Source organism: Burkholderia sp. SRS-W-2-2016 (assembly GCF_001931485.1).
Classification (GTDB): domain Bacteria; phylum Pseudomonadota; class Gammaproteobacteria; order Burkholderiales; family Burkholderiaceae; genus Paraburkholderia.
In genome coordinates, this window is the sequence record NZ_MSDV01000075.1 from 1 (window position 1) to 115,343 (window position 115,343).

Below are 115,343 nucleotides of genomic sequence, written 5' to 3' on the forward strand. Positions count from 1 at the left end.
CGGTTGCGGTTGCCGGGGTCGCGGTTGGGGCAGTCGTGGCGACCGGGGCGGATCCGGCGGCTGCAAGTGTCGGTGCGCTTGCCGTGCTCGCGGCCGGGTTGACGAGCGCGGCGGTCGCGGTAAGGCCCGCGACTACGGGCATAGCTGCGGCTGCGGCGCTCGGCAGCGGCTTCGGTACGGCGGTTGACTGAGCTGCGACAGCAGCGACGGCTGCGGCCGGACCCGCCGAAGAATTCTGTGCGGCTGTTGACCGCGCTGCCGCAACAACGCTGGCTGCCACCGGGCCAGTCGGCAAATTCGGCGCGGCAATCGACTGCGCTGCGGCAACAACGCCGGCTGCCGCCGAACCCGCCAACGAATCCGCTGCCGCAAACGGACAACCACCGCCCGCCGCGCTTTGCGCGGTCATGCCCAAACCCGTGTCTTGCGCACGTGCGGCTTGCGCCGCCGAAGCCTCGGCCACCGCAGCCGCGACCTCTTCCCGCTCGCCCTTCACACCAGCGCCGCCCTTGCCGCCCTTCGCCAGCGCTTTATCTCGCCGGCGCGGCGTGACGACCATCCGGATCCCCTGCAACGGCCGCAGCGAAATCACTGGGCCCCGTTCGATAGGATGCCCAGGCACCATGCTCAGATCGAGGTGCTGCGCGACCACCGCCGTCAGCACGCGCATCTGCAGCAACGCGGTCTGAAAGCCGATGCACTTGCGCATCCCGCCGCCGAACGGAAAGTAGCCGAAGCGATGCGGCGTCGGCGCGTGGCTCGCGAAGTTCTCCGGATCGAACGCATCGGGATTGCGCCAGAACGCCGGATGCCGATGCGTGACGTACGGCGACATGAACACCGACGAGCCCGCCGGAATATGAAAGCCGCCGATCTCGTCATCGTCGATCAGATCGCGCGTGAAGCCCCAGATCGGCGGATACATGCGCAGCACCTCATTGACCACCTGGTCCAGGTACGGCAGCGCATCGAGATCCTCGAGCGTCGGCGCGCGGCCGCCGAGCCGCGCATCGAGTTCCTCGCGCAACTGGCGCAGCACGCCCGGGTTCTGCGCGAGCGCATACAGCGCCCACGCGATCCCGGTGCCGGTCGTCTCGTGACCGGCAAGGAACACGGTCATCACTTCGTCGTGCACCTCGCGCGGCGTCATCGGCTCGCCGGTGTCCGGATGGCGCGCGTTCAGCAGCAGCGAAATCACGTCGCTCGGATCGCAATTGCCCGAGCGGTGATCTTCGATGATCTGCCCGATGATCCCGTCGATATTGCGGCGCGCCTCGGCGATGCGGCGATTGAACGGTGTCGGCAGCCAACGCGGAATGAAGTCGTTGAGATCGCCTTGCCGCAACATCGCCGCGATGCCGAAGCGCACGGATGGCCCGACCTGGCGGGAGAAACGCGAGATGTCGGTGTTGAACACCATCAGCCCGAGCATGCTCAGGCTCAGATGCATCATCTCCTCGACCACTTCGAGCGGCTCGCCGGCCGGCAGCTCGCTCCAGCGCTGCACCAGCCCGAGCGCCGCGGCGCCGACCGCCTGCGCGTGCTCATTGACCTGCTTGCGATGAAACAGCGGCTGCACCGCGCGCCGGTGACGGCGCCAGAAGTCGCCGTCGGTGGTCAGCAGACCGTCGCCGAAGAACAGTTTGAAGTCCTCATAGAAGCGCCCGCGCACGTAGTTGCGGTGGTTCTCCTGCAGCACGTACTGCACGTGCTCGGGATGCGCGAGCGCATGCGTGAGGAACGGGCCGAGCCGGTTGCGCGCGATGTCGCCGTATTGCTGCTGCAACTTCAGCAGCATCGTGACCGGGTCGCGCTTGTACTCGGCGAGATTGCCCATCAGGCGGCCGCTCGGGCCGGGTGCGATGCGTCGGGTCTTCATGCGGACACCCGCGTCGGCAGCGCGCGCGCGGCGACCTGCGCATCGACCTCGGCCTTCGACACGTACGCGCCGCTATCGCGATGCACGTAGCCGATGATCACGCCGCTCACGTCCTTCATCTGCATCAGCATGCGGCCGTCCGGGCGCACCGCGACGAAGCGGTTGCGCGAGCCGACCCCTTCGAGCGCGAACTCGCGCGGCGTCGCGTACAGATCGATGCGGTCATAGCGGCTCGCGAGCTGGCAATCGTTGCCGTCCTCGTAGATGTCGATACGGCGGATCGTCATCGGCGCGGCGAGCGGGATGTAGTCGTCGGCGATGTAGTTCAGCACCGCGACGCGCGCGAGTCCGTCGAGCATGATGCTTGGCACCACGAAACGTGAGAACACCGGATCGTCGGCGGCCACGCCCAGCTGGTAGCGCGCGTGTTTGCCCGGCGGCGACGAACCGGTGTCGGTGGTCGACACGAACATCCCGCTCAGATACACCGGCGCGGCGGCGAAGTGGTACGGATCGGCGATCGGCGTGTGACCGGCATCCGGCCAGCGCGCCCAGCCGGGGGCCGGTTCGTACACCGGCGCGAGCAAGACCTTGATCTCGAAGTGCAGCTTGTCGCGTACCAGCAGGTGGCCGTTCGGCGCGTGCACGTCGCCGGTCACATGCACCTGCAATGTGGTCAGTTCGCCGTCGCGCCGCACGATCTGCGCGCGGATGCGCTTCACGCCCGGGCGCTGCGCATCGTAGACGCGCAGGAAGTGATGGAACACCGCGTCCTGGAAGCCGACCACCTTCAGGCCCGGCAGCAGTTGCAGCGCGGCTTCGGCGGCGAGTTCGGGCACGAAGGTGCCGGGCAGCGTCGCGAAACCGTTGACGACGTGATGCTGCAGATACGCGTCGCGCTGCAGATCGAAAACCCGTTCGAAGGTGACGCTGTCCGCGTCGCGCTGCAATTGACGGCCGAGGTAGAAGTCGCCGATGCCGGTGAGCGCGGTGGCGGGCGTCGCTTCGACCGCGCGCGGGTTGGCCGCGCTTACGTTGGCAGCGTGCGTATTGACGCCGCCTGCGCTGGCCCCGCCCACGTTCACGTTCACGGCGCTCGTATTCACGGCGTTTGTGTTGGCTGCGCTCGGGCCGGTCACGCTTGCGCCGGACACGCTTGCGTTGGTGACGACCGGCTTGCTAACGCCCGTGTTGGCGATACTGGAATGGATCGCGCTCTGGTTGCCAGTGTCCGCGTGTGCGGCACCCGCTTCCGCCGCACTGAAAAACGTCGGCAGATGCGCTTCGATCGCGCGCTTCTCGGGCGCGCCGAGATGCACCGACGCCGCCGCGCGGTCGACCAGATCGAGTTCGCGCAGGAAGTGATGCACGCCCTCTTCGGTGCGCATGCTGGTGAACAGCCCGCTCTTTTCGAGGAACGCGCGCGTCACCGGATTCGCGCCGAGTCCGACCGAGCGCCACAAGGTCCAGCCGATCGTGAATTCGTCATAACCGAGCGCCGCGCGATGATAGGCGGCGCGCGTGTTCAGGAAGTCGTTGCCGGATGCGTAGTCGGTTTCGCCCGACTGGCCGGTCAGGCCGATGAACGAGCCGAAGTTGCACCAGGCGCGCGGCGGCAGCGCGGCGAACGCGTCGCGCAGGTTCCAGTAGCCGCGCACCTTGATGTCGCGCACCGCGACGAAATCCTCGAAGGTCTTGACCGGGATCGACGCCGAGCGATTCAGGCCGGCCGCGTTGACGACGAGATCGATATGGCTCTCGCGCGCGGCGATCTGCTGCACCGCCGCCTGCACGCTGGCGCGATCGAACACGTCGGCGCGCAGATAGTGGACCCGGTCGGCGCCGCAGTGCGCCTTCATCGCCTCCATGTTGCGATGCGCGGCGCGCACTTCGACCTGGCGTTCGAACGACTTGATCACCTGCGGCAGCGGCAGCGACGGATGCAGCTTTTTCTGCTCGCGAATGTACTCGGGGCGTCGCTTCAGGAACTCTTCGTCACTGCCGGCGAAGGTCTCGGGCGGAAAGTCGTCGAGACGGCTGCTGCCGATCAGATAGAGCGTCGGCCGATAGTGCGCGGCGACCGCCTTCATCAATTCGGCGGTGATGCCGCGCGCGCCGCCGAACGCGACCACCACGGAATCCGGGCCGAGCCGCGCAAGCTGCGCGGCGGGCAGTTCGCCAGTGGCCTCGGTCACGCGCACGGTCAGGCGGCGCGTGCCGCTCAGCACCACCACCGGCAGCAGATGCAGCGCGCCGCTTTCGTGCTCGGCCTGCGCGAGCGCCTCGCGCGCCGACGTGCAGCTAGTGAAGACCGCCAGCGAGCGGGTGTCGTACAGCTCGATCCCGAGCGCTTTCGTCAGACCGGAGAACAGCCCGGCCTCGGGATGCAGCACGGTGCCGACGACCGCGTCGAGCAACAGCGCGATGAACGAGCCGTGTTGCGACACGCCGTCATGGCAGTGTTTCAGCGCGAGGAACGCGAGGTCGTGCAAGGCCAGCAATTCGGGGACGGGCTGCGGCACCTGGCCCGGGACCAGTTGGCTCGCATGCAGCGAGCTCAGGACGCGCACGTGCTGGATGTCCGCATGCAACAGGCTGGCGAGCGCGGTTTCGCCGCGCGCCTGAATGTGGTGCCAGCCGTCGCGCGGCGCGGCGAGCGGTTGGGTCGACAGCACGATCAGGTCGGCCGGCAACGAGGTGAAGTCCGCGAGCAGTTGCGGCGCGTCGGTGACCAGCACGCATTTGGGCGGGAAGAACTCGAGCGGCTCGGCGCCGCGCTGCCAGCGCACGTCCTGCAAATCGATGCGGTAGCGTTTGACGCCGAGCGGTTCGCCGTCGGCGGCGGCGCCGGTTTGGTAGAGCGCGGGGGCGAGGGTCGGCGGGGTGGAAGCTGTCGCTGCCGCGCTTGTGGCCACGGTTGCAGTTGCTGCTTTTGCGGTTGTTGCCGCTGTGGTTGTTGCCCCTGAAGTTGCTGCTCCGATTGCAGCGGTTGCTCTGGGTGCTGCCGTTGCTGCCGTTGCTGCCGTTGCTGCCGCTGATTCTGCTGCAACCGCACCGCCGTTTTCTCGCTGCGACGCTCCTGCCGGCTCCACGCCGCGCGGCTGGCTTGCTTCCGCCCTGGCGGTGCGCTTACGCGAATCCGGCCCATCGCCCGGCGCCGTGTCACCGCGCGTCAAACGCAGCGAGAAACGCGCACGATCGCCCGGATTGCGGGTCGCCACCGTAGCCGACGCCTCTTCGCGCACCAGCGCGCCCAGCACCGACACCGCGGCATCGGCGCCCGCATAGGTGAGCGCCCGCCCTTCGCTATCGCGCGGCGCCGGCTCCGACGCTTCGTTATCCTGCCCGTCGGGCGCGCCGGTCTCGACCCATGCGAGTACCGGCAAGCCGGCCGCCTCGGCCTGCGCCTGGGTCGTCACCGCGAACAGCACGACGCCCTCGGCCAACGCGGTATCGAATGCGGGCTGCACTTCGTCGGCCACATTGCCGTTGATCCCGCCGACGATCACCATGTCCAGCTCGCCGCGTTGCAGGAAGCGCGCGGCCACTTCGAACGCGGCCAGCGTCGATGCATGGCCGGCGTCGACCGTCATGTTCATCCCGTGCAGGTCGTGATAGTTCGCGACGCGCGCCGGAATCACGTTCGGCATCATGCCGGGGAACGAGTTCTCGGTGGCCGGCGGCACGAGCGCGCGGGTCCGCTCGCGCAAACCGGCCAGCGCGGTATCCAGCATGCGCGGCTTGACGGTGCCGGCGTCGCGCAACGCCGTTTCGATGTCGTCGAGATAGCAGCGGCTCGCGTACAGCGCCGCGTTGCGGGTCGGGCCCATGTGGCCCATCACGATGCCGATCGTGTCGCTATGCGCGTTCCAGAACGGCTGCAGTTTTTCGCGCAGATCGTGCGCGGCATCGAGCGACATCAGCTGGCAGCGGTCGAGCGCGCGCAGCACCGCGGGCGGCATGCGGACGCGGTCGAAGCCCGGCAGCGGATAACTGAGGCCGAAGCTCGCTTGCGGCGCCGCGCCGGTGCCGCGCAGCCATGCGGCGACCGCGTCGCCGTCGGCGAGGCCCGGGAATTTTGCCGACCAGCCGACGATCGCGAGCGGCGCCTTGCGGGCCGGCCGCTGCGCGGGCGCGGCGGGCAGATCGGGCCGGTACTCGCTGACCACGAGGTGGCCGTTGGTGCCGCCGAAGCCGAACCCGGACACCGCCGCGGCGCGCGCCCGCCGCGGGTCGCGCGGCCAGTCGACCGCGCGGGTCGGAATCGTCAGGCCGGTGGTCGCGAGGTCGAATTCGCGCGGCGCTCTCGTATAGCGGTGCTGCGGCGGAATGCAGTCGTGCTGCAAGCCGAGCAGCACCTGGATCAGCGACACCACGCCCGCCGCCCAGCCGGTGTGGCCGACCAGCGACTTGTTCGAGGTCACCTGCACCGAGCGCTGCTGGCCGAGCGATTCCCTCAGGCTCTGGAATTCGGCGAGGTCACCGGCCGGCGTGCCGGTCGCGTGCGCGACGACCCAGTCGATCTGCTCGCTCGTCACCTCGGACTGCCGGTACGCGCGCTCGATCGCGATCCCCTGGCCCTCCGGGTTCGGCGCGTAGATCGCCTTGCCCTTGCCGTCGGACGACGAACCGAACGCCTTCAGGATGCCGAGCACCCGGTCGCCGTCGGCCACGGCGCGCTTCAGGCGCTTCAGGATCACGACGCCGGCGCCGTCGGCGAACAGCACGCCGTCGCAGGCCTCGTCGAGCGGGCGCACTTCGCCGCTGCGCGACAGGCCGTGCAGCTTCGCGAACAGCACTGTGTTGCGCGGCGCGAGCGCGAACGCGCCGCCGCACGCGACCACATCGTGCTGGCCCAGCAGCAATCCCTTGATGCCGAGGTCGACCGAATACAGCGACGACGAACACGCGGTATCGACCATCATGTATTCGGCGTCGTCGGGCAGCACGCCTTGCATCGCGTCGAGACCGACCCGGTGCGGGAAGAACTCCGCGAGGCCGGCGGCGCCGCGGCTGTAACGCGCGCCCAGCACGCCGTCGACATGGGCGACGCAGGCGTCGCGCTCATCCGGCGTGACGCCGGCCGCGTCGAGCGCGCTGCTCAGACGGGTGCGCGCGGCTGCGAGCACCATCCCTTCCTCGAGATGCTGGCTGCCGTCGGCGGTATAGCCGACGAGGAACGAGGTGCGGTCGCCGGCCCGCACGCGCACGCCGTCAAGTGCCTGCAGCAGCGAATGGCGCAGCCACAGCGTGGTGAGTTCGTGGCGGTCGAGCACCGGCCCGTTTAGTTCGGATTGCAGGGCAGGCGTCGCGTTGAAACTCTCCATGAACACCGAGCGCGACTGGTAGCTCTTGTCCTCGGCCGCCGGATCATCCGAATGGAACGAGCGATAGTCCCAGCGCTCGGCCGGCACCGTATCGAACAGCTCCGGTCCTTCGAGCAGCGCGCGCCAGAACTCCTGCGGATTGTTCGCGCCGGGGATGGCGAGACCCATGCCGACCACCGCGATCGCGTCGTCGCTGATGTCGAGTTCGTCGGCCGCGACCGCACCGTCGCCGTGTTGGCCATGATCCGCGGTGCGCTCGCTCTTCGCGGCCAGTGTCTGCGCGCACGGCGCGCAGTTCGTTGCATGCGGGTTTTGCGTCGCCCATTGCGGACGCGGCGACAGGCCCTCGCTGCACAGCGACAGACCGCCGTCGGCGGTAACGACCTGGCCGGTCACCCAGCGCGACGAGTCGGACGCGAGGAACAGCACCACGTCGGCGAGGTCTTCGGCGGTCGCGAGGCGGCTGAGCGGCGTCGCCTCGATGCTGGAGCGGCGCGTGTTGTCGGGATCGGGAAATTGCTGCGCGACGTCGCCGTCGATCAGCGTCGACGACGCGCTGTTCACGCGGATGTTGTCGGCCGCGTATTCCACCGCCAGATAGCGGGTCAGCGATTCGAGCGCGGCCTTCGCGGTGCCGACCACCAGGTAGTTGGCCGGCACCAGCGTCGAGCCGACCGACGACACGTTGACGATCGAGCCGCCGCCGCTGCGCGCCATCAGCGCGGCCGCGCGGCGCGCGCACCAGAATGCGCCCTTCAGATTGGTGTCGAGCGCGCGATCGAAATGCTCGGAGGCGATGTCGCCGACGCCGAGCAGCGCACCCGACGCCGCGTTGTTGACCAGGATGTCGAGGCGGCCGTACTTCGCCTCGATCTCATCGAACATCCGGTCGACCTGACTTTGCTGAGCCACCGACGCCCGGATCACGTCGACGGTGGCGCCGAGCGCGCGCAACTCCGCGACGGTCTCTCTCGACGCATCGAGGGAATGGAAAAAATTCACGATGACATGAGCACCCTGCTCGGCGAAGCGCCGGCAGATCGTCTTACCGACGTTCTTCGCGCCACCCGTCACCAGAACCAGCTTACCTTTCAGATTGGAGCTTGACATTGCACGCCTACTATCCAGATCGACCACGAAAAAACACTGCATCGCGCGGGCGGCCGTATCGCTATGGCCGCCGCGCGTTTGGGAGAACGCTTCCTGAGTTGCCGGCCCTTAGTTGCCGGCGGATGCCACCGCGCCCAACTGCGCGTGGACGAAATCGACGATCTGCCCCATCGCCTTGAAGTCGCCGAAGCGGAAGCCGGCCGGCAGCGGCGGCAGCCCGTAGAGCTTGCTGATGCGCTGGATGATTTCGGTCTGCTTGACCGAATCGATGCCGAGCTCCGCTTCCAGTTCGACTTCCTCGGTGAAGACCTCGATCGGGTATTCCATCGCTTCCGCGTAGATCGCGACGAGTTCGCCGAACAGCTGGTCGCGGGGAATCGCGCGGCGCGGGGCGGCGGCGGCGGTGCTGGGGACGGCAGTGGGTGCAGCTACGGCCGGCGCTACGGCCATTGCCACAGGCGCGGGCGCGGCGACCGGGGCAACCGCGGGCGCGGCCGCAAACGGGCTTCCGAGCACCGGCGCGGCTGCCGCAACCACCGCCGGGCGGCTCGCGGCCACCGGCTGCGCCTGCGGGTTATGCAATTGATAAAACTTCTCGAATTCCGCTTTGATCCGCGCCGTTATCGCGCTGCCGCTGGCGTGCCAGAATGCGTCGAAATCCGGCTGATTGAGATTGGCTTGTACATTCGCGTTCACGATATTCATCTCCTTGAAATAACTCACTACTTTCCCGATATGTTCGAGTTCATCGCTGCTTTTGACAGCCCCCGAAAATGTTTTAACCTTGCCCGGACCGATAATTCGGATCACGATTTTTGCAAGCGCATCGAGTGCACCGCACTCCACATAAATATCGAAATTCTCAGATTGCAGAAATCCTATTCCCGCCATGAACCCGACCGGTAACGTGAAATGCCTGGAAAGGCAATCGCCGAAATGATCGGATTCGTTATAAAACCGCTTCAGGATCGGTGAATAAACGGCACGCCGCAGCGTTCCGCCTGAATAAGATTTAATCCTGCGCGCAAAAACCCCGGCCGCCGGCCCGAGACTGGTGTGATGAAACGCATAAGGCGATTTCAACGCCTGCGCGGTAATACTCCGCGCCGCGCAATGCGCGATGAATGCCGTCATTTCGTCCGCGGGCCCGGAAACCACGGTTTGCGAACGATGATTTTCGACGGCGATCTGAATCCGCCGATCCGCGTGCTCGTCACGGCCCGCATAGAACGCTTCGAGCGCCGCCCGCACCGCTACCGGGTCCGCGCCGACGGCCGCCATGCAACCGTCGCGCGGCGCCGCGGCGGCGAGCGATTCGATACGGTCGCAGACAATCTCCGCGCCCTGCTCGATCGAATACACACCCGCACAGACCAGCGCCGCGATTTCGCCGAAGCTATGCCCTACGAGTACCTCCGGCTCGATCCCCTGAGCCCGGAAAATTTCGAAATTGGCCACCGAAACGGCGTAAATAACCAGTTGCAAAAGATCGGATTTATTCCGAAACCAGTTATTATCATGCTGTTCTCCGCTCCACAGAACGTCGATAAAAGAACGGCCCAAACGGCGTTGCGCGACTGCCTCGACTATTCTCAGAACCGGATCGACACATTGATACGCGGATCGCGAAACAAGCAACGCATCCGGATAAAACGCACCCTGACCCGGAAACATAAACGCTATCTGATTCATACGACGGATTCTTTATTCAATTGGCGATGCCACCTGAATTATTTAACACTCGAAAAATTGTACTTCACGAAATATCTCGAAAATGCCAAAACGCATTATTCATTGATTCAGCATTCAAATTGAATTCCTACTATTTCGAACGCATTATTTGAAATGACAGCGCTCGCCGCGGGGTTCGCGGCGCACTGGTGCGGTCAAAACGGGGGTTGGAAAAGCGGGGGAAGACGGAGGGAAGTTTGGCGTGTTGCCGCGCATGGGCGGCGCGGCGGTCTGGCGGCGGCGCGGCTCGCACGATGGCGAGCCGCGATGACTGCGCCGGGCGGTTCAGGCTCGCGCGAGCCGGCGCCGGCAGGAACGAGTCTGTGAAGGGTTCAAGGCGCCCGCTAGAGCGCGAAGCGGCTCTTCACGCCCATCAGGAACTGATGCGACTTCACCACCGACTCGCGCGGCAAACGCGCGAGGTCGGCGGCCGCCGCTTGCGGCGGAATCACGCCGGTGCCCTGCCCGACCGAAATCCAGCTGGTCGCCTCGAAGTGCATGAAGTTGCCTTGCCGGTACGGTTGCAGATCGGCGCTGCGCGGCAGCCGATGCTGCCAGCACGCCTTCAGCGTCGCATACGTGTCGGGCAGCTTCAGCGCATTCACGTCGCGCCAGAACGCGGTGTCGCGACGCGGCACGTCGTAGTGCATGCGCAAGAAATCGCGGATGCCCATCCAGTCGACGCGGTTGCGCTCGTTGAACATCGTGATGCTGGTCTGCGGCACGATGTACGCGCTGCCCGCCACCAACTCGCCGAACGTCAGCACCTGGCCGAGCATCTGACCGATCGAGGTCGCCTCCAGCGGTTCGATGAAACCCGACGCGAGTCCGACCGCCATCACGTTGCCGATCCACACGTCCTCGAAATGGCCGGCCTCGAAGCGGATCGTGCGCACTGCCTCGACCTTGCCGACGCGCGCCTCGATCTCCTGCAACGCGGCGTCGTCGCTCAGATGCGCGCTCGAATACACATAGCCGCAACCGACCCGTTCCTGCACCGGAATCTGCCACATCCAGCCGGCGTTCATTGCGACCGCGCGCGTGACCAGATGCGGGTTTTGGCGCGGATGCGGCAGATAGAACGGAATCGCGCGATCGTGCAGCAGGTACTCGCCGAACGGGCGCATCGGCACCTGGAAGCGGCGGCCGAGCGTGAGCCGCGCGAAACCCGATGCGTCGATCAGGAAATCGACCGGCACCGGCTGCTCGCTGTCTTCGATTCGAAGGGCGGTGACGTGGCCGCTGTCGGTTGCGATATCGAGGTCCTGCACGGTCGCTTCGAGCAGACGCACGCCGCGTCCGGTCGCGACGCTCTTCAGATAGGCGGCGACCCGGTGCGCGTCGAAATGCATCGAGGTCGGCAAGCGCGCGCCGAGCGCCGCGCGCACGCCCAATGTTTCGGTTTGCGAAGCATTGTTGCGAATCAGCGGCAGCGCGCTCTCCGCGTACTGAACGCCGACGCCGTTCGCGACCAGCATCGCCCAGTCGACCGGCACGCCGTCGACCAGACTGCCGTCGGCGGCATTCGGCGCCGCGTGAAACAGGTGGTAGAACACGTCGTCGTCACGGCCGCTGTTCCAGCCCGCGTATTCGAAACCGAGCTTCAGCACCGCGCCGGTCGCCTCGATGAACGCGGCCTCTTCGATCCCGTAGCGGGCGAGCGCGCCGGGCAGATTCAGGATGCCGCCCTCGCCGACGCCGATCACGTTGATCCGCGGCGATTCGATCACGGTGATGCTGGCCTGCGTGCCGAACAGACGCTGCAGTTCGAGCGCGGCGAACCACCCGGCGGTGCCGCCGCCCAGCACGACGAAATTGCGCATGGCGCGAAAATTGAGCATGTTCTGATACCTCGCGTGGACAGGTTGGCAGGCGGTCGATCAAGCCGGCGCGTTATCGGCCGGCGGCTCGCCGCGCATCTCGCGCAGCAGCGCGTCCAGATGCTGCTGTACCGGCACGAGGCCGGGCTGCAATTCGAGCGCGTTGCGATAAGCCTGCTCGGCCTCGGCAAAACGGCCGCCCTGTTGCAGCAGCAGGCCGAGTCCGTCGAGCGGTCCGGGCAGCGTCGGCGCGAGCCGCACCGCGTCGCGTAGCGCCGCCTCCGCTTCGGTGAAGCGGCCCGAATCGCGCAGCAGATTGCCGAGGTTCGCATGCGCCTCGCCGCGCTGCGGCGCAAGCGCGATCGCCGCGCGGAACTCGTCCTCGGCTTCGTTCTGACGACCCTGCGCAAGCAGCAGAATGCCGAGGTTGTTGCGATCTTCGACGCGCCCCGGCCGCAAACGGATCGCCTCGCGCTGGATCGGCTCCGCTTCGCCGGCACGCCCTAATTCGCGCAGCGCAAGTGCCAGGTTGTACCAGGCATCGGCATAGGCCGGCGCGTGGACGGTGGCCTGCCGCAGCGGCGCTTCCGCGTGCGCCGGCTCGCCCGCTTCGAGCAGCAGCACGCCGAGGTCGTTCCCGGCCCGCGCGAAATCGGGCTGCCGTTCGAGCGCGAAGCGATACGCGGCCTCCGCTTGCGCGCGCCGCCCGTGCTCGCGATACAGCGTCGCGAGGTTGAAGGCAATCTCCGCGTTGTCGGGCAATAGCTGCTGCGCGCGCAGATAGGCGGCCTCCGCGTCCTGCGCGCGTCCCTGGCGATGCAGCAGCACCGCGAGATTGAAATGCGCCTCGACCAGCGCGGGATTCTGTTCGAGCGCCGCGCGATACGCGGTCTCCGCGTCCTGCGGCTGGCCTTGCGTCGCGAACAGCAGCCCGCGGTTGCAGAGCGTGTGGGCGCTGCGCGGGTTCAGGTCGAACGCCTGTTGCAGTGCGCGCCGCGCGTGGTCGAGACGGCCTTCGCGCAGCGCGGCGAGCGCGTCGGCGTTGAAGGTGTCGATGGTCTGTTGCAGTTCGTTGCTGTCTTTCATCGCCGGTACTCTCCGCTCGGGGTTGGCGTCCTTCAGTTAGCTGTCTTCAGTTAGCTGCCTGGGTTCGCCGACTTGTTTGCCGCTATCCATGCCGGCAGCGCGGCTGCCGCTTCATCGATCACCGCGCTCCAGTCGCCGCGCTCGCGCTGCCGGAACAGCCGCGCGATCTGCGGGTACCACGGCGAATCGCCGCGTTCGTGCAGCCAGCGCCAATCGCCGTCGAGCTTCAGCAACAGCCAGAACGGCTGGTTCAGGGCGCCGGCGAGATGCGCGATGGTCGGGTCGGCGGTGATCACGAGGTCGAGATTGCGGATGAGTGCGGCTGTGTCGGACAGGTTGGCGGTTTCGTCGGCGACGTCGGCGGGCCGCAGTGCGTCGGGCAGTTCACGCCACGCCGCCCGTTGGCTCGCGTCTTTCGACAGCGCGACGAACGACACGCCCGGCACCGCGAGCACCGGCCGCAACAGGCTGACCGGCAGCTCACCCGCGCCGGCGATGCCGACCCTCGCCCGATCCGCAGGCAAGCTGCGATCGAGCCGGCTCTGCCAGCGTTTGGTTTGCGCGGACGCAACGCGTAGATACGGCAGCGGCGCGGCGAGCTGCTCGAGCGTCACGTCCAGACGCAGCGGCAGACTCGTCAGATAGCACCAGTAGTCGGCGCGGCGCGGATCGACGTGTTCATCGGTCGATTTGAGCGTGTCGATCTCGCGCATCCCGTCGAACAGCGGTTTGATGTCGGGCGGACAGACGACAGTCAGTTGCGCGAGACCGCTCGCCTTGAGCGGCGCGATGAAGCGCGCGAACTGGATCGTTTCGTCCGGGCCGAAGCTGAAGTCGCATTGCACGATCAGCGCTTTGCCGGCGAGCGGCTCGCCCTGCCATTCGGGCAACATGCCGGCCAGCGGCGTGCGCGCGGCGCCCGGGCCGCGGCGCGCGCTGAAGTATTCGTAGTGCGGCCAGCCTTCGCGATAGCGGCCGAGTTTCAGCAGCGCACTGCCGAGGATCAGCCGGCCGCCCGCCAGTTCCGGCGCCAGCGCGTAACCGCGCGAGGCCGCATCGACCGCTTCTTCCGGGCGATTGAGCGTCAGCAACGCGCCGCCCAGGTGGTAATGCGCTTCGGCATCGCGCGGATCGAGTTCGAGCGCGCGACGCAAGCAACCGAGCGCCTCTTCCTCGCGCCGCAACGCGAGCAGCGTGATGCCCAGCATCCGATGGCTCGCGCCGATCTGCGGATGGCCGGCGATCTCCCGCCGCAACAATGTCTCCGCTTCGGCCGCGCGATTCTGGCTCAGCAGCAACGTGCCGAGCTGGTGATTCGCGCCGGGGAAATCGGGCTGCAGTTCGAGCGCGCGTCGCAAGCTTGCTTCGGCGTCGCCCGCGCGGCCGGCCGCGAGCAGCAGATTGCCGAGGTTGTAGTGCGCCGGTGCAAAATCCGGCGCTAGTTCGACGGCCTTGCGCACGCACGACTCCGCCTCGTCGCGACGATTCGTGCGCAGCATCACTTCGCACAGGTTGTTGTACGCGTGTGCGAAATTGGGCCTCAGTACGATAGCGCGATGCAGGCACGCCTCCGCCTCGACGCTGCGGCCGGTGTTTAGCATCAGCGTGCCGAGGTTGTAGAAGGCTTCGGCAAGCGCAGGATCTTCGACGCTCGCGCGGCGCAGTTGCTGCTCCGCCTCGGCGAGACGGCCGGTGCGCATCAGAATGTCGCCGAGATTGTTGTAGGCGGCCGCGAAATCGGCCTTGCGCTCGAGCGCCGCGCGAAAGTGGCGCTCCGCTGTGTCGAGCCGGCCGGCGCGCAACGCGGCGAGCCCGAGGTGATATTGCGCGAGCGGAAAGTCGGGGTGTTCTTCGCCGATAGCGCTCAAACAGTTTTCGGCACCGGCGACGTCGCCCGCTTCCAGCAACTGGATGCCGCGTTTGCAGAGCCCGTCGTCGCCTGCTGCGTCTGCGCTCATTGTTCCCTCCATCTCGCGACTACGTTTGTTCACAGCTACGTTTTTTCGTCAGTCCTGCTTAGCGGCTGCGGCGTACAGCGCGTCGATCGCTTCGCCGTACGCGGCGATATTCGGCCCGTAGTCCGGCGCGAGCGTATGCAGAAACGCCAGCGCGGTCCCGCAGTAGCGTTCGAGATTTGCATCGTGTTCGGCGAACGCCTGCAACAGCGCTCGGCCGCCCTGCTCGCAGTCGAAATCGTCGTAGCGGTAGCCGCACGCACCGATCATAGACGAGTTATGCACGAGCGGGTAGCCGCCGTAAAGTGCTTCGTAATACAGATAATTCTGCGGATTTTCCCAATGATGCGCGACCACCACGTCAACGTAGCGCGTCATCATCTGGTGGAACGGGAAGCGGCCTTCGAACGTCGCAAGCCCGTGTTTCAGGATGTCGAGGCTTTCGGCAAAGGCCGTAAAACCCGCGTGTTTCTTCTGCGTCAGCGTGCTGTAGACCCACACGTGTTCGAGCGCATCGGGTTCGAGCCGGTGCGCGACCTCGCAGCACAGCATCGGAATCTGGCTCGTCTTGACCATGCAGATATTGGGCTCGAAGATGCCCGCGCGCCAGCGGCGCCGGCCCGGCCGGTAGCCGAACGCGTCGCGCGCGTGCGGGTCGCGGTCGATCGCGCGTTCGAGCACCAGCGGACTCCAGATATGCGGGACGATCCGCACCGGCACCCGCATCGCGCTGCGGTAATACGGCGCGCAGATATGCTCGTATTGCGGCAGCGTCCACACTTCGTGATACGGCGCGCGGCTGATCAGCAGCGCATTCGGGCGGTCGAAGATCATTCGCTCGATATCGATCACGTAGTCGTTGCCGACGCGCATCGATACGATCTTGCCGCCGCGCTCGCGAAACCGCACGATCCATTCGCGGCCGAGCTGCGCGCTCATTTCGATCATCAGATCGAGCTGCACGGCCGCTTCGTCCATCGTCATCACCGGCGCGGGCACGTCTTCGACGAGACGCTGCGCTTCCTCCGCGCTGCCGTCGCCGCCCATCACGATATAGGCCTCGGCCACCGACGGCAGATTGCGCAGCAGCATCACGAGGAACAGGCAGTTCTGGAAGATGCCGTTTTCCCACAGCGACTGGCCGCCTTTGCGCACATACAGCGACACGCCCACCTTCAGATCGCGCGGGCTCTGGCTAGCGGCATTCATTGCGCCTCCCGGGCGGTTGCCGTGTTACCCGCGAGTGCGAGCAGCCGTTGTGCATAGGCATCCAGATTAAATTGCGCAAACGGATTCACCGCGTCGAACAGCGCCTGCGAGCGCGCGCGATATTCGGCGAGCCCCGCGTCGTGCTCACGAAACGCGCGCAGCAATTGCGCGCCGCCGGCAGCGGCGTCGAAACCCGGATAGTAGTAGCCCGCGTCGGCCAGCCACGGCGAGTTGTGCACGAGCGGATAAGCGCCGTACAGCGCATCGAGGTACGCGTAATTCTGTTCGTTCTGCCATTGATGCGCGACGACCGCGTCCGCGTACTGCCCCATGAAACCGGCAATGTCGTGCCGCCCATGAAAGCGCGCATGGTGATTGCGCACGAGATCGAGCGAATTCGCCAGATACAGCATCGTTGCGTGTTCCTTCATATGCAGCGTGTTGAGCACATGCATTTCGCTGACGCTGCGCGGGTCCGCGCGCCATGCTTCGTCGCAGATCAGCATCGGCACGCTGCAGCATTTGACGACCGACACATTCGGCTCGAAGATCGCCACGCGAAAGCCGGCGCCAGCCGCACCACTGCGCTCGCGATAACCGTACTGCACGCCATGCCGCGCGGCCTCGGCGATGCGTGCGTCGAGAAACTCAGGATGCCAGATGAACGGCACCTCGTGGACCGGGCAACGATGCAGCGTGCGCAGCATCGGCGCGAGCGCGCGGTCCTTGTGAACCAGCCACACTTCATCGCAGCGATCGGGCCGCCCCGTGTAGCCCGGCCGATCGAACGTGGCCGGTTCGACCAGCGCGGCATACGGTTGCGCGCTGCAATAAAGCACGACCTTACGGCCGCGCCGCCGCATCAGATCGAGCCACTTGTTGTCGAGGTTCGCGCCGGTCTCGATCACGACGTCGACCAGATCGGTCGCCTCCTGCTGGCTCACCACGCGCAAATCGTCGACTACGGCCACGGCTTCAACCGGCACCGCGGCGTCGCCGGCCACGCCGATCAGCACCACCGACTCGACGAACGGCAACCGCCGCAATAGCTGCGCGAGAAATATGACATTTTGTCCAAGCCCGTTCTGCCAGACGCTCTGGCCCGCGCGGCTCGAAGTTGAGATGCCAATCCGCATAAAGTCACCCCCCAAAGGACGGGGCCGGTGTCCGTTTTGCAACGGAACCACCGGCCCCTGGAGACACCGTCCGTTCAGACGGCTGGGCTTACCACTGGTACGACGCGCCTACGCCGACTGCCGTGCTGGCGCCGCTGATGCCGACACCTGCCTTCATTTTGATGTTTTGCGTGATGCGCGCGGTGCCGCCGATCGCCATGGCCTGGTAACCATTGTAGGTCGCCGCGCCGACACCGATCGACAAAGTGCGGCCCGGGTCGACTTCCGGAATCATCGCCAGCGCGGTGGCTGCCGCGACGCCGGAGTACGCGTTGCGGGCAACGTCGTTGATCTGGTTGTTGACGCTGCCCAGCGCGTTGTTCAACTGGCCGACGTTGACCGCATCGGTCGAATTGACGCCCGGCGCCACGTTGGTGATGCGGCGCTCGTTGCCGGACGAGCCGATCGACACCGTGTTGTCCTCGGTCGCCATCGAGCCCGCGCCCAGCGCGACCGAATTGTTGCCGGTTGCGCTCGCGCTCGCACCCACCGCGACCGAGTTGTTGCCGCCGGCCAGCGAGTTCGCACCGACCGCCACGGTCGGGTCAGCCGTTGCTTGCGCGTTGTAGCCGACCGCCACCGAACCTTCGTAGGTTGCGCTCGCGCGGAAACCCACCGCGGTCGTGTTGGCCGCCGTTGCCTGCGCGTTCGAACCGTACGCGGTCGAGCCGTTGCCGTCGGCGGTTGCGCACAGACCCGAGGCCGTCGCGTCCACGCCGTTCGCCGACGTACAGGCCGCCGCGTTGACGTTGGTGATGGTCTGGCCGGTACCGCCCTGGGTCTGCACCGAGCCGTTCGTGTTCATCCCGCCGAGCAGCGTGCCGGAGAACGAGTCGCCCTTCGCGTTGGCGGTCTGCACCATCTCGACCAGCGGCGTCACCGCCGACACGGTGGTCGACAGCGAGCTCACGCTGGTCGACAGCGACGCGAAACCGGTCGAAGTCGAGGTCGACAACGATGCGATGCCGGTCGACGTCGAGGTGGACAGCGACGCGATGCCCGTCGAGGTCGACGCGGACAGATCGTCCACCGTGGTCTGCAGCGTGCTGACGCCGGTGTTCGCTTCGCTCATGCTGGTGGACAGGCTGGCCAGCGAGTTGTTGGTATTGCTCAGGCCGGTTGACAGCGAGGACAGACCGTTCGCAGTCGAGGTCGACAGACTGGTCAGGTTGTCGTTGGTCTCGGCGAGGCCGGTCGACAGCGACGCGGTGATCGTCGAGGTCGAGGTCGACAGACTGGTCAGGTTGGTGTTGGTGTCGAGCAGGCCGGTCGACAGCGAACCCAGGCCCTCGGCGGTCGAGGTCGACAGGCTGTTCAGGTTGGTGTTGGTGGCGTCGAGACCGCTCGACAGCGACGCGGTGATCGTCGAGGTCGAGGTCGACAGGCTCGTCAGGTTGTCCTGGGTTTCGGCGAGGCCGGTCGACAGCGATGCGGTGCTCGTCGACGTCGAGGTCGACAGGCTGTTCAGGTTGTCGTTGGTTTGGGCGAGACCGCTCGACAGCGACGCGGTGATCGTCGAGGTCGAGGTCGACAGGCTCGTCAGGTTCTCGTTGGTTTCGGCGAGGCCGGTCGACAGCGACGCGGTGCTCGTCGACGTCGAGGTCGACAGGCTTACCAGGTTGTCAGTGTTGTTCTGCACGCTCGTCGACAGCGACGAGACGCTGGTCGAGGTCGAGGTCGACAGGGTCACGACCGTCGTCGACAGGTTGTAGATGCCGGTGGACAGCGAAGCGACGCCGGTCGACAGCATGTTGATGCTGTCCGAGGTCGACAGCGACAAGGTCTTCAGATTGTCGTTGGTCGTGCTGAGGCCGGTGGACAGCGTGTCGAGGCTATCGGCGGTGGCGGTGGACAGGCTGCTCACCGACGTGCTGGTCGAATCGATGCCGGTCGACAACGAGGACACGCTCTCGGCGGTCGCGGTGGACAGGCTGCTTACCGACGTGCTGGTCGAATCGATGCCGGTCGAGAGCGACGCAACGCTCGTCGAGGTCGACGACGACAGCGTGTCGATGCCGGTGGACAGCGAGTTCATGCCCTCGGCCGTTGCGGTCGACAGGCTGCTCACCGACGTGCTGGTCGAGTCGATGCCGGTCGAGAGCGAAGCGACGCTCGTCGAGGTCGACGACGACAGCGTGTCGATACCGGTGGACAGCGAGGTCATGCCCTCGGCCGTTGCGGTCGACAGGCTGCTCACCGACGTGCTGGTCGAGTCGATGCCGGTCGAGAGCGACGCGACGCTCGTCGAGGTCGACGACGACAGCGTGTCGATGCCGGTGGACAGCGAGCTGACGTTCTCGGCGGTCGCGGTCGACAGGCTGCTCACCGACGTGCTGGTCGAATCGATACCGGTCGACAGCGAAGCGACGCTCGTCGAGGTCGACGTCGACAACGTATCGATGCCGGTGGACAGCGAGGTCATGCTTTCGGCCGTTGCGGTCGACAGGCTGCTCACCGAGGTGCTGGTCGAATCGATGCTGGTCGACAGCGAAGCGACGCTCGTCGAGGTCGACGTCGACAACGAGTCGATGCCCGTGGACAGCGAGCTGACGTTCTCGGCGGTCGCGGTCGACAGGCTGCTCACCGACGTGCTGGTCGAGTCGATGCCGGTCGAGAGCGACGCGACGCTCGTCGAGGTAGACGTCGACAACGTATCGATACCGGTGGACAGCGAGCTGACGTTCTCGGCGGTCGTGGTCGACAGGCTGCTCACCGAGGTGCTGGTCGAGTCGATGCCGGTCGAGAGCGACGCGACGCTGGTCGACGTGGAGGTCGACAGGCCATCGATCGCGGTCGACAGCGACACCGTGGTGGTCGAAGTCGACGTGGACAGACTCGTGACGCTGTCGACGGTGTTGTCGATGCTGGTAGAAAGCGAAGCCACGCTCGTCGAGGTCGAGCCCGACAGCGTATCGATACCGGTGGACAACGAGCTGACGTTCTCGGCGGTCGCGGTCGACAGGCTACTCACCGACGTGCTCGTCGAGTCGATGCCGGTCGAGAGCGACGCGACGCTGGTCGAGGTAGACGTCGACAACGTATCGATACCGGTGGACAGCGAGTTCATGCTGTCGGCGGTCGCGGTCGACAGGCTGCTCACCGACGTGCTGGTCGAGTCGATGCCGGTGGACAACGACGCGACGCTGGTCGACGTGGACGACGACAGGCCGTCGATCGCGGTCGACAGCGACACCGTGGTGGTCGAAGTCGACGTGGACAGGCTCGTGACGCTGTCGACGGTGTTGTCGATGCTGGTAGAAAGCGAAGCCACGCTCGTCGAGGTCGAGGTCGACAACGTATCGATACCGGTGGACAACGAGCTGACGTTCTCGGCGGTCGCGGTCGACAGGCTGCTCACCGACGTGCTGGTCGAGTCGATACCGGTCGAGAGCGACGCGACGCTCGTCGAGGTCGACGTCGACAACGTATCGATGCCGGTGGACAGCGAGCTGACGTTCTCGGCGGTCGCGGTCGACAGGCTGCTCACCGACGTGCTGGTCGAGTCGATACCGGTCGAGAGCGACGCGACGCTCGTCGAGGTCGACGTCGACAACGTATCGATGCCGGTGGACAGCGAGCTGACGTTCTCGGCGGTCGCGGTCGACAGGCTGCTCACCGACGTGCTGGTCGAGTCGATACCGGTCGAGAGCGAAGCGACGCTCGTCGAGGTGGACGTCGACAGGCCATCGATCGCGGTTGACAGCGATACGGTAGTGGTCGAAGTCGACGTGGACAGACTCGTAACGCTGTCGACGGTGTTGTCGATGCTGGTAGAAAGCGAAGCCACGCTCGTCGAGGTCGACGTCGACAACGTATCGATACCGGTGGACAGCGAGTTCATGCTGTCGGCGGTCGCGGTCGACAAGCTGCTGACCGACGTGCTGGTCGAGTCGATACCGGTGGACAACGAAGCGACGCTGGTCGACGTCGAGGTCGACAGCGTATTGATGTCCGCGGACAGCGCGCTGACGCTACCAGCCGTCGTGGTCGACAGGCTGCTGATCGAATCGGTGGCGTCGGCGATGCTGGTCGTCAGCGACGCGACGCTGGTCGAGGTGGAAGAGGACAACGTGTCGACACCCGTGGACAACGATGCGATGCCGGTCGACAGGCTGCTGTTGCTGGTGCTCAACTGCGAAACCGTCACCGCGTCCGTCGCCGCGGAGCCGTCGGCGAGGTTCGTGATCCGGCGCAGATTGCCTGCGCTGCCCACCGACACTTCCGAAGTCGGCGCGGCCTGCGCGGTCATATAGCCGGTGCCGGTCGGCGCGCTCGCGCCGGTGGTGCTGCCGGCGCCGAGCGCCACGCTGCTGCCGTACTGCGCGTTCGCGCCGGTGCCGATCGCGATTGCGTCGGTCGTGTTGCTGTTTGCCGCCGAACCGAGTGCGATCGAGCCGTTCGACGAAGCCGTCGAATTCACGCCGAATGCGAGTGCGCCGTCGCCGTTCGCGACGGTCGCGCTACCGAGCGCCACCGCACCGTCGCCGGTCGCGGTTTCCGCGCGGCCGATCGCGACCGCGCCGCCCGCGCCCGTGCTGGAGTTGGCGTTGGTAGCCGCCGAACCGATCGCGACGTTCTGACCGGTCGCGCCCGCGACCGAGCTGTCGCCCTGAGCGATCCCGTACGCGCCGAGCACCTGGGCCGAATGGCCGAGCGCGATACCCGAGGTCGCGCTGCTCGCCACCGACGACTGCGCGCCGAGCGCGATCGCGTTGGACGATGTAGCGGCTGCCTGGGTGCCCATCGCGATCGAGTCGAGCGCGCTGGCGGTTGCGTAGGTGCCGAACGCGAACGAGCCCTGGCCCGAAGCGGTCGAGTTGATGCCGAGTGCGGTCGCACCGGCGCCGGACGCGACGGCGCCCCAGCCGAGTGCGGTCGAGCCGATACCGGTGGCCTGCGAGCCGCAGCCCGTTGCCAGCGAGTTCATACCGGTCGCCTTGGTGTTGCCGACGCCGTTCGGCGTAACCGCGTTACCCGGCGATACGTACACGTTGCCGAGGGTCTGCGCACCCGTCCAGTTGTTGACACCGTTGGTCTGGCCGGTGCCTTTGTTCACCAGCTGGCCATAGCTCAACGCCGTGGTCTGCGCACCGAAACCGTACAGGCCGCCGGTAAAGCTGCCGTTGGTACCGTAAATCATCGAGGAGACGCTGGAGCTGCCGGCGGGGGACAACATCCCGCAGTCGATCGCGCCAGCCAGCGCGACGCCGTTAAAGCCCGCCGACACCGTGTTCTGGTAGGTATAGCTCGCGGTGCCGTCGGCCGCGGTCAGATAGCCGTTCGCCGACGCGAGACCCGCCGAGACCGGCTGGGATAGCATGGCGCCGAGCCCCAGGCCGGCGACCACAGCCATTGCGATTCGCGTGAGCGGACGACGCGCCTTGCGCTCGGAGCGGCTCGACTTGCCTTTGCTGGAGTCGAGTTCGCTGATTGCCACCCACGCGTTGAGCGCTTCGTTGTAAACCGTGCGGTAAGTTTTATTCATGCTACAGACCCCTAAGTGCCGAGAAATCGACAGGCGACGCTGCGCAAGGGGGCAACGGCCTGGTTAATTGGTTCGACGCGGGCTGTCAGCACGCTGCGTCGTTCGCTTCGGATTAATCAGAAGCTTCGACGCCATAATCTCAATAAAGTAAAACGCTCCATATATGACCCGTACTAATCCGAAATGCCGCCGCTAGTACCGGTACTAATAGGACTTTTCCTATCGTCAAGAATTTATAAATCGGTATGGAAACGCGAAATCTTCGGGTGAAAATTTGCTGAATGGACTTGAGCTGAACAGTCGATCGCGCCTCGTACTATCGGACGATTAGGCCTTTTTTATGGGCATGAACGGTGCAACGCGAGATCGGCGCGACTGACTTTTCGGGGACTTCTATTAGTCTCTCCGGCACCTCTCCCCGCTCTTCTTTATCCACCTTTCAAAACTTAAACGAAAATTAAAATTTCCTCTTTCGAGACGACTACCCATTCTATAAATCTGACGATTAAAGCTAATAAAAAAGCCCCACAGTCGCCTGTGGGGCTTTTTGCTTTCCGCTTCCTGCCGGACCCGCCGCCACAAGCCGCGAGTCCGCTACCGTTACAACGCCACGCTTACTTCACGTTCGGGAACACCGGCCAAGAAGCAGCCTGGTCGCACAGTTGCAGCTTCGCATTCTGCGCGACGATCGTCGCCGCCGGATTCGCGTCGCTTGCCGCGCCCGCGTCGTCGCTGCCGTTCACCGTCAGGTTCAGCGTGTTGGTCGGGCTCGTGTACTTGCCCGCGCCGCTCGACGTGTTGGTCAGGATGCCGCCCGAACCGTGTGCGAACGATTGACCGATCAGGCTCACGTTCGCGCCGAGATTCAGCGTGGCGTTAGCGCCCTTCGACTGCGTCGAGCCGTCGAGCGCACCGATGTTGACGACCGGCTTGCTCAGGTTCGAGATACCCAGCACGACATCGTTGTCCGCGACCACGTTATCCAGGTTCAGCTGGATCACGCTCTGCGTGTTGGCGTAAGCGGTGTCGGCATGCAGACCGCGGAAGGTCAGGTTGCCGCCGCCGTTCTTGCCCGCCGACTTGTTGGCCGGGATGTTCATCATGCGGATATTGCTCAGGTTGATGTCGTGGAAGCTCGGCGGCAACCAGCCCAGACCCGTGTACGTGTCCGGGTCGGCACTCGGGCCCGTGTAGTACATGTCGAACACGAGGAAGTCCTTCACCCCACGCATACAGGCGCCGTCGTAGTAAATGTTGCTGACGTCGCCGCCGCGCGCCTGGCCGCTCTTGATGCGCAGACCCACGATACCCATGTCCGTCGACGAAGTGCTGCCGTCGTAGACGTTGTCGAAGTAGTTGTCGTAGAAGTGAATGTTTCGCACACCTGCATTGGTCGGGCTGCCGATCGACAGACCGTGGCCGTTGTAGTTGTGGTTGTGCGCGACCGTGATGCCGTAGGTACGGTTCGACGACACGCCGCGATTACCGTCGATGCCCCACGCCATGTTGGCCGGGTCCGAACCGTTCTGCGCACCGTGCGTCGCGGCCGGGCGCGGATCCATCAGACCGCCCTTGAACGCGACGTTATCGTCCGACGGGCTCAGGAAGTTGTAGACGATCGCGACGTTCTTCACGTAGCCGTCGAAGTACACCTGCCCCGACGAGGTCGTCGTGCTGCCGGTGCCGAGCGCCGCATGCTCCGGAGCCGACGCGACGCTCGGGTCGACGCCGTCGGTGTTCTTCACGCCGGTCGAGCTCGCGTCGATCGTCGCGCCCGTGTACAGACGCGAGTACGAACCGCTGACGCCGTCGAAGCCGTCGTTGTTCATGCCGACGCTCGCCTGGTTCGCCGCATCGGGCAGCAGCGGCGTGATGATCTTGATGCCCCACACGGTGAAGCCGTCCACGCCGTCCGCTTCGACGGTGAAGAACGTGCTGTTGCGCAGCGTGATCTGATACAGCGACAGGTTCTTCGACTGCTGCATCCAGAACATGCCCGGGTTGCCCTGGAAGCTGTACGGGCCGCCGCCGATGTCTTTATTGCCGTGGTACGAGATGTCCCACCAGCTCGCCGGCACCCAGCGCGCGCAACCGGTCGTGCTGGCGTTACAGCCGCCGCCGGTAACCGCGTAGCCCTGCGGCACGCTGGTCGCCTGACGGTTCACCACATAGGCGACCGCCGGGGTGGTCAGCGTGGTCTTGCCCATCGCGGTCACCACGTCGCAAGCGGTGCCTTCCGGCGCCAGCGTGCCCGCGCGGTAAGCGGCGATCGTGTTCGTGCAGCTGAACTTCGGCGTGGTCACGCCGCTGATGTTGTTGCCCGAATACGTGAACGCCTCGGTCACGCCGGTCGCCCAGCGGATCATCGGGTAGTTCGCCGACGAGCTGATCAGCGGCATGTAACCACGCGCGTCGATCGAGCCATTGCCCATCAGCGACGTATTGACCGTGTGGTTGCCGCGAATCAGCGCGTAGCAGTTCTGCATCCCGCTGGTGCCGGCGATCGTCGCGGTGCCCGCATTGAGCGTGCCGCTCGGCGCCGGCAGCCCGTTCGGGTTGTTGATCGCCGCGCCGCAGGTGATCGCGTTCGGGCGGTCCTGCGCGCTCTTGTCGTAGACCACCACGTCGCGGCTCGCGAACAGCGTGACGCCGTCGTCGACCCACAGCGTGACGCCCGACGGCAGCACCAGCGGTCCGCTCAGGAACGCATTGCCGGCGCCGCCGCTGTTCTTGACCAGCCGCACCGCGAACTTGGTCGCCTTGTAGCTCGGGTTCGACAGCGTTTCGCTCGACGCGCCCGCGATATTGACCAGCGAATTGTTCGCGGCCTGCTGGGAAGCGGCGGCCTGCTGGTCGGCCTGGCTGATCTTCGCGCCGACTTCGGCGTCGACGGTCGCGCCGCACGCGTCGAGCGCGGCCTGGATGCGCGCCTGGTCGGGGTTGTTCAACGCGGTGGTCGCGCCGCCGTAGGTGGCCGGCGTCGGGTCCGCGCTGACCGGCAGCGAACCGTCGGCGTTCTTGACCAGCTTGTTGCTGGCCTCGAGGGTCGAGCAGACCTGGGTGTCCGACGGCAGCGCCGGCGAATCGGGCAGGTTGGTGTCGCCGGCATAACGGCCCGGCGTCCACACCGGTGTGGACGGCGAACTGGGGTTGCTGGGCGGCGTGCTGGAACCGCTATTCGAGCCGGAAACGCCATGACCGTCGCTGCAAGCGGCGACGGTCAGGACGAACAGGCCGAGTGCACAAAGCTCCCGGACTGAGCGCATCTTCATAAGTCATCTCCTTGGGGGTGAATCCTGGGCAGGCTCGGTACGCTGCGCGCGCGTCGCGACGACGCTTGCGGGCGGTGCCGGAGCTGCCGAATGTTCAAAAATTGTTATAAGACATCGTATGAGATATCACGGGCTTATGCCCGCTCTGGCGGTCCGATCCGCAGCGCCGCTCTTTAGCGGCGCGGGCACTTATGACGACACGCCGGTCCCGCCACGGCCAGGCGCGGAAAAGTTGCGGCGCAACCCAAAGTCCTTATGCGGCATGGGTTTCCTCTCAAAATTATGATGTTGTTTTGGGTTCCAGCCCCACGGATCTCAGCGGCAATCCGCTCGGCGAGTCCTTCTGGGAAGTTGTTAGGCAACGACATAATTCATCGTACAACGTACGACGATGATGCTTCAGAGCGCCGCGTCGTTTCAATTACAGTAAACCCGACCTCCCATGTGTTAGCGCCTGCGATTTTCGTAAGGATGGCGAAAGGTCGTGTTTCGGCTCGCGACGCTCAAGCCGCCAGCGCACGCTCGGCTATCATGCAAACTTGCCGTCCGCACCAGTCCGAATCCGCGCCCCCACCCATTACCGGGAACCCACCTTGCAATCGATCAACCTCCTGCTCGCCCTTGCGGGCGTGCTGCTGCTCAGCGTCGCCAGCCCGGGACCGAATTTTCTGATCGTCACGTCGACCGCGATCGCGTCGCGCAGCGCCGGCGTAATGACCGGCCTGGGTCTGGCCGCCGCGTCCGGCACCTGGGCGTTGATCGCGATCGCGGGACTGGGCCTGATCGTCGCGCACGTCGCGTGGCTCGGCACGCTGCTGCGGGTGGCCGGCGCGCTCTATCTGATCTGGCTGGGCATCAGGATGATCGCCGGCGCGCGGCGACCGTTATCGGCCGCCGTCACGGCCAGCGCCTCCGGCTGGGCCGCTACGAAGAAGGGCTACGTGGTCAGCATGACGAACCCGAAATCCGTCGCGTTCTACGGCAGCATTTTTGCGTTGATGGTGCCCCCGCACGCGCCGTTGTGGCTGAACATCGCGGTGGTCGCGATGTCGATCGGCATCTCGGCCGCGTGGTACTGCGCGATGGCGCTGCTCGCGTCGCATCCGGCGGTTCAGCGCACGCTGATTCGCCGCAAAGCCGCGCTCGATACGGCGGCCGGCGTGCTGTTGGTGGGATTGGGCGGGCGCTTGCTGGCGGGCCGCTGACAGCGACGCGCGCGTCCAGGTCTTTATCCATTGCCACTGCCACTGCCACTGCCACTGCCACTGCCACTGCCACTGCCACTGAACAAGCTCTCACCATGCGCATCCCACCGGTCAAATCGATCATCGCGTTCGAAAGCGTGGCGAGAACCAAAAGCGTGAACGGCGCCGCCGACGAACTCGGGCTGACCGCGTCGGCGGTCAGCCACCAGATCAGCAATCTCGAATCGATCATCGGCCAGCCTCTGTTTCGTCGCTCCGGCCGGGGCCTCGTGTTGACGCCCACCGGCGAGCGCTACCTCGCGGACGTGACGGGTTCGCTCGCCGATCTGAGCCGCGCAACCGAGCGCGCGTCGAGTCGCGCCGACGTCGATATCCTGCGCGTGCATTCGAGCCCGAGCTTCGGGCTGATGTGGCTGCTGCCGCGGCTGGCGTCGTTTCAGGAGGCGAACGACGATATCCAGTTGAATGTGTCGTGTTCATACGAAAACGTGTCGTTCACGAACGGCTTCTACGACATCGACGTGCGCCACGGTTACGACAACTGGAACAACCTGCAGGTCAAGACCGTGCGCGGCGAATTCATCGCGCCGCTTGCGTCGCCGCAATACCTGGAACGCCATCCGGTCAGAACGCCCGACGACCTGCTCGCGCACCGGCTGATCTATTCCGAGTCGCCGCTGGTGCAATGGAAGCAATGGTTCGGCCGCACCGGCGTGGCGGCCGCGCACAAGACCTTCGATTTCTCGTTCGACCGCTCGTACATGTCGCTGGAAACCGCGGCGCTCGGGCTCGGCATCGCGCTCGAAAGTCTGCTGCTCGCGTCCGTGAAAATCCGCGACGGCCTGCTGGTGCCCGTGTTCGACCACAGCCATGCGGTCGAAGTCGGCGCCCATCATCTGGTCTATCCGCCGCAAAACGCGACGCTGCCGCGCGTCGAGCGGTTTCTGGCGTGGATCGAGCGCGAGGCCGCCGGCTAGCGCCGCGGAGCTCTCCCGCACGTCACCTGAATTTTTCTCACGCATGGTTGAACGTTTCCGCGTTGATGCGCGCGCCCCGGCAGTCGACACTCTGGGCACCAATCAACACACAGGAGACAAGCAATGCTGCTCGAGAACAGGATCGTCATCGTCACCGGCGCGGCATCGCCGCGCGGTATCGGCAAAGCCACCGCACGCGCGCTGGCGCAGCAGGGCGCGCGCGTCGTAGTCCTCGACCTGCGCCGCGAAGACGCCGAAAGCGCGGCCGCCGATCTCGGCGCCGGACATCTGGGCCTCGCCTGCGACGTGACCGACAAGGACGCCTGCATCAGGGCCGCGCGGCTCACGCTGGAGCGCTACGGCAAGATCGACGGACTCGTCAACAATGCCGGCATCACGCAGCCGGTTCGCACGCTGGACATCAGCGGCGCGAACTTCGACGCGATCGTCGACGTGAATCTGCGCGGCACCCTCTACATGTCGCAAGCGGTGATTCCGGCAATGAAGGAACAGAACGGCGGCAGTATCGTCTGCATGTCGTCGGTGTCCGCGCAACGCGGCGGCGGGATTTTCGGCGGACCGCACTATAGCGCCGCGAAAGCGGGCGTACTCGGTCTCGCGAAAGCGATGGCGCGCGAGTTCGGCGCCAACCACATCCGCGTCAATTCGATCACACCCGGTCTGATCCAGACCGACATCACCGGCGACAAGCTCACGCCGGCGATGCGCGAAGACATTCTCAAGGGTATCCCGCTCGGCCGGCTCGGCGCCGCCGACGACGTCGCGAACGCGTGCCTGTTCTTGCTGAGCGACCTGTCGAGCTATCTGACCGGCACGACGCTCGACGTCAACGGCGGCATGCTGATTCATTGACGCCGCCCCCCGTCCGAGGGCCGTGAGGTACACCGCGAGCACCCGCCAGCATAGGCCGGGGCTTTGACGGTGACGATATGGAGACGACCGGAGCACGCGCCGCTGCGTCGCATCCGGTCGACACAGGAGACACGTATGAAAGCGAAATACACCGCGCCCCCGCTGGCGGGCGACGTGCTGCCGCGTAGCGATTCGTCGACCTTCGAGGCGAAGACGTATGCGAAGGTCGGCCGCCGGCTGATCCCGTTTCTGATGCTGTGCTATCTCGGCGCGTATCTCGACCGCGTGAACGTCGGCTTCGCGAAGCTGCAGATGCTCAACGATCTGCGCTTCAGCGAAACCGTGTACGGAATGGGCGCCGGCATCTTCTTTCTCGGCTACTTTCTGTTCGAAGTGCCAAGTAACGTGATTCTTCACCGGGTCGGCGCGCGCCGTTGGCTCGCCCGCATCATGCTGACGTGGGCCGTGATTTCCGCGTGCTTCGTCTTCGTCAAGACACCCGCCGCGTTTTACGGATTGCGCTTTCTGCTCGGCGTCGCCGAAGCGGGCTTCGCGCCCGGCGTGATTCTCTATCTGACCTACTGGTTTCCATCGGCGCGGCGCGCGAAGGCACTGTCGCTGTTTTTCATGGCGATTCCGCTCGCGGGCATGATCGGCGGCCCGCTGTCGGGCGCGATCATGCACTCGCTGCACGGCGTGATGGCGCTGGCCGGCTGGAAGTGGCTGTTCCTGATCGAAGCATTGCCGTCGTTCGTGCTCGGCATCGCGATTCTGCTCTATCTCGACGACGGCATTGCGCACGCCAAATGGCTGAACGACGCCGAGAAAACACTGCTGGCGCGCAACGTCGCCGCCGATGCCGAGCACAAGATCGCGCACGTGTCGATTCGCGCGTTCGTCGGCGACCGGCGCCTGTGGTTGATGGCCGCGATCTACTTCTGCGTCGTGCTCGGCCAGTACGGTCTGACGTTCTGGCTGCCGACCATCATCCGCAAGTCCGGTGTCGCCGATCCGCTGTGGGTCGGCATCTTTACCGCGATTCCGTATCTGTGCGCGCTCGTCGCGTTGCCGCTGATCGGCATGAGCGCCGACCGTCGCCGCGAGCGGCGCTTCCATCTGGCGATCCCGATGCTGATCTCGGCGGCCGGTTTCGTCAGCCTGCCGTGGCTGGGCAGCGTCGGCGCGTCGCTGGTCTGTCTGAGCATTGCGTCGGCCGGCATTCTCGCGTCGTCGTCGCAATTCTGGTCGCTGCCGACCGCGGTGCTCGGCGGCATGTCGGCGGCGGCCGGCATCGCCGCGGTGAACTGCTTCGCCAATCTGGCCGGCTTCTTCTCGCCGGCGATCGTCGGCTGGCTGAACGATCTGACCGGCAAATCGACCGCCGGGCTGATCTTTATCTCCGCCGCGGTCACGCTGGGCGCGCTGCTCGTGTTCCTGGTGCCCGCCAAAACCGTCAACCGCTGATTCGCGTTGGCACTTCCCCGCTTCACCACTGGAGTTATAGATGGACACTGACACCCTCCACGACACGGTCACGCTCGCCGAGCGCGCATACCGGATTCGGAGAAACGCGCTGCTGATGGGCGAAGTCCAGGGCCAGGGCTATATCGGCCAGGCGCTCGACATCGCCGACGTGCTGGCCGTCGCGTACTTCGGCGCAATGCGCTACCGCGCCGACGACCCCGACTGGGAAGCGCGCGACCGCTTCCTGCTGTCGAACGGCCACTACGCGATCGCGCTGTACGCGGCGCTGTTCGAAGCCGGCATTCTGCCCGCCGACGAACTCGAAACCTACGGCAGCGACGACAGCCGTTTGCCGATGTCGGGCATGGCCAGCTACACGCCCGGCATGGAAATGTCCGGCGGTTCGCTCGGCCAGGGGCTGACGATCGCGGTCGGCCGCTGCCTCGGTCTGAAACGCAAGAACTCCGACGCATTCGTCTACACGCTGTTCTCCGATGGCGAACTCGACGAAGGCGCGATCTGGGAAGGCCTGATGTCCGCCGCGCACTGGAAGCTCGACAACCTGATCGCGATGGTCGATGTGAACAATCAGCAGGCCGACGGGCCTTCCACCCAGATCATGTCGTTCGAGCCGCTGGTCGAAAAGCTCGAAGCGTTCGGCTGGTACGTGCAACGGATCGACGGCAACGATATCGACGCGGTCAAGCGCGCATTCGACAACGCGCGCAATCACCCCGAGGCGCAGCCGCGCATCATCGTGTGCGATACGAAGATGGGCCGCGGCGTGCCGTTCCTTGAACAACGCGAGAAGAACCATTTCATCCGCGTCGATGCGCACGAGTGGCAGCTCGCGCTCGATGCACTCGAAGCAGGGAGACAAACATGAGCACCGTTGCCAACAAGCCCCGGTTGAAAACCTCGGCGATGATCGCGTCGATAGCGGCCGAAGGACAGCTCACGCGTGCCGCGCCGTTCGGCCACGCGCTTACCGAGCTGGCCCGCACGAAAACCAACGTGATCGGCATGACGGCCGACCTCGGCAAATACACCGACCTGCACATCTTCGCGAAGGCCTTTCCGGAGCGTTACTACCAGATGGGGATGGCCGAGCAGCTGTTGATGGGCGCGGCGGCCGGCTTTGCACACGAAGGCGCGCAACCGTTCGTGACCACCTATGCGGTGTTTGCGACGCGGCGCGCGTACGACTTCATCCACCAGACGATCGCGGAAGACAATCTCGACGTGAAGATCGTCTGCGCGCTGCCGGGGCTGACGACCGGCTACGGCCCGAGCCACCAGGCCGCCGAAGATCTCGCGCTGATGCGCGCGATGCCGAACATGACGGTGATCGATCCGTGCGACGCGCTCGATATCGAGCAGATGGTGCCGGCGATCGCCGCGCATCGCGGCCCGGTGTACGCACGTCTGCTGCGCGGCAACGTGCCGGCGGTGCTGGACGAATACGACTATCGCTTCGAACTCGGCAAGGCGAAGCTGCTGCGCGGCGGCAACGACGTGCTGCTGATCTCGTCCGGCATCATGACGATGCGCTCGCTGGAAGTCGCGAAGGCGCTGGAGGCCGACAAAGTCGATGTGGCGGTGCTGCATGTGCCGACGATCAAACCGCTCGATACGGCAACGATCCTGCGCGAAGCGCAACGAAGCGGCCGCATGGTGATCGTCGCGGAGAATCACACGGTGATCGGCGGGCTCGGCGAAGCGGTCGCGCGGGCGCTGCTGAGCGCGGGCGTGACGCCGCCGTTCCGGCAGATTGCGCTGCCTGACGAATTCCTCGACGCGGGCGCGCTGCCGACCTTGCATGATCGCTATGGGATCTCGACGAATGCGATGGCGACGACGATCAAGACGTGGCTGCGCTGATCGTGTGAGTCGGCGGTAAGAGTGGCTGGGTTCGACGGCCGCGTTCCGAGAGGAGCGCGGCCGTTTCTTTATCGCGGTTTCTTTATGACCGATCGGCTTGCGGTTTGCCGCGAATCACCAGTTCCATAAAACCCGTTTGCGCATCGGGCTCGCGCGCGAACGAATGGTCGGGCAGCGACACCAGCAACAATTCGACCGTCGTGCGCACCGTGCAGCCGCGCGCCACGTGACCGCCGAACACGCGGCCCTGCGCGTCCGAGATCGACATGTGCAAGTGCGCGCCATCGGGCGACACGGAACCGGCGAGACTCAGGATTTCGAGGTCGCCGCAAATCTCGGTCGGGTCGTCTGCACCGGCGAAACGCAATGCCGCGACGCTCAGACTACCGATGCCCTGCACGACGAACGCCGCTTGCAGCCCGCGTTGCCGCAGCGCGTCTTCGATCGCGCTGCGCAGGTCGTCGTCCGGAGACAGGCGCAGAGGATGGGCTTGCATGTCAGTACCCCAGCGCGCAGCCATCCTTACGATGATCGGATGCGCCCATCAGCACGCCCTGCTCCCAGTCGATCCAGATCGCCTGCGATCCGCCGATCGCCGACGACGGCTCCGCCATCCTGAAGCCGCGTTCGGTCAGCGCCGAGCAAACGGACGCCGGCATCGTCGATTCGACCTCGACGCCATCGGTCCCCGGGCGCGGGAAAATCCGCGGCAAGTCCATCGCCGCCTGCATGTCGACGCCGTAATGCAGCACCTTCGACAGGAAATGCGCGTGCCCCATCGCCTGATAGTGGCCGCCCATCACGCCGAAGCTCATGCGCACCCGGCCGCCTTGCGTGACCATGCCCGGGATGATCGTGTGCATCGGACGCTTGCGCGGCCCGATCGCATTCGGATGCCCCGGCTCGACGACGAAGCTCTGTCCGCGGTTATGCAGCAGCACGCCCGAGCCCGGCGCCATCAACCCGCTGCCGAACGGATGGAACAGCGAATTGATGAAGCTCACGCAGTTGCGATCCTTGTCGACCACCGTGATGTACACGGTGTCGCGATGCTCGACCGGCGTCAGCGCCGGCCCCGGCGGCAACGCGCGGGCGAGATCGATGCGGCCGCGCAGTTCGTCGGCGAGCGCATCGGACAGCAGCCAGTCGACATCCACCTTGCCGTGGCGCGGATCGCCGAGCACCGCGTCGCGCACCGAGTACGCGAGCTTCGCGGCCTCGACCTCGCGATGGATGCGGTCGGCGTCGAGCGGATCGCCGTCGGCCGCGCACTTCTCGAGAATCTTCAGGATCATCAGCGCGATCACGCCCTGCCCGGCCGGCGGGCACTCGACCACCTCGTAGCCGCGAAAGCTCGCGCGGATCGGCGTCACGTAGTCGCCGTGGTAGTCGGCGAAATCGTCGAGCGAATGCAGGCCGCCGTGCGCGCGCAGATGCGCGACCATCTTTTCGGCGAGCGGCCCGCGGTAGAAACCGTCGCGCCCTTCCTCGGCGATCAGCCGCAGTGTATTCGCCAGTTGCGGCTGACGATGCACGCTGCCCTGTACGGGCGCCGCGCCGTCGACCAGCATCGTCGCGCTCGCCTCGGCGTCGCGCGCGAGCGTATCGACTTCGTGCGCCCAGTCCGACGCGCTGCGCGGCGTGACCGCATAGCCTTCCTCCGCGTAGCGGATCGCCGGCGCGAAAATCTCGCGCAGCGGCAGGCGGCCGTGATCGCGATGCAGCGTGGTCCATGCATGCACCGCGCCGGGCACCGTCACCGCATGCGGCGAATGACGCTCGATCGCATTCACGCCCAGTTGCTGCAAGCGCTCGACGCTCGCGTCCGCCGGGGCCCAGCCGGAACCGTCGTACGCGACGATGTCGTCGCTGCCGCCGCGCGAGTACAGCGCGAAGCAGTCGCCGCCGACGCCGGTCGAGCCCGGCTCGACCACGCATTGCACCGCGCACGCGGCGATCGCCGCATCGATCGCGTTGCCGCCGGCCGCGAGCACGTTGACCGCCGCGAGCGTCGCCGCTGCGTGCGAGGTGGCCGCCATGCCGTTGCGGGCGAAGGCCAGTGAACGGCCGGGCTTCTCGAAGTTACGCATAAAAACGTTCTCCAATCCGTTGAAGAAGCGCGCGCGGGATGCGCCGGCGTATTGGCCTGAGCGAACGCGCGCGCTTTGGAAAATTTTCACGCCGCCGCGGGCTGCACGAACAGCGGCGACGGCGCTGAGATGAGCAATGCGCGTGACGACGATGCGTGCTTAAGTACCACACGCCGTCATGCACGTTATCAGCCGCCGCTCACACCGACGACTCCGGCGCAAGCACCGGCGCGGACTTCAGCGTGCGGCGCAGAAACGCGCGGGTACGGGCATGAGTCGGCGCGGTGAAGATCTGTTCGGGCGGCCCCTGTTCGATCAGTTCGCCCTGATCGAGCACGACGACCCGATGCGCGACCTCGCGCGCGAATTCCATCTCGTGCGTGACGACGACCATCGTCATCCCGTCGCGGGCCAGCTCCTTCATCACCTGCAGCACTTCGCCGACCGTCTCCGGATCGAGCGCGCTGGTAGGCTCGTCGAATAGCAGCACTTTCGGCTGCATCGCCAAGGCGCGCGCGATCGCGACGCGCTGCTGCTGTCCGCCCGACAACTGCGACGGATAGTGATCCGCACGATCGGCGAGGCCAACGCGTGCGAGCAGACGCTTCGCCTGCTGCAACGCTTCGTCGCGCGGCACCTTCAGCACGTGGATCGGCGCTTCGATCACGTTTTCGAGCGCGGTCATGTGCGGGAACAGATTGAAGCGCTGGAACACCATGCCGATGTCGCGTCGCTGGCGCGCGAGCTCGCGCGCCGAATCGCGCACGACCTTGCCGTCCGCGCGTTCGACGAAGCCGAGCAGGCGACCGTTCACGCGCACGCGGCCGGCGTCGAAGGTTTCGAGCAGATTCAGGCAGCGAATGAAGGTGGTCTTGCCCGACCCCGACGAGCCGATCAGCACCACCACTTCGCCTTTGCTGACGCTCAACGAAATGCCGTTGAGCACTTTGGTCGGGCCGAACGATTTGTGAATGTCCGACGCCTCGATGATGATTTCGTCTGTCTGACTCACTTCAACGCCCTCGCAGAAGCTTCATGGTTTGGCCGCCGAACAGACGCTTACCCGGCGACGCGTGCGCTTCGCCGCGGCCGAAGTGCGCCTCGAGGCGGCGCTGGACGAAACCCCACAGCGTGGTGAGCAGCAGGAAGTAGATCGCGAGCACGAGATACAGCTCGAACACCCGGAAGTTGACCGAGGTGACCATCTGCGTGCTGAGCATCAGCTCCGGCACACCGATCACGCTGACCAGCGTGGTGTTCTTCAGCATCACGTTGAACTCGTTGCCCATCGGCGGCACGATCACCCGCAGCGCCTGCGGCAGCACCACGCGCCGCATCAGCAGCACCGAGGTCATGCCGAGCGAGCGCGATGCTTCGTACTGCCCACGGTCGACCGCGCTCAAGCCGGCTCGGATGATCTCGGCCATATACGCGGCCGAGTTCATGCCGAGCGCGAGCACCGCTGCCTGGATGTTGCCCGGCAGCGTGAACACGCCGAAGTCGAGATCGTGGAAGCGGAAGATGTCGGCGGCCGCGAACGCGGTGTACAGGAACACGATCTGCACCAGCAGCGGCGTGCCGCGCATCACCCAGATATAGCAGCGCGCAAAGTACTGCAGCGGCCGGCTCGGCGACAGCCGCAACAGCGCGATAACCAGCCCGAGCACCATGCCGAGCACGATCGCGCTGGCGCTGATTCCGCAGGTCAGCCAGAGTCCGTGCAGATACGTGGAACTCGGCATCATCAGAAACTTGCGGAAAATCTCCCAGCTGAAGTTCATGGCGTCGTCCCGCTCAGAAGCGTTCGTTCTGCAACTGCCACTTGGCGAGCATCTGCGTGTAGCGGTCGCTCTTCGTCAGATCGGCGGCGGCCTTCGCGACCGCGCCCGACAGCGGCTCGCCCTTGCGCGCGCCGATGCCGGTCGGCATCCGCGCGAAACCGGTGACCGCCTGCTCGAAGCTGTTGCCCGACACGCGCTGGAACTGCGCGGCGCTTTCGGCGGTCGTGCCGTACGCGTCGACCTGCTGCAGACGGAATGCCTGGAATGCGTCGGCGTCGGTGTTGTAGACGACGATGTTCATCGGCGGCTTGTGCGCGGCCGCAAACTTTTCGTTTTCCTTTTCAAGCAGCGAGCGCATCGTCGAGCCGTTGATCACCGCGACCTTCTGGCCCGACAGATCGTCGAGCGAATGCACTTTGCGCGGGTTGCCGCGCGGCACCATGATCGACTGGCTCGAGTACATGTAGTCGTGAATGTCGATGATCTCGCGCCGCTCCGGCTTGTCGAACAGCTGGCCGATGATCAGATCGCACTGATGCGCCTTCAACGCGGGGATCAGGCCGCTGAACGGCACCACGTGCCATGCGACCTTCAGATTGCCCATCGACTTCGCGACGTCGCGCGCGACGTCGATCGAGAAGCCCTGCGGTTGCTGCTGCTCGTCGTAGAACGCGAGTGGGGGCGCGTCCATCGTCGCGCAGTAGGTGAGCGTGCCGCTTTTGAGCAGGCCCGCCGGCTGCGCGTCGTCCGCGAGCGTCACGCCGGCGTGCAACAGCATGGATGCGCCTGCGCAGAGGGCGGCGAGACGAACGCGCGAGATCTTGTTTGCTGACATGGGCTTGCTCCTGTGGTGTTCTGTTGTGGTTCTGCCGTAGTGCTGTGGTTCTGCCGTTGTTCTGCGGTAGTTCAGCGGTAGTGCTGTCTTTTCGTGCGGTGATCGGCGAACGCCGGCCGCGCGCAGCGGGTACGGGCGCGGACGCGGGTTGGCGGCCGCTCCGGCTGCGCGCGACCCGCGCGTTAATCAGTCGGTTTCGGCGTGCCGAGCAGCGTCAGCACGCGCGGCACCGTCGTTTCGATGTGTTCGCGCATCGCCTGCTCCGCGAGGTCCGGGTCGCGGCTGCGCAAGGCGTCGATCAGCAGCTGGTGATAGTCGCGCGCGCTTTTGCGCCGGAACGTGGCCTGCTCGATCCACAACCGCATCGGTCCTTCGATCAACGCATAGAGCGAGCAGATCTGCTCGTACAGACGCGTGCGGCCGCTGATCTTGCACAGGTACTCGTGAAACGCGCAGTGACGCTGGACCCACAGGTCGGTATCGCCGACCGACGTGTCCATATCGTCGAGCAGGCGTTCGAGGGTGCGCAGATGCTCGTCGGTGCAGCGCGGCGCGGCGACGCGCGCGGCGAGACCTTCGAGCGCGACGCGCATGTCGAAAATGTCTTCCAGCTCCTCGGCGCTCAGGCCGCGCACGATCGCGCCGCGATTCGGGCGCAACACGACCAGCCCTTCGGTGTGCAAGCGGCGCAGCGCTTCGCGGACCGGCATGCGGCTCATCGACAGTTCCGCCGCAATGGTTTCGGCGACGATCCGCTGCCCGGTCGCGAAGCGGCCCTGCGAAATCGCATCGAACAGGTAGCGGTAGGCGGTCTGCTCGGCGGTCGTGCCGGGTTCGTGGCTGCGGGCGGCGGATGATCTCTGCATGATTCGGTTGGGAAGGCGCAAGAACACGGAAGGAGGATACTGAAAGTGGATTTTTGTATCCAGTTTTTCAAAAACAAATCAGGGAATGTCCGGAGCGGACTGATGGGATGCGGGGGATTTTGAGGGGTGCCGGGGGTGCCGGGGCGGACGCAAGTACATGTCCGCCCCCAAAAGCGTGCGCTACGGACGCGCGTGCAGCGTACGATCCGGATTCGGCGTCGCGCCGACTTTCTCCAGCGCGGCCACCGCCGACTCGTTGCCTTGCAACAACGCATTCTGCAACGGAGTCCGGCCGAGCCGGTCAATGTGGTCCGGATTGGCGCCGTGCGCCACCAGCACCGGCAGCATGCCGAGCCGCCCGAACATCGCCGCGAACGACAATGCTGTCTGCCCCGCGTTGTTGGTCTGATCGATCGGGCAGCGGGTCTCGACCAGACGTTTGGCGATCGCCGTCTCGCCTTTGAACAGCGCGCCCATCAGCGCGGTATTGCCATGCCGGTCGCCGATGCAGGGATCGGCGCCAGCGCGCAACAGATAGTCGAGCGCGGTGGGCTGGTTGCGATACGCGGTCAGGGTCAAAGCCGTATAGCCTTCGGACGTGGTGGTATCGAGCGGATAGCGCGCATCGACGAGCGCCTGCAGGATATCGATCCGGCCAAGGCGCGCGGCCGCGAACCACGTGTCGTCATAGCGATGCGCATCCGCCTGTTGGGCGCCCTGCTGGCCACCCGGTTGCGCGCTCAGTTGATCGGGCTGCGGCAATGCGGCGGGAAGCCTGGGCTGCGCACAGCCAGCGATCGCGGCGGCGCACGCCGCGATCGCCAGCATCCGGGGAATGGCGGTCTGGAATCGTTTCATCGGGGAGGTGCGCCACGCGGCGCGAGCGGTCGGGAGAAAACGCGAAGGCCGCGTACGGCCTTCGCGACGCACGTCGATCAGTTCTCGACGAGCTGGTCGGCGAGCGACTTCACGCGGTTCGTGTCCGCATTGGTCGCCTTGGCAAGGCGCGAGCCGTAATCGGCATCGGCTTTATAGAAGTACGACAGCATCGTGTACTTGTTCTTCTCGTTGGTGACGTGATTCAGGTCCGCGGACAGCGCGGTCACGAGGTCCTGCTTGTCCTGCTCGGACAGGGTCCGATAGAACTCGCCAGCCTGACGGAAGTTCAGCGTCTTGTGGATCGCCTTCTGCTGGGTCGTGCCGGCAAGCGGCGTCTGCATGTACATATAGCGCGGGTCTTGCGACAGCTCGTTCAGCGCCGACGGCTCGTAGTTCACTTCGCCCTTGCGCTCACCGATGTTCATCGCGCCATCCTGGTTGTTGCTCACGACAGGAATGTGCGGACGATTGACCGGCAACTGGTTGAAGTTCGCACCCAGCCGGTACATCTGCGTATCCGCATACGAGAACACGCGGCCTTGCAGCATCCGGTCTTCCGACGGCTCGATGCCCGGCACCAGACGCGACGGCGCGAACGCGGACTGCTCGGTCGCATCGAAATAGTTGTCCGGAATGCGGTTCAGCGTCATCGTGCCGATCTTGCGCTCGGGAATGTCGGACCAGATCTTGGTGTCGTCGAGCGGGTTGTAGTCGAACTTGTCGAGATCCGCCGGGTTCAGCACCTGAATGTACAGATCCCACTTCGGATAATTGCCGGCCTTCAGCGCGCCGTACAGGTCGTTGGTCATCAGATTCCAGTCGGAACCGATCGAACCCGCGATCTCCTGCGGACGCATACCGTGCACGCCCTGCTGGCTCTTCCAGTGGAACTTCACATAGACCACCTTGCCCTGCGTATTGACGAACTTGAACGCATGCACCGCATGGCCGTCCATGTTCCGATACGAATTGGGCATGCCCTCGGGGGTATACAGGCGGGTCAGCATGTGGGTCGCTTCGGGCGTGTGCGCGAAGAAGTCGAACGCCAGGTTCGCATCCTGCACGCCGGTCACCGCGCTCGGCTTGTTCGCGTGGACGAAGTCCGGGAACTTGATCGCGTCGCGAATGAAGAAGATCGGCCAGTTGATACCGACGAAGTCCCAGTTGCCCTGGCTTGTATAGAACTTGACCGCGAAGCCACGCGGATCACGCGCCTGTTCGGGCGAGCCGCGATAGCCCATCACCGTCGAGAAGCGCACGAACACCGGCGTCTTCACGCCGGGTGCGAACAGCGCGGCCGAGGTCAGATCGCTGATGTCGGCGCTGGAGACGAACTCGCCGAATGCGCCAGTGCCGCGCGCATGCACGACGCGCTCCGGAATGCGCTCGCGATCGAAGCGCTGCAGCTTCTCGATCAGATGCGAATCCTGCAACAGCACCGGGCCGTTGGGACCGGCGGTTTGCGAATTCTGATTATCGCCGACGGGCGAGCCGTTGTCGCGCGTCAATTGCGCAGCATAGGGCGACGCGCAAAGCACGACACAGGTTGCGGCAACCATCCCCCGCAATAACCGGATTTTCGATTTAGGCATGTTTGTGGAGCTCCTTGATTACAGTCGACTACGAATAAGCCGACCAAATTACAAAAGATCATCCAGCAATTGGCCAATTGAAAATTAATATAGAGATGATAGTAATTCGGAAAATTCCCATTCAGGCTAAAAACCGGAAAAGAAAATAAATTTTTTTGACCCTTTTATCTTAAAAATATTTTTCATCTCTAAATTTTATTTAACATTTACGGACGCAAAATAATCAGGCAATTGCAAATCTCACCGACATTTACGATTTAGTACTTTTACGAATTTCGCTTTCGATGTTCCAGTTATTCAATGCTAAAGCGCGCCGTGAGCACGTTCAGCCAACCGGGCGCGGGCTGCGGAGTGCCCCGTACGTCGTATCAATGCCCCATGCATCATCCACGACCGGTGCGACCCAACGCGTTGTCCGAATGCTTTGATCAGAGACTCGCAAATTCGAACTGGCACCCGTTAAAACCCGGACGTATCCGATCCTGGCCGTATTGCTCAGACTCCGAACGGTCACCCCTAAATCATTGATTTTCTTGACGTCTTTCTGACACTCCAGGAAAACCGTCACCGCACATCACCGAAAATCGGACACGTCTAATATCATCCAGATGGCCATCCCGATATTTTTCATCCTAATGTTTCCCGCAAAAGGTGGAAAATCGTGACAAATTACCGCGACGTCAATGACGAAGAATGGCAGCGTGTTGCAGAGCTGCTCCCCGAATTGCGGCCGCGTCGAGAAATGCGCGGCCGGCCTCTCGCCAATACCCGTGAAGTGCTGAACGGCGTGCTATGGGTCATCCGCAGCGGCGGCGTGTGGTCTGCCATGCCGCGTAAATATCCGTCCTATCAGACCTGCCATCGGCGGTTTCTCGCGTGGAGCGAATCGGGCGTGCTGAAGCGCCTTCTGCATGAGCTATATGGCATGGACGCCGAGGAATTGTGCAAGACCATGCAGGTTCGCATGCGCAAGCACACCATGTCCGCGCGTAAATCCCGCCACGTCGTATCCAGTCTGCGAATGCTGGATTCGCAATCCGCAATGTCGTCCGGTCCGGGTTATCCGTCGTCGCTCAAGCACGCGGCCTGATCGAATCAATACGTATTTAGGGCTTTAGAACACCAGCCGAATGATCCGTCATTCGGCTGGTGTTTTTATTTGACCATGCCGTCGCATCGGATCCATAAGCCGCTTTCGCAAGTCAAGGTCGCGGTGGTCATCCGGCACGTGCAACCGGCAATGGTCTACTACAGCAATACTGTGTCGAAACCCGGTTATGTGAAAGACGCGCGCGGCGACAGATAACGTTGCGGCGCACGCTGCTCCAGCGCTGCCAGTGCCGGCGAAGCGGTATTGCCGTAGGCCTGCGACGGCGCGTGGCCGTCTCCGGATACCGCATTGCGCGGCACATTCGCGGCGCCGTCAGTCGGTGTGCCGGCCCGACCTTGCGCCGCCTCGCCAGAGCCGGACGCCGTTTGCTCCGCAGCCAGCGACACACCGCTGAGCGCGATGCCCAGACACGCCGCCGCAACCCATGTGGCGCGTATTCGCGCGCTTCCGATTTGACTAGCAGACCCACATTGACACCCGTGTTCGCTCGCAAGATTGACCGGATTCCACCCGTCTTCAGGTATTGAGCGGATTGACGGAATATCTGACAGGCAGCGCCTTTTTAAAGACGCGCGATGTCAAAAACAATGCCCTCGATTAATTTTTTGAATCGCTCATACTGCGGACCACAAGACCGCTCGCAGCATCGTTTCAAATAAGCAACAAGCAGATAAGACCGACACCAATTCGATTTCACGGTCGAATAAAGCAGATTGTGTTTTGATATTTATCCAACTTCAAACGCGTACTGATTCCCGATGCGCGGTTGCGCCCAGACAAGACACGGCGCTCACGCCGCAATCAACAACGCGAATGTCCGAGGTCTGCAGGAAGGTTTTAGCGTGGCAAAGTCCACTCTACGGCTAATTGACGAACCGAATAGATCCAATCTAGATTTAAATTTATTCAACTTTTATAATGACAATTCATCTTAATTTTCCAGCCGAAACCCCATATTATTAATATTGCCATTCTCAATAAAAATCCTTCAGATCACGCCCCCTTTAATACAACGCTGCAGTCCCAATTATTCAAATTAATATTGATTGAATTAACAGACTATCGAGCGTGGTCGCGGTCGATAGTCTGTTAATCCTCGACTTGCCCCACATCTTCGATGAGGTTACGCAACGCGTGCTCGAGCGCATCGAGTTGGTCCGACGCCGGTGCCTTCCTGTCGTGCTTGATCGCCTCTTCGAGCTGCCCGCACGCCTGCGCCAGCCCGGCGTGCCCGAACACCGCCAGCGCGCCGCGCAGCGAGTGAACCTGCGCGAGCAGCGCGTCCACGTCGTGCGCCGCGCGCGCCGCCTCGATCGCCGTCAACGCGTCGCCGGTCGATTGCACGAACATGTCCCGCAGCGGCTTCGGCATCGCATTGCCGCTTAGCTTGCGCTCGTCGGCGCTGGAAAAACCGCTGAGCTTCACGCCCTTGCCGACCGCGATCGTGCCGAGCGCCTCGTTCAGGTGTTGGAGCGACAGCGGCTTCGTCATCACCCGGTCCATGCCGGCCGCTTCGCAGCGCAACCGTTCCTCGCGGGTCGCATGCGCGGTGATCGCCATGATCGGCAGCGTGGGATGACGTTCGCGCACCGCCTCGGCCAGTTGGTAGCCGCTCATGCCCGGCATGTTCAGGTCGGTGAGCAGCACGTCCCACTGCGCGTCGTCGAGCAGTTCCAGCGCCTGCTTGCCGCTCGCGGCCGCCTTGACCGCGCAGCCGAGCGTTTCCAGCTGTTCGCACAACAGCAGCCGGTTCGCGGCGTTATCCTCGGCCACCAGCACGTGCAGACGGCGCGCCAGCGGCAGCGCGCCGGCTCGTGTCTGCATGCCGGCGGCGCCCACAGTGCGCGGCAAGGGCTCGCCGCGCAAGGTCGCGCGGACGCTCGCCTCGAGCCCGCTCAGACTCAGGCACGACACGCTTACGATCTTGCCCGTGCGCATCGCGTGCGCGGGCCCCTCGGGGTAGCCGTCGATCACCCACAGCGCTTCCTCGATCACGCGGTTCTCGTCTTCGGGACGCCATTGCTCGCGGTCGCCCCAGATCACCAGCAGCGCATCGTCCTGGAGTTCCTCGTCCGGGACCGCGGCCGGATGCCGGAACACCTGCACGTCGGCGCCCCAGCGCTCCAGATGCGGCACCGCGAACTCGCACCACGCCGGAGCGGAACTGACGAACAGCAGGCGTTCCCCGTCCAGGAAACGCGTATCGGGCTGCACCGCAATGGTGTCGCCGAGCGGCAGATAAACGGTGAAGCAGCTGCCGACGTGCAGCGTGCTCGACACCTCGATCCGGCCATCCATCGCTTGCACGAGCCGTTGGCACAGCGTGAGGCCGAGGCCGGTGCCGCCGAAGCGCCGGTTGATCGACAGATCCAGCTGCGAGAAAGCCTTGAACAGCTGCTGCCGATGTTCGTCGGCGATGCCGATGCCGGTATCGGCGACCGCGAATTTGATCCACGGCCGGCCTTCGTTGTCCTGATCGATTGCGACCGTCAGCGTGACCGTGCCCTGCTCGGTGAACTTCAGCGCATTGCTGAGCAGGTTGTTGAGAATCTGGCGCACTCGCGTCGGATCGCCCCACATCGGTTGCGAGAGCGCGATATCGAGGCGCGCGTACAAACCGATGCCGCGCATCCGCGCGATTGGCTCGAAGATGCCGAGCACCAGCTCGACCACCTCCGCGACGTTGAACTCGAGATACTCGAGCGTCATCTCGCCCGCCTCGATCTTCGAAAAGTCGAGGATGTCGCTGATCACCGCGAGCAGTCCGTGCGAGGCCCCGCGCACGGTCGCGAGGCGATCCTGCTGCGAACCGCTCAGCGGCGAATTCGCGAGCAGTTCGAGGTTGCCGAGAATCGCGTTCAGCGGCGTGCGGATTTCGTGGCTCATCGCCGCGAGGAACGCGGATTTCGCCTGGTTCGCCGAGTCGGCGACACGCATCGCCTCCGCGAGTTCGCGCTGCATCCGGCGGCGCTGCGTGACGTCGATGAAGGCGGCCACCAGCACGTCGATGCCGAGGAAGCGGGCCGGCGACGCGCTGCTCGCGAACTCGAGCTGGCCGCCGTCGACGGCCGGAAACAGCAGGTCGCGGCGCAGCACGCCCACGGTCGCGTCGACGGCATCCTCGCGCTCGAAGTTCGCGTAGTGCGCGACCAGCCGGTCCGCGACCGCCTTCTCGCCGCCGACGATCTCCTTCGCCATTTCGTGCATCAGCGGATTGCCGAGCAGCCACTCGCCGCTCTCGCGCGACACCAGCATCAGCCCGACCGGCGCCGTGTGAATCACCGTGCGGCTCAGGTGCTCGCTTTCGAACACGCGCGCCGAGTCGGCGAGAATCGGCGCGAACACGCGACGCCGAAACATCAGCAGCAGCGTCCACACGACGCCCAGAATGACCAACACCGCGACGGTCGCCGTGATCACCTGATCGGCGATGCCGAGCGCGACGTCGCGCCACGAAAACGTGTAGAGCAGCGTCCAGCCGGTGTCGCCGATCGGCTCCTCCATCACGAAGAAACCGTCGCCATACGCGACGTCGCCGCCGAAAAACATCGGCCGCCGCAACTGCCGCCGCGCGCCCTTCTGCGCCGCGCGATCCTTGTCGACGTCGTCACCGAGACTCGTGATCAGCGTGCCGTCGGGGCCGGCAATTTCATACGCGTTGTCGCTCGCGCGATCGTCGAGCGCTTTGAGCAGCATGCGCGGATCGTATTCGATCGCGACCACCGCGAACGGCTCACCCTGATTGAACGCCTGGGCGACGAGCCGCAGACGCCGGTTGCCGGTAATCGGATCGATAAACGGCGGCAGCCAGTACACCGGCAGATGAAAGCGCCCGGGCCGCTCGGCCTCGCGTCGCGGCAGCGCTTCGAAGTCGATCCTGAAGCGCTCGATCAGCGCGGCGACGTCGAGCGCTTGATGCGGGGGTACCACCGAGTCGGGCACCACGATCAATTCGTGATGCATGCTGTAGATGTAGCCCTCGACGTCGACGTTATTGCTCGCCGTCGCCGACGCGTTGCTGATCGCGAACTGCTGCGCGAGCGCGAGGTAGCGGCGCAGCAGCAACGGATCGTCGAGTGCGAGCGGCGCGGCGGCGAACAACACGCCGTTCGATGCGACCGCCGCGGCCGGCGAAGGCGTGATCACGAGCCGGTTGCCGTTGCGGCGAAACTCGTCGTAGTAGCGCAGATCGGCCGCGGGCAGCGTCGGCCACGACAGTTCGATAAACGCCACCGTGCGGCGCAGCGACGTTTCTGCTTCGCGCACCGCGGCGGCGACGCGGCCGCGATCATCGACGAACTGCTCGCGCTCGACGGCCACGAACTGCCGCATCGCATACAGGCACGCCGCGGGAATCGTCAGCAACGCCACTAGCGAGATGGCAACGCCGCCCCCCAGCAACAGCAGATCCTGGTAACGGCGCAGGCGGCGCAACGACGTGGTCGGCATGTACGATAGTTCCCCAATTTGTGCTCGCCAGCGGAGCCAGAATAAGACTTGTCAAACTCGAAAAATAGGACAAATATCGTTCGATTGCCTTAGCAATACAGACATGTCCGATTCCCATATCTTAGTTTTTCTAAAACTTCAATCTGACAAACGTTAACGAAAGTCAAATTAACTCGCCACTACGCAAATGCGAGATTCCCACGGTCTATACTTTGTCTCAAAATTGCTCAAACGAGCTAGCCATAAGGGTCTCCCATGCAAATTAACGTCGTACTTGCCGACGATCACCCAGCCCTGGTCGCCGGCGTGAAATATGCGCTCGAGCCGGTAAGGACGATCAAGGTCACCGGCACTGCGCAAAATTCCAGCGAGATCATCCAGCTACTCGAAACGGTTGCCTGCGACGTACTGGTAGCCGATTACGCGATGCCCAACGGCGCCTATGGCGACGGCATCACGCTGCTGTCCTATCTGCGGCGCCGCTATCCGGATCTGAAGATCATCGTCTTCACGATGGTCGACAATCCGGCCATCATGCGCGAGGTCGCGCGTCTGGGCGTCCATTCGTACCTGAACAAGACCGACGACCTCGACCGTCTGGTGTCGGCGATTCACGCGGTCTATGCGAATGCGATCTACTTCCCGAGCGAGAGCGCGCGCCAGGAAACCAACACGCGCGCATCGGCGAGCAAACCGACCGAACGCGTCGCGTTGTCCAAGCGTGAAATCGAGGTGATCCGTTTGTATGTATCGGGCATGGCGATCGGCGAAATCGCGAAGAAGCTGAACCGCAGCAAACAGACCATCAGTTCGCAGAAAACTACGGCGATGAAAAAGCTCGGCATCGTACGCGATGCAGAACTGTTCCGCTACGCATGGGAAATGGGTATCGACGGCACGCCGCCGTCGACCTCGGACGACGAGGCAGCCGCTGCCCACCTCGCGGGCGGGGACGATCCGGACCACGCCGGCAGCCCCGACAATCCCGCCGGCGCCGGCGATACCAGCACCCCCGGCAACACCGGTAGCCCGCACAAATCGGGCAGCGGGCTGTAATAGCGAGCCGCCTGTCCCCCGCACGCGAGACGGTTCGCTTCGCTACATCACTCTCATACCGCAGCGGCGGCCGCGTCTTCATAGCACGCGTACCGCCACCGTCCGGCTCTCCCCAATCCACTCGCCGCACGCTCAGAAGCGCATCTTGAGCGAGCCCTGCACGTACTGACTCGTCGTGCCGCTGCCGAACTGCCCGCGATAGGTCAGCCCTAGCGACGCATTGCGCGTCACGTGGAAATCCAGCCCCGCTTCCACCAGCGCCGCATTGCGCGCGATCGGCACGCCCGCGATATCGAACGCACTGCCGCCCGCGAACGCCAGCGCCGATACCGGCACCACGTCGCCGAACGCATGCTGCCAGCCGAGCGTCGCGCTCGCGGTCATCAGCGTGCCGTTGCGCAACGCCACATCGATCGACTGGCGGATGCCCAAGGTCGAGAACGTCGCATCGGTGTTGCTGCTGCTGGCGTGCAACGCCGCGAGGCCGCCCTGCTCGTTGATCGCGTCGGTGTGCAGATTTACGTAGGCCAGGCTCGCGAACGGTTCGAGCGACATCTGCCGCAGCGGGATCCGGTAGCCGACGTCGCCGAATACCTGCACGGTCTGCGCGTTGTAGCCCGCGGTGAGGCGGTCAGAATAGCCGGTGAGGACTGGCGAGCGGGTCGTGTCGATCGAATGCCACGTATAGGCCGCGCCTGCGCGTACGCCAAGCGCGCCCCACTGCGAGCCGCCATACACGCCGACGTGATAGTTGTTGCTGCTCGCCGACGAGCTGCGGTCGTCCACGTTCATGTTGGTGCCGCTGTAGCCGGCCAGTGCGCCGACCCGCCAGCGCTGTGCGACCAGCGCATCCGCCCCCATCAGGAAACCGCCGGTGTTCTGCCGCAGTGTCGCCGCATTGCCGTCGCCATTCATATGGCCCCAGCCGCCGAACACGTGGGTCCAGACGACCGGCTCGCCTTCGCGCAGCGCACATTCACCGCCAGCAGTTGAAGGCGCAGCGCTCAACTGCGCCGTCGCGATCGGGTTCGCGCTGCTGCCGCTGCCGCCCGGCAGACAGAAGCTTTGCCGCACGCGATCGATCGCGACCTCGCGGACATAGCGGCTGTCGTCGAGCAGTGCCGACTTCACCGACGCGTGAATCTCTCCGGACAACTGATCGAATGCGGCGCGCGCTTCGGCATCGTTTGTCAGCGCCGCGACCGCCACCTTCAGCGCATTCGAGTCGTCCAGGCGATCCAGTCCACCCGCGGTGGCGCGCTGGTTCGGCGTGCCCGCTGCATCGACGAAATAGCGCGTGCGATACGCCTTTAGATACACGTTGTTCGCATCGTAGCTGGCCACCAGATCGTAGAACGCGCCGCTCGTCGCGCCCGTCAGCGTATAGGCTCCGCTCACACCGCCGGTCGCGGTCAGCACCGTGTAGGTCGACGCCGCCGAATACTCGCCCGGGTTGTACTTGACCACGTCGAGCACCGCGCCCTGGCCGATCGCCGCGGAGCCGTTCACGTGAATGCGGTCCGACGACGTGCTGGTCGGGTCCAGTTCGACCTGGTAAATCGAGCCAGCCGCCTGGACGAAGCCTGCATTGACGGTCAACGTGCCGATCGAGTTGCCCGGGGCGATGGTGCCGCCGCTCTGGATCGTGGTCGGGCCGACCGTGCCGTTGCCGCCGAGCGTCGCGCCGTTCTGCACGGTCACGTTCGAGCGCACCATCGAGCCGTTCACCGCAAGCCGGCCGGCCGCGACCGTGGTCGCGCCGGTCAGCATGTTCTCGCCGGTCAGATTCAATGAGCCCGCGCCGGTCTTCGTGAAGGTGCCCGTGCCGTTGAGCACGTTCGCAAGCGCGACGTTGGCCGGCTGATCGATCACGAGCGCGCCGTAGTTCATGATCGAGCCGCTGCCGAAGCTCGCCGCCGAGCCGATCAGCGTGCCCTCGGAGATCAACGTGCCGCCGCTGTAGGTGTTGGCGCCCGCCAGCGTCAATGCGCCCGCGCCGGTCTTGCTCAGACTGCCGGCGCCGCTCATGGTGCCGGAGAAGGTCGTATCGGCGCTGTTGCTGGCAGTGAGTACGGTGGCGCTCGAAGACCCAAGCGCCACCGCCCCCGCACCCGACAGGTTGTTCACGGTCTGCGAGAAATCGTTCAACGCGAGGGTCGCGCCGCTGTTCACGGTCACCGCCGAACTCGTTGCGATTGCGTTGGCGATGCCCATCGCGAGCGTGCCGCCGTTGACCGTGGTCGTGCCGGTGTAGCGGTTCAACGCCGACAGCGTCAGCGTGCCCGCGCCGGCCTTGGTCAGATCGATACCGTTCCAGCCGGTTGCCGAAGCAGCCTGGTCGGCCAGCGCGACATCGACGTTGAATGCGTCGGACGCATGGGCCAGCGTGAACGTGCCATTGCCCTGCGCCGAGCCCGCCTGCCATGCAAGGCCGAAGCCGACCGTGTAATTCAGATTGTCCAGCGTGCGGCCGGTCACCCCGGTGGCCAGCACCAGATAGTCGACCGGGCTCGCCGCGCTGCCGAGCGTGATCCCGCTGAAGTCGCCAGTGATCCCGTTAGTCGTGTTGACGATCGTGAAGCGTGTCGACGTCAACGCGCTCGCCGAGGACGGCGCATCCGCCGCGAAGCCCGCGATGTTCAGCACTCCTGCCAGCGTGGCCGAGTTCGCGGTGATGACCGGATTGTTCGAACCGAGCGTGACGTTCAGCGTCGATCCGGCCGCTTCGGTGAACGCACCGCTCACGGCCAGTTGCGAATCGCCGGCGAAACTGGTCGTTGCGCCGCTTTGCGTCGTGTAGTCGGATGCATTGAACACGCCGTCCTGCGCGAACTCGAGCGTGCCGCCAGCGGCCGATACCGAACCCTGCGTCGAACCGGCCGCGCTCAGCGTCGCCACACCTGCGCCGGTCTTGGTCAGGCTGCCAGTGCCGGACAGCGTGTTGGCCAGGGTGCTGTCGGTGGCGAAGTCGAGTTGCAGCGCGGCGTTGTTGGTGACAGTGCCAGTGCCCACCGCGTTGCCGTTCGTTGCCAGGAGGGTGCCGGCGGTGACCGTCGTGCCGCCGCTATAGGTGTTGGTTCCCGTGAGTATCAACTCGCCCGCGCCCGTTTTGTCGACGCTGCCCGCGCCGCTGATCGAGCCGGAGAAACTGGTAGCGCCGGTGTTGTTGGCGGTCAGTACGGTTGCCGCCGATGAACCCAGCGAGACCACACCCGAACCGGACAGATTATTCAGCGTCTGCGAGAAATCATTCAACGCGAGCGTCGCGCCGCTTTCCACCGTCACTGCCAAACTCGACGCCATTGCGTTCGCGATGCCCATCGCAAGCGTGCCGCCGTTGACCGCCGTACCGCCGGTGTAGGTGTTCTGTGCAGACAATGTCAACGTGCCCGCGCCGGCCTTGATCAGATCGGCGCCGCTCCAGCCGGTCGACGAAGCCGCCTGATCAGCCAACGCCACATCGACATTGAACGCGTCCGTCGCATTCGTCAGCGTGAAGGTGCCGTTGCCGAGCGTCGTCCCTGCCTGCCAGGTCAGGCCGAGGCCGACGTTGTAGTCGAACGAGTCTGCGCTGCGTTGCGCGGCGACTGTCAGGTAGTCGACCGGGCTCGACGCGCCGCCCAGTGTGATCGAAGTAAAGTCGCCGGTGATGCCGCCGGTCGTGTGAAGGATCGTGTACTGCGTATTGGGCAACCCGCTCGCCGAGCCTGGCACGCTGCCGGTGAAGCCCGCGATGTTCAGCGCGCCGTTCAGGGTCGCGGTCGCGGCGCTGATCGCCGGGCTGTTGGTGCCGACGCTCACGCTCAGCGTCGAACCGGCGAGCTCGTTAAGCGCGCCGCTGATCGCCAGTTGCGCGTTCGCGCCGATGCTGGTCGTCGCGCCGCTCTGCGTGCTGTAGCTCGCCGCGTTGAACGCGCCGTTTTGCGCGAACGCCAGCGTGCCGGCGTTGACCACGACGGCGCCTTCAGTCGAACCTGTCGCGGTGATCGTCGCGGTGCCCGCGCCGGTCTTCGTTAGGCTGCCGGTGCCACTCAACGTGTTGGCCAGCGTGCTGTCGCCGGCGAAGTCGAGTTGCAACGCGGCGTTGTTGGTGACCGCGCCGGCGCCGAGCGTGTTGCCGTTAGTGGCGACGAGCGTGCCGGCGGTGACTGTCGTGCCGCCGCTGTACGTGTTGCTGGTTCCGGAAAGCGTTAGCGCGCCGGCGCCGGTCTTGTTCACGCTGCCCGCGCCGCTGATTGCGCCGGAAAAGGTTGTAGCCGCAGTGTTGTTGGCGGTCAGTACGGTGGCGCTTGACGAGCCCAACGTCACCGCCCCCGCGCCCGACAGATCGTTCACCGTCTGCGAGAAGTCATTCAGTGCGAGCGTCGCACCGCTGTTCACGGTCACCGCCGAACTCGATGCGATCGCGTTGGCGATGCCCATCGCGAGCGTGCCGCCATTCACCGTGGTCGTACCGGTGTAGCTGTTCACCGCCGACAACGTCAACGTCCCCGCGCCCGCCTTCGTCAGGTCAGTGCCGTTCCAGCCGCTCGACGACGCGGCCTGGTTCGCCAACGCGACGTCGACGTTGAATGCGTCGGTCGCATTCGTCAGCGTGAACGTGCCGCTGCCCAGCGTTGCACCCGCCTGCCAGGTCAGACCGAAACCGACGTTGTAGTCGAGCGTGTCGGCGCTGCGTTGCGCGGCGAGCGTCAGGTAATCGACCGGGCTCGACGCGCCGCCCAGTGTGATCGAACTGAAGTCGCCCGTGATGCCGCCGGTCGTGTGAAGGATCGTGTACAGCGTGCCGGGCAACGCGCTCGCCGAGCCCGGCGCGCCTGTCGTAAAGCCGGCGATGTTCAGGACACCGTTCAATGTCGCGGTGGCGGCGCTGATCGCCGGGCTGTTCGAACCGACGGTCACACTCAGCGTCGAACCGGCGGCCTGCGTGAACGCGCCGGTAGTGGCGAGTTGCGAGGACGCGCCGACGCTGGTCGTCGCGCCGCTTTGCGTCGTGAAGCTGGCGGCGTTGAACACGCCGCTTTGAGCGAATGCCAGTGTGCCGGCGTTCACCGAGACGGCGCCTTCGGTCGAACCGGCCGCAGTCAATGTGGCAACGCCCGCGCCGGTTTTGGTCAGGCTGCCGGTGCCGCTCAGTGTGTTGGCCAGTGTGCTGTTGCCGGCGAAGTCGAGTTGCAGGGCGGCGTTGTTAATGACCGCGCCGGTGCCGAGTGCGTTGCCGTTCGTGGCGACGAGCGTGCCCGCGGAAACCGTCGTGCCGCCGCTATACGTGTTGCTGGTCCCGGAAAGCGTCAGCGCGCCAGTGCCGGTCTTGTCGACGCTGCCCGCGCCGCTGATCGCGCCGGAGAAGGTTGTCGCGGCAGTGTTATTCGCGGTCAGCACAGTCGACGCGTTTGTGCCCAGCGTCACCGCCCCCGCGCCCGACAGATCATTCAGCGTCTGCGAGAAGTCATTCAACGCCAGCGTCGCACCGCTATTCACGGTCACTGCGGAACTCGTTGCGATTGCATTGGCGATGCCCATCGCAAGTGTGCCGCCATTCACCGTGGTCGTGCCGGTGTACGTGTTCTGTGCGGACAGCGTCAACGTGCCCGCGCCTTCCTTCGTCAAATCAGTCCCATCCCAACCGGTCGACGAGGCCGCCTGATTCGCCAGCGCTACGTCGACATTGAACGCGTCCGCCGCGTTCGTCAGCGTGAAGGTGCCGTTGCTGAGCGTCGTGCCCGCCTGCCAGGTCAGGCCAAAACCGACGTTGTAATCAAGCGCGTCCGCACTCGCGCGTGCGGCCAGCGTCAGATAGTCGACGGTACTGGCTGCACCGCCGAGCGAGATCGAACTGAAATCGCCGGTAATGCCGCCGGTCGTGTGAACGATCGTGTACAGCGTGCCCGGCAATGCACTCGCCGATGTCGGCGCGGTGGCCGTGAAGCCGGTTACGTTCAGCGTGCCGGCGAGGCTCGCCGTCGCCGCACTGATCGCCGGCTGGTTCGAGCCGATGGCGACGTTCAGGGTCGAGCCTGCGGCCTCGGTAAATGCGCCGCTGGTGACGAGTTGCGACGAAGCGCCGATGCCGGTCGTCGCGCCGCTTTGCGTCGTGTAGCTGGCGGCGTTGAACACGCCGCTTTGAGCGAATTGCAGCGTGCCGGCGTCGACTGACACCGCGCCTTCGGTCGAGCCTGCTGCGCTCAACGTCGCAGTGCCCGCGCCGGTCTTGGTCAGGCTGCCGGTGCCGGTCAGCGTGTTGGCCAGCGTGCTGTCGCCGGCGAAGTCCAGTTGCAACGCTGCGTTGTTGGTGACGGTGCCGGTGCCGAGCGCACCGCCATTCGTCGCGACGAGCGTGCCGGCGGAAACCGTCGTGCCACCGCTATACGTGTTGCTCGTTCCGGAAAGCGTCAATGCGCCCGCACCGGTCTTGTCGATACTGCCCGCGCCGCCGATCACGCCGGAGAACGTCGTATCCGCCGCGTCGTTCGCGGTTAATACAGTCGACGCATTCGCGCCCAGCGTCACCGTGCCGGCACCCGACAGGTCGTTGACCGTCTGCGAAAAGTCGTTCAACGCGAGCGTCGCACCGCTGTTCACGGTCACCGCCGAGCTCGACGCGATCGCATCGGCGATGCCCATCGCGAGCGTGCCGCCATTCACCGTGGTCGCGCCGGTGTAGCTGTTCACCGCCGACAGCGTCAACGTCCCCGCGCCTTCCTTTGTCAGATCACGACCGTTCCAGCCGGTCGCCGATGCAGCCGCGTCGGCCAGCTCCACATCGACATCGAATGCATCCGTTGCGTTCGTCAGCGTGAACGTGCCGTTGCCGAGCGTCGCACCCGCAACCCACGTCAGGCCGAAACCGACGTTGTAGTCGAGCGCGTCCGCACTCGCGTGCGCGGCCAGCGTCAGATAGTCGACGGTACTGGTCGCGCCGCCCAGCGAGATCGAACTGAAATCGCCGGTGACGCCGCCGGTCGTGTGGATGATCGTGTACTGCGTGCCCGGCAACGCACTCGCGGACGCCGGCTGGTCCGATACGAAGCCCGCGATGTTCAACACGCCATTCAGCGATGCCGATGCGGCGCTGATGGCCGGTGCATTCGAGCCCAACGTGACGTTGAGCGTCGAACCGGCGGCCTGCGTGAACGCGCCGCTGGCGGTGAGTTGCGAGGAAGCGCCGACGCTGGTGGTCGCGCCGTTTTGCGTCGTGAAGTTGGCCGCGTTGAACACGCCGCTTTGGGCGAATGCCAGTGTGCCGGCGTTGACCGAGACCGCGCCTTCGGTCGACCCTGCCGCAGTCAACGTCGCGGTGCCCGCTCCGGTTTTGATCAGGCTGCCGGTGCCGGATAACGCGTTGGCCAGCGTGCTGTTGCTGGCGAAGTCCAGTTGCAACGCGGCGTCGTTAGTCACCGCGCCGGTGCCGAGCGCGTTGCCGTTCGTTGCTATCAGCGTGCCCGCGGAGACCGTCGTGCCGCCGCTATACGTGTTGCTGGTCCCGGAAAGCGTCAGTGCGCCGGTGCCAGTCTTGTTGACGCTGCCCCCGCCGCTGATCGCGCCGGAGAAGGTTGTCGCGACGGTGTTATTCGCGGTCAGAACGGTGGCGCTTGACGAGCCGAGTGTCACCGCCCCCGCACCCGACAGGTCGTTCAGCGTCTGCGAGAAGTCATTCAACGCGAGCGTCGCGCCGCTGTTCACGGTCACTGCGGAACTCGACGCGATTGCATTGGCGATGCCCATCGCAAGTGTGCCGCCATTCACCGTGGTCGTGCCGGTGTAGGTGTTCTGCGCCGACAGCGTCAGCGTCCCCGCGCCGGCCTTCGTCAGATCGGTCCCATCCCAGCCGGTCGACGAAGCAGCTTCGTTCGCCAAGGCCGCGTCGACATTAAATGCGTCCGCTGCGTTCGTCAGCGTGAACGTGCCGTTGCCGAGCGTTGCACCCGCCTGCCACGTCAGACCAAAACCGACGTTGTAATCGAGGCCACCCGTGCTCGCACGCGCGGCCAGCGTCAGATAATCGACCTGGCTCGATGCGCCGCCCAGCGAGATCGTGCCGAAGTCGCCAGTGATGCCGCCGGTCGTATGCAAGATCGTGTACAGCGTGCCGGGCAATGCACTCGCCGATGTCGGCGCGGTTGCCGTGAAGCCGGTTACGTTCAGCGTGCCGGCAAGGCTCGCCGTCGCGGCGCTGATCGCCGGTTGGTTCGAGCCGATGGCGACGTTGAGCGTCGAACCGGCGGCCTGGGTGAAGGCGCCGGTGGTGGCGAGTTGCGAGGACGCGCCGATGCTGGTCGTCGCAGCGCTTTGGGTCGCGTAGCTGGCGGCGCTGAACACGCCGCTTTGAGCGAATGCGAGGGTTCCGGCGTTGACCGACACCGCACCTTCGGTCGAGCCTGCCGCGCTCAACGTCGCAGTACCCGCGCCGGTCTTGGTCAGGCTGCCGGTTCCTGAAAGCGTGTTGGCCAGCGTGCTGTTGCTGGCGAAGTCCAGTTGCAAGGCTGCGTTGTTGGTGACGGTGCCCGTGCCGAGCGCACCGCCGTTCGTTGCAACGAGCGTGCCTGCGGAGACCGTCGTGCCGCCGCTATAGGTATTGCTGGTCCCGGAAAGCGTCAGCGCACCAGTGCCCGTCTTGTCGACACTGCCCGCGCCGCTGATCGCGCCGGAGAACGTCGTCGCGGCCGCGTTGTTCGCAGTCAGCACGGTTGCGGCCGATGACCCCAACGTCACCGCCCCCGCGCCCGACAGATCGTTCAGCGTCTGCGAGAAGTCATTCAATGCGAGCGTCGCGCCGCTGTTCACGGTCACTGCCGAACTCGCTGCAATCGCATTGGCGATGCCCATCGCGAGCGTGCCGCCATCAACCGTCGTGGTGCCCGTGTACGTGTTCACCGCCGACAGCGTCAATGTCCCCGCGCCGTCCTTCGTCAGATCCGTTCCATCCCAGCCTGTCGACGAGGCCGCTTCGTTCGCCAGCGCCACGTCGACGTTGAATGCGTCCGCTGCGTTCGTCAGCGTGAACGTGCCATTGCCCAGCGTTGCGCCCGCCTGCCACGTCAATCCATAGCCGACGTTGTAATCGAGGCCATCCGCGCTCGCGCGCGCGGCCAGCGTCAGGTAGTCGAGGGTACTGGCTGCGCCGCCCATCGATATCGTGCCGAAGTCGCCGGTGATGCCGCCTGTCGTGTGCACGATCGTGTACAGCGTGCCCGGCAACGCACTTGCCGATGTCGGCGCAGGCGTCGTGAAGCCGGTTACGTTCAGCGTGCCCGCCAAGCTCGCCGTCGCGGCGCTGATCGCTGGGCTGTTCGAGCCGATGGCGACGTTGAGCGTCGAATCGGCGGCCTGGGTGAAGGCGCCGGTGGTGGCGAGTTGCGAGGACGCGCCGATGCTGGTCGTCGCGCCGCTTTGCGTCGTGAAGCTGGCGGCGTTGAACACGCCGTTCTGAGCGAACTGAAGTGTGCCGGCATTGACCGATACCGCGCCTTCGCTCGAACCTGCCGCAGTCAACGTCGCGGTGCCCGCTCCGGTTTTGGTCAGGCTGCCGGTGCCGGATAACGCGTTGGCCAGCGTGCTGTTGCTGGCGAAGTCCAGTTGCAACGCGGCGTCGTTAGTCACCGCGCCAGTGCCGAGCGCGTTGCCGTTCGTTGCTATCAGCGTGCCCGCGGAGACCGTCGTGCCGCCGCTGTACGTGTTGCTGGCTCCGGAAAGCGTCAGTGCGCCGGTGCCAGTCTTGTCGACGCTGCCCCCGCCGCTGATCGCGCCGGAGAAGGTTGTAGCCGCGTTGTTGCTGGCAGTCAGCACGGTTGCGGCCGATGAGCCCAACGTCACCGCCCCCGCGCCCGACAGATCGTTCAGCGTCTGCGAGAAGTCATTCAACGCGAGCGTCGCGCCGCTGTTCACCGTGACTGCGGAACTCGACGCGATTGCATTGGCGATGCCCATCGCCAGCGTGCCGCCATTCACCGTGGTCGTGCCGGTGTAGGTGTTCTGTGCGGACAGCGTCAGCGTGCCCGCACCGGCCTTCGTCAGATCGGTCCCATCCCAGCCGGTCGACGAGGCCGCTTCGTTCGCCAGCGCTACATCGACATTGAATGCGTCCGCCGCGTTCGTCAGCGTGAATGTGCCGTTGCCCAGCGTCGTGCCCGCCTGCCAGGTCAGACCGAAACCGACGTTGTAATCGAGGCCACCCGTGCTCGCACGCGCGGCCAGCGTCAGATAATCGACCGTGCTCGATGCGCCGCCCAGCGAGATCGTGCCGAAGTCGCCAGTGATGCCGCCGGTCGTATGCACGATCGTGTACAGCGTGCCGGGCAATGCACTCGCCGATGTCGGCGCGGTTGCCGTGAAGCCGGTTACGTTCAGCGTGCCGGCAAGGCTCGCCGTCGCGGCGCTGATCGCCGGTTGGTTCGAGCCGATGGCGACGTTGAGCGTCGAACCGGCGGCCTGGGTGAAGGCGCCGGTGGTGGCGAGTTGCGAGGACGCGCCGATGCTGGTCGTCGCAGCGCTTTGGGTCGCGTAGCTGGCGGCGCTGAACACGCCGCTTTGAGCGAATGCGAGGGTTCCGGCGTTGACCGACACCGCACCTTCGGTCGAGCCTGCCGCGCTCAACGTCGCAGTACCCGCGCCGGTCTTGGTCAGGCTGCCGGTTCCTGAAAGCGTGTTGGCCAGCGTGCTGTTGCTGGCGAAGTCCAGTTGCAAGGCTGCGTTGTTGGTGACGGTGCCCGTGCCGAGCGCATTGCCGTTCGTGGTTACCAGAGTACCGGCGGAGACCGTCGTGCCGCCGCTATAGGTATTGCTGGTCCCGGAAAGCGTCAGCGCACCAGTGCCGGTCTTGTCGACACTGCCCGCGCCGCTGATCGCGCCGGCGAAGGTTGTAGCCGCGTTGTTGTTGGCAGTCAGCACGGTTGCGGCCGATGACCCCAACGTCACCGCCCCCGCGCCCGACAGATCGTTCAGCGTCTGCGAAAAGTCATTCAATGCGAGCGTCGCGCCGCTCGCCACCGTCACCGCTGAACTCGCCGCGATCGCATCGGCGACACCCGTCGCGAGCGTGCCGCCGTTCACCACCGTCGTGCCGGTGTAGGTGTTCTGCGCCGACAGCGTCAACGTCCCCGCGCCCTCCTTCGTCAGATCGGTCCCATCCCAGCCGGTCGCCGACGGGTCCTGGTCGGCCAGCGCCGCATCGACATTGAACGCATCCGTCGCGTTCGCCAGCGTGAACGTGCCATTGCCCAGCGTCGCGCCCGCCTGCCAAGTCAGCCCGAAACCCGCGTTGTAATCGAGACCGTCCGTGCTGCGGTGCGCGCCCAGCGTCAGATAGTCGACCGGATTCACGTAGCCGACAAACGTGAACGAAGCGAAGTCGCCGGTGCCGCCCGTCGTATGAATCAGCGTGTATTCAGTCGAAGCCAGCGCGCTCGCCGACGTCGGCAACGCACCCGCGAAGCTCGCGATGTTCAACGTGCCGTTCAGCGACGCCGACGCCGCGGTGATCAGCGGCTCGTTGCCCGCGCCGACGTCGACGTTCAGCGTCGATCCGGCCGCCTGCGTCAACACACCGCCGAGCGTCAGTTGCGAATTCGGGCCCAGTTGCGTGGTCGCCCCGCCGCTCGTAGTCAAGCCGCCGGTGATCGCGAACACCCCGTTCTGCTGGAAAGCGAGCGTGCCGGCCGTGACCGTCACAGTACCCTGCGTCGAGTTCAGGCCGGTCAGCGTCGCCACGCCCGTGCTGGTTTTATTGAGCGTGCCCGCGCCGGTCAGCTGATTCGCGAGCGTGCTGTCCGCCGCGAAATCGAGTTGCAGCGTCGCCGCATTGCCGACCGCGCCGCTGCCCAGCGCCGCGCCATTGGTCGCGATCAGCGTGCCCGCGCCGATCGTCGTCCCGCCGCTGTAGTCGCTGGTCGTACCGGAAAGCGTCAGCGCACCTGTGCCGGTCTTGTTGAGCACACCTGCGCCCGACAGCGCGCCCGCATACGTCGTATTGGTCGCGCCATTCACCGCGGTCAACGTGGCCGAACCGAGCAGGACCGAGCCGCTGCCCGACAGGTTGTTCGCGGTCTGATTCAGGTTGTTCTGACTCAGATCGAGCGTGCCGTTGACCGCCACGCTGCCGCTCGTCGAAAACGCATTCGCGACGCCGCCGAGCAACGTTGACCCCGCGCTCACAGTAGTCGCCCCGGTATAGGTATTGCCCGCGTTCGACAGCGCAAGCGTACCGCCGCCCTGCACGGTAATTCCGCCGGTGTTCGCGAGCAGCCCGCTGATATTGAGCGTCTCGCCCGCATTCACGTTCGCGATCGTCGTACCCGCCAGATTGATGTTGCTTGTCGCCGCGAGCGTGCCGTTGCCCGCGAACTGGCCGCCGCTTTGGACATTGATCGTGCCGACGTTGACGGTGAAGGTGCCGTCGGTGACTTCCACCGTGCCGCCGCTCTGCACGGTGAAAGTCAGCCCGCGCAGACTCGAACCGCCGCCGCCGCGCACCGTACCGGCGGTGCCGGCGCCGCTATTGGTCGTCACCGTGAACACGCCGCCCGATGTATTGCCGTAATTGACGCCATTGGCCAGCGTGAAATAACCGCCGCTGACCGTCGTGTTCGCCTGGATCGTCGAGTCGTAAGTTGTAGTGGCGCCGTTATCGCCATAGAAAATCGCCTCACCGGCCCCGGCCTTCGTCACGGTCACGGTCGAGCCCGCGATCGACGAGATCGGATCGTAGAACTGGATCTGGTAACCGGCATTCGCATTCAGATTCAGGCTGCCCGACGACCCCAGGTAGATCGCATTCGGCGTACCGGTGCCGATGACCGGCGCGTAGTTGCCCGACGAGCCGAAGGTCGCACCTTGCCGGTTACCCTGAAACAGGATGTTGTCGGTCAGCGCGCTCATCGTGATCGTTCCGGACTGCAGATAGATCGCGCCGCCGCTGGTCGATGCATAGTTGTTCAGAAACTGCGTGCCCGACGTGAGACTGACCAGCGCGCCGGACGCGTCGTAGTAAATCGCGCCGCCGTAGCCGCCGCCGCTTCCGGTGCCGGCCTTCACGACGTAGTTGTTCTCGAAGATCGCCGCCGCGTTGAAAATGTATTGATAGTTGTAGGACGCGCCGTTGCCGAACGCGCTGATCCCACCGCCATAGGCAATGCCGCCCGAACCGGTCGAGACGATGTAATTGCCGTCGAACGTGACCGGCGCGTTGAACTGCACGACCGACGCGCCGCTGCCCGGACTCGTATAGCCGATGTTGATCGCGCCGCCGCGCGGGTTGCCGGAGCCCGTGGCGGACGTATTCACGTAGTTGCCGGTAAACGTGCTGACGCCATTGAAGGTCAGTGTCGACGCGCCGCCCCAGATATCGATCGCGCCGCCGAAGTAGGTGGTCGAATGATTGTTGATGAACGCGGTCGTGCCGTAAAAGGTCATCACGCCCGGGCTCTGGTACATCGAGATCGCGCCGCCATAATTGCCGGTCGTGTTCGAGTCGAACGTGTAATCGCCGTAGAAATTCATGTTGCCGGCGTACATCGAAATCACCCCGGCGCCATCGCCGGAAGACACGTTGTTAGAAAACGTCACGCCGTTCGCACCCGTACCGGCGGTGATATTCATGATCGTGCTGCCGGTCGTGCCACTCATATAGAAAATATTGCCGAATGCACCTTGCAGCCCGTTGAACGTCACGCTGTTCAGAAACAGATTCGAAGTCCGCGCGCCCCCGGTGTTATAGAAAAGCGCGGTTCCGGAATTGGCGGTTTGCCCGAAATTGATGTTCGACAGCGTGACCGAATTCTGGTCGATACTCGAGGCGTTGTACGCAATGAGGTAACTACCGGCGCGCGTAACTGTATTGCCGGCACCGTCCAGCGACAGCGTCGAATGCGCGGCGGTATTCACGGTGATGACAGTATTCCAGGTGGCATTCGCGCCAAGGTTGAACTGGTAGTTGGTGGCGCTCCAGTTCGTGCCGGTATTCAGATAGGTCCCGATATCGGTTCCGGCCGGAATGGTCACCTGCGCGAATGCCGCGGACATGAACGCCATACTCGACGCCTGCGCGAACAATAGCGAGCGCAAAGGGCGGCCGTAGCCGTAATGTTTTTGAAGCGGTTTTCGAAACACGGCGTATTGCGCGCCGCCATCGGGCGCGTCCGACATACGCGCCGCTCGCTGCCGTGAACGCCGGCCGCGCTTCGAGTACGATGAAACCAACTCCGATACGGCAACCCAGCTACCCAACGCCTCATTCCAGATACTGCGATAGGCTCGGTTCACAAGTATCCCCTATGCAAGTTGATAGGACATCGCACTATTTTTGGGTTGATTTTCAGATGGTTTTATCCTATTACGGCATCTGAATTATCGACATGCCGGAAAGAATAGCGCATCGCCGTCGGCATGAATACGCGTTTCTCCTGCCCGCACACAGCGTGAGTCGCGGCATTGACCGGCAGGCGGAATCCGCCTCTTCGGCACTTACGAATCGGCGTATGCGCCGGCATTCGGAAAAGCGCTCCGCCAAGCCTGACAAGCGATCGACGCTGTTAATACGGCATTTACTCCACGTAACCGCCTCCCGCTTCACCGCGCATTACGCATTTGCGTGCTTTGCACCGATAAGACATTTCCGAATCCGGATTGACCCGATCTCAAACGTTGATTAACCAAACATACGCTTGACCTACTTCAATTTCCGAGTGGTGCGGCATCGGATATCGGATTCACGACATCATATCCGCGCAACACCTTTTTTTATTCACTAGATTTAACAATTAATCCTATCTTGTCGATACTTTTTTAGGACCTGTCATATAGGCCGGCAGCGCCGGTACGCGGACAATTGCCCGATTCGTCGGCAGCACGTCAGGACCTCATCTCCTCGCATTGCACCTCAACGCAAACGTCCGATTCAATCTCAGCGACCAACGAGCGTGGACCTCAACATCTTGCGGGCGCTTCCGCGCCCCCTTCCGTCATTGCACAGCGGCGACCTCGCCGGCACCGCCCCGTCGTTGCGGCAGCGCAATCGCGTGCTGCAGGGTCTCGCGAACCGCGAATTCACGCTCGCGTACCAGCCTATCGTCGACGCGCGCGGCGCCTCGGCGGTCGGGGCCGAAGCGCTGCTGCGCTGGCACCATCCGGAGCGCGGCTGGCTGCGGCCCGGCGCGTTCATTCAGACCCTCGAGCAGGACCCCGCCATCGCGTGGGAAGCCACCGCGTTCGTCGTCAAGCAAATCGCCGCCGACCTGAGCGCGCTGCCGGCAACCCGCCGCAACGGCTTCGTGTCGTTCAATGTCTATCCGTCGCAACTGCTCGGCGGCAAGCTCCGTCAATTGCTCGAAAGCCACTATCTCGCGCGCGGCCATGCGCCCGAGGCGTTGCTGATCGAGTTGCTCGAAACCGAACCGCAGCCGCTGTGCGACGGCCTCGTCGAAGAAATCCGCCGGCTGCGCGCGCTGGGCTTCAGGATCGCGATCGACGATTTCGGTTGCGGCTCCTGGAGCCTGCTGGACCTCGCCCGCATCGAGGTCGACGCGGTCAAGCTCGCGCGCGAACTGCTGCTGCACGTGCCCGCCGTGGGCTCAGCGACCGAGATCATGCTCGGAGCGTTGCGCATTCTCGACGGCCTGGGCACGCAGGCGATCATCGAAGGCGTCGAGACGCCCGAGCAGGCCGCGTGGGTCGCCGCGATCCCGCGGGCCTGGGCGCAGGGCTATGCGTTCTCGCGGCCACAACCGGGGCTGCCGAAGCTGTAGCGGGACCACTCCTTGCAGGGCAACACTACCGGCCGATTCATGTCGGCGGCTGGCTTGCGCGCGAAACAATGGATCGGAGTTCTGAACGTAATCCGCCCGCCATGTCGCGCTGCTAGAATCAGCCGGCGTCGGCGGCCGCTCATGCGCCGCTCAGCGGTCATCTGCCCGCCTTCTCTTCGCCCCCGCTCCCGGAGATCAGCATGGAAATCCAGCCCTATCTTTTCTTCAATGGCCGTTGTGAGGAAGCCATTGCGTTCTATCGTTCGGCACTCGACGCGCAGGAGCTGATGAAGTTGCGCATGAAAGACGCGCCGCCGAATCCGGCGAGGCCTGTGCCGCCCGAACACGCGGACAAGATCATGCATGCGACGCTCGTCGTCGGCAGCACGCACGTGCTGATGTCGGATGGCGATTGCGGCGAGGGCGGCAACACGGTGCATGCGGGCTTCAGCCTGTCGGTCACCGTCGACGATCGCGCGGCCGGCGAGAAATATTTCAATGCGCTGGCGGACGGCGGGCAAGTCATGATGCCGTTCCAGCAGACGTTCTGGACCAGCGGCTTCGGCATGTTGACCGACCGCTTCGGCGTGCCGTGGATGGTCAACGTGCGGGATCAGCAAGCCGCGCCGAAGTAGTCTTCGCGATTTCGGCCGCCAGGGATCGAACCGTCAGTCCTACTGCGTCGACGACGCGCCGCTCGCCGGCGTGCCGTGCACCGCCGCCGCGCCGCTGACCGCCGGCGTCGCGCTGGCCGCCGCACCCGCCCCGCTGTTCGCGCGATTGGCCGCATCGCTGTCGCCCGGCGTGCCCCTCGCGCTCGCCGAATTGCTCATGACGCCGCTGCTGCCCTGACTCAGCGGCTGCCGGCCGATATACGCGGACCCGCGTGCCTGCCGCGCGCTGACACCTCGTGATACGCCCCAGCCTCCGCCGCCCTGTCCGGCTTGCTCCGCCGTCCATGTCACGGGCCGCCCACTATGGCAATAAGCGCACGGACACGCTAGAGTTGCCGACAAACACGGCAGGCGACCCGCCCGCGCCCGTGCAGGCAAGGTTTTGCGTAGTGAGTCACAACTCGTAAGTCAAACGAATTGAATAACGCCGCACTGCCAAGGGGCAAATAATGACGCCACCCGAAACACTCGCCGATCGCAGCGCGCACGGCCGCACCGCCCGTAAGAACACCCCCCGCAGCGCCCATGTCGCAATCGGCAACGTCGATCGCGATCCGGTACGGCTGCTGCGCGAAAGCAGCCGCGGCCGCGTGTCGACGCTGGTGCCGCTGCGCTACGGCCGCATGCTCGCGTCGCCGTTCACGTTCTTTCGCGGCAGCGCGATCATTCAGGCGCACGATCTCGCGGGCACCGCGAACAGCGGCTTTCACTTCCAGATCTGCGGCGACTGCCATCTGATGAATTTCGGCGGTTTCGCGACGCCCGAGCGCTCGCTCGTGTTCGACATCAACGACTTCGACGAGACCGCGGTCGGCCCGTGGGAATGGGACCTGAAACGCCTGACCGCGAGTCTCTACATCGCCGTCCGGCATCTCGGCCACGGCGACCGGCTCGCCGACGAGGTCGTCGCGGAGGCGGTGATGAGCTATCAGCACTGGACCGCCGAGTACTCGGAGATGAGCCCGCTCGAACTGTGGTGCGAACTGATCACGTTCGCGCGCCTGGAAGAACTGTCGCCGACCGCGGATGCGCGCAGCCGGATCCGCGACGGCATCTCGCGCGCGTCGCGCCGCACCCACGAAACGATCCTGCCGAAGCTCGCGAGCCGCCGCGAAGGGATCTGGCAGATTCGCGACGTGCCGCCGACCGTGTTCCACGTGCACGGCAAAAACACGCTGTTTACGCACGACGACGACTGGCTCGGCCTCGGCGACTGGCGCACGCTGATGCAGCCGCTCTACGAGAGCTATCTGCGATCGCTCGGCACAGTGCGCCGTACGCTGCTCGATCACTTCACGATGCACGACATGGCGTTCAAGGTGGTCGGGGTCGGCAGCGTCGGCACGCGTTGCCTGATTTTGCTGATGGTCGATCAGCACGAGAAACCGTTGTTCATCCAGTTCAAGGAGGCGTCGACTTCGGTCGTGTCGCGCTTCTTCAAGTCGCGTGGGCCGAAGCATCAGGGGCAGCGCGTGGTCGACGGACAGCAGTTGATGCAGGGCGCGAGCGATCCGTTCCTCGGCTGGACCACCGGCCCGTTCGGACGCGCGATCTACGGCCGCCAGCTGCGCGACATGAAAATCTCGGCGACCCTCGAGCTGTTCGCGAAGGAGACCTTCAAGCAATACGCGGCCGTGTGCGGCTGGGTGCTCGCGCGTGCCCACGCGAAAGCGGGCGGCGTCGCGACCGAGATCGACGGCTATCTCGGCAATGGCGATCAGATGACCGAAGCGCTGGTGCTGTACTCGCGCGCATACGCCGACCAGGTCGAGCAGGATTACGAACGATTCCGCGACGCCTGCCGCAGCGGCCGGCTCGAAGCGCGCACCGACGCGGACATGGCGGCCGACTTCGTCGCGTGAGGGCGGCGGTTCGAGGTTCTCGTCGCGCGCGGGTTGCGGGTTCGGGTTGCGGGTTGGTTACGCGCTGATAACCCGCTGGTTACACGTTAGTCGCGCGCAATGTTGACGCTGTCCGCGTCGTCGGCGCGCGGCTCGTCTTCGCCGACGACCCCGAACTCGGCCGCCGTCTTCACGTAAAACAGCTGCAGCCGCTCGGCTCGCAGCCTCTCGAACAGGCGGCGGGCTTCGTCGTTGGTCACCACCATCACGACACACAGCGGCTGATCCGCGAGTTCGAAGAAGTGCGCGGAATGAATCCGGTGATGATGGCCGATGCCCTCGCACGCCGGAATCACGGTCGCGCCGCTCAGGTCCAGTTCCCTCGCCAGACGCACGAGCCAGTCCGCGAGCGGCTTGCCGTGATGGCTGCGCGCCTGTTGGGTAAAGAAGGTGATCTGATAGCCGTGCATGTCGATGCCTCCTCGATGCGGGCCGCGCCGGCAGACGCCGTGCGGCTTCGGCTGCGGCTTCGAACGGGTATCAGTTAAGTGTAGATGTCGGCCTGCGCGAGTGCCAGGCCGAGGCCGGTTGCGGCCGAACCGCCGTTACTGACCGTACACGTCGAAGTCGAAATACTTCTTCGCGATGCGGTCGTAGGTGCCGTCCGTGCGCATATCGGCGATGGCCTTGTCGATTTTGGCTTGCAGTTCGGTATCTTCCTTGCGCAAACCGATCGCGGTACCGCTGCCGAGCGTTTTCGCGTCGTACAGCGGCTTGCCGGCAAACGAAAAATCCTTGCCGCGCGCGGTGCGCAGGAAGCCGATCTCGGCCTGCACCGCGTTCTGCAACGACGCATCGATACGGCCGGCCAGCAGATCCGAATAGACCAGATCCTGGTCCTGATACGGCACGATCACCGCGCCGGCCGGCTCCCAATAGCTCTTCGCATAGGTTTCCTGAATCGAGCCCTGCTCGACGCCGATCCGCTTGCCCTTCAGCGCCGCTGGCGTCGGCTCGATCGCCGAACCCTGCTTCGCGACCAGCCGGGTCGGAATCCGGAATACCTTCGACGAGAACGCGATCTGCGCCTGACGCGCGGGCGTCATCGACATCGTCGACAGCACGCCGTCGAATTTGCGGCCCTTCAGTGCGGGGATCATGCCGTCGAACGAATTTTCGACCCACACGCATTTCGCGTTCAGGCGCCGGCAAATCTCGTTGCCGAGATCGATATCGAAGCCGACCAGCTTGCCGTCGGCGGCTTTCGATTCGAACGGCGGATAGCTCGCGTCGACGCCGAACTTCACGGTCGACCATTCCTTGGCGATTGCGCTGCCGGACGCGGCGGCGAGCAGCGCAATCGTCAGGGTTGCAAGCATGGCTTTCATTGTTACTCCTTTACTCTTCTGATGAATGATCCGGATCGCGCGCCCCGCGCGCGAAACCCGACATTCGACCGTGATCCGCGCGTCCGCACAAATTCATTAAAAAAATCAATTCATGCGTCGCGCACATAGGAGCGGAGCGCGCGTTCGTCGCCGGTGTCATTCAGGTCGCGGCGAGCCGTCGGCGCCCACTTATCGAAAGTGGAAAGTGGCATTCCGGCGTGCCGGGAAATTGTCAAAATAAATTCCGGCAAGCGGGACGCTTTTCTCACTTCATTTAATCTGGATTTACAGTGCGATTACCATTAAAACGTAAAATCCATTCAATGCGCCGCATTAGCAAGCGAGCTGCCGTTCGAACACGACATAGCCGCGCCCGGGATCACGCAAACGGTCACTCACCGCCCCGGACGGAGCGTCATCTCAAACCACTCGCAGTGTTTTAATTCACACGATTTTCTCTTTATTCAGGCAGCGTGTTTACATCTTCCGCGTAACCCGTAATAAACCGCCTCCCGCCGGTTGATTTGCCATAAATTGTCACTTAGAATTTTCCGCAAGGCCTCTTTCCGGAAAAAGATGACATGGCTTCAAACCACGGAAAACCAGTGTCATCGTTGCTCCCCCGGGGACTCTTCGGCCTCTGGTTCGTGCTGTTCGTGATCTGGCTGATCGCCAATGCGTCGCTCGCGATCGAACCCGCGCTGGTCGGCCTCGTCATCACCTTCGTCATTGCCCACGCATTCGCATCCTCCAGCGAAGCCTGGCAGCGCCTGCGCCTGACGCCACGCGCGCTTTATCATTTCGTCGCCTATAGCGGCACCTTCGTCGTCGAACTCGTGCGCGCCAATCTGAACATGATGGCGTACGTGTACTCGCCGCACATCAATATCAGACCCGGCATCGTCAAGGTGCGTACCCGTCTGCAAACGCCGCTCGGCCGTCTCGCGCTCACCAATTCGATCGCGCTCACGCCCGGTTCGCTGGTGATGGACATTCGCGACGACGTGCTGTTCATCCACTGGCTCGACGTCAAAACCACCGATATCGACGCCGCCACCGGAGCGCTCGTCGCCCCGTTCGAAAAGCATCTGGAGAAAGTCTTTGGCTGAGATCATGCTCCGGATCGCCGCCGCGCTGATCTTCCTCGCGATCCTGTTCGGCGTGATCCGGCTCGTGCTCGGCAAGACCCTCGTCGACCGCATCGTCGCGATCGACATGCTGACGGTCATCTCGCTGTCGCTGATCGCGCTGTACGCGCAGATCTCCGGCCGTTTCGTCTATATCGACGTCGCGCTGGTGTACGGACTGCTTAGCTTTCTCGCGGTGCTGGCCGTCGCGCGCTTTCTCGAAAGGGGGCTCTGAGCGATGCTCGAACTGCTCCTGTTGCTGATGTGCGCGAGCATCCTCGTGAGCGGCATTCTCGCGATATTCCTGAAAAATCTGCTGGCCGCGATGGTCAGCTCGGGACTCGCGAGCCTGTTCGCCGCAGTCGCGTTCCTGCTGCTGGCCGCGCCCGACGTCGCGATGGCGGAGGCCGCGATCGGCTCGGGACTCGCGACCTTCATCTTTCTGTACGCAATCCGCAAAACCGGTTACCAGAAGGGCTAGCGCATGCTCGAACTGATCGGCAGCAGCTTCATCCTGGTGGGCGCGGTCTTTCTGTTCTCCGCCGGCCTCGGGCTGCTGCGCATGCCGGACGCGTACACGCGTATCCAGGCCGGCACCAAGGCGTCAACGCTCGGCAACATGCTGGTGCTGATCGGTCTCGCGTTCTATCACCCGAGCTGGACCTTCCGGCTGATCCTGCTGATCTATTTCGTGCTGGTGACCAATCCGGTGTCGTCGCATGCGTTGTCGCGCGCGGCGTGGCTGATCCGTACGCCGATGAGCGCATCCACCGTAGTCGACGCGCTCGCCGACGAACAGGAGCGCGACGCTCAGGAGACCCAATCATGATGCGTCGCGCGGCCGCTCTATTGACGGTGCTGCTGTTCGCGGTGGTGTTCTGGCGAATGGTCGGCGGCTATACCGAGTTGCAGGCGCTGCGGCCGCTCGCCGAGTACTACGTGCTCAGAGGGCCGCTCGATCTCGGCGCGCCGAACATCGTGACCGCGATCCTGATCACCTATCGCGGCTTCGACACGCTCGGCGAAGTGGCGGTGCTGTTCATGGTCGCGGCGAGCGTCGGCGTGCTGCTGAAAGAGGAAAGCAGCGCGAGCGCCGCGGCGCCGGCCGACGACTCGACGCCCGCGACCGCGCCCACGCGCCGCCCGGCCGGCGAAATCGTCCACACCGGCAAGCAGGTGCTGCTGCCGATGATCTTCACGTTCGGCGCCTACGTGATCGTCAACGGCCATCTGTCGGCGGGCGGCGGCTTCCAGGGCGGCGCGATCGTCGCATCGGCGGTGATGCTGATGCTGCTCGCGCGGCCCCGCTCGACGCTGAACGTCGCGCTGCTGAGCGTGGTCGAGTCGCTCGCCGGCGTGATCTATGTGTGTATCGGCATTCTCGGGCTGGTGCTGGCGGGCGGCTTTCTCGACGCGCGCTTTTTGCCGCGCGGCGAGTTCGGCGCGTTCTTCAGCGCCGGCGCGATTCCGCTGATTTCCGCGCTGCTCGGGATCAAGGTCGGCGCGGAATTGAGCGTCATCATCGACCGGTTCAGAAGCTGACAACAGGAGAACCGCACATGAGCACCGGCTTACCGGTTTCGACGATCCTGCTGATCACCGGCTTCTGTCTGTCGCTGATCGGCCTGTGGGGGATGCTGACCCACCGCAATATTCTGCGCATCATCATCGGCTTCGCGGTGATCGACACCGGGCTGCACATCGTGATGGTCGCGACCGGCTACATCACCGGCGGCACCGCGCCGATCATCGACGCCGCGCTCGGCAAAAACGCCGCCCTTCATCGCGCGATCGACCCGATTCCGTCCGCGCTGGTGGTAACCGCGATCGTGATCGGGCTGTCGGTCACCGCGATCATGCTGTCGTTCGCGATCCGTCTTTACGCCGCCAAAAAGACCCTTTCCATCGACGCCTTCACCGAGTCGAAATGGTAGCCACGCTCTTTCATCCGCTGCATATCTTCATCCTCGGGCTCGGCGGCGGCTTCGTCATTCCGCTGCTGTACCGGCTCGGCAAGCCGTGGCTCACGCTCGGCTTTTTCGTCGCGCTGGGCGGCATCGTGCTGGTCAGCGGCGTGTCGTTCTATGGGCTGATCGCCGGCGGCGACACGATCGAGGTGCTGACCGCCGGCGCGCTGCCGCCGGTGTCGATCAATCTGCGCTTCGGTCCGTGGGAAGCGTTCTTCACGTTCACCGTCAACATGGTCGCGCTGCTCGGCGCACTGCATCTGTGGGACCGGCTGCGCGGCAATTACGCGGCGCTGCTGCTGTATCTGATCCTCGTGATGGGCATCGACGGGATGGTGATGACCCGCGACCTGTTCAACCTGTTCGTGTTTCTCGAGATCGTCTCGATCGCGACGTACGGGCTGTTCGGGCTCGAGCGCAAGCCGGCCGCGCTCGCCGCCGCGTTCAAGTACATCATCGCGACCGTGATCGCGTCGACGCTCTTCCTGCTCGGCGCGGTGCTGCTCTATTACGTGAGCGGCACGCTGAACATCGACCAGCTGCTGTCGATGCGCGACCAGCTCGGCGGCCCGATCGGCACCACCGCGGTGCTGCTGGTGTTCGCGAGTCTCGTGATCGAACTGAAGCCGTTTCCGGCCAACGGCTGGGGGCTCGATGTCTACGAGACGATGCCGAGCGGCGTCGCCGCGATGGTGTCGGTCGGCGTGTCGGCGGGGGTGTTTTTCGCGCTGCTGAAGCTGCTGCCGCTGTTCGACGGCCAGTTGACGCTGCTGGCCATGTCGGGCGGCGCGACCTTCCTGTTCTCGAATCTGCTCGCGCTGAAGCAATCGAAGCCACAGCGCGTGCTCGGCTATTCGTCGATCGGACAGATGGCGCTGCTGATGCTGTCGCTCGCACTGCTGCGCCAGATCGGCGCGGAGGCGGCGATTCCGCTGGTGGTCGGTGGCCTGTTCATCAACCATCTGTTCGCGAAGGCCGGGCTGTTCTGGCTGGCCGGCGTGGTGCAGCGCTACCACCGCGATCCGCGCGCGGTGCTGGCGCGCAACCCGCTGATGATCGGCCTGCTCGGACTGTTCATGGTCGCGATCGCGGGGCTGCCGCCGTTCCCCGGCTTCTGGGCCAAGTGGGAACTGGTGATGCGCCTGACCGCCGCCGGCAAACCGTACTGGATCGTGCTGATCCTGACCGGCTCGCTGCTCGAAGCGGGCTACATGTTCCGCTGGTTCGTGCGCGCGCTGCGGCCCTCCAGCCGCGAAGCGCACGCGCGCCCCGACATCTTCGCGCTGCTGCCGCTGCTCGGCGTCGCGCTGTTGCTGATCGGGGCCGGGTATCTGGCAGCGCTGATCTCGGGCGTCGCGTCGCTGTGGATCTTCTCGCCGCTTCTCGCCGGCGCGCTGTTCTATGGGGCCGACCGGCTGCCGGGACGGGTCAAAGGCGTGCTCGCACTGCTCGCGATCGCGCTGATCGGCGCGCTGCTCGCGGCCGGCACGAGCAGCATCGCCGGACTGTTCGCGTGGCTGCTGCTGGCCGGCAGCCTCGTGATCACCGCGGCGAGCCTGTATCGCGACGATTCGCGCGAAGGTTTCTATCCGATGCTGGTCGTGCTGGCACTGTCGATTCCCGCGCTGCTGCGCTCGTCGACGACGCTCGAATTTTTCTATAGCTGGGAGATCGTCACGCTGTCGTCGTGCTTCCTGATCGCCAAATGCCGGCGCGCGGGGCCCCACGTGCTGACCTTCCTGCTGTTCTCGCTGCTGTCGGCGTTCTTCCTGCTGGCGGGCTTCGCGAGCATCGCGGCGATCGACGGCAGCATCCAGATCGCCTCGCTGATCCACGCGGGACCGGAGGCGAACCGCGCGTTCGTGCTGCTGGCGGCCGGCTTCCTGATCAAGGCCGGCGCGATCGGCGTACACGTGTGGCTGCCGGGCGCGTATTCGGAGGCGGAAGACGATGTGACCGCGATGCTGTCGTCGGTGGTCAGCAAGGTCGCGATGTTCGGGCTGCTGATCAGCACCTATCTGACGATCCGCTCCGAGGTCGGCCTCGAACTCGCGCACGCGATGACATGGATAGGGATGCTGACGACCCTCGCCGGCGCGCTGATGGCATTGCGGCAGAACGACTTCAAACGGATGCTGGCGCTCTCCAGCATGAGCCAGATCGGTTACATCGTGACCGCGATCGGCCTGATGAGCCATCTCGGCTGGGTCACCGCGCTGTATCTGGTCGCCAATCACATGCTGGTGAAGGGCATTCTGTTTCTCGCGCTGGCCGGCGTGATTCTGCGCACCGGCACGCGCAACTTCGCCGATGTCGGCGGCCTCGCGCGCGAGATGCCGTTCACGTTCGCGATGGTCGTGATCGCGCTGGTGTCGATGTCCGGGCTGCCGCCGTTGATGGGCTTCGGCGGCAAGTGGCTGCTGCTCAGCGCGATGACCGACAAGGGCTGGTATGGCCTCGCGATCTGCGGGCTGATCGCGACCTGCGCGGGTTTTCTGTACATGACGCGCTTCGTCAACGGCATCTTTTTGCAGCCGCGGCCGGCGCAGCGGCTGCCGGTGCGCGAAGCGCCGCTTGCGCTGCTGGTGCCGCAGTTCCTGCTGGTGCTCGGCATCCTGATCCTGTCGTTCTTCCCGAAGCTGCTGATCGAGCCGGTCTCGGCCGCGATCGATCCGCAGTTCGCCGCGACGCTGGTGTGGGGCGGGATGTCGCTCGAAAGCATCTATGGGTTCTGGAATCCGACGCCGGTCGTGATCGTCGTGCTGATCGTCGCGGCGCTCGTGTTCGGGCTCGGCGTGTGGTACTACCGCAGCCGGCGCGGCAACGCGGCCGATGCGCCCGATTTCTATCACTTCTATCGGCCGATGCTAAGCCGTACGGTCCCGCCGTTCGCGCAGATGTTCTGGCGCGGTGCGTCGCATTTCGCGCTGGTTGCCGCCGCGCGGATCCGGCGCGTTTATAGCGGCAATGGGCAGACTTACGCGCTGTATGTGCTGCTCTATTTTCTGGCGATTTATTTTTTGAGCACGGGGTTCGGCGCGGTTTCGGCGGGGTCGTAGTCCCGCGCGGGCCGCTGCACCGCCCGCACCAGGCCGCTGCCGCCGCCTCCGCAGAAGAACAGCTCCGCGCCGTCCGATTCGAGTCCCGAGACGCCGGTCCCCGCCGGCATCGCGACGCTTTCCAGCACTTCGCCGCTGCGCGGATCGATGTGCCGCAGCTCGCTCTCGTCGCCTTCCCACGTGCCGTGCCACAGCTCGCCGTCGACCCACGTGATACCGGTCACGAAGCGATCCGATTCGATCGTGCGCAGCACCGCGCCGGTTTCGGGATCGAGTTGATAGATTTTCCGTTCGGGATACTGACCAACCCACAGCGAGCCTTCCGCCCACGTGAGCCCCGAGTCGCCGCCGTTGCCGGGCGCGGGAATCGTCGCGAGCACCTGGCCGGTGAGCGGATCGAGTTTCTGGATGCGGCCGTGCGCGATCTGGTACAGATGCTGGCCGTCGAACGCGGTGCCCGCGTCGGCCTCGACCGGCAGAGAGCGCAGCGTGGCGCCGCTGGCCGGATCGATCGCGTCGAGCCGTTCGCCGGTCGCGATCCACACCTGGCGGCCGTCGTAGGTAACGCCATGCACTTTGTCGACGCCCGCAAAGGGCCCATATTCGCGGACGATTCTGGCAGCTGATCGGTTCATGGCGGTCATCCTAATCACGAAGGAAACGGAGCGGGGAGTAACAAAGCCGTCGCGAATCCGGCGGCGGGCGGCGTCATCCAGCGACGCGCGCGGCCGTCGCCGACCGGCTGCACCTTGCCGGCGGCGGCCAGCGAATCGAGCGCGCGCTGCACGGTGCGCTGACTCGCGCCGAGCACCAGCGCGAGCGCCGAACTGGACCACGCCTGACCATCGGACAGAAACGCGAGCACGGCCGCGTGTTCGCCGTCGACCGGCGGTGCAAGGACCACGACCTCGCTCGCGTGACGCGGCTCCAATGCGAAGCCGCGCGACGTCGCATTGATGCCGGCGAGCGTGCCGAGCGCCGCGCGCAGCCGGCCGATCTCGACACGCAAACGCGCGCGATGCGTTTCGTCGGCGCGCTTCGTGCGAAACGCACTTGCGATCAGTGTGTCGCGTGGAACGTCGGCCGGCCATGCTTCGCCGAGCAGGCGGGCCAGCGCAAATAGCACCGGGCGGCTGGCTAGCGCGACGGTTGCGTTCGCATCGCTGATTGCGTAGCGGCAGGCGTCGATGATAAGCGGGCGATGGGTGGATGGGGCGCGATGCGTGGGTTCAGCGAACAGCTTCTCGACCTCATCGAGCAGCACGAGCCGTTCTTCGCCACCCGCGATCACGCGCGCCGCCGGCTTTTGCAGCGCCAGCGCCGCGTTTTCGACTTCCGCGCCCAACGCCGGAATGGCCGCCGCCCGCGCCGCCCGTTCGGCGCGCGCGAGCGCCGCGCGCGCGGCCTGGCTGCGCAGCCGCCGCAGCGCAACTCCGGCGACCACCAGCTCGTGCGCGGCGCGCAACGCGGGCGGCAACAGCCGCGCGTCGAGGCCAGCTAGCCGCCGTTCCGCTTCATCGAGACGACCGGTCAGCAGCAGACGACGCGCCGTCAGATAGCGCGCATGCGCGGCATTCACGCGATCGCCGTGCGCGTCGAGCGTGGCGATGGCGCTATCGAGCGCCTTGGCGGGCCAGCCGAGATCGCGCGACGCGAAAGCAATCTCCGCTTCGGCGACCACGCACCTGGCGCGCGCGACCGCCTCCTTCGCGCCGAAGCCGCGCGCGGCATCGCGCAGCAACGCCTTCGCGCGCCCGAACTCGCCGAGCTGCGCCATCGCGATACCGCGCAGCGCGCGCGCCGGCGGATCGTCGCGCAACGCGACGCGGTCGAGCGCGCCGAGCGGATCGCCGGCCGCGAGCGCGCGCGCCGCCGCACCGATCAACGCGTCCATGGTTTGCGCGCACACGCGCCGCGCGTCACTGCATCAAGCGAATCCCGCCACACTTGTCACTCCCGCCGGGTCGATGGCCGGTACTAATCTAGCACGACCATCAACCGTCACCGAGGCCGTCGCGGCAAGGGCCCGCGCGGCACGGCACGACTCACGGAGGGACGCGAAATGACCACCCACACGACTGCAACACGCGAACAGTGGCTGAGCGCGCGGCGCGCACTGCTCGAAGCCGAAAAAGCCCACACGCGACGCGGCGACGAGCTCGCGCAACAACGCCAGGCGCTGCCGTGGGTGCGGGTCGACAAGAGCTATCGCTTCGACACGGAGCGAGGCAGCGCGTCGCTCGCCGATCTGTTTCAGGGACGCTCGCAACTGCTCGTCTATCACTTCATGTTCGGCCCGGACTACAAGGCCGGCTGCCCGTCGTGCTCGTCGATCGCGGATGGCTTCGACGGCTTCGCAGTGCATCTCGCGCATCACGATGTGATGCTGATGGCGGTGTCGCGCGCGCCGCTTGCGAAGCTTCAGGAGTACCAACGGCGGATGGGCTGGACGTTCCCGTGGGCATCGTCGGCGGACGGCGATTTCAACTTCGACTTCAACGTTTCGTTCACCGAAGCGCAGCAGCGCAACCACGAGATCGACTACAACTACGCGCGCAACGGCCACGCAATGGACGCGACGCCTACCCCGGAGCCGGTCGCGCAGTTCGCGGCGACCTGCGGCACCGACGCGGCCACCTATTCGCTCGATCGGCCGGGCATGAGCGCGTTCGTGCTGGAGGATGACGTCGTTTATCACACGTACTCGACCTACGCGCGCGGGGTCGATGGGCTGTGGGGGATGTATCAGTGGCTCGATCGCGCGCCGAAGGGGCGCAACGAGACGGGGATCTGGTGGCGCCGTCACGACGAGTACGCGCGGTGATGGACCGGACGCTCCCGCGCCGCGCGGCTCGTGCGGACCTCGCTTTCGTCGCGATCTGCGCGCTGCTGTTCGCCGCGAGCGTCGCGGCGACGCTCGCGCAGCACGCGTCCATGGCGACGATGGGCGAACTGCCGCTGCCCGGCGGTGGCTCGCTATCGATGCTGTGGATGCCGACCTGCGGCCGAACCTGGGCGCGCGCGGCGGCATCGTTCGTCGGCATGTGGATCGTGATGATGGCGGCGATGATGCTGCCGTCGCTCGCCGCGATGCTGCTGCGTTATCGTGCGGCGGTCGGCGCGCGGGTGCAAGCGGGACGACTGGCCGGATTCACGCTGCTGGTCGCCGGCGGGTACGCACTGGTCTGGAGCGCACTCGGGCTCGCCATGTTCATGGTCGGTGACGCGTTCGCCATGCTCGAACTACGTTGGCCACCGCTCGCGCATGGGATGCCGTCGATCACCGGCGTCGTCGTGCTGCTGGCGGGCGCCGTGCAGTTCAGCGGGTGGAAGGCACGCCATCTGGCCTGCTGTCGCGCGACGCCAAGCGTCGCCGTCGCAGTTGGTCCGGCCGGCGCCTTCCGGTGCGGGTTGCGAACCGGCGTCCATTGCTGCTGCTCATGCGCCGGCCTGACGGCATTGCTGGTGGTGGTCGGCGTCGCGGATCTGCGTCTGATGGCGGGGCTGACAGCCGCGATCACCGCCGAGCGGCTGCTTCCCGACGGGATGCGAGCCGCGCGGACGATCGGCGTGCTGGTCGGCGGCGGCGGCTTGCTGTTGCTCGCGCGGGCTGCATCGGTCGGCTGAAACGACCGCGGGACGCGCCTCGCCAATGCCGATCGCTGCAGAATCCGGCGCGATGCGACCGGACTATCTCGAAATTGTTCTAATTTTGGAAACAGTGAGTTCAGAAATTAGGTATTTACCCTAGTTCCGGCGCCCCCTAGACTGTCATCACTGCTGCAAACAAGTGAGTTTCGCAGCCAAACAAGATAAATCTGGAGGTAATAGTCATGAAATCGCTCGTTCAAGCCGTCGTTATCGCTGCTACCCTGGTCGCTCCGGTTGCTGTTTTCGCTCAATCGAACCAGCCGAAGACCCGCGCGGAAGTTCGCGAAGAACTGATCCAGATCGAAAAGGCCGGCTACAACCCGGCACGTTCGAACCCGAATGAATACCCGGCGAACATCCAGGCTGCGGAAGCTCGCGTCGCTGCGCAAAACAGCGCGGTTGGCGGCGTAACGAGCGGTTCGTCGCAGCAAGGCAAGGCAGCTCAGTAAGCTGAACCCCTGGCTGGAAAGTTGTTGTAGCTGTACCTGCCGGAGCGCTACGCCATAGTGCTCCCGCAGCTTCCCCTACTGGCCTGCCATCGCGGTTGAATGCGATGGCGGGCCAGTTCCGTTTCCGCGCCGACAACCGTCAGACATTCACATCAAACCGCACCCGGATTGATATAAGCCGTCTTCACCGTCGTATAAAACTCGCGCGCATAACTCCCCTGCTCGCGCGGACCATAGCTCGACCCTTTGCGACCGCCAAACGGCACGTGGTAATCGACACCCGCGGTCGCGGTGTTGACCATCACCATCCCCGCCTGCACATGACGGCGGAAATGGCTCGCATACTTCAGCGAAGTCGTGCAAATGCCGGCCGACAGCCCGAACTCGGTATCGTTCGCAACCGCCAGCGCTTCCTGGTAGTCCTTCACCTTGATCACCGACGCGACCGGCCCGAACACCTCTTCGCGGTTGATCCGCATCGCCGGCGTGGTCTGCGTGACCAGCGCGGGCGCGAGGAAGTAGCCGCGCGTCGCGCCATCAACCCGCTCGCCGCCGAACACCGTGCCGCCCTCTTCGCGCGCGACCGCCAGATAACGCTCGTCCTGCGCCAGCTGCTTGTCGTCGACGACCGGCCCGATGTGCGTGCCGTCCGCGAGCGCATCGCCGACCGTCAGCTTCTGCATGCGCGCCTTCATCGCATCGATGAAGCGGTCATGAATCCCTTCGGTCACGATCAGCCGGCTCGACGCGGTGCAGCGCTGGCCGGTCGAATAGAACGCGCCGTTGATGCACGCTTCGACCGCGACGTCGAGATCGGCGTCGTCGAGCACCACCATCGGGTTCTTGCCGCCCATCTCCAGCTGGAATTTCTTGCCCGACTCGAAACACTTCGCGCCGATCGCGCGACCGGTCGCCACCGAGCCGGTGAAGCTCAGCGCATCGACATCCGGCGACGACACCAGCGCCTCGCCGACCACCGAACCGCGCCCCATCACCAGATTGATCACGCCAGCCGGCGCGCCCGCTTCCGCGATGATCTTGACCAGCTCCCACGTGCTCGCCGGCACGAGGTCAGCCGGCTTGATCACGACGGTGTTGCCGTACGCGAGCGCCGGCGCGATCTTCCACGCGGGGATCGCGATCGGGAAATTCCATGGCGTGATCAGCGCGACCACGCCGACCGGCTCGCGCGTCATCTCGACAGTCATCCCGGGCCGCACCGACGGCACCGTTTCGCCGCCGAGCCGCAGCGCTTCACCGGCGAAGAACTTGAAAATCTGCGCAGCGCGGCCCACTTCGCCGATCGCCTCGGGCAGCGTCTTGCCTTCTTCCCGCGCGAGCAGCCGGCCGAGTTCGGCCTTGCGCGCGAGGATCGCGCTACCCGCCTGATCGAGCAGATCGAAGCGCTGTTGCGGCGTGGACAGCGACCACGACGCGAACGCCTTGCGCGCGGCGCCGATCGCGCGCTGCGTCTGCTCGGCGTCGGCCTGCGCGAATTCGCCGATCACGTCGTCCAGATTCGACGGACTGACGTTGCGCGACACGCTCGCGCCGTCGACCCACTGGCCGTCGATGTAATTAGCAAACTGACTCATGTACTGATCCTCCTGATCACGTTATGCGTCGCCGAGCAACCCACGCGCCGCGAGATTGCGATACAACGCGCGCACGCCGAAGGTCCACGGTTCGATTTCGGTCGACAGGCGCACGGTGTTGGTCAGCGCGCCGAGTTGCGGCGTCGAGATCGTCACGCGGTCGCCGAGGTGATGCGTGAAGCCGCCGCCGGGCGCGTCGCGGTCCTTGATCGGCGAGAACATCGTGCCGAGGAACAGCATGAAGCCGTCCGGGTACTGGTGATGGCGGCCGCAGGTCTGCGCGACGAGGTCGGCCGGGTCGCGGCTGATCTCGCTCATATGGCTCACGCCGTCGAGCACGAAGTCGTCGTCGGCGCCTTCCACGCGCAGCGACACGCTCGCCGAGCGCACCGTATCAAGCGAAAAGCGCTCGTCGAACAGCCGCACGAACGGGCCGATCGCGCACGAACCGTTGTTGTCCTTGCACTTGCCGAGCAGCAGCGCCGAGCGGCCTTCGATGTCGCGCAGGTTCACGTCGTTGCCGAGCGTCGCGCCGACCACCGTGCCATGGCTATTCACCGCCAGCACGATCTCCGGCTCCGGGTTGTTCCACACCGACGCCGCCAGCAGGCCGACGTCCGCGCCGAAGCCGACCGCCGACATCGGCTGCGACTTCGAAAACACTTCGGCGTCCGGACCAATGCCGACTTCCATGTATTGCGACCACGCATCGCGGCGTTCGAGTTCGGCCTTCAGCTTCATCGCCGCTTCCGAGCCCGGCTTGATTTTCGACAGGTCGGTGCCGATCGTCGATGCGATCGTCTCGCGCACTTCCTTCGCTTTGGCCGGATCGCCGCCCGCCTGCTCCTCGATCACGCGTTCGATCAGGCTGACCGCGAAGGTCACGCCGCAGGCCTTGATCGCCTGCACGTCGCACGGCGCGAGCAGACGCACGGCCGGCGCGTTGGCAGCAATCGCCTCCGGCCGGTTCGCGTCGATCAGCTGCGCGACCGGGCCGAGCGATTCGCCGGCCGCATTGCGCGCGAATTGCGCGGCATCGTCGCGCTCGAACAGATCGGCGGTCGTCGCGATGCTCGCGGTGATGTCAAACACCTCGCCGCCGCGCACGACGACCACGCACGGTCCTGCCTGCGCGCCGGTATCGCGCCACACGCGGCCGACCAGCAACGCGTCGTTCAGATCGTCGGGAAGAAAGCTGGAAGGAGAAATTGCGGACATGGGATCGGGTCTTTAAAAGTAGTTGAGAAACGGCGCGGGCCGGGCCGCGCGCGCTTTAAAAAAGCGCCGCGGCCCTGTCACCCGCACGTCAATGCGAATGGCGCGGGTTGCCGCGCTCGGCGATCACCTTCAGATACAGCGTCGCCGGTTCGAGACAGCCGCCGGTCGAGAGCTGGCCGACCGTCTTGCGATACAGCTCCTGCCACGGCGTTTGCGCGGGCGGGATGTCGAATTTCACGGTCTCGCGGCGTTGTGCGAGTTCGGCTTCGTCGACCAGCACGTTCACGCTGCGCGCGTTCAGATCGACGCGAATCCGGTCGTTGGTGCGCAGCAGTGCGAGGCCGCCGCCGACCGCCGCTTCCGGCGACATGTTCAGAATCGACGGGCTCGCCGACGTGCCGCTCTGGCGGCCGTCGCCGAGCGTCGGCAGCGACGTGATGCCCTGGCGGATCAACTCCGCCGGCGGCGCCATGTTGACGACTTCGGCGCTACCCGGATATCCGACCGTGCCGGTGCCGCGAATCACGAGGATGCAATGCTCGTCGATTTCCAGCGACGGATCGTTGATCCGCGTGTGATAGTCCTCGGGACCGTCGAACACGATTGCGCGCGCCTCAAAGGTGTTTTCCGCGCCCGGCTCGCTCAGATAGGTCTGCCGGAACGCTTCGCCGACCACGCTCATCTTCATGATCGCGCTGTCGAAGAAGTTGCCCGACAGCACCATGAAGCCCGCGCCGTGCTTGAGCGGATCGTCAGCGGTTTTGATCACGTCGCGATCCGCTTGCGGCGCGGCGGCGGCGATCTCGCCCATCGTGCGGCCCGACACCGTCAGGCAGTCCTCGTGCACCAGCTTCGCGTTCGCGAGTTCGCGCATCACCGCCGGCACGCCGCCCGCGCGGTGGAAGCTCTCGCCGAGATATTCGCCGGCCGGCATGCAGTTGACGATCAGCGGCACCTGTTCACCGACGCGCTGCCAGTCGTCGAGACTCAGTTCGACGCCCATATGCCGCGCGATCGCGATCAGATGCGGCGGGCAGTTGGTCGACGCGCCGAGCGCCGACGCGACCACGATCGCGTTTTCGAACGCCTCTTTGGTCATGATCTGCGACGGCCGCACGTCCTCGCGCACCAGATCGACGATCCGCTTGCCGGTCGCGTAGGCCATCTGGCCGCGCTCGCGGTACGCGGCCGGAATGCTCGCGCAGCCGGGCAGCGACATGCCGAGCGCTTCGGCGAGGCTGTTCATCGACAGCGCGGTGCCCATCGTGTTGCAGTGACCGATCGACGGCGACGACGCGGTGGTCAGCTCCATGAAGCCTTCGTAATCGATCTTGCCGGCCGCGAGCAGATTGCGCGCATGCCAGATCACCGTGCCCGAGCCGACCCGCTGACCGTCGTGCCAGCCGTCGAGCATCGGGCCGCCGGACAGTACGATTGCCGGCATATCGACGGTCGCCGCCGCCATCAGGCAGGCCGGGGTGGTCTTGTCGCAGCCGGTGGTCAGCACCACGCCGTCGAGCGGAAAGCCGTGCAGGATTTCAACGAGGCCCAGATACGCGAGATTGCGGTCGAGCGCGGCGGTCGGCCGGCGGCTCTGTTCCGCGAGCGGGTGCACCGGAAATTCCATCGGAATCCCGCCGGCATCGCGAATGCCGGCCTTCGTGCGCGCCGCCAGTTCGATGTGGTGGCGGTTGCACGGCGCGAGATCGCTGCCGGTCTGCGCGATGCCGATGATCGGCCGGCCCGACTGCAACTCTTCGCGCGTCAGACCGTAGTTCATGAAACGCTCGACGTACAGCGCCGTCATGTCCGCGTGCGAAGGATCGTCGAACCATTCCTGGCTGCGCAGCCGGCGCGGGGTGGATGCTGACATGATGCTTATCTCTCTGTCATGGGGTAAGGGTTTCGCGCGCGCGTTGCGTGGCGTTCGCCGCGCGCGTCGGGTTGCGGCCGGCTTCGTCGCCCGCGGGCGAGCCGGTCCGCTCGAGCATCGTGCGCGGCACCAGCAGGATCAGCACGCAGCTGACCAGCAGGCAGGCGCCGAGCGCGTAAGTGCCGTTGTTGATATCGCCGGTCAGATTCTTCGCGACCGCGGTGATCATCGAACCGGTGAAGCCGGACAGGTTGCCGATCGCGTTGATCATCGCGATACCGGCAGCCGCCGCCGCGCCCGACAGCAACTGGCCGGGGAAAGTCCAGTAAATCGGCATCAGCGCGAGAATGCCGGCGGTCGCGATGGTCAGGAACGTGATCGCCAACACTACATGATGCGCCACTGCCGCGCTCATGATCAGCCCGAGGCCGCCTATCAGCGCCGGAATCGCCGCATGCAGGCGCCGCTCGCCGGTTTTCTTCGAGTGCGCGGCGTTCGCGAGCGTCGCGACGATCGCCACGCCGTACGGAATCGCGGTCAGCAGGCCGATATGCAGCGGGTCCTGCACGCCGGTCGCCTTGATGATCGACGGCAGCCAGAACGCGAGGCCGTAGAAGCCGGTATTGAACGTGAGCAGGATCGCGACCAGCAGCCACACGCGCGGATCGCGCACCGCCGCGCCGAAGCGCGCGGTCTTGTGCGTGCTTTCGCGTTGCAGGTTCGCGGCGAGCAGGGTCTTTTCCTGCGGCGTCAGCCAGCGGGCCTGCTCGATACCGTCGTCGAGCGAGAAATACACGACGAACGCGGTCAGCAGCGACGGCACGCCTTCGATCAACAGCATCCACTGCCAGCCCTGGAAGCCCAGCAGACCGGCCGTGTTCTCCATCAGCCAACCGGACACCACGCCGCCGAGCATCAGGCTGACCGGCATCGCGATCAGGAAGCCCGACATCACGCGGCTTTGGCGCTGCGCAGGGAACCAGAAGTTCAGATACAGGATCACGCCGGGGAAAAAGCCCGCTTCGCAGAGCCCGAGCAGAAACCGCAGGGTGTAGAACATCGTCGCGGTTTCGACGTGCGCGAGACGCGCGAGCGGCTCGACGAACGCGAGCGCCATCGACACGATGCCCCACGTAAACATGATCCGCGCGATCCAGAAGCGCGCGCCGTAGCGATGCAGAAACACGTTGCTCGGCACTTCGAAAATGAAGTAGCCCCAGAAAAACACGCTCGCGCCGATCGCGTACATCGTGTCGGACAGGCCGAGATCGTCGAGCATCTGCAGCTTTGCGAAGCCGACGTTCACGCGGTCCAGATACGCGACCACGTAGCACAGCAGCAGGATCGGCAGCAGCCGGCGCACGACCTTGCGGTAAGTCTTTTCTTCGAATTCGTCGATGCGCGCGGCGGAGCCGGCGCCCGCAGAAGGTACAGCACTCATTCGTATCTCCATCAGCGTATTTATCGTAGGAAATGCCGTCGCGTGACGCCGGGGCTTGTGCGGATCAGATCCGCCTCCACCCACCCCAGCGCGCGCCGCCGATAAAAAGTTACCGGTAACATTTATGGTCGTGAATGTTACGCGCGGCTTACCGTCCGAACAACCAAGGGATATCCCTGAGCTACGTTTTAAGGGTTTTGAGGGTTTTAACGCTTACGCGCTGTCGCGCGCGATCACCGAGAAGTCGATCTTTGCCGCCTTCCTGCGCTGCGGCGCGGCGCCCGCCTCGCGTTCAGCGAGCGCGGCGAGCAGCGTTTCGCCGGCGCGCTGGCCGATCCCATACGCGTCGACCGACACCGTCGTGATGCTCGGCTGGCAGCACCACGACACTTCGAAATTGCCGAAGCCGGCCACCGCGATATCGCCCGGTACCGACAGTCCGCGCCGGTGACATTCCATGATCGCGCCGAACGCGGACATGTCGCTTACGCACATCACCGCGTCGGTGTCGGGCCACGCTTCGAGCAACGCGCTGATCGCCGGAGCGCCGTGGCTCATCGTGATCGGCGAATCGCCGAGCCGGATCACGCGCGGCTCGCCCAGGCCGAGCGCCCTGATTTCGGCGACGTAGCCGCGCGCCCGGTCGGCGCCGCGCCGGTCCAGCTCGCTCGCGCCGGCGATGAAACCGATGCGCCGGTAGCCGCGTTCGTGCAGATGGCGGACCATCGCGCGCGCCGCCGCCGAGTTCGAGAAGCCGACCACTGTATCGATCGGATCGCTCGGCAGATCCCACATTTCGACCACCGGAATGCCGGCGCGCTGCAACAGCGTGCGCGTCGCGTCGGTGTGGCGGCCGCCGGTCAGCGCGACGCAGCGCGGCTGGTGGCGCAGCATCGAGCGCACCAGCAGTTCTTCCTGTTCGAGGCTGTAGTCGGTGTCGCCGAGCAGCAGTTGCAGCCCGTGCGGCGTGAGCGCCGCGTTCAGCCCGCGCACCGTGTCCGAGAAGTTCGAGCTCGACAGCGACGGCACCAGCACCGCGACGAACTCCGAACGCCCCGACGACAACGCGCCCGCCGCCGCATCGGCAACGTAGCCGAGTTCGTCGATCACCTTCTGGACTTTCTCGCGCGTCGCTTGCGATACGTTGCGGCCCGCGAGCACGCGCGACACGGTCATCTTCGAAACGCCCGCGCGTTCGGCGACATCGGACATGCGGGGCGGGACGGTTGGCCTGGACGACGTCATGGTAGGAAGCGAAACGGATGCGCGAAAGTCACGGAACGCACATGATACCTGGCCGCCCGCGCCGGGGCGTTCGCGGCGATATCCTGGCTTGACATCGGCGGCCGCTCGTTAGCGCGCGAAGCCGACCGTGCAGCTCGCCTGCGCCTGTCCCGCCACCGGCGCGCGGAACGAGAACAGCCCGCCCGCCTGCGGCTGGTGCTGACGTTCGACCGCGGTCAGGCCCTTCCATGCGGTCGTCACGTAGACGGTGCGCAGATCGTCGCCGCCGAACGCGAGCTTGGTCACGTTCGCGCACGGCAGCGGCACCTGATCGACCAGCTCGCCGGCCGGCGAATAACGCTCGATGCGCCAGCCGCCGAACAGCGCGACCCACACGAAGCCGTCGGCGTCCACGGCCAAGCCGTCCGGATGGCCGTCGCCCGAAATCGCCGCGAAAATCCGCTTGCCCGACAGCGTGCCGTCGGCGGCGACGTCGAACGCGTAGACCACGCGGCGCATCGTGTCGTTGTGATACAGCGTGCGGCCGTCCGGGCTCATCGCCGGGCCGTTGGTGATCACGTAGTCGTCGTCCTGCGCGAGCGCCTCGCCGGCTTCGTTCACGCGATACAGCGTGCCGCTCGGCGCGACTTCCGCGTTATCCATCGAGCCGAACCACAGCCGTCCTTGCGCATCGACGAAACCGTCGTTCAGGCGGTTGCCCGGCAGTTGCGCCTCGACGTCGACCAGCTTCGCGAACGCGCCGCTCGTCGCATCGAAGCAATACAGACCGTCGGGCAATCCGCACACGAATAACCGGTCCGCGAGCGGCACGATGAAGCCGGGCTGATCCGGCGCCTGCCAGCTTTGCTGCTCGCCGCTGTCCAGCGCCAGCCGGTGAATCCGGTGGCCCTTGATGTCGACGAAATACAGCGCGTTTTCGGCGGCCTGCCACAGCGGTCCTTCGCCGAGTTCGGCGCCGACCGGCCACACGCACACAGGGACCGGCATGCTCATTCTCCGTACCACCCTGCGTCGACGAAGTAATCGCGACCGGAACAGCGCGACGCGTCGTCCGACGCGAGAAACAGCGCCATGCGCGCGACGTGCTCGGGCTCGATGCGCAGTTTCAGACACTGGCTCGCGACGACCTTCGCCTCGCTCTCCGGCGATTGCCACAGCGCCATCTGCCGCGGCGTCCTGATCGCGCCCGGGATGATGCAGTTCACGCGGATGCCCGCGCCGCCGAGATCGCGCGCGAGACCGCGGGTGAGCCCTTCGATGCCGGCCTTCGCGGTCATGTAGATCGCCAGATTCGGCAGCGCCAGATGCCAGGACACCGAGCCGAGATTCAGGATCACGCCGCGGCCGGCCTCGCGCATCCCGTTCGCGGCGGCCTGCGCGCAGAAGAACTGGTGGCGCAGATTCACCGCGATACGGTCGTCCCAGTAGCTCGCGGTCAGTTCGCCGATTTCGTGGCGGTCGTCGTTGCCGGCGTTGTTGACCAGCACGTCGATCGGACCTGCCGCGGCGACGATCGAGGCGAACATCTCGTTGATCGCATCGACGTTGCGCAGATCGCAGCGCCGGAACAGCGGCGGATGCTTCGCATCGCGAAGCTTTTCCTGCAACGCGAGCGAATCGGCCTCGGCGACGTCGAGGAAGAACACGCGCGCGCCCTGTTGCGCGAACGCCTCGGTCATCGCGGCGCCGATCCCGCTGCCGCCGCCGGTGACGACGACCGTTTTGTCCGCCAGGCTCGGGTAGATTGCGTACGACATCAGATATTCCGTTGTTTCGAGTAGGGTTCGAGTGGGACTGCCCGGAGAGCCCCCGGGCCGCCGGCTGCCGTTTGAATTACGACACGATATCGACTTCAGCCAGCATGCGCCAGTCGCGCGGCAGCGTCCGGGTCGCATTGCCGGTCACCGTGACCGTGCCGCTCAGATGAATGTCGCGGCTCGAGCTGCCGACCAGCAGATCGAAGTCGCCGGGCTCGACGATACGCTCGCCGCGTGCGTCGGTGAAGTTCAGCATATCGACCGGCAGTTTGACCCGCACGCGCGTCGCCGCGCCGCTCGCCAGCGGCACCCGCGCGAACGCCTTCAGCTCGCGCACCGGCCGCGCGACCGACGCATGACGGTCGCGCACGTAGATCTGCACGACTTCGGTGCCGTCGCACGCGCCGGTGTTATCGAGCGCGAAGCTCAGTTCGATCGTGCCGTCGTCGATCGCCACTTCGCGCTGCGCGAGCGCGAGCTCGCCGTAGCGGAACTGCGTATAGCCGAGCCCGAAGCCGAACGGGTAGCGGCAACCGAAGTGGTAGGCGACCGGCGTGCCCGCGCTTTTCAGCCGATGGTTGTACACGTATGGCACCGCGCCCGCGCTCTTGGGCACGGACAGCGGCAGACGGCCGCTGAAATTGGCGCGGCCCACCAGCAGATCGGCAAGCGCTTCGGCGCCGCGCTCGCCCGGCGCGAACGCGATGATCTGCGCGGCGATCCGCTCTTCGAGACCGCCGAGGTTGTACGGCCGGCCGCCGGTCATCACGACGACCGTCGGCGTGCCGCTCGCGACCACCGCTTCGAGCAGTTGCTGCTGCACGCCCGGCAGATCGAGGCTGTCGGTGTCCGAGCCCTCGCCGACCGTGCCGGACTGGAACAGCCCCGCGAGGTCGCCGACGAACACCAGCGCGACGCCGGCCGCGCGCGCGGCTTCGACCGCCGCGGCGATTCCCTGGGTGTCCTTGCTGATCAGTTCGTCGTCGCGTTTCGCGTCGCCGCTCAGATCGAGCGACACGTCGCCCGGGAACACCGGCGCGCCGGCGCGGCGCTCCTTGATGATGTCGCAGCCGGGCGCGTGGATCACGCGCTCGTTGCCGAGCAGCGCGCGCAACGCGCGCAGCGGCGTCGCGATCGATGCGGTCGACAGCTCGCCGCTATTGATCAGATGGACCGGGAAGCTGTAGCCGGCGAGCAGCGCGAGCGGGTCGTCGGCGGTCGGGCCGATCACCGCGATCTTGTCGGCGCCGTTCGCGTTCAACGGCAGCACGCTGCCTTCGTTGCGCAACAGCACCGCCGATTCGAGCGCGACCTGATACGCGGTATCGCCCGCGGCCGCGCTCTTTACATCGACGCGCTCCGGATCGACGTATGGATTCTCGAACAGGCCGAGCTGGAATTTGGTGCGCAGCACGCGCGAGACCGCCGCGTCGATCGTCGCTTCGGTGATCTCGTCGCGCGCGAGCGCTTCCTTCAGATGCACCGCGCACTCGTGGCCCGGCAGTTCGACGTCGAGGCCCGCGTTGAACGCGAGCGCCGCCGCCGATGCGCTGTCGCGCGCAACCGCATGGTGGCTGTACAGCAGATCGACGCCCGCATAGTCGGCGACGATCAGACCGTCGAAGCCCCACTTGTCGCGCAGCGTCTCGGTCAGCAATTCGCGGTCGCCGTGACACGGCACGCCGTCGACGTCGTGATACGCGGGCATCACCGAACCGGCGTTCGCGAGCTTGACCGCCATTTCGAACGGCAGCATGAACACGTCGTTCAGCTCGCGCGGGCCGACATGCACCGGCGCGTGATTGCGGCCGCCCTCGCTGGCCGAATGGCCGACGAAATGCTTGAGCGTCGCGAGCAGATCGCGGCGCTCGCCTTGCAGGCCCTTCACGTAATGACAGGCGAGCACGCCGACCAGATACGGATCTTCGCCGAGCGTTTCCTCGGTGCGGCCCCAGCGCGGATCGCGCGATACGTCGAGCACCGGCGCGAGCCCCTGGTGACAGCCGATCGAGCGCGCCTGTTCGCCGATGATCCGGCCGACTTCGCCGACCAGTTGCGGATTCCACGTCGCCGCGTAGTTCAGCGGCGACGGAAACAGCGTCGCGTCCTTGATCATCAGGCCGACCAGACACTCTTCGTGCGCCATCACCGGAATGCCCAGGCGAGTGTCCTCGACCATCTTGCGCTGCAGCTCGTTGAGCGCGCGCACGCCTTCCTTCGGCTCGACGGTGTGGGTGCCGAGCGGCCGGGTGATCTGGCCGAGGCCGTACTGAAGGATTTCGTCGACGGTGCTCTGGTTCGCGCTCTGCGCGAAATCGATGCTGCGCGCCTTGTGCTTGCCGTCGGCCGACAGCTTCAGCCACGCGGCGTGAAGCTGCGCGATCTTTTCGTCGAGCGTCATGCGCGCGAGCAGATCGGCCACGCGCTCCTCCACGGTCGCCGCGCTATTGCGGTAGAGCGGAACGTCACCTTGCCGAAGCAACATCGAAAACTCCTTTTTGTCCTGTTGTGTGAAGCGCGCGAAGCGCCGGCACCGCCGTGGTTCGCCCGCGCGCGGCGGGGCGATGGATCAACGGCAATGCGATCCCCTACGTTTTCATTTGCCCTGCGAATATTCGCAGTCCTGCTGATTGATCGAGTAACGGCGCGAATCGAACGCGGCTACCTGCGAGCCGCGGGCGTGGGCGCCGCTGAACTCAGTGCAGACGCGGCAGCGCGAAGTCCTTGTCGTCGAACACGTGGCACGCATGCGGCGCCAGCGCCAGTTCGATCCGCTCGTCGGCGCTCACGCCGCCGTCGCCGGGCAGCTTCGCGATGATCGGATTGCCGTCGCGCGCGCCGCCGGCCAGATGCACGTAGCTGTGCTCGCCCATCCGCTCGACCAGCCGCACCGCGCAGCGGATCGTCTGCACGCCGGGCTGGCTCGACGGCAGCGCCAGATGCTCCGGACGCACGCCGAGCGTGACCTGCGCGCCGACCGTCAGGCGGCGGCCGTCCACCTGCGCGCGAGCGCGCTCGCCGGTCGTCAGTTCGACTTCGATGCCGTGCTCGTCGGTCGCGAGCACTTTGGCCGGCAGGAAGTTCATCTTCGGCGAGCCGATAAAGCCGGCGACGAAGCGGCTCTTCGGCCGGTGATACAGATCGAGCGGCGCGCCGATCTGCGCGATGCTGCCGTGTTTCTCCATCTCCGCGCCGGCGTGCAGCAGCACGATCTTGTCGGCGAGCGCCATCGCTTCGATCTGGTCGTGCGTGACGTAGACCGCGCTCGCGCGGCGGAACTCGCGATGCAGACGGGCGATTTCGGTGCGGGTCTGCACGCGCAACGCGGCGTCCAGGTTCGACAGCGGTTCGTCGAACAGGAACACACCCGGCTCACGCACGATCGCGCGGCCAATCGCGACGCGCTGACGCTGGCCGCCGGACAGCGCGGCCGGACGACGCTCCAGGTAGCTATCCAGTTGCAGCGCGGCGGCCGCGCTGCGAACCTTCTGGTCGATGACCGCCTTGTCGACTTTCGCTTGGCGCAGACCGAAGGCCATGTTCTCGTACACGCTCATATGCGGATACAGCGCGTAGTTCTGGAACACCATCGCGACCTGGCGCTTGGCCGGCTCGACGCTGTTCATCAGCTGACCGTCGATCCGCAGTTCGCCGTCGGTGATCGATTCGAGTCCGGCGATCATCCGCAGCAGCGTGGACTTGCCGCAACCCGACGGGCCGAGGAACACGCAGAATTCGTTGTGACCGACTTCGAGGTTGGCGTCGCGAATCACCGCGGTGCCGCTCGTATAGGACTTCTGTACGTTAGTAAGGGAGATGCTTGCCATGACGTTGTATGCGAAGTTCGGTGCGCGGGCCGGCTTCAGCCCGCGCGTTGTCGAGGTGGTAGGCGAGGCGGCTCAGCCCTTCAGCGAGCCGGCCATCATTCCCTTGATCACGCGTTCCTGACCGAACGCGTAGGCGACGATCAGCGGCAGCGAGGTGAGCACGAGCACGGCCAGCATCGACGGGATGTTCGACGCGTATTGCCCCATGAAGTCCCAGATCGCGAGCGGCAGCGTGCGGTGCTCGGCGGTCGACGTGAGCATGTACGCGAAGATGAACTCGTTCCACAGACCGATGCCGTTGAAGATCGCGACCGTCGCGAGCCCCGGCGCCGACAGCGGGAAGAAGATCCGCCAGAAGATCCGGAACGGGCTGCAGCCGTCGAGTTGCGCCGCTTCTTCGAGTTCGCGCGGAATCTGCCGCATGAACTCGGTCAGGATGAAGATCGACACCGGCAGGCTGAGCGCGACGTACGGCCCGAGCAACGCGAACGCGGTGTCGTAGAAGCCCAGGTTACGGGTGAGCAGATAGATCGGCACCAGCGTCGCGTGCAGCGGCACGATCATCCCGGCGACCACCAGACCGAACAGCGTCTTGTTCAGCGCGAAGCGCACGCGGGCGAACACGTAGGCGGCCATCGCGCTAATGATCACGATCAGCAGCACCGACACGCCGACCGTGAACACGCTATTACGGAAGTACGTGAAGAACGGTCCCTGCAACACAGCGGTGTAGTTGCCCCAGTACAGATGCTCGGGCGGCGCCCACACGGACGACGAGAAGGTCTCTTCCGTGCTCTTGAAGCTCGACACGACCATGAAGAGGAACGGGATCGTCGTGACGCCGAGCCAGATGATCGCCAGCAGAGGAATGCCGATACGGGGAAAGCGAAATTTCTTGTTCATGGTTCAAACCTCGGTTGCGTAACGACGGCTGAGATACATCGATACCGCCGCCACCGCGATGACGATCAGGAACATCGCCGAGCCGATCGTGCTGCCGTAGCCGAGCTGGAACGAACTGAACACCGTGCGATACATATAGGTGGCCATCACCTCGGACGAGCCTTCCGGGCCGCCGCCGGTCATCACGAACACCAGGTCGAAGTAGCGCAGCGAACCGAGCACCGACAGGATCACCGCGGTGCGCACCGTGCCTTGCAGATGCGGCAGCTTGATGCGCCAGAAAATGGTCCACTGGGACGCGCCGTCGAGCAGCGCCGCCTCGTTGACCTCGGCCGGCATCGAAGAAAGACCGGCGAGAAACAGAATCATGTAGAACGGCGCGTTTTGCCAGATGATCACGGCGATCGTCGCGGCCAACGAAAAGTGCGGGTCGCCGAGCCAGTCCTTCGCGAGACCGTCGAGACCGAACGCCTGCAACGCGACATTGAGCGGGCCGAAATTCGGATCGTAGATCTGCTTGAACAGCACGCCGATCGCGACGCTCGACATCAGCAGCGGCAGGAAATAGAGCACCTTCAGCAGGCGCGAGCCGCGGCCGGCTTTTTCCAGCAGCACGGCGAGCGCGAGCGCGATCGGCAGCTGGATCACGATCGACGCGACCGCAAGAATCACGTTGTTCTTCAGCGATTGCCAGAACACCGTGTCGTGCGCGAGCCGGGCCCAGTTCGCAAAGCCGATATAACGGGCGGTATTACCGAGGCCGTTCCAGTCGAGCAGCGACAGCCGCAAGCTGGAGACCAGCGGATAGAGCAGGAATACGGCCAGCAGCAATAGCGACGGCGCGAGAAACACGACCGTGACTAACGTTTGCGGCGACAGCCGCAGCCGGCGTTCAGGTGTAGCGGAGAGTGCGATATTCACGAGCTTGTCTGCCGGCCGGCACCTCGCGGCGCCGGCCGGACTTTTCCGTTGAACGGGAGACTGGGAGACTGCGGATTAACCGCCCTTCTTCGCGGCGGCTTCCATTTGCTGCGCGGCGGCTTCAGGCGTCAGCGACAGACCGAACAGCGCCTGGGTCGTGTCCTTGTGCATTTCGCCCAGAGCCGGCGGCAGTGCCTGGTCGTACCACAGCTGCACGCTCGGCGCCGCGGCCAGCAGCTTCTGCAGACGCTGCGTGAACGGATCGTCGATCTTCACGTTGTTGACCGGCGGCAGCTTGTGGTCATCCGACGCGCGAGCCTGCATCGCCTGCTCGTCGGTCAGCGCCTGGATCAGCTTGAACGCCGCTTCCGGCGACTTGCACTCGGCCGAGATGCTCAGGAAGCCGTCGCCCACCGTGCCGATCAGGTCGCGCGGGTCGCCCTTGCCGCCCGGCACCGTCGGGAACGGGAAGAAGTCGAGGTCCTTCGAGAACGCCGGCGCTTCGTTGGCGATCGTCGACGCTTCCCATGCGCCCATCAGCTCCATCGCAGCCTTGCCCGAATACAGCAGGCGGCGCGACGCGCCCGAGTCGTAATCGAGACCGTTGATGCCCGGCGCGAACGCACCGGCCTTCACCAGTTCCTGAATCCGCTTGCCCGCTTCGACGAAGGCCGGGTCTTCGAAGCCCTTGCCCTTGCCCGCGAGCGCGTCCTTCACGACCTGCGGACCGCCGATCCGGTCAACCAGGTACATGTAGTACATCGAACCGGTCCACTTGTTCTTGTTCGCGAGCGAGAAGGCGGCGACGTTATGCGACTTCAGCACTTCGACCACGTGCATCAGTTCATCCCACGTCTTCGGCGGCGTGATGCCGTACTTCTTGAAGGTTTCCTTGTTGTAGAAGATCACCGCGGCGGCGGCGTTTTCGGCGGCCACGCCGTAGGTCTTGCCGTCGAACGTGGTGACGTCCCACGACGACTGCATGAAGCGGTTGCGATAGGCCGGATCCTTGCTCAGGTACGGTGTGAGGTCGACGATCTGGCCGGACTTCACATACTCGTGCAGGCCGCCGCCGCCCCAGTTCTCGAACACGCACGGCGGTTGGTTCGCGCCGAACGCAACCTTCAGTTTGGTCTTGTACGCCTCGTTCAGCACGTGCGAATTCTCGACCTTGTAACCCGGGGTCGATTTCTCAAAGCGGTCCGACGCGTCGCGAATGATCTTGCTCGACGACGCATTGGTTTGCTGGTCCCACACGGAAAGCGTCTTGCCGGACTCGGCCGCGACGGCGCTCGAAACTACCGCAGACAACGTAAATAGCAGCGCCGTGGCGCCGACGATGGACCGCGCTTTGGCAAAAGCCGGGTACGCCATGTTGTGTCCCCTCTCTAGGATTTATAAGAAACCGCCGGGTTATTAACGTTAGCCTTAACGTTAGCGAATGTTAGGCCGGCGCTTGAACTACGGCTATGCGGGATTTTACCTGGTATCTGAACGTTAAAGCTTGCATCCCGCATCAGATTAGCCCCTGAACATGGGGCTGAAATGACAACGCTTCTGCTAGAATAGCGACTACATAAACGGTATCGCTAACGTGATTAGCGAGTCGATACAACGATGACTTCTCGCACTCCTTCCACTCGCATGGCCAGGCAGACGCCCACGCTGGAGCACGTCGCCAAGCTTGCCGGCGTCTCCCAGATGACCGCGTCGCGCGCGCTCAACGGCCGCCCCGGCGTGTCGCGCGAAACCCGCGACGAAGTACTGCGCATCGCGTCGGACATCGGTTACGTGGTCAACCGCACCGCGCAGAAACTCTCGGGCGGCCGCAACGGCATTATCGGCATCATCACGCCGACGCTCGACACGCAGTTCTCCAGCGAACTGGTGCTCGGCGCGGGCCGCGCGGCACGCGGCGCGGGCATGGAGATGCTGGTCTACACGGTGTTCGACGAAGACCGTCATGCCCATCACGATCTGCTCGGCCTGATCCAGCAATTCTCCGACGGCATCCTCGCGATCCTGCCGCGCGAATCGCTGTGTCTCGAAGCGCTCGCCACCGCCAAGGTGCCGGTCGTCGTGGTCGATCAACGCGGTACGCTGACGGGCTTCCCGTCGGTCTCGGTCGACAACTACGGCGGCGCGTGTCTGGCGGTCGAGCATCTGGCCGAACTCGGTCACAAGCGCATCGCCTTTCTGGCCGGCGACGAAACCATCGAAGGCGTGCGCGACCGTCAGCGCGGCTATCACGATACGGTCGCGCGTCTGAACCTCGTGCGCGAAGACGCGCTGGTCGCCGCCGGCGACCTGTCGCAGATGATGGCGTTCGACGTCACCTTCGACCTGCTCAATCTCGCCGAACCGCCCACCGCGATCTTCACCGCCAACGACCAGAGCGCGTTCGGCGTAATCGCCGCGATCCGCGAAGCCGGTCTGCGAGTGCCCGACGACATCTCGGTGATCGGCTTCGACGATATTCCGATGTCCGAACAATTCCACCCCGCGCTCACCACGATCCGCCAGCCGTTCCAGCAGATGGCGCGCTCGGCGGTCAACACGCTGCTCGCGCAGATCGCCGGCATCGACGCCGCTTCGCAGCGCATCACGCTGCCGGCCGAGCTGGTGGTGCGCGACTCCACCGGCCCGGTCCGCACGAAGCAGCGCCGCGGCCGTCACCAGATCGTTTCGACGTAAGTCGACGCGCGCACCTTCGCGTCGGAGGTGACCAGCGCGCCGCCGTAGGTGCGCGCGGTCGCGACGATCAGCCGTTGGTGCGAGCTGAGCGCCGGCGACAGCGTGGCCGCGCGGAACGCGATCTCGGTGTCGACCGGAATCATCCGCACGCCGTCCAGCGACAGAAACGTCGACATCCAGCTGCGCGCATCCATCGACAAGCCCAGACTGCCCGCCTTCACGAGCTCGGCGATCTCCAGCGCGCTGATCGCCGAGATCAGGATCTCGCCGCCGTCGAGCTCGCGGTCGATCGCCTCGTGCGCGGCCTGGCTCAGCGCCTTCTGCCTACCGAGCCAGCACACCAGCGCCAGCGTATCGAGCGTGATCATCCCTCTTCCTGCTCCGCGGCGACCGGTTGCAGCGCATGCTTGAAGTTGAAGTGCGTGATCGACGCGCGCAGCAGCTCGAGCGGATTTTCCTGCTTGCTGCGATACGGCCTGATCTCGATCGTCGGATGCCCCCGGTCCGTGACGATCACGGTTTCGCCCAACGCTTCGACCTGACGAAACAGCTCGCAAGCGCGGGATTTGAAAATGGCTTTGGATACTCGCTTTTCCATGACGCTCTCCACCCAACAAAAATCCAACGGTTATTTTTGTGCCGGGCCGCCGCGTTGGCTCTCGTACGCTACTGCTGCGCGACCTGACCGTCTTTATCAAACTTGCCTCACTGCTGCCTCACTCGTTAGTGCCCGAGTCCCTGCCTGAAGCTCTCTCCAGCTTCAGTCCTGCCCTGATCCGACGCGTTTGCGGCGGCCGCGCGAACGCGACGCTCGCGGCGCCGGCGCGGTTCTGCAATCGTGTCTGAAGTAGCGCAAGCAGCCCGCCGGTACCTGAGCGGTACCGCTCCGCCACCGGCTCGGGGGCGGGCAGGCCGGCGGCGTCGACAAAGCTGAGCTGTCGCGCGCCTCCGGGACCTGTGCGAATCACGGGATGCGTACTGCCTGGCGAGAGGATGTTGCCCGGCACCGTCTGCGCGGCGCTCGTTGCAGCGGATCGCCACGGCCGGACAGCGCGGCGGCGCGTCATGGGAAGCGCTATTTGCCCTTGTGCCACCACTCTTCGACGAGGAACAAACATTTGACGTTACCCTTAACGTTAGCGGATGTTAATGGCGCATATTGCGCGCCGCCATGAGGGGTTTACCTAAGCTTTTGTGATACCGGTAACTGGCTTGGCTCTCCGCCTGACAGCGCTTTCATGATGCTCGCTACGAAGGAGGCGCTTAATTATTTGTAGACGGTAGCGGGTGGCGAAGGGCACTTGCGGCGGCCACCGATCAACGCGCCGCCAACGCGCGATCCAGCCGCCTCATTCTTCGCGGTCCGGCGTGCGCGCGCCCGCCGACGGCTCCGCGTCGAAATGCACGATCCACGTGTACAGCGGCCCGCGAGGCCTCGCCGGCCACGCGCGCGGCAGCGGCTCGGCTTCGCCGGCTCTGCGGCGAGGCTCCGCGCCGGCAGCCTCAGCGCGTTGCGCGTCGCCTTGGGTGCCACCTTGCGCGTCGGCCGGCGCAGCCTCGCTCGCGCCGGTTAGCGGCGCCGGCTCACCCTGCGCAGCCGCGCCCTCGTCCGTAAGTGGTTTCGTTTGTCGAGTCATCATCGCGCCGGCCCGTCAGGCGACCGCCCGCAAATCCTCGTCGACTGCCGGACGCTCGAACGCGACCGCCGCGCCGCTCGCATCGAACAGCTTGACCTCCGCCGACGCGACCTCGATGCCGACCCGCGCACCGACCGCGTGCTGCGCATCCTTCCGGTCGAGCTTCAGTGCGATCGCGTGCGCCATCCCGTCGAGGCGCGCGTGCAGGATCGATACGTCGCCGAGATGCTCGACCAGCTCGACGCGCGCCGCGAGCCCGGTATCGAGCGAGCCGATACCCAGATGCTCGGCGCGCACGCCGAGCGTCAGATCGCCGTTCAGCGAATGCGCGGTCGCGCCCGGCAGAACGATGCGCTGATTCGCGCCGCCGAGCATCACGACGGTCTCGTTGTCGTCCTGCGATACCAGCGACGCGGCCAGCATATTCATCTGCGGCGAGCCGATAAAGCCGCCGACAAAACGGTTGGCCGGCCGCTCGTACAGATCGAGCGGCGCGCCGGTCTGTTCGATGCGGCCTTTGTTGAACACGACGATCTGTTCGCCGAGCGTCATCGCTTCGACCTGATCGTGCGTCACGTAGATCATCGTCGTGCCCAGCTCGCGATGCAGCTTCGCCAGTTCGATCCGCATCTGCACGCGCAGCGCCGCGTCGAGATTCGACAGCGGCTCGTCGAACAGAAACACGCGCGGCTTGCGCACGATCGCGCGACCGATCGCGACGCGCTGGCGCTGACCGCCCGACAACGCCTTCGGCTTGCGCTCCAGCAGATGGGTGATCTGCAGAATCTCGGCGGCGCGGCCGACCGCCTCGCGCACTTCGCGCTTCGACTTGCCGGCGAGCTTCAGCGAAAAGCCCATGTTGTCGGCGACCGTCATATGCGGATACAGCGCATAGCTCTGGAACACCATCGAGATGCCGCGATCGGCCGGCTGCAGATCGTTGACCCGCACGCCGTCGATCAGAATGTCGCCGCCCGTCACCGATTCGAGCCCGGCGATCATCCGCAGCATCGTCGATTTGCCGCAACCGGACGGGCCGACGAACACCGTGAACTGACCGTCCGGAATGTGCAGATCGATGCCCTGAATTACCTGCGGCCCTTCGCCATACGTCTTCGTGACGTTGCGCAATGCGAGTTCGCCCATTTGATACGTCCTCCTGAATCCTGTTCCTTGCAAAGACCTCGCGTGACGCTATCCCACTGCCCCACTACTTTTTGCGCGCCACGCGAGGTTCGGTGCGGCGTCAGCCCGCGGCCGCGACGCCGGTGTGTTCCGCGATCACGTCGCGATACCACAACGCGCTATCCTTCAGCGTGCGCTGCTGGGTCGCGTAGTCGACGTGAACCATGCCGAAGCGTTTGTCGTAACCCGACGCCCATTCGAAGTTGTCGAGCATGCTCCACGCGAAATAGCCGCGGATATCGACGCCTTTCTGCGCGGCATCCGACAACGCGGCCAGATGCAGGTCATAGAAGCGCACGCGGTCCGCATCATGCACACGGCCGTTTTCGAGCACGTCTTTTGCCGCGCAGCCGTTCTCGGTGATGTAGACCGGCGGCAGCTTGTAGTCCGCGTTCAGGTTCGTGAGCAGTTCGGTCAGCCCTTGCGGATAGACTTCCCAGTCCATATCGGTGAAGCCGAGCGCGCCCGGCGGACGCTTTTCGCCCGACGCGCTGGCGAAAATGCGCGTGTAGTAGTTGATGCCGAGGAAGTCCATCGGCGTGCCGATCACGTCGAAGTCGCCGTTCAGGATCACGTCCTGCGGACCGTTCACCCCATACCATTCCAGCGCTTCGGCCGGATATTCGCCCTTGAACAGCGGGTCCATGTACCAGCGCACGAACTTCGCGTATTCGAGCGACGCGGCCGCGACGTCTTCGGCGGAATCGGTCGCGCCATGCGCGGGCGACTGGTTCAGCACGATGCCGAGCGACGCCTTCACGCCGTCGGCGCGCAGCGCCTGCACCGCGAGACCGTGCGACAGCAGCAGATGGTGCGCGACGTGCGCGGCTTTCTTCAGGTCGGCGTTGCCCGGTGCGAAATAGCCGGTCGCATTGCCGAGCCACGCGGTGCACCACGGCTCGTTATGCGTCGCGATCGATGCGACCCGGTCGCCCAGCACGCTGCCGATCTTGCGCGCGTAGTCCGCGAAACGATACGCGGTGTCGCGGTTTTCCCAGCCGTTCTGCGTGTGCTGCAACGACAGCGGCAGGTCCCAGTGATACAGCGTCGCGAACGGCTGGATGCCGCGCTTGAGCAGACCGTCGACCAGACGGTCGTAGAAGTCCAGGCCCTTGTCGTTGAATTCGCCGCGGCCGGTCGGCTGCACACGCGGCCACGCGATCGAAAAGCGGTACGCATCGAGGCCGAGGTCCGCCATCAGATCCAGGTCCTGTTCGAGGCGGTGATAGTGATCGCAGGCGACGTCGCCGTTCTCGCCGTTGACGACCTTGCCCGGCACCTTGCAGAACGCGTCCCAGATCGACGGGCCGCGGCCGTCCTCATGTGCTGCGCCTTCGATCTGATAGGAACTGGTGGCCACGCCCCAGACGAAGTCTTCGTTGAATCGATACGTCGGCATAAATATTGGTGTCCTGGATGGTCATGCCCGCGAGGGCATCGAATGAAAGGAAGTCCAGCTCAGGCCTTGACCGCGCCGGTCGTCAGACCGTCGATCAAACGCCGCGAAGTAAAAGCGAACAGCACCAGCAGCGGCAGCACCGCGACCGCGGACCCCGCCATTACCGCGCCCCAATCGGAATTGGTCGGGCTTTGCAGGATGCGCAATGCGAGCGGCAGCGTGTACATCGACGGCGAACGCAGCACGACGAGCGCCGACAGGAAGTTGTTCCACGCCTGAATGAAGCTGATCAGCCCGAGCGTGCCCAGCGCCGGCCCGAGCAGCGGCATCACGATGCTCCAGTAGATGCGGAACTCGCCGCAGCCGTCGATACGCGCCGCCTCGATCAGATCCGCCGGAATCGCCGATGCCACGTACTGACGCATCAGGAACACACCGAGCGCGGCGGCCGCGCCGGGCACGTACAGCGCGCGCGGCTGATCGATCCAGCCGAGCAGGTTCATCGTCATGAAGGTCGGAATCATGCTGAGGAACGGCGGCACCAGCATCGCGGTCAGCGCGATCGCGAACAGCGTCTTCTTGAAGCGGAACTCGTACATCGCGAACGCGTAGCCGGCCATCGACGTGACCAGCAGCGTCAGCACGGTCTGGATCGCCGCGGTATAGAAGCTCCAGCCGAGATTGCGCCAGAACGGGATATGCCGCATCAGCGAGGCCATGTTGTCGAAAAACGCGCTGCCGAACCACAGCGGCGGCGGCATCGAGAAGATTTCCGAACTCGTGTGCGTCGCGAACACGAACATGAAGTAAAACGGCGAGAACATCAGCAGCGCGCCCGCCAGCACGATGGCGTAGCCGATATAACGGCCTTTCTGGTTCGGTGATTTCATCGCTGGTTCTCCTCGTTCATGCCGCTGCGGTGGAAAAGGCGCGTGTTCAGCCACATCAGCGCGGCGATCGAGATGAACAGCAGCCAGGCGATCGAACTCGCGGTACCGAAGTCGCCATCGTGGAATGCGGTGCGATACATATAAACAGCGGTCGTCAGACCCGATTGACTCGTGCCCATCCCTTCGTTCGGCAGCAGAATGAACGGCTCTTCGAACAGTTGCAGACCGCCGATGATCGACAGCGTGACCGCGAAGAAAATCATCGGCTTGATCAGCGGGATCGTGATGCGGGTGAACTGTTGCCAGCCGTTCGCGCCGTCGATGCGCGCGGCTTCATACAGGTCCTTCGGAATGGTTTGCAGTGCGGACAGATACAGCACCGTGTTCCAGCCGACATAGCGCCAGAAGATCACGACCGACACCGCCGGCTTCACGTTCTTCGGGTTATAGAGCCATTCGATCGGATGCGCGGGCACGATCCAGTGCAGGCCGGGCAGCTTGCCGAGTTCGGTGATCGCGAGGTTGATCATCCCGAAGTCGGTCGAATACAGCGACGAGAAGATCAGCGCGATCGCGACGCTCGACGTGATGAACGGCAGGAAGTACAGCCCGACCACGAAATTGCGCCAGCGGCGGAACGCGGTCTGCAGAAAGAACGCGAGCGGCAGCGCAACCAGGTGTTGCGGCAGGCCGGACATGATCGCCATCGACGCGGTGTTGTACAGCGACTTCCAGTACCACGGGTCCGTCAGCGTGAACGTGAAGTTCGACAGGCCCACCCACTTCATGCTCGCGAGTCCCGCGGTCGCGTCCCAGCTCTGGAACGACAGGTATAGCGAGAACAGCAGCGGAAAGGCAATGAATAGCGCGAACAGCGCAAAAAACGGCGCGAGAAACAGGTACGGCGCGACCTTCACCGGATCGAAGCGCGACTTGCGGCGCGGCGCCGCGAGCGGCGGCAGCGCGGTCGAGCCGTCGCGGGCAATCTGTTCGGTCGTGGGCAGCGGAGTGTTCATCAGTAGTTCCGTCCAGTCGGGCGTGGCCGGTGTGGGGACCGGCCACGCTGTTTGCAGCACGCGGTTCGAGCGGCGCGCGCTATCACGCGCACGTTCGCCTGAGCCGCTTTGAGGCTCACTACGTCGCTTAGCGGCGGACCCGATGCGCGATCTGGTCCTGCGCTTCCTGCAGCGCGGTATGCACGTCGGCGCCGTCGTCGACCACCTTGTCGAGCGCCGAATGGACCGCCTCTTCGGCGACCTGGTCGTACTTGCTGCGCTGGATCGCCGGAATGTGCGACGCCGCGTCACGCCAGATCAAACGCGCCTTCTCGTTGCCGAGGAACGCGACCGGCTCGGCGAAGAACGAATCGTTCTGCGCGGCGAGCAGCGCCGGGAATGCGTCGATCGAACGGAACGATGCGAGCTGGGTGTCCTGGCGCGTGGTCAGGAACTTGATGAATTCCCACGACATCGGCTTTTGCGTCGCCTTCGCCGGAATCGCGTAGAAGGTGCCGCCGAACGATGCGTATGCGTTATTCGGCAGATTGGTCGCGCGCCACAGGCCCTTGGTGTCCGGCGCGATCCACGACGACAGGTGGCCGCCGAGCCATGCGCCCATCATCTGCGTCGACACGGTGCCGCGCTTGAAGCTCTCGGCCCATTCGTTCGACCACGGCGTGATCTTCGCGTCGAGGCCGAGGTCGCGCGCTTTCTTCGCGAGTTCGAACGCCTTCACGAAACGCGGCGACGTGACGACCGGATTGCCGGCCTTGTCGAAGTAGACGCCGTCGCCTTCTTTCAGATCCGCGCGAATGTAGATGTCCTCGATGTCGCGCGAGGACGCCATCAGGTACGCGCCGGTCGCCTTCTTGATCTTCTGGCCGGCCGCCAGATACGAGTCCCACGACTTCGTCAGATCGGCTTCGGTGACGCCGGCCTTGTCGAGGATGTCCTTGCGGTAGAACAGCGTGCCCGGACCGATGTCGGCCGGCATGCCGACGATCGCGCCGTCCTGGGTGGTCGCCTGCGCGAACGTGTAATTGATGAACTGGCTCTTGTACTGGCCCGCGCTGTACGGCGCCTTCGACAGATCCTGCAGGCCGCCGCCCGCCGCGAAACGGCCGATAAAGCCGACCTCGACCGCCATCACGTCGGGCAGATTCGAGCTGGTCGCGAGCGCGGTGGTCATCGCGTTATGGTGATCGGCGATCGCCAGCGACGACACCTTGATATCGACGTCCGGATGCAGCTTCTTCCATGCGGGCAGCGCATCCTTGATTTCCTGATCCAGCTTCGGGAAAACCGCGACCGTCAGCGTGGTATTGGCGTGCGCGCCGGCTGCGGCGAGGCTGAGCAGAACTGCGGCAGCGGGGCCCGAAAAGCGGAATTTCATTACTCGTCTCCTGTTGAATCGTTTGTGAATGGCATTCGATTACTGCTCTACTACGACTAACGTGCTTCCCCTGTTGTCTTTGCTGCTGTTGTGTCCGATGTATCTGTTGTGTCCGTTATGCGCGGCGCGTGGTTTTGAAAGCGCTTTCACGTAATGCGAAAAAAAATGCGCACTGGAAGGCCGGCGGGCTACCCACGCGCGTCTCCCCGGCTCACCGGCGGCGCGATGCGCCGGGTGGTTTCCCGCGTGACCAGCGTGAGCGGAATCGGGCTGAGTTCGATCGACTGCTTGCGGATCATCCGCACGATTCCCTGCGCGGCGAGCCGGCCGATTTCGTAGGTCGGCTGACGCACGGTGGTTAGCGGCGGGGTCATGTACGACGAAGTCGGCAGATCGTCGAAGCCGACCAGCGATACATCGTCGGGCACCCGCACGCCGCGCCGGAACATCGCGAGGCGCGCGCCGTACGCGGTCTGATCGTTCGCGCAGAACACCGCGCTGAACGACGGATGACGCGCCATCAGCCGCTCCATCGCGGCGACGCCGCCGGTTTCGAGGTAGTCGCCCTGCTCGACGAGTTCGGGGTCGAAGCCGATGCCCGCCTCGATGAGCGCGCTGCGATAGCCGTCGAGGCGCTCGATCGCATCCTCGTGATTCGACGGCCCGGCGATAAAGGCGATCTCGCGATGCCCCTGTTCGATCAGATGGCGGGTCGCGTCGCGCGCGCCCTGCAGGTTGTCGATCGGCAGACCCGCGAGCGCCACGCTGTTCTGCACCGAGCGGCCGAGCACCAGCATCGGCGCCCAGCGCGCGTAGTCGGTGAGCGTCGCTTCGTCGAGCTGCGCGTGCAGCAGGATGATCCCGTCGACCCGGCGCGCGATCAGTTGTTCGAGGCGCGCCTTTTCGTCGTCGAGATTCCAGCGGCTACTCACGAAGATCGGCGTGAAACCCGGTTCGTATAACGCTTCCTCGATACCGCGCAGCCACTCCGCGTAAAACGGGCTCGACACCGCCTGGGTCAGTACGCCGATCGTTTCGGTGCGGCCGCTCGCGAGCCCGCGCGCGAGGATGTTCGGCCGGTAGTTAAAGCGAGCGATCGCTTCTTCGACCGCCTGTTGTTTGGCCGGCACCACGCGCGCGGAGCCGTTCAGAATGCGCGACACGGTGCTCGGCGATACGCCGGCCGCGCGCGCGATTTCCTCGAGCGTCACGTTCGGCGCCAGCGGTACCTCGGGTAGCTGGGGTAGCTGGGGTGCGCCGGATCGATCGTCGGAGCCGTGGTCGGTCATGAGTTATGCCAGGTTACTGTTCTGAAAGCGCTTTCAAATACGAAAAAGCGAGGTACGTCCGGTCAGGAATTCTGTAAAGAGAAAAAGCAGCCGATGCGACGAGGGTGGAGGAAGCGTCGCACCGGCCTCTCTATGAAAGAGATAGAAGCAGTACTTCAAGCAAAGAGATCACTACGATTGCCGGTCAGGCAGGTACTACTTAGAACGAGGTCATGATCCCAGCGAACACGCCCGTCTGGCTGTGGCCATAGTTCGGGTTGCTGTTCGACGACGTGCCGGTCGTCGGATCGAAGTTGTTGTTGCCGTACGAACCGTTGCCCAGGTTGATGTTCGACGTCGAGCTGTTGCGCACGTAGCCGGCTTCCGTGTACAGGAAGGTCCGCTTCGACAGCGCGTAGGTAGCAGCAAGCGTGAACAGCGTCGCGTTGCCGTTGCCGTTGTTCGCGTTCGCGTGATAGACCGCGCCGGTGATCTGCGTGGCCGGGGTCACCTGCCAGGCGGCGCCGAGCCATTCGTGATTCACGCCCGTCGGTGCGCTGACGCCTGCCGGCTGCGACGCGTCGGTCACGCCCACGCTCGCGTTGGTCGCATCGGGTGCGCTCAGGTGCTGATAGCCGACGTAGAACTTGACCGGGCCGACCACATAAGTGCCGCCGACCAACGCCATGCGCGAAGCCGAGTACACGTTGTTGAACGAACCGTTGGCGCCGCGCACTTCGTCATAGATCACGCGGAAATCGCCGCCGCCCCACGTATAGACGCCTTCGATCGCGTTGGTACGGCCCTGGCCGGTCGGCACGCCCGCCGAGTTGACCGGCGCCGAGTTCCAGCTGGTGTTGTTGGTCAGCGAATACTGGCCCTTGAACACGAGACCGCCGAACAGCACCGGCGTGTTGTACTCCGCGCCGTTGGTGGTGCTGGTCCAGTTACGGCCGCGCACCAGCGTCGAGATTGCGTAGCGCTGCATCACCTGCGGGTCGGTGCCCCAGCTGTCCTGCGCCAGTTCGCCGGCGCCGAGGTTACCGATCTTGAACAGACCCCAGTGATCGTTGGTCAGGCCGACCGTCGCGTGACGGCCGAACAGGTTGCCGGCCGACGCACCCGTCATCGTGTTGAGCTGACCTTCCAACTGGAACACCGTCTTGGTGCCGCCGCCGAGATCTTCGGAGCCCATCAGGCCGAACCACGAGCAACCCCAGTCGCCGGTCTGCGCCGACCAGGCGTGACCGCCCGGCAAGCCGGTTTCGAACTGGATACCGTTATCGATACGGCCGTACAGCGTGACACTGCTTTGCGCATGTGCCACCGTCGTTGCCGCCGCCATCACCGACAAAGCAATAAGCTTCTTCTTCATTAGCTATCCTATATATATTTGGGCGTCTCCAAGCCGCTCAGGACGCATTCGTACTCGACGCGTTCCCCTCTTGTCGAAATGTCCTCAGCACATTTCGAGGCGATTATAGGGACGAGCCCGCGCCGCGCATCGAATTGCACGCTCAGGGAAAACGATGTTACCGATAACTATTGCGCGCCGGGCCAAGCCGCAGTAGCACCCCGCTTCGTGACCATGCCGTGATGGTCATAAGCGCCGCAAATCCGTTTGAATCCATGCACCAAAACGCGGCGCGGTCGGCACCAGCAGGATGCGAGGCCGTTTTCTTTGCTGCGAAATCACGGTCAAATGCAAGCGCGAAGTGAATTCGATGTTGTGAAGATGCAACGTCGATCGACATCATTTGCGACGGATCGAACTTGACGATTGACACCGGCGCCGGCAGCAGGCGCGAAATTTTGTGTCTATCATCAATGCATACGATGCCCTGTTCCCCCGCCACGCCGCCCGCGCGACGTCCCGCTCGAACGCACCGCACTCCCACACTTTCTCCGGGCGACGGCACGACCGCCCTACGCCCCGATCGACAGAACCCTGGCCGCGCGCATCGTTATACAGCACGCGCGCCGTGTATGCGGTTCTGTCCGACCCACTTCCGCGGCTGCGCATGCAACCGAACCGGAAGACTCGCTGGCCGGATTGGCCGGCACACCCTGGTATCTGTAAGGAGGTATCGTGAAAACAGTTGTCGCTTCCACACTCGTATTGCTGATAGCGGGCGCAATCGCGCCGGCCGCTTATGCGCAGAACGATACGCAGCTCACCGATCAGCAACTCGCCCATAACGTGCGCGTCGCCGAGGCGCGCAGCGGCGTTGGGATGTCTCATGTGTTCGTGTTCGCCCGCTCCGGTCAGATCACGCTGGTCGGCTGGGTGCCCGCACTGGACCATGTGTCGCGTGCCGAACGCAGCGCGTTGTCGGTGCCGGGCGTGACCTCGGTGGACAACCGGCTCTCGCCCGATGGCGGCTCGCTGGGCTCGCATTGAATCGAACTGGATCGCCGCGCGGACGACGCTCGAACCGGCCGCGCGCTATCTGTCCCGCTCCACTCGCTGCAACAGTCAGGTAAATCCCGCATGGCGGCCGCCGCGGTCGATCCGTACCATTCTTTGTTACCGGTAACGCTCTTTAACGTTAGAAAGCGCTTTCAAAGAATAATCACGCCCAGGAGACCACAGAATGCGCACTCGACGTACTTCGGTACGCCTGCTCTCTATAGCCACGACACTGTGTTGCGCACTGGCCGCGGCAGGCTGCGCGAACAGCCACGCGCCGCTCGCTCACGACGGTGCGCCGCTGGCGGCGCCGCCCGCCGAGGCGCTGCCGCCGCTGCGCAGTGTGATGGCCGCGCACTTCAAGGTCGGCGCGGCGATCGAACCGGATTCGCTCGACAGCCCCGCCGACGCCGCGCTGCTCCCCGCACAGTTTTCGAGCCTGACCGCCGAGAACAAGATGAAGCCCGGCACGATCGGTGTCGCGCCGGGCCAATACGATTTCGCGGCCGCCGACAGAATCGTCGCGTTCGCCAACGCGCACGGGATCGCGGTGCGCGGTCATACGCTCGTGTGGCACTTCAAGGCGGGCGACTGGACCGAGGCACCGGACTGGTTCTTCGCCGGCGATCCGCGCGACCCGCACTATCGCGATCTCGTCGCGGCGCGGCTCGAGCGCTATGTGACCGATGTCGTCACGCACTTTCGCGGCCAGCTGTATGCGTGGGACGTGGTCAACGAAGTGATCAGCGACGACCCGCACCAGCGCTATCGCGAGGACAGTCCGTGGTATCGCGCGCTCGGCAAGGACTACATCGCGATCGCGTTGCGCGCCGCGCACGCGGCCGACCCGAACGTCAAGCTCTATATCAACGAGTACAACACCGACGATCCGGTCAAGCGCGCGAAGCTGCTCGCGGTGATTCGCGAGTTGCGCGCGCAGGGTGTGCCGCTCGACGGCGTCGGCCATCAGATGCATATCAGCGTGAGTTGGCCGCCGCTGCCTCGCATCAAGCAGGCCTTCGACGAGGTCGCCGCACTGGGCCTCGATAATCAGGTAACCGAACTTGACGTGAGTCTGTACACCGACCCGGGCGCCTGCTGGAGCGATTCGCATGCGTGCCTGCCCGATCTCGGCCAGCCGGTGCCGAACGATCTGATGCGCGCGCAGGCCGAGCGTTATCGCGCGGTATTTGCGCTGTTCGAGCAGGAGCCGAGCATCAAGGCGGTGACGTTCTGGGGTTATTCGGACAAGCACACGTGGCTGACGTCGACGCCGGTCGCGCGTACCAATCTGCCGCTGCCGTTCGATGCGAGCTTGCAGCCGAAAGCGGCGCTGTGGGCGGTAGTGGAGCCGTCGTATCGGCCGTGACGCGGTGCTCGATCTACAGGATCGATACGTCTGAAAGCACATGGCCCGCGCCGAAGCGCGGGCCATGTCATGAGGTTAGCCGGCCGGCTGCGCGAATGCGTGAAACCGGCACGGTTTAAATCATCGTCGCATCAAGGCTCATCCGACCCGGCCTGTTCGAGCTCATTCAGTTGCGCGGCGAAATCGTCTGGCTGACCGTCCGCGGTTTCATGCGTGCGCGGCGGCGACTTGACGACCGGCGGCGGCATCTTGCCGATCCCCTCGTCGACACGTTGCAGCAGATACGGGTAGAACGGATTCGACGCGATGCGGAACATCGTGTCGAGCGTCAGTATCAGCGTGCCGCGCTCGCCACGCGGTGCGAGCGTGCCGAGATTCTCGTTGAAGTTCTCCGAGTCGTCCGGCGCGATGCCGTACAACGCGTCGGTGATCGGGAACGGAATCGCGACGTGCGACAACGAGAAAATGTCCTGCGGATAATCGATGTCCAACGGCCGCACGCGCGTTTGCACTTCGTCGGCATACACGCTGCGCTCGACCATATGCGCCGAATCCGGCGACACGTTCGCGATCACCGTGGTCCGGTAGTTCTGCGGACCGATGCGCAGTAGGCGCGACAGTGCGGTGTACGAAGCAACTCGCAGGAAGGTCCGGAAGCGCACGCTGCGATTCAGGTCGAACAGCACGACTTCGCTGCCGTTGTCCGGCAGCTTGTCATATAGCGAGGACATCACCGCCGGCGTGCTGACCGTGAAATCGGTCACCGACTGGAACGTCAAAATAGGCGGCAACGTATCGAGCCGGTTCTCCCGCTCGAGCCGCGCAATCTGCTCCTGAATCACGGCCGTCAGCAGATACGATTGGCGCGCGCCGTTGACCGGAAACGAGTTGTACTTGAACGGATTGAACTCGGGCACGATGCCGAGCCACGCGGCCCGCGCGAACTTCGGCAAGATCGCCGGCAAACCGGCGAGGCCGGCAAAGCGCGCGTAACGCGTGACGCCGATCATCGGCGAAATCAGCACGACGCGGGTGGGCCGGGATAGAGCGGGGTTTTCGATCGCGTCGAGTGCGTATTGCAGCGCGAGCGCGCCGCCGTTCGAAAAGCCGACCAGTTCGAGCGGCTTGTCCGGACCGACGCGCCGCCGCGCCTCACGCACCGCGAGCCGGGTGGCGGCGGTCCATTCCTGCCAGCGAACATCGGCGAGACCGCCCGGCACCGTACCGTGTCCGGGCAAGCGGATGCCGATCGCGACGAAGCCGCGGTCGCGATAACGGCGCGCGATATGGCGCAAACTGTACGGCGAATCAGTCATCCCGTGCAGCAGGACCACCGCGCCGACCGGCGGCCCCGCCGGTTCGAGAATGTACGAACGGTTCCAGTTGTCGGCGAATTGCTCCGGATAGATCGGCGAGCCTTTGTAATAGCGGTTCGCCGGAATGCGCTCGGACGGCCGGATCTTTTCGACGACGTTCACGCGCACGTCGTCGAAGATCCGGTTCTCCGCCTTGATATACGCATTCCAGTCGGCGGTATTCATTTCGTCGACGCTCATTTCGCGCGGCACATAGGTGTGCCAGACCGACAGTTCCGGTCCGCGTTGCGAATACCATGCACGCAGCGCGAATGCGAGCACCGCCAGCAGGACCACCACCGCTGCACTTATCTTTATTACCTTCCACGACGTGCGTAGCATTCCGGCTCTCTTGATGAAGGTTGCACCGCGCACGGGCGGTTCGTTGCGAGTGCGCTGATGCCGTCGTCGCGACGGCTTCCGGTGCGGATATCCTAAGGTCTTTTAAGCATCGATTCAAACTCTGTCACGCCAGCGCCACATGAACGGATGACGCGCGGTAAACGGCAAGGCCGGGGCGCGACACACGTCCCGCCCCGGCCTGCTTACGAACGAATAACTAACGCACGCTACGGTTCGCGCGACAGTTCGCGCTCAACGGCCGCGGATATTGCCGGCCACCCCGCCCGCCGCGCCGCCGACGATCGCGCCGGTCCACACGTCGCCGCCCGAAATGGCCGCGATACCCGCGCCGGCGCCCGCGCCGATTGCCGCGCCGCCCACCGTGCTCTGGGTCCGCGAGCTCATGTCCGCGCAACCGACCATCGTAGCCAGCGTCGCAATGCTAACGATCCATCCAAGTCGTTTCATGATCGGGCTCCTTATGGGTTTTTCTTCAGGCCGGGCACGACCATCTGGAACCAGAGGGTTTCGATCACCGGATGCTGGATCATCGTGGGATTGGCCGTGTAATAGCTGTCGAGCCCCTGACGCACGCTATCGAGCGACTGGCCCTGCATGCCCTTGCCGAAGCGTTGCGCGATGTCGTTGCTGTTCGCCGAATTACCGGCATACGCGCGCTCGACGTCGATCACATTCGCGATACCGACGAGATACGCTTTCTTCGCCTCGTCCGACGATGCCATCCATTGCTGACCTGTGACAATTGGAATGTTTTCCGCGCGCGCAACATTGCCCACCATTGCGAGCGACACGAAAGTCAGAGATAACAGCGTTCGCCATTGTGGTTTGATTGCCATTACAGACTCCAGTGAAGTGATGTTCTCCAGCGGCCTGCCGCCCAGCGCATCCGGCGGCGTCGATCGGGTTATTTGAAAGAATAGTGTGGGCTTCGTCGAGTCTCCTTTCGGGTTCACCGGACGCTTTGAAGTCTACCGCGTTTCACGCAATTTCCAAGTCTATTTCAATGTAGTGCGGGTAAATTGCGATTGAATCGCTGCATCGCTCCGCCGGATTGTTTTTGACTCATTCGAAATGATTTCGAAATAGCTTCGAATTCGGATTATTTGACGTTTTATTTATTCGTTGCCTCTGTACATTTCTTTGCTAGTAGTGCAGAGCAATACTCAAACCGGGCAATGTCGGGCGGCATGCGAGCGCGGGATGGTTAGCCGTGGTAGCGACACGGGTTGGTGACGCTGGGTTAGCTGCGTAGCAGCGCGTGGGGGTGGTTGGCGCGCTTGACCGTTAGTTGCGTCATTGATGCAGGACGAAGCTGGCCGGATGCGACCCCGCCGGCCCGCTACATTTACAGGCTGTGGCTTGTATTTGCAAAATACAGTGTATAGTCTGTATTAGACATTTACAGGCTTTAGGCTGTTACGATGTCCCGCTCGCCCCGAACCGGAGACTGCCCGTGGACTACGCGATCCAGATGCTGAACCAGTTGCGGCCCATCCTGCAGGGCTTCAGGAAAAACGCCGGCCTCACCCAGGCCGCGATGGCCGCTCGCCTGGGCGTGACCCAGCAAACCTACGCGCAACTCGAAGCCAATCCGGCCGCCGTCAGCGTCGAACGGCTATTCAGGGTCTTGCGAATCCTGCAGGTCGATCTGAAGCTCTCGCAGAATGAAACCGCGGATCAGGACAGCGTCGCGCCGGCGGCAGGCAGCAACACCGGACGCGGCACTCGCACGCCGCGCGAGCAGCCGGACCCGGCGCAACTGCAGGCGCGCGGCGCGACCGCGACGAAGCGCTCCACGGCCACCGCTGCGCGCGAAACCAGTGGCGCGCGCCCAGCCGCTCCCGCAACGAAGCAGCCGGCCCGTGCCGCGAAAGCGCGCGCGGCCGCCGGCGTCGGCAAAAAGCGCGAGGAGTGGTAAGCATGGCGCGCAGCACCTCGACCTGTCTGAACCTGTGGATGAACGGCCTGCCGGTCGGCTACTGGGAAACGACGCGCGGCGGCGAACGTCTGACCTATCTCGACGCCTGGCTCGACGATCCACAGGGCCGCCCGCTCTCGCTGTCGCTGCCGTTTACGCCCGGCAATCAGTCGTACCGCGGCCAACTCGTCGCCGACTATTTCGACAATCTGCAGCCGATAGCGAACCGATCCGGCGTCGCATCGCGGGCCGCTTCCGGATCGGCAGCACCGCGCCGTTTGCGTTGCTCAGCGCGCTCGGCCGCGACTGCGTGGGCGCCTTGCAGATGTTACCGCCGGACGAAGCGCCGACCGACCTCACCAGCACCCGCGGCCGCGAACTGAACGATGCGGAGATCGCCGCGCTGTTGCGCGGCACCACGTCGAACGCGCCGCTCGGGCAGCACGATCCACTGGAGGATCTGCGTTTGTCGATCGCCGGCGCACAGGAAAAGACCGCGTTATTGCGGCATCGCGATCGCTGGCTGTTACCCGAAGGCAGCACCCCGACCACCCACATCTTCAAGCTGCCGCTGGGCCTCGTCGGAAACATGCGCGCCGACATGCGCACGTCGGTGGAAAACGAATGGCTCTGCTCGCAGATCGTCGCCGCGTATGGGCTGCCGGTCGCACGCTGCGAAATCGCTCAGTTCGACGAACAGAAAGTACTGATCGTCGAGCGCTTCGATCGCCGGCTCTCGAGCGACGCATCGTGGATCGTGCGGCTGCCGCAGGAGGACATGTGCCAGGCCACCGGTACGTCGGCGCTGCACAAGTACGAGTCTGACGGCGGCCCGGGAATCGAGACGATCATGGGGATACTCGCGGGGTCCGTGCGCGCCGCGAGCGACCGGCGCAATTTCTTCGCAACGCAGCTGGTTTTCTGGTTGCTCGCCGCGACCGACGGCCACGCGAAGAACTTCAGCATCGCTCACCTGCCCGGCAATCGCTACCAAGCCACGCCGCTGTACGACGTGCTATCCGCGCACCCGATCATCGGCAGCGGCGCTGGCCGGCTGCCGCCGCAGAAGGTGAAACTAGCGATGGCGGTCCGCGGCCGGAACGTCCACTATCTGCTCAATCAGATCCAGCGCCGCCACTGGATCGCCGAAGGACAACGGGTCGGTCTCGCGGCCGCCACCGTCGACGCGCTGATCGACGAACTCAGTTCGCAGACCGAAGCAGTGATCGCTCAGGTGGCGGCGCAATTGCCCGGCGATTTTCCGATGGATGTCGCCGATGCGGTGTTCGGCGGGATGCGCCGTCTGAATGAAAAGCTCGCGCGGTAGACAGCAGCGCGTCGGGTATGGCATGCGCCTCTGGTCTGAAGATTAAAGCTGTGTGCTTTTCGCGCTGCCTTCACGATGCCGACACGCCCACCGACACCAACATAGCCACTAAAAAAACCGGTACTTTCCTCTCCTCCATCAGCGCTCCCCACGCGCATTTTTACCGCCCGGATGTCACTGAAAGTGTGGTGGTGAAAACGTTAAGTAAATTTTGTCAGTGAAGGTAAGCAATAAAAATGGCGTCGCGGTGAATCGCTTATGCTGGTTCTCCATCGCGATAAGCACATATTTCTTACAGCAGAATGAACAGCTTCGATTCGTCTATCGAAACCTATCTGTCCAGCCTTCACTTCGGGCAAATCGCAACACTGGCGATCCGCGCCATCGCCGACCTGTACACCTTCAAAGGCCTCGTACTCATTCCGCTGCTGTGGTGGATATGGTTTCAGCAGCACGAGCGCCGCGCATGGCGTCGCGAGATGGTGATCGCGACGCTCGCGAGCGGTCTCGTCGCATTGTTCGTCGGCCGATTGCTGACACACTGGTTGCCGTTCCGGGTACGCCCGATCTATAACCCCGAACTGCATCTGCAATTTGCCGGCGCGACCAGAGACTCGATGCTGTCGGACTGGAGTTCGTTTCCGAGCGATCACGCGATGCTCTGGATGGCGATCGCCACCGGTATTTTTCTGGTCTGGCGCTGGGTCGGCGTGCTCGCGATTCTCTATACCGCGCTCGTCATCTGCGTGCCGCGCGCGTATCTCGGCTACCACTACCCGACCGATTTACTGGTCGGCGCCGCGGTGGGCATCGCGATTACCGTGCTGATGACGCGCGACGCGCTGCGTGCGCGTTACGCCACGCCGGCGCTGCGGTGGATGGAACGTTATCCGGGACCTTCGGCGGCGCTGGCCTTCATCCTCTGCCTCGAACTCGTCACGCAGTTCGACGAACTGCGCAAAGCGGCGAGCAGCATCTTCAGACATTTTTGAGCCGTTGCGGCTCGCTTTGCCCGCCAATTGAATTTACCCGAATGAATTTGTCCGGATTTGCGGCGCCAAACCACGCGCGCCGCAAACCCGGGCATCCGATCAATTGCGGGTTCAGACTGACGGCTTCCGCGTCACTGCGTTCCCGGCACGATCGTCGAGATCGTCCAGTTGTTGGTGGTCACGAGAATGTAGTCGCCATTCACGCCTAGCCATCTATGGCCGCGCGGCGGCGCATTCAGGCCGTGACCACGCCAGTCGTCCAACATGAAGTTGTGATTACGGTAGTCGGCCGGCACGCGCTGGCCTTTATGCCAGTCGCGATGCGGAATCGACGGCATCACCTGCTGGCGCCCCGGTCCGCCCATCGGGCCGGCACCCGGCGGCGGGGGCGGCGGCGGCGGTCCCGCCGCGATCGCGATCGCCGATACGCCAGAGAAGCAGACAACGATGAGTTGCGCAATCATGCGTTTATTCATGGTCGAACCTCCGTGCGGTGAAAAATTCATGGCATTCACGTGATGCGATCATCGAACTGCTCGCAAATCCATAACGACGACTCAAAGTACATTGCCGCCGATAGTCGGTATATAGCGAATGCAATTACCTCAATCGGATTAAATAAAAAGCATAAAATTCAGGCATTACTCGAAGTCGTTAAAAGTATAGTAAAAGGATTTTCGACTTCAAGCGGTGCGGTCCGCGCACAACCGCCGCGCTTCATGCGTCCGGGTCGGGTGGCGCGCCAGCCGATGCAACCGGCGCGGCCGGCGTCGCGATACGCGGCATGCGCACACCGGCATACGCAATCGCCACCGTCAGCAGTGGACTCAGAAAGCAGAACACCGCATAGGGCGCATAGCTGAGCGTGGACACGCCGAGTGTCGCCGCCATATACGCGCCGCAACTGTTCCATGGAATCAGCGCGCCGGTCGGCGTCGCCGCATCGCCGACCGCGCGCGACAACACCACCGGCTCGAAGCCGCGTTGCGCGAAAGCGTTCTTGAACATGCGCGCGGGCAGGACCACCGCGATGTACTGATCGGCGGTCACGATATTGGTCGCGACGATCGAGGCCACCAGCGACGCCACCAACGCACCGGCGCTTTTCGCCCGTTCGATCACCGGCGTAATCACACGCTCGAGCACCCCGCACTTCTCGACCACGCCGCCGAATGCGAGTGCGGTGATGATCAGCCACACCGTGTCGAGCATGCTTTCCATCCCGCCGCGCGAGACCAGCAGGTCGAGCTGGGGATTGCCCGTCGACAGCTTGTAGCCGTTCGCGAGCGCGAGCCACACGCCTTTGACGACCGCGAGCCATTCCGGCACATCGGGCCTCGCGGCCGCGAACGCGATCACCCGTTCTGGCGCCACGCACACCGCGAGCACGCCGCCCGCGAGCGCGCCCAGAAAGATCGCGGTGAACGGCGGCGTCTTCAGCAGCGCCAGCACGATCACCAGAATCAGCGGCACGAACAGCCACAGCGAAATATGGAACGCTCCTTGCATCGCCTTGATTTCGGCGCTGGCGTCGAAATCGCCGGGCCGGCCGACCAGATAGAACAGCCCGAGTGAGATGATCATCGCGAGCGACGAGGTCAGCAACACTTCACGCAGATGCCGGTACAGGTCGACGCCGGCCGCCGCCGCGGCGAGATTGGCGGAATCGGAAAGCGGCGAGGATTTGTCGCCGAGATACGCGCCCGAGATGATCGCGCCGGCGGTGATCGCCGGACTCAGCCCCATCCCGTGCGCGATGCCCATCAGGCCGATACCGATCGTGCCGGCCACTGTCCACGAACTGCCGATGCTCATCGACACGAAGCCGCAGATGGCCGCCGCGGTCATGTAGAAATAATTGGGACTCAGAAGCTTCAGGCCGTAATAGACCATGCCGACCAGCGTGCCGCTCAGCGCCCATGTGCCGATCAGCGCGCCGACCGCGAACAGGATGAAGATCGCGCCGATGCCGGTGCTGACACTGGCGACCGCCGCTTCGCCGAGCGACGCCAGCGTATGCCCACGGCGCCAGCCGATGAACACCGCGATCATCGTCGCGACCACGAGGCCGACCTGGTTCGGGCCGCCCGCGCCCGCGTCGCCGAACAGATAGAAGGACAGTCCCACCAGAACGACGAGGCTCGCGATCGGAATGATCGCCTCGGTCATCGTGACCGGCTGCGGTGTTTCGGGCCTCTTCATTTGCAATGATCCCCGTAGCGACGGCCGCCGTAGCGACGGTCGCCGCGAACGCGTGGCCGTCGCGCGACATGCACTGCCGCGCTGCACGTGCCGCCGCCCGCTCGCCGGTTTCGCGAGCGGACGACGCCCTTCCAGTCAGCCGCTGGATTGCTGCGCCGAAAC

The 115,343-nt window shown here is 64.8% G+C and carries 80 protein-coding genes and 3 pseudogenes; 29 read left to right on the forward strand and 54 right to left on the reverse strand.

All coding sequences use genetic code 11. The annotated features are described in order from the left end of the window. The 10 genes from BTH42_RS30920 to BTH42_RS30965 form a co-directional block, all read right to left on the reverse strand. Positions 1-1,879, reverse strand: a 1,879-nt coding sequence (locus BTH42_RS30920) for a cytochrome P450 (protein ID WP_143752267.1), incomplete at its 3' end; no start/stop codon positions are given. Continuing rightward, positions 1,876-8,316 (reverse strand): SDR family oxidoreductase, encoded by a 6,441-nt coding sequence (locus tag BTH42_RS30925; protein WP_075304985.1) that lies wholly within the window; start codon positions 8,314-8,316, stop codon positions 1,876-1,878. The genes BTH42_RS30920 and BTH42_RS30925, both read right to left, overlap by 4 nt. A gap of 108 nt (positions 8,317-8,424) precedes the next feature. Continuing rightward, complete coding sequence (locus BTH42_RS30930; protein ID WP_075304986.1) at positions 8,425-10,008, reverse strand: acyltransferase domain-containing protein; 1,584 nt, start codon at positions 10,006-10,008, stop codon at positions 8,425-8,427. A gap of 383 nt (positions 10,009-10,391) precedes the next feature. Next, complete coding sequence (locus BTH42_RS30935) at positions 10,392-11,888, reverse strand: tryptophan halogenase family protein (RefSeq protein ID WP_075304987.1); 1,497 nt, start codon at positions 11,886-11,888, stop codon at positions 10,392-10,394. A gap of 39 nt (positions 11,889-11,927) precedes the next feature. Beyond that, a complete protein-coding gene (locus BTH42_RS30940) occupies positions 11,928-12,953 on the reverse strand; it encodes a tetratricopeptide repeat protein (protein ID WP_075304988.1) in 1,026 nt (341 codons plus the stop codon). Between the two features lie 50 nt (positions 12,954-13,003). Beyond that, entirely contained in the window at positions 13,004-14,911 is a 1,908-nt protein-coding gene (locus BTH42_RS30945; protein ID WP_075304989.1) for a tetratricopeptide repeat protein, read from the reverse strand. A gap of 48 nt (positions 14,912-14,959) precedes the next feature. After that, positions 14,960-16,117 (reverse strand): DUF2827 domain-containing protein, encoded by a 1,158-nt coding sequence (locus BTH42_RS30950; protein ID WP_075304990.1) that lies wholly within the window; start codon positions 16,115-16,117, stop codon positions 14,960-14,962. After that, entirely contained in the window at positions 16,114-17,253 is a 1,140-nt protein-coding gene (locus BTH42_RS30955) for a DUF2827 domain-containing protein (RefSeq protein WP_075304991.1), read from the reverse strand. Before BTH42_RS30955 ends, BTH42_RS30950 begins: the two co-directional genes overlap by 4 nt. Positions 17,254-17,341: 88 nt before the next feature. Next, positions 17,342-22,777: a YadA-like family protein gene (locus BTH42_RS30960; RefSeq protein ID WP_075304992.1), complete on the reverse strand. Its 5,436-nt coding sequence runs from the start codon at positions 22,775-22,777 to the stop codon at positions 17,342-17,344. A gap of 614 nt (positions 22,778-23,391) precedes the next feature. Beyond that, positions 23,392-26,049, reverse strand: a complete 2,658-nt coding sequence (locus tag BTH42_RS30965; RefSeq protein ID WP_075304993.1) for a glycosyl hydrolase family 28 protein — start codon at positions 26,047-26,049, stop codon at positions 23,392-23,394. Between the two features lie 593 nt (positions 26,050-26,642). Between BTH42_RS30965 and BTH42_RS30970 the strand changes: the two genes are divergently transcribed. The 6 genes from BTH42_RS30970 to BTH42_RS30995 all read left to right on the forward strand — a co-directional run bounded on the left by BTH42_RS30970 (position 26,643) and on the right by BTH42_RS30995 (position 32,449). Beyond that, entirely contained in the window at positions 26,643-27,254 is a 612-nt protein-coding gene (locus tag BTH42_RS30970; protein WP_075304994.1) for a LysE family transporter, read from the forward strand. Positions 27,255-27,349: 95 nt separating this feature from the next. Further along, positions 27,350-28,231: a LysR substrate-binding domain-containing protein gene (locus BTH42_RS30975; protein ID WP_075304995.1), complete on the forward strand. Its 882-nt coding sequence runs from the start codon at positions 27,350-27,352 to the stop codon at positions 28,229-28,231. A gap of 123 nt (positions 28,232-28,354) precedes the next feature. Beyond that, a complete protein-coding gene (locus BTH42_RS30980) occupies positions 28,355-29,104 on the forward strand; it encodes an SDR family NAD(P)-dependent oxidoreductase (protein WP_075304996.1) in 750 nt (249 codons plus the stop codon). 135 nt (positions 29,105-29,239) lie between these two features. Next, positions 29,240-30,568, forward strand: coding sequence for an MFS transporter (locus tag BTH42_RS30985; RefSeq protein ID WP_075304997.1), 1,329 nt, complete (start codon positions 29,240-29,242; stop codon positions 30,566-30,568). A 40-nt stretch (positions 30,569-30,608) separates the two neighbouring features. Then, entirely contained in the window at positions 30,609-31,454 is an 846-nt protein-coding gene (locus BTH42_RS30990; protein ID WP_075304998.1) for a transketolase, read from the forward strand. After that, positions 31,451-32,449, forward strand: coding sequence for a transketolase family protein (locus BTH42_RS30995; RefSeq protein WP_075304999.1), 999 nt, complete (start codon positions 31,451-31,453; stop codon positions 32,447-32,449). Before BTH42_RS30990 ends, BTH42_RS30995 begins: the two co-directional genes overlap by 4 nt. A gap of 82 nt (positions 32,450-32,531) precedes the next feature. On the opposite strand, the gene BTH42_RS31000 is transcribed toward BTH42_RS30995, so the two are convergent. The 8 genes from BTH42_RS31000 to BTH42_RS31035 form a co-directional block, all read right to left on the reverse strand. Then, positions 32,532-32,945 (reverse strand): PPC domain-containing DNA-binding protein, encoded by a 414-nt coding sequence (locus tag BTH42_RS31000; protein WP_075305000.1) that lies wholly within the window; start codon positions 32,943-32,945, stop codon positions 32,532-32,534. A 1-nt stretch (position 32,946) separates the two neighbouring features. Further along, complete coding sequence (gene ggt, locus BTH42_RS31005; RefSeq protein ID WP_075305001.1) at positions 32,947-34,539, reverse strand: gamma-glutamyltransferase; 1,593 nt, start codon at positions 34,537-34,539, stop codon at positions 32,947-32,949. Positions 34,540-34,738: 199 nt separating this feature from the next. Beyond that, complete coding sequence (locus BTH42_RS31010) at positions 34,739-35,551, reverse strand: amino acid ABC transporter ATP-binding protein (RefSeq protein ID WP_075305002.1); 813 nt, start codon at positions 35,549-35,551, stop codon at positions 34,739-34,741. A gap of 1 nt (position 35,552) precedes the next feature. Continuing rightward, positions 35,553-36,320: an amino acid ABC transporter permease gene (locus tag BTH42_RS31015; RefSeq protein ID WP_075305003.1), complete on the reverse strand. Its 768-nt coding sequence runs from the start codon at positions 36,318-36,320 to the stop codon at positions 35,553-35,555. Between the two features lie 13 nt (positions 36,321-36,333). Continuing rightward, positions 36,334-37,098 (reverse strand): ABC transporter substrate-binding protein, encoded by a 765-nt coding sequence (locus BTH42_RS31020; protein ID WP_218642030.1) that lies wholly within the window; start codon positions 37,096-37,098, stop codon positions 36,334-36,336. 239 nt (positions 37,099-37,337) lie between these two features. Next, positions 37,338-38,021 carry a GntR family transcriptional regulator gene (locus BTH42_RS31025; RefSeq protein ID WP_075305004.1) on the reverse strand — a complete coding sequence of 228 codons (684 nt, stop codon included), beginning with the start codon at positions 38,019-38,021 and terminating at the stop codon, positions 37,338-37,340. A 180-nt stretch (positions 38,022-38,201) separates the two neighbouring features. Continuing rightward, the gene (locus BTH42_RS31030; RefSeq protein WP_075305005.1) at positions 38,202-38,879 is read right to left on the reverse strand and encodes an ankyrin repeat domain-containing protein; all 678 of its coding nucleotides are present in this window, start codon (positions 38,877-38,879) and stop codon (positions 38,202-38,204) included. A gap of 77 nt (positions 38,880-38,956) precedes the next feature. Next, positions 38,957-40,459, reverse strand: coding sequence for a catalase (locus BTH42_RS31035; protein WP_178392277.1), 1,503 nt, complete (start codon positions 40,457-40,459; stop codon positions 38,957-38,959). Positions 40,460-41,153: 694 nt separating this feature from the next. Between BTH42_RS31035 and BTH42_RS31040 the strand changes: the two genes are divergently transcribed. Beyond that, positions 41,154-41,582, forward strand: coding sequence for a transposase (locus BTH42_RS31040; RefSeq protein WP_075305007.1), 429 nt, complete (start codon positions 41,154-41,156; stop codon positions 41,580-41,582). 1,110 nt (positions 41,583-42,692) lie between these two features. Here BTH42_RS31040 and BTH42_RS31050 read toward each other — a convergent pair. Further along, positions 42,693-46,052: a hybrid sensor histidine kinase/response regulator gene (locus BTH42_RS31050; RefSeq protein WP_075305009.1), complete on the reverse strand. Its 3,360-nt coding sequence runs from the start codon at positions 46,050-46,052 to the stop codon at positions 42,693-42,695. Positions 46,053-46,307: 255 nt separating this feature from the next. Here BTH42_RS31050 and BTH42_RS31055 point away from each other — a divergent pair, with 255 nt between their 5' ends. Then, a complete protein-coding gene (locus BTH42_RS31055; protein ID WP_075305010.1) occupies positions 46,308-47,108 on the forward strand; it encodes a response regulator transcription factor in 801 nt (266 codons plus the stop codon). 132 nt (positions 47,109-47,240) lie between these two features. On the opposite strand, the gene BTH42_RS35130 is transcribed toward BTH42_RS31055, so the two are convergent. After that, positions 47,241-61,133, reverse strand: a complete 13,893-nt coding sequence (locus BTH42_RS35130; RefSeq protein ID WP_256702441.1) for an autotransporter-associated beta strand repeat-containing protein — start codon at positions 61,131-61,133, stop codon at positions 47,241-47,243. Positions 61,134-61,250: 117 nt separating this feature from the next. Further along, positions 61,251-61,364, reverse strand: a pseudogene (locus BTH42_RS36500) (ESPR domain-containing protein); the annotation flags it as partial. A gap of 656 nt (positions 61,365-62,020) precedes the next feature. Between BTH42_RS36500 and BTH42_RS31065 the strand changes: the two are divergent. Continuing rightward, positions 62,021-62,845: an EAL domain-containing protein gene (locus tag BTH42_RS31065; RefSeq protein WP_178392270.1), complete on the forward strand. Its 825-nt coding sequence runs from the start codon at positions 62,021-62,023 to the stop codon at positions 62,843-62,845. A 200-nt stretch (positions 62,846-63,045) separates the two neighbouring features. Continuing rightward, positions 63,046-63,480 carry a VOC family protein gene (locus BTH42_RS31070; protein ID WP_075305013.1) on the forward strand — a complete coding sequence of 145 codons (435 nt, stop codon included), beginning with the start codon at positions 63,046-63,048 and terminating at the stop codon, positions 63,478-63,480. 39 nt (positions 63,481-63,519) lie between these two features. On the opposite strand, the gene BTH42_RS35705 is transcribed toward BTH42_RS31070, so the two are convergent. Further along, complete coding sequence (locus BTH42_RS35705) at positions 63,520-63,678, reverse strand: hypothetical protein (protein WP_178392269.1); 159 nt, start codon at positions 63,676-63,678, stop codon at positions 63,520-63,522. A gap of 290 nt (positions 63,679-63,968) precedes the next feature. Between BTH42_RS35705 and BTH42_RS31080 the strand changes: the two genes are divergently transcribed. Continuing rightward, positions 63,969-65,381, forward strand: coding sequence for a DUF2252 domain-containing protein (locus BTH42_RS31080; protein ID WP_075305014.1), 1,413 nt, complete (start codon positions 63,969-63,971; stop codon positions 65,379-65,381). An 86-nt stretch (positions 65,382-65,467) separates the two neighbouring features. Here the strand turns inward: BTH42_RS31080 and BTH42_RS31085 are convergent, their stop codons facing one another. Together BTH42_RS31085 and BTH42_RS31090 are read right to left on the reverse strand one after the other, a co-directional pair. Further along, positions 65,468-65,830, reverse strand: coding sequence for a DUF190 domain-containing protein (locus BTH42_RS31085; RefSeq protein WP_075305015.1), 363 nt, complete (start codon positions 65,828-65,830; stop codon positions 65,468-65,470). Positions 65,831-65,965: 135 nt separating this feature from the next. Further along, positions 65,966-66,748, reverse strand: coding sequence for an ABC transporter substrate-binding protein (locus tag BTH42_RS31090; protein WP_075305016.1), 783 nt, complete (start codon positions 66,746-66,748; stop codon positions 65,966-65,968). Positions 66,749-67,353: 605 nt separating this feature from the next. On the opposite strand from BTH42_RS31090, the gene BTH42_RS31095 reads away from it, so the two are divergent. From BTH42_RS31095 to BTH42_RS31125, 7 genes are read left to right on the forward strand one after another with little or no spacing between them, the layout of a single operon-like run. Continuing rightward, positions 67,354-67,857 carry a Na+/H+ antiporter subunit E gene (locus tag BTH42_RS31095; protein WP_256702442.1) on the forward strand — a complete coding sequence of 168 codons (504 nt, stop codon included), beginning with the start codon at positions 67,354-67,356 and terminating at the stop codon, positions 67,855-67,857. Beyond that, entirely contained in the window at positions 67,850-68,110 is a 261-nt protein-coding gene (locus tag BTH42_RS31100) for a monovalent cation/H+ antiporter complex subunit F (protein WP_075305018.1), read from the forward strand. The genes BTH42_RS31095 and BTH42_RS31100 overlap by 8 nt, the downstream gene beginning before the upstream one ends. Positions 68,111-68,113: 3 nt before the next feature. Then, positions 68,114-68,356 carry a hydrogenase subunit MbhD domain-containing protein gene (locus tag BTH42_RS31105; RefSeq protein WP_075305019.1) on the forward strand — a complete coding sequence of 81 codons (243 nt, stop codon included), beginning with the start codon at positions 68,114-68,116 and terminating at the stop codon, positions 68,354-68,356. Between the two features lie 3 nt (positions 68,357-68,359). Beyond that, positions 68,360-68,704 carry a monovalent cation/H(+) antiporter subunit G gene (mnhG, locus tag BTH42_RS31110; RefSeq protein WP_075305020.1) on the forward strand — a complete coding sequence of 115 codons (345 nt, stop codon included), beginning with the start codon at positions 68,360-68,362 and terminating at the stop codon, positions 68,702-68,704. Further along, on the forward strand, positions 68,701-69,417 hold the full coding sequence (locus tag BTH42_RS31115) for a Na(+)/H(+) antiporter subunit B (protein WP_075305021.1): 717 nt from the start codon (positions 68,701-68,703) through the stop codon (positions 69,415-69,417). Before mnhG ends, BTH42_RS31115 begins: the two co-directional genes overlap by 4 nt. A gap of 17 nt (positions 69,418-69,434) precedes the next feature. After that, on the forward strand, positions 69,435-69,809 hold the full coding sequence (locus tag BTH42_RS31120) for a sodium:proton antiporter (protein WP_075305022.1): 375 nt from the start codon (positions 69,435-69,437) through the stop codon (positions 69,807-69,809). Further along, on the forward strand, positions 69,803-72,901 hold the full coding sequence (locus tag BTH42_RS31125) for a complex I subunit 5 family protein (protein WP_075305023.1): 3,099 nt from the start codon (positions 69,803-69,805) through the stop codon (positions 72,899-72,901). Before BTH42_RS31120 ends, BTH42_RS31125 begins: the two co-directional genes overlap by 7 nt. On the opposite strand, the gene BTH42_RS31130 is transcribed toward BTH42_RS31125, so the two are convergent. Beyond that, the gene (locus BTH42_RS31130) at positions 72,856-73,536 is read right to left on the reverse strand and encodes a PQQ-binding-like beta-propeller repeat protein (RefSeq protein WP_075305024.1); all 681 of its coding nucleotides are present in this window, start codon (positions 73,534-73,536) and stop codon (positions 72,856-72,858) included. The genes BTH42_RS31125 and BTH42_RS31130 overlap by 46 nt on opposite strands. A gap of 14 nt (positions 73,537-73,550) precedes the next feature. After that, positions 73,551-74,795, reverse strand: coding sequence for a helix-turn-helix domain-containing protein (locus tag BTH42_RS31135; protein WP_075305025.1), 1,245 nt, complete (start codon positions 74,793-74,795; stop codon positions 73,551-73,553). 168 nt (positions 74,796-74,963) lie between these two features. Here BTH42_RS31135 and BTH42_RS31140 point away from each other — a divergent pair, with 168 nt between their 5' ends. From BTH42_RS31140 to BTH42_RS31150, 3 genes are all read left to right on the forward strand, one after another. Further along, positions 74,964-75,725, forward strand: coding sequence for a DUF899 domain-containing protein (locus tag BTH42_RS31140; RefSeq protein ID WP_075305026.1), 762 nt, complete (start codon positions 74,964-74,966; stop codon positions 75,723-75,725). Then, entirely contained in the window at positions 75,725-76,528 is an 804-nt protein-coding gene (locus BTH42_RS31145; protein ID WP_075305027.1) for a DUF2182 domain-containing protein, read from the forward strand. The genes BTH42_RS31140 and BTH42_RS31145 overlap by 1 nt, the downstream gene beginning before the upstream one ends. Before the next feature lie 206 nt (positions 76,529-76,734). Next, positions 76,735-77,001: a DUF4148 domain-containing protein gene (locus BTH42_RS31150; protein ID WP_075305028.1), complete on the forward strand. Its 267-nt coding sequence runs from the start codon at positions 76,735-76,737 to the stop codon at positions 76,999-77,001. Positions 77,002-77,153: 152 nt separating this feature from the next. On the opposite strand, the gene BTH42_RS31155 is transcribed toward BTH42_RS31150, so the two are convergent. From BTH42_RS31155 to BTH42_RS31210, 12 genes are all read right to left on the reverse strand, one after another. Then, the gene (locus tag BTH42_RS31155; protein ID WP_075305029.1) at positions 77,154-78,596 is read right to left on the reverse strand and encodes an aldehyde dehydrogenase family protein; all 1,443 of its coding nucleotides are present in this window, start codon (positions 78,594-78,596) and stop codon (positions 77,154-77,156) included. A 21-nt stretch (positions 78,597-78,617) separates the two neighbouring features. Next, positions 78,618-79,814 carry a fumarylacetoacetate hydrolase family protein gene (locus BTH42_RS31160; RefSeq protein WP_075305030.1) on the reverse strand — a complete coding sequence of 399 codons (1,197 nt, stop codon included), beginning with the start codon at positions 79,812-79,814 and terminating at the stop codon, positions 78,618-78,620. Between the two features lie 88 nt (positions 79,815-79,902). Then, entirely contained in the window at positions 79,903-81,687 is a 1,785-nt protein-coding gene (locus BTH42_RS31165; protein ID WP_075305031.1) for an IlvD/Edd family dehydratase, read from the reverse strand. A 16-nt stretch (positions 81,688-81,703) separates the two neighbouring features. Beyond that, positions 81,704-83,128: an MFS transporter gene (locus BTH42_RS31170; protein WP_075305032.1), complete on the reverse strand. Its 1,425-nt coding sequence runs from the start codon at positions 83,126-83,128 to the stop codon at positions 81,704-81,706. A 213-nt stretch (positions 83,129-83,341) separates the two neighbouring features. Further along, entirely contained in the window at positions 83,342-84,340 is a 999-nt protein-coding gene (locus BTH42_RS31175) for a LacI family DNA-binding transcriptional regulator (RefSeq protein WP_075305033.1), read from the reverse strand. Between the two features lie 141 nt (positions 84,341-84,481). After that, positions 84,482-85,366, reverse strand: a complete 885-nt coding sequence (locus BTH42_RS31180) for an SMP-30/gluconolactonase/LRE family protein (protein WP_075305034.1) — start codon at positions 85,364-85,366, stop codon at positions 84,482-84,484. Then, entirely contained in the window at positions 85,363-86,130 is a 768-nt protein-coding gene (locus BTH42_RS31185) for an SDR family NAD(P)-dependent oxidoreductase (protein ID WP_075305035.1), read from the reverse strand. Before BTH42_RS31185 ends, BTH42_RS31180 begins: the two co-directional genes overlap by 4 nt. A 76-nt stretch (positions 86,131-86,206) precedes the next feature. Continuing rightward, a complete protein-coding gene (locus tag BTH42_RS31190; protein WP_075305036.1) occupies positions 86,207-88,615 on the reverse strand; it encodes a beta-glucosidase in 2,409 nt (802 codons plus the stop codon). 211 nt (positions 88,616-88,826) lie between these two features. Next, complete coding sequence (locus BTH42_RS31195; protein WP_075305037.1) at positions 88,827-89,957, reverse strand: ABC transporter ATP-binding protein; 1,131 nt, start codon at positions 89,955-89,957, stop codon at positions 88,827-88,829. A gap of 72 nt (positions 89,958-90,029) precedes the next feature. Then, entirely contained in the window at positions 90,030-90,860 is an 831-nt protein-coding gene (locus BTH42_RS31200; protein ID WP_075305038.1) for a carbohydrate ABC transporter permease, read from the reverse strand. A 3-nt stretch (positions 90,861-90,863) separates the two neighbouring features. Beyond that, positions 90,864-91,781 (reverse strand): carbohydrate ABC transporter permease, encoded by a 918-nt coding sequence (locus BTH42_RS31205; protein ID WP_256702446.1) that lies wholly within the window; start codon positions 91,779-91,781, stop codon positions 90,864-90,866. A gap of 75 nt (positions 91,782-91,856) precedes the next feature. Continuing rightward, on the reverse strand, positions 91,857-93,092 hold the full coding sequence (locus tag BTH42_RS31210; protein WP_256702447.1) for an extracellular solute-binding protein: 1,236 nt from the start codon (positions 93,090-93,092) through the stop codon (positions 91,857-91,859). Between the two features lie 306 nt (positions 93,093-93,398). Here BTH42_RS31210 and BTH42_RS31215 point away from each other — a divergent pair, with 306 nt between their 5' ends. Then, entirely contained in the window at positions 93,399-94,475 is a 1,077-nt protein-coding gene (locus tag BTH42_RS31215; protein WP_256702448.1) for a LacI family DNA-binding transcriptional regulator, read from the forward strand. On the opposite strand, the gene BTH42_RS31220 is transcribed toward BTH42_RS31215, so the two are convergent. From BTH42_RS31220 to BTH42_RS35135, 11 genes are all read right to left on the reverse strand, one after another. Next, on the reverse strand, positions 94,454-94,843 hold the full coding sequence (locus tag BTH42_RS31220) for a type II toxin-antitoxin system VapC family toxin (RefSeq protein ID WP_075305042.1): 390 nt from the start codon (positions 94,841-94,843) through the stop codon (positions 94,454-94,456). The two genes, BTH42_RS31215 and BTH42_RS31220, sit on opposite strands and share 22 nt — an antisense overlap. Beyond that, positions 94,840-95,073 (reverse strand): type II toxin-antitoxin system Phd/YefM family antitoxin, encoded by a 234-nt coding sequence (locus BTH42_RS31225; RefSeq protein WP_075305043.1) that lies wholly within the window; start codon positions 95,071-95,073, stop codon positions 94,840-94,842. The genes BTH42_RS31220 and BTH42_RS31225 overlap by 4 nt, the downstream gene beginning before the upstream one ends. A 751-nt stretch (positions 95,074-95,824) precedes the next feature. Then, the gene (locus BTH42_RS31230; protein ID WP_075305044.1) at positions 95,825-96,115 is read right to left on the reverse strand and encodes a hypothetical protein; all 291 of its coding nucleotides are present in this window, start codon (positions 96,113-96,115) and stop codon (positions 95,825-95,827) included. Between the two features lie 12 nt (positions 96,116-96,127). Further along, positions 96,128-97,258, reverse strand: coding sequence for an ABC transporter ATP-binding protein (locus BTH42_RS31235; RefSeq protein WP_075305045.1), 1,131 nt, complete (start codon positions 97,256-97,258; stop codon positions 96,128-96,130). Between the two features lie 100 nt (positions 97,259-97,358). Then, positions 97,359-98,696: a GH1 family beta-glucosidase gene (locus BTH42_RS31240; RefSeq protein ID WP_075305046.1), complete on the reverse strand. Its 1,338-nt coding sequence runs from the start codon at positions 98,694-98,696 to the stop codon at positions 97,359-97,361. Between the two features lie 59 nt (positions 98,697-98,755). Next, a complete protein-coding gene (locus BTH42_RS31245; RefSeq protein WP_075305047.1) occupies positions 98,756-99,586 on the reverse strand; it encodes a carbohydrate ABC transporter permease in 831 nt (276 codons plus the stop codon). After that, a complete protein-coding gene (locus BTH42_RS31250) occupies positions 99,583-100,602 on the reverse strand; it encodes a carbohydrate ABC transporter permease (RefSeq protein WP_075305048.1) in 1,020 nt (339 codons plus the stop codon). The genes BTH42_RS31245 and BTH42_RS31250 overlap by 4 nt, the downstream gene beginning before the upstream one ends. A gap of 127 nt (positions 100,603-100,729) precedes the next feature. Next, entirely contained in the window at positions 100,730-101,977 is a 1,248-nt protein-coding gene (locus tag BTH42_RS31255) for an ABC transporter substrate-binding protein (RefSeq protein WP_075305049.1), read from the reverse strand. A gap of 188 nt (positions 101,978-102,165) precedes the next feature. Then, positions 102,166-103,266, reverse strand: coding sequence for a LacI family DNA-binding transcriptional regulator (locus BTH42_RS31260; protein WP_075305050.1), 1,101 nt, complete (start codon positions 103,264-103,266; stop codon positions 102,166-102,168). A 199-nt stretch (positions 103,267-103,465) separates the two neighbouring features. Next, entirely contained in the window at positions 103,466-104,620 is a 1,155-nt protein-coding gene (locus BTH42_RS31265) for a porin (protein WP_075305051.1), read from the reverse strand. A 157-nt stretch (positions 104,621-104,777) separates the two neighbouring features. Continuing rightward, a complete protein-coding gene (locus tag BTH42_RS35135; protein WP_143752272.1) occupies positions 104,778-105,002 on the reverse strand; it encodes a hypothetical protein in 225 nt (74 codons plus the stop codon). Positions 105,003-105,334: 332 nt separating this feature from the next. On the opposite strand from BTH42_RS35135, the gene BTH42_RS31270 reads away from it, so the two are divergent. Continuing rightward, on the forward strand, positions 105,335-105,646 hold the full coding sequence (locus tag BTH42_RS31270; RefSeq protein WP_075305052.1) for a BON domain-containing protein: 312 nt from the start codon (positions 105,335-105,337) through the stop codon (positions 105,644-105,646). Between the two features lie 193 nt (positions 105,647-105,839). Then, positions 105,840-107,024 (forward strand): endo-1,4-beta-xylanase, encoded by a 1,185-nt coding sequence (locus BTH42_RS31275; protein ID WP_075305053.1) that lies wholly within the window; start codon positions 105,840-105,842, stop codon positions 107,022-107,024. Between the two features lie 131 nt (positions 107,025-107,155). On the opposite strand, the gene BTH42_RS31280 is transcribed toward BTH42_RS31275, so the two are convergent. The 3 genes from BTH42_RS31280 to BTH42_RS31290 form a co-directional block, all read right to left on the reverse strand. After that, on the reverse strand, positions 107,156-108,721 hold the full coding sequence (locus tag BTH42_RS31280; protein WP_075305054.1) for a carboxylesterase: 1,566 nt from the start codon (positions 108,719-108,721) through the stop codon (positions 107,156-107,158). A 252-nt stretch (positions 108,722-108,973) separates the two neighbouring features. Then, positions 108,974-109,189, reverse strand: a complete 216-nt coding sequence (locus tag BTH42_RS31285; protein WP_075305055.1) for a YMGG-like glycine zipper-containing protein — start codon at positions 109,187-109,189, stop codon at positions 108,974-108,976. A gap of 11 nt (positions 109,190-109,200) precedes the next feature. Then, entirely contained in the window at positions 109,201-109,578 is a 378-nt protein-coding gene (locus BTH42_RS31290) for a hypothetical protein (protein ID WP_075305056.1), read from the reverse strand. A gap of 617 nt (positions 109,579-110,195) precedes the next feature. Between BTH42_RS31290 and BTH42_RS31295 the strand changes: the two genes are divergently transcribed. The 5 genes and pseudogenes from BTH42_RS31295 (at position 110,196) to BTH42_RS31305 (ending at position 112,979) form a co-directional block, all read left to right on the forward strand. Further along, on the forward strand, positions 110,196-110,660 hold the full coding sequence (locus BTH42_RS31295; RefSeq protein ID WP_075305057.1) for a helix-turn-helix transcriptional regulator: 465 nt from the start codon (positions 110,196-110,198) through the stop codon (positions 110,658-110,660). Positions 110,661-110,698: 38 nt separating this feature from the next. Then, positions 110,699-110,824: pseudogene (locus tag BTH42_RS36505) on the forward strand (hypothetical protein); the annotation flags it as partial. Beyond that, positions 110,767-110,928 (forward strand): annotated as a pseudogene (locus BTH42_RS36510) (hypothetical protein); the annotation flags it as partial. The pseudogenes BTH42_RS36505 and BTH42_RS36510, both read left to right, overlap by 58 nt. A gap of 57 nt (positions 110,929-110,985) precedes the next feature. Beyond that, positions 110,986-111,987 (forward strand): HipA domain-containing protein, encoded by a 1,002-nt coding sequence (locus BTH42_RS31300; protein ID WP_372237301.1) that lies wholly within the window; start codon positions 110,986-110,988, stop codon positions 111,985-111,987. Positions 111,988-112,289: 302 nt separating this feature from the next. Continuing rightward, on the forward strand, positions 112,290-112,979 hold the full coding sequence (locus BTH42_RS31305; protein ID WP_075305058.1) for a phosphatase PAP2 family protein: 690 nt from the start codon (positions 112,290-112,292) through the stop codon (positions 112,977-112,979). A 131-nt stretch (positions 112,980-113,110) separates the two neighbouring features. Here the strand turns inward: BTH42_RS31305 and BTH42_RS31310 are convergent, their stop codons facing one another. Further along, on the reverse strand, positions 113,111-113,455 hold the full coding sequence (locus tag BTH42_RS31310; RefSeq protein ID WP_075305059.1) for an RcnB family protein: 345 nt from the start codon (positions 113,453-113,455) through the stop codon (positions 113,111-113,113). Positions 113,456-113,696: 241 nt separating this feature from the next. Continuing rightward, positions 113,697-115,181: a Na+/H+ antiporter NhaC gene (nhaC, locus tag BTH42_RS31315; protein ID WP_075305060.1), complete on the reverse strand. Its 1,485-nt coding sequence runs from the start codon at positions 115,179-115,181 to the stop codon at positions 113,697-113,699. Positions 115,182-115,343 lie beyond the last annotated feature (162 nt).

Coding starts and splice junctions, on each gene's coding strand:
- BTH42_RS31020 (WP_218642030.1), bottom strand. CDS start 37,098: ATGCTGTTGCACGCCGGCGTGACGCTCGCGGACGACGCGCAGCCGGCG.
- BTH42_RS35135 (WP_143752272.1), bottom strand. CDS start 105,002: ATGATGTCGATCGACGTTGCATCTTCACAACATCGAATTCACTTCGCG.
- BTH42_RS30965 (WP_075304993.1), bottom strand. CDS start 26,049: ATGAAGATGCGCTCAGTCCGGGAGCTTTGTGCACTCGGCCTGTTCGTC.
- BTH42_RS31285 (WP_075305055.1), bottom strand. CDS start 109,189: ATGAAACGACTTGGATGGATCGTTAGCATTGCGACGCTGGCTACGATG.
- BTH42_RS30985 (WP_075304997.1), top strand. CDS start 29,240: ATGAAAGCGAAATACACCGCGCCCCCGCTGGCGGGCGACGTGCTGCCG.
- BTH42_RS30995 (WP_075304999.1), top strand. CDS start 31,451: ATGAGCACCGTTGCCAACAAGCCCCGGTTGAAAACCTCGGCGATGATC.
- BTH42_RS31260 (WP_075305050.1), bottom strand. CDS start 103,266: ATGACCGACCACGGCTCCGACGATCGATCCGGCGCACCCCAGCTACCC.
- BTH42_RS31310 (WP_075305059.1), bottom strand. CDS start 113,455: ATGAATAAACGCATGATTGCGCAACTCATCGTTGTCTGCTTCTCTGGC.
- BTH42_RS31165 (WP_075305031.1), bottom strand. CDS start 81,687: ATGTCAGCATCCACCCCGCGCCGGCTGCGCAGCCAGGAATGGTTCGAC.
- BTH42_RS31135 (WP_075305025.1), bottom strand. CDS start 74,795: ATGGACGCGTTGATCGGTGCGGCGGCGCGCGCGCTCGCGGCCGGCGAT.
- BTH42_RS31290 (WP_075305056.1), bottom strand. CDS start 109,578: ATGGCAATCAAACCACAATGGCGAACGCTGTTATCTCTGACTTTCGTG.
- BTH42_RS30980 (WP_075304996.1), top strand. CDS start 28,355: ATGCTGCTCGAGAACAGGATCGTCATCGTCACCGGCGCGGCATCGCCG.
- BTH42_RS31120 (WP_075305022.1), top strand. CDS start 69,435: ATGAGCACCGGCTTACCGGTTTCGACGATCCTGCTGATCACCGGCTTC.
- nhaC (WP_075305060.1), bottom strand. CDS start 115,181: ATGAAGAGGCCCGAAACACCGCAGCCGGTCACGATGACCGAGGCGATC.
- BTH42_RS31235 (WP_075305045.1), bottom strand. CDS start 97,258: ATGGGCGAACTCGCATTGCGCAACGTCACGAAGACGTATGGCGAAGGG.
- BTH42_RS31200 (WP_075305038.1), bottom strand. CDS start 90,860: ATGAACAAGAAATTTCGCTTTCCCCGTATCGGCATTCCTCTGCTGGCG.
- BTH42_RS31240 (WP_075305046.1), bottom strand. CDS start 98,696: ATGCCGACGTATCGATTCAACGAAGACTTCGTCTGGGGCGTGGCCACC.
- BTH42_RS30975 (WP_075304995.1), top strand. CDS start 27,350: ATGCGCATCCCACCGGTCAAATCGATCATCGCGTTCGAAAGCGTGGCG.
- BTH42_RS31125 (WP_075305023.1), top strand. CDS start 69,803: ATGGTAGCCACGCTCTTTCATCCGCTGCATATCTTCATCCTCGGGCTC.
- BTH42_RS31025 (WP_075305004.1), bottom strand. CDS start 38,021: ATGCAGAGATCATCCGCCGCCCGCAGCCACGAACCCGGCACGACCGCC.
- BTH42_RS30955 (WP_075304991.1), bottom strand. CDS start 17,253: ATGCGGATTGGCATCTCAACTTCGAGCCGCGCGGGCCAGAGCGTCTGG.
- BTH42_RS30945 (WP_075304989.1), bottom strand. CDS start 14,911: ATGAGCGCAGACGCAGCAGGCGACGACGGGCTCTGCAAACGCGGCATC.
- BTH42_RS31085 (WP_075305015.1), bottom strand. CDS start 65,830: ATGCACGGCTATCAGATCACCTTCTTTACCCAACAGGCGCGCAGCCAT.
- BTH42_RS30950 (WP_075304990.1), bottom strand. CDS start 16,117: ATGAATGCCGCTAGCCAGAGCCCGCGCGATCTGAAGGTGGGCGTGTCG.
- BTH42_RS31250 (WP_075305048.1), bottom strand. CDS start 100,602: ATGAACACTCCGCTGCCCACGACCGAACAGATTGCCCGCGACGGCTCG.
- BTH42_RS30990 (WP_075304998.1), top strand. CDS start 30,609: ATGGACACTGACACCCTCCACGACACGGTCACGCTCGCCGAGCGCGCA.
- BTH42_RS31090 (WP_075305016.1), bottom strand. CDS start 66,748: ATGAAAGCCATGCTTGCAACCCTGACGATTGCGCTGCTCGCCGCCGCG.
- BTH42_RS31160 (WP_075305030.1), bottom strand. CDS start 79,814: ATGTCCGCAATTTCTCCTTCCAGCTTTCTTCCCGACGATCTGAACGAC.
- BTH42_RS31080 (WP_075305014.1), top strand. CDS start 63,969: ATGACGCCACCCGAAACACTCGCCGATCGCAGCGCGCACGGCCGCACC.
- BTH42_RS31220 (WP_075305042.1), bottom strand. CDS start 94,843: ATGATCACGCTCGATACGCTGGCGCTGGTGTGCTGGCTCGGTAGGCAG.
- BTH42_RS31055 (WP_075305010.1), top strand. CDS start 46,308: ATGCAAATTAACGTCGTACTTGCCGACGATCACCCAGCCCTGGTCGCC.
- BTH42_RS31195 (WP_075305037.1), bottom strand. CDS start 89,957: ATGGCAAGCATCTCCCTTACTAACGTACAGAAGTCCTATACGAGCGGC.
- BTH42_RS31035 (WP_178392277.1), bottom strand. CDS start 40,459: ATGGTTGCCGCAACCTGTGTCGTGCTTTGCGCGTCGCCCTATGCTGCG.
- BTH42_RS31305 (WP_075305058.1), top strand. CDS start 112,290: ATGAACAGCTTCGATTCGTCTATCGAAACCTATCTGTCCAGCCTTCAC.
- BTH42_RS31130 (WP_075305024.1), bottom strand. CDS start 73,536: ATGAACCGATCAGCTGCCAGAATCGTCCGCGAATATGGGCCCTTTGCG.
- BTH42_RS31190 (WP_075305036.1), bottom strand. CDS start 88,615: ATGTTGCTTCGGCAAGGTGACGTTCCGCTCTACCGCAATAGCGCGGCG.
- BTH42_RS31140 (WP_075305026.1), top strand. CDS start 74,964: ATGACCACCCACACGACTGCAACACGCGAACAGTGGCTGAGCGCGCGG.
- BTH42_RS31150 (WP_075305028.1), top strand. CDS start 76,735: ATGAAATCGCTCGTTCAAGCCGTCGTTATCGCTGCTACCCTGGTCGCT.
- BTH42_RS31215 (WP_256702448.1), top strand. CDS start 93,399: ATGACTTCTCGCACTCCTTCCACTCGCATGGCCAGGCAGACGCCCACG.
- BTH42_RS31275 (WP_075305053.1), top strand. CDS start 105,840: ATGCGCACTCGACGTACTTCGGTACGCCTGCTCTCTATAGCCACGACA.
- BTH42_RS31225 (WP_075305043.1), bottom strand. CDS start 95,073: ATGGAAAAGCGAGTATCCAAAGCCATTTTCAAATCCCGCGCTTGCGAG.
- BTH42_RS30940 (WP_075304988.1), bottom strand. CDS start 12,953: ATGAAAGACAGCAACGAACTGCAACAGACCATCGACACCTTCAACGCC.
- BTH42_RS31255 (WP_075305049.1), bottom strand. CDS start 101,977: ATGAAATTCCGCTTTTCGGGCCCCGCTGCCGCAGTTCTGCTCAGCCTC.
- BTH42_RS31015 (WP_075305003.1), bottom strand. CDS start 36,320: ATGAACTTCAGCTGGGAGATTTTCCGCAAGTTTCTGATGATGCCGAGT.
- BTH42_RS31180 (WP_075305034.1), bottom strand. CDS start 85,366: ATGAGCATGCCGGTCCCTGTGTGCGTGTGGCCGGTCGGCGCCGAACTC.
- BTH42_RS31050 (WP_075305009.1), bottom strand. CDS start 46,052: ATGCCGACCACGTCGTTGCGCCGCCTGCGCCGTTACCAGGATCTGCTG.
- BTH42_RS31030 (WP_075305005.1), bottom strand. CDS start 38,879: ATGAAACGATTCCAGACCGCCATTCCCCGGATGCTGGCGATCGCGGCG.
- BTH42_RS31175 (WP_075305033.1), bottom strand. CDS start 84,340: ATGTCCGATGTCGCCGAACGCGCGGGCGTTTCGAAGATGACCGTGTCG.
- ggt (WP_075305001.1), bottom strand. CDS start 34,539: ATGCGTAACTTCGAGAAGCCCGGCCGTTCACTGGCCTTCGCCCGCAAC.
- BTH42_RS31000 (WP_075305000.1), bottom strand. CDS start 32,945: ATGCAAGCCCATCCTCTGCGCCTGTCTCCGGACGACGACCTGCGCAGC.
- BTH42_RS31155 (WP_075305029.1), bottom strand. CDS start 78,596: ATGAGTCAGTTTGCTAATTACATCGACGGCCAGTGGGTCGACGGCGCG.
- mnhG (WP_075305020.1), top strand. CDS start 68,360: ATGCTCGAACTGATCGGCAGCAGCTTCATCCTGGTGGGCGCGGTCTTT.
- BTH42_RS30925 (WP_075304985.1), bottom strand. CDS start 8,316: ATGTCAAGCTCCAATCTGAAAGGTAAGCTGGTTCTGGTGACGGGTGGC.
- BTH42_RS30935 (WP_075304987.1), bottom strand. CDS start 11,888: ATGCTCAATTTTCGCGCCATGCGCAATTTCGTCGTGCTGGGCGGCGGC.
- BTH42_RS31105 (WP_075305019.1), top strand. CDS start 68,114: ATGCTCGAACTGCTCCTGTTGCTGATGTGCGCGAGCATCCTCGTGAGC.
- BTH42_RS30960 (WP_075304992.1), bottom strand. CDS start 22,777: ATGAATAAAACTTACCGCACGGTTTACAACGAAGCGCTCAACGCGTGG.
- BTH42_RS31280 (WP_075305054.1), bottom strand. CDS start 108,721: ATGCTACGCACGTCGTGGAAGGTAATAAAGATAAGTGCAGCGGTGGTG.
- BTH42_RS31115 (WP_075305021.1), top strand. CDS start 68,701: ATGATGCGTCGCGCGGCCGCTCTATTGACGGTGCTGCTGTTCGCGGTG.
- BTH42_RS31300 (WP_372237301.1), top strand. CDS start 110,986: ATGTTACCGCCGGACGAAGCGCCGACCGACCTCACCAGCACCCGCGGC.
- BTH42_RS31170 (WP_075305032.1), bottom strand. CDS start 83,128: ATGAGTGCTGTACCTTCTGCGGGCGCCGGCTCCGCCGCGCGCATCGAC.
- BTH42_RS30930 (WP_075304986.1), bottom strand. CDS start 10,008: ATGAATCAGATAGCGTTTATGTTTCCGGGTCAGGGTGCGTTTTATCCG.
- BTH42_RS31245 (WP_075305047.1), bottom strand. CDS start 99,586: ATGAAATCACCGAACCAGAAAGGCCGTTATATCGGCTACGCCATCGTG.
- BTH42_RS31070 (WP_075305013.1), top strand. CDS start 63,046: ATGGAAATCCAGCCCTATCTTTTCTTCAATGGCCGTTGTGAGGAAGCC.
- BTH42_RS35130 (WP_256702441.1), bottom strand. CDS start 61,133: ATGGCGTTCATGTCCGCGGCATTCGCGCAGGTGACCATTCCGGCCGGA.
- BTH42_RS31265 (WP_075305051.1), bottom strand. CDS start 104,620: ATGAAGAAGAAGCTTATTGCTTTGTCGGTGATGGCGGCGGCAACGACG.
- BTH42_RS31145 (WP_075305027.1), top strand. CDS start 75,725: ATGGACCGGACGCTCCCGCGCCGCGCGGCTCGTGCGGACCTCGCTTTC.
- BTH42_RS31185 (WP_075305035.1), bottom strand. CDS start 86,130: ATGTCGTACGCAATCTACCCGAGCCTGGCGGACAAAACGGTCGTCGTC.
- BTH42_RS35705 (WP_178392269.1), bottom strand. CDS start 63,678: ATGAGCAATTCGGCGAGCGCGAGGGGCACGCCGGGCGACAGCGATGCG.
- BTH42_RS31230 (WP_075305044.1), bottom strand. CDS start 96,115: ATGATGACTCGACAAACGAAACCACTTACGGACGAGGGCGCGGCTGCG.